General features: G+C 64.2%; 108 protein-coding genes, 1 tRNA gene and 3 pseudogenes. 90 read left to right on the top strand and 22 right to left on the bottom strand.

Annotated elements, in window-relative coordinates; all coding sequences use genetic code 11:
• Positions 1 to 104: 104 nt before the first annotated feature.
• Positions 105 to 923 (top strand): annotated as a pseudogene (locus IE126_RS20700) (tyrosine-type recombinase/integrase); the annotation flags it as partial.
• A 19-nt stretch (positions 924 to 942) separates the two neighbouring features.
• On the opposite strand, the gene IE126_RS20695 reads toward IE126_RS20700, so the two are convergent.
• Positions 943 to 1,539: a hypothetical protein gene (locus tag IE126_RS20695; RefSeq protein ID WP_189382056.1), complete on the bottom strand. Its 597-nt coding sequence runs from the start codon at positions 1,537 to 1,539 to the stop codon at positions 943 to 945.
• A 273-nt stretch (positions 1,540 to 1,812) separates the two neighbouring features.
• Between IE126_RS20695 and IE126_RS20690 the strand changes: the two genes are divergently transcribed.
• The 19 genes and pseudogenes from IE126_RS20690 (at position 1,813) to IE126_RS26290 (ending at position 18,577) form a co-directional block, all read left to right on the top strand.
• A complete protein-coding gene (locus tag IE126_RS20690; RefSeq protein WP_189382055.1) occupies positions 1,813 to 2,814 on the top strand; it encodes a helix-turn-helix transcriptional regulator in 1,002 nt (333 codons plus the stop codon).
• Between the two features lie 43 nt (positions 2,815 to 2,857).
• A complete protein-coding gene (locus IE126_RS20685) occupies positions 2,858 to 2,998 on the top strand; it encodes a hypothetical protein (protein ID WP_189382054.1) in 141 nt (46 codons plus the stop codon).
• Between the two features lie 120 nt (positions 2,999 to 3,118).
• Entirely contained in the window at positions 3,119 to 3,367 is a 249-nt protein-coding gene (locus IE126_RS20680) for a helix-turn-helix transcriptional regulator (protein WP_036721125.1), read from the top strand.
• On the top strand, positions 3,364 to 3,630 hold the full coding sequence (locus IE126_RS20675; protein WP_229825737.1) for a hypothetical protein: 267 nt from the start codon (positions 3,364 to 3,366) through the stop codon (positions 3,628 to 3,630). Before IE126_RS20680 ends, IE126_RS20675 begins: the two co-directional genes overlap by 4 nt.
• Positions 3,627 to 4,022, top strand: a complete 396-nt coding sequence (locus IE126_RS20670; RefSeq protein ID WP_189382053.1) for a VRR-NUC domain-containing protein — start codon at positions 3,627 to 3,629, stop codon at positions 4,020 to 4,022. Before IE126_RS20675 ends, IE126_RS20670 begins: the two co-directional genes overlap by 4 nt.
• A complete protein-coding gene (locus IE126_RS20665; protein ID WP_189382052.1) occupies positions 4,019 to 5,044 on the top strand; it encodes a helix-turn-helix domain-containing protein in 1,026 nt (341 codons plus the stop codon). Before IE126_RS20670 ends, IE126_RS20665 begins: the two co-directional genes overlap by 4 nt.
• 5 nt (positions 5,045 to 5,049) lie before the next feature.
• Positions 5,050 to 5,505, top strand: a pseudogene (locus IE126_RS26065) (DNA cytosine methyltransferase); the annotation flags it as partial.
• A gap of 55 nt (positions 5,506 to 5,560) precedes the next feature.
• On the top strand, positions 5,561 to 6,214 hold the full coding sequence (locus IE126_RS26060) for a DNA methyltransferase (RefSeq protein WP_229825735.1): 654 nt from the start codon (positions 5,561 to 5,563) through the stop codon (positions 6,212 to 6,214).
• Positions 6,211 to 6,879 (top strand): hypothetical protein, encoded by a 669-nt coding sequence (locus tag IE126_RS20655; RefSeq protein WP_189382051.1) that lies wholly within the window; start codon positions 6,211 to 6,213, stop codon positions 6,877 to 6,879. The genes IE126_RS26060 and IE126_RS20655 overlap by 4 nt, the downstream gene beginning before the upstream one ends.
• A 119-nt stretch (positions 6,880 to 6,998) precedes the next feature.
• Positions 6,999 to 7,241 carry a FitA-like ribbon-helix-helix domain-containing protein gene (locus IE126_RS20650; RefSeq protein ID WP_189382050.1) on the top strand — a complete coding sequence of 81 codons (243 nt, stop codon included), beginning with the start codon at positions 6,999 to 7,001 and terminating at the stop codon, positions 7,239 to 7,241.
• A gap of 3 nt (positions 7,242 to 7,244) precedes the next feature.
• A complete protein-coding gene (locus IE126_RS20645; protein WP_189382049.1) occupies positions 7,245 to 7,667 on the top strand; it encodes a type II toxin-antitoxin system VapC family toxin in 423 nt (140 codons plus the stop codon).
• A complete protein-coding gene (locus tag IE126_RS20640; RefSeq protein WP_189382048.1) occupies positions 7,664 to 10,408 on the top strand; it encodes a class I SAM-dependent DNA methyltransferase in 2,745 nt (914 codons plus the stop codon). Before IE126_RS20645 ends, IE126_RS20640 begins: the two co-directional genes overlap by 4 nt.
• Entirely contained in the window at positions 10,405 to 11,709 is a 1,305-nt protein-coding gene (locus IE126_RS20635) for a PDDEXK-like family protein (protein WP_189382047.1), read from the top strand. The genes IE126_RS20640 and IE126_RS20635 overlap by 4 nt, the downstream gene beginning before the upstream one ends.
• The gene (locus tag IE126_RS20630) at positions 11,702 to 13,750 is read left to right on the top strand and encodes a pseudomurein-binding repeat-containing protein (RefSeq protein ID WP_229825733.1); all 2,049 of its coding nucleotides are present in this window, start codon (positions 11,702 to 11,704) and stop codon (positions 13,748 to 13,750) included. The genes IE126_RS20635 and IE126_RS20630 overlap by 8 nt, the downstream gene beginning before the upstream one ends.
• Entirely contained in the window at positions 13,743 to 14,933 is a 1,191-nt protein-coding gene (locus tag IE126_RS20625) for a GIY-YIG nuclease family protein (protein WP_189382046.1), read from the top strand. Before IE126_RS20630 ends, IE126_RS20625 begins: the two co-directional genes overlap by 8 nt.
• A gap of 457 nt (positions 14,934 to 15,390) precedes the next feature.
• On the top strand, positions 15,391 to 16,650 hold the full coding sequence (locus IE126_RS20620) for a site-specific DNA-methyltransferase (RefSeq protein ID WP_189382045.1): 1,260 nt from the start codon (positions 15,391 to 15,393) through the stop codon (positions 16,648 to 16,650).
• Positions 16,647 to 18,035 (top strand): site-specific DNA-methyltransferase, encoded by a 1,389-nt coding sequence (locus tag IE126_RS20615; RefSeq protein ID WP_189382044.1) that lies wholly within the window; start codon positions 16,647 to 16,649, stop codon positions 18,033 to 18,035. The genes IE126_RS20620 and IE126_RS20615 overlap by 4 nt, the downstream gene beginning before the upstream one ends.
• A gap of 58 nt (positions 18,036 to 18,093) precedes the next feature.
• Positions 18,094 to 18,414 (top strand): hypothetical protein, encoded by a 321-nt coding sequence (locus IE126_RS20610; RefSeq protein WP_194678732.1) that lies wholly within the window; start codon positions 18,094 to 18,096, stop codon positions 18,412 to 18,414.
• A 40-nt stretch (positions 18,415 to 18,454) separates the two neighbouring features.
• Positions 18,455 to 18,577: a hypothetical protein gene (locus IE126_RS26290; protein ID WP_268245834.1), complete on the top strand. Its 123-nt coding sequence runs from the start codon at positions 18,455 to 18,457 to the stop codon at positions 18,575 to 18,577.
• Between the two features lie 116 nt (positions 18,578 to 18,693).
• Here the strand turns inward: IE126_RS26290 and IE126_RS20605 are convergent, their stop codons facing one another.
• Genes IE126_RS20605 through IE126_RS20595 form a run of 3 tightly spaced genes read right to left on the bottom strand, consistent with a single transcriptional unit; the run spans position 18,694 to position 19,678 of the window.
• On the bottom strand, positions 18,694 to 19,227 hold the full coding sequence (locus IE126_RS20605; protein WP_189382042.1) for a DUF3489 domain-containing protein: 534 nt from the start codon (positions 19,225 to 19,227) through the stop codon (positions 18,694 to 18,696).
• A 9-nt stretch (positions 19,228 to 19,236) separates the two neighbouring features.
• Positions 19,237 to 19,461, bottom strand: coding sequence for a hypothetical protein (locus IE126_RS20600; protein WP_189382041.1), 225 nt, complete (start codon positions 19,459 to 19,461; stop codon positions 19,237 to 19,239).
• Positions 19,451 to 19,678: a hypothetical protein gene (locus IE126_RS20595; RefSeq protein WP_189382040.1), complete on the bottom strand. Its 228-nt coding sequence runs from the start codon at positions 19,676 to 19,678 to the stop codon at positions 19,451 to 19,453. The genes IE126_RS20600 and IE126_RS20595 overlap by 11 nt, the downstream gene beginning before the upstream one ends.
• A 117-nt stretch (positions 19,679 to 19,795) precedes the next feature.
• Between IE126_RS20595 and IE126_RS20590 the strand changes: the two genes are divergently transcribed.
• The 9 genes from IE126_RS20590 to IE126_RS20550 are packed head-to-tail and all read left to right on the top strand — an operon-like array spanning position 19,796 to position 27,810.
• Positions 19,796 to 20,332 (top strand): hypothetical protein, encoded by a 537-nt coding sequence (locus IE126_RS20590; protein ID WP_189382039.1) that lies wholly within the window; start codon positions 19,796 to 19,798, stop codon positions 20,330 to 20,332.
• On the top strand, positions 20,280 to 22,319 hold the full coding sequence (locus IE126_RS20585) for a phage terminase large subunit family protein (RefSeq protein ID WP_189382038.1): 2,040 nt from the start codon (positions 20,280 to 20,282) through the stop codon (positions 22,317 to 22,319). Before IE126_RS20590 ends, IE126_RS20585 begins: the two co-directional genes overlap by 53 nt.
• A gap of 1 nt (position 22,320) precedes the next feature.
• Positions 22,321 to 22,536 (top strand): phage head-tail joining protein, encoded by a 216-nt coding sequence (locus IE126_RS20580; protein ID WP_074555978.1) that lies wholly within the window; start codon positions 22,321 to 22,323, stop codon positions 22,534 to 22,536.
• Positions 22,537 to 22,539: 3 nt separating this feature from the next.
• Positions 22,540 to 24,036, top strand: a complete 1,497-nt coding sequence (locus IE126_RS20575; RefSeq protein WP_189382037.1) for a phage portal protein — start codon at positions 22,540 to 22,542, stop codon at positions 24,034 to 24,036.
• Positions 24,036 to 25,367, top strand: a complete 1,332-nt coding sequence (locus IE126_RS20570; protein WP_189382061.1) for a S49 family peptidase — start codon at positions 24,036 to 24,038, stop codon at positions 25,365 to 25,367. The genes IE126_RS20575 and IE126_RS20570 overlap by 1 nt, the downstream gene beginning before the upstream one ends.
• 43 nt (positions 25,368 to 25,410) lie before the next feature.
• Positions 25,411 to 25,791 (top strand): head decoration protein, encoded by a 381-nt coding sequence (locus tag IE126_RS20565; RefSeq protein WP_189382036.1) that lies wholly within the window; start codon positions 25,411 to 25,413, stop codon positions 25,789 to 25,791.
• Between the two features lie 44 nt (positions 25,792 to 25,835).
• Positions 25,836 to 26,858, top strand: coding sequence for a major capsid protein (locus IE126_RS20560; protein ID WP_189382035.1), 1,023 nt, complete (start codon positions 25,836 to 25,838; stop codon positions 26,856 to 26,858).
• Between the two features lie 11 nt (positions 26,859 to 26,869).
• On the top strand, positions 26,870 to 27,184 hold the full coding sequence (locus IE126_RS20555; protein WP_189382034.1) for a head-tail joining protein: 315 nt from the start codon (positions 26,870 to 26,872) through the stop codon (positions 27,182 to 27,184).
• The gene (locus IE126_RS20550) at positions 27,181 to 27,810 is read left to right on the top strand and encodes a DUF6441 family protein (RefSeq protein WP_189382033.1); all 630 of its coding nucleotides are present in this window, start codon (positions 27,181 to 27,183) and stop codon (positions 27,808 to 27,810) included. Before IE126_RS20555 ends, IE126_RS20550 begins: the two co-directional genes overlap by 4 nt.
• Before the next feature lie 68 nt (positions 27,811 to 27,878).
• Here the strand turns inward: IE126_RS20550 and IE126_RS20545 are convergent, their stop codons facing one another.
• A complete protein-coding gene (locus tag IE126_RS20545; RefSeq protein WP_229825732.1) occupies positions 27,879 to 28,238 on the bottom strand; it encodes a RidA family protein in 360 nt (119 codons plus the stop codon).
• Positions 28,239 to 28,361: 123 nt separating this feature from the next.
• Between IE126_RS20545 and IE126_RS20540 the strand changes: the two genes are divergently transcribed.
• From IE126_RS20540 to IE126_RS20475, 14 genes are all read left to right on the top strand, one after another.
• Complete coding sequence (locus IE126_RS20540) at positions 28,362 to 29,081, top strand: helix-turn-helix transcriptional regulator (protein ID WP_189382031.1); 720 nt, start codon at positions 28,362 to 28,364, stop codon at positions 29,079 to 29,081.
• A gap of 81 nt (positions 29,082 to 29,162) precedes the next feature.
• The gene (locus IE126_RS20535) at positions 29,163 to 29,585 is read left to right on the top strand and encodes an acyl-CoA transferase (protein WP_189382030.1); all 423 of its coding nucleotides are present in this window, start codon (positions 29,163 to 29,165) and stop codon (positions 29,583 to 29,585) included.
• 25 nt (positions 29,586 to 29,610) lie between these two features.
• Positions 29,611 to 30,549, top strand: coding sequence for a phage tail tube protein (locus IE126_RS20530; protein ID WP_189382029.1), 939 nt, complete (start codon positions 29,611 to 29,613; stop codon positions 30,547 to 30,549).
• Between the two features lie 2 nt (positions 30,550 to 30,551).
• On the top strand, positions 30,552 to 30,989 hold the full coding sequence (locus IE126_RS20525; protein WP_189382028.1) for a hypothetical protein: 438 nt from the start codon (positions 30,552 to 30,554) through the stop codon (positions 30,987 to 30,989).
• Positions 30,990 to 31,027: 38 nt separating this feature from the next.
• Positions 31,028 to 31,219, top strand: a complete 192-nt coding sequence (locus IE126_RS20520; RefSeq protein ID WP_189382027.1) for a DUF7697 family protein — start codon at positions 31,028 to 31,030, stop codon at positions 31,217 to 31,219.
• Positions 31,212 to 33,638, top strand: coding sequence for a phage tail tape measure C-terminal domain-containing protein (locus tag IE126_RS20515; protein ID WP_189382026.1), 2,427 nt, complete (start codon positions 31,212 to 31,214; stop codon positions 33,636 to 33,638). The genes IE126_RS20520 and IE126_RS20515 overlap by 8 nt, the downstream gene beginning before the upstream one ends.
• On the top strand, positions 33,638 to 34,264 hold the full coding sequence (locus IE126_RS20510; RefSeq protein WP_189382025.1) for a DUF2460 domain-containing protein: 627 nt from the start codon (positions 33,638 to 33,640) through the stop codon (positions 34,262 to 34,264). Before IE126_RS20515 ends, IE126_RS20510 begins: the two co-directional genes overlap by 1 nt.
• Positions 34,261 to 35,145, top strand: a complete 885-nt coding sequence (locus tag IE126_RS20505; protein ID WP_189382024.1) for a DUF2163 domain-containing protein — start codon at positions 34,261 to 34,263, stop codon at positions 35,143 to 35,145. Before IE126_RS20510 ends, IE126_RS20505 begins: the two co-directional genes overlap by 4 nt.
• Complete coding sequence (locus IE126_RS20500; RefSeq protein WP_189382023.1) at positions 35,145 to 35,576, top strand: NlpC/P60 family protein; 432 nt, start codon at positions 35,145 to 35,147, stop codon at positions 35,574 to 35,576. Before IE126_RS20505 ends, IE126_RS20500 begins: the two co-directional genes overlap by 1 nt.
• Positions 35,577 to 35,586: 10 nt before the next feature.
• Positions 35,587 to 39,558 carry a baseplate multidomain protein megatron gene (locus IE126_RS20495; RefSeq protein WP_189382022.1) on the top strand — a complete coding sequence of 1,324 codons (3,972 nt, stop codon included), beginning with the start codon at positions 35,587 to 35,589 and terminating at the stop codon, positions 39,556 to 39,558.
• A gap of 10 nt (positions 39,559 to 39,568) precedes the next feature.
• Positions 39,569 to 41,491: a DUF2793 domain-containing protein gene (locus IE126_RS20490; RefSeq protein ID WP_189382021.1), complete on the top strand. Its 1,923-nt coding sequence runs from the start codon at positions 39,569 to 39,571 to the stop codon at positions 41,489 to 41,491.
• A gap of 11 nt (positions 41,492 to 41,502) precedes the next feature.
• A complete protein-coding gene (locus IE126_RS20485) occupies positions 41,503 to 41,811 on the top strand; it encodes a hypothetical protein (RefSeq protein ID WP_189382020.1) in 309 nt (102 codons plus the stop codon).
• Between the two features lie 78 nt (positions 41,812 to 41,889).
• Positions 41,890 to 42,564 (top strand): YcbK family protein, encoded by a 675-nt coding sequence (locus IE126_RS20480; RefSeq protein ID WP_189382019.1) that lies wholly within the window; start codon positions 41,890 to 41,892, stop codon positions 42,562 to 42,564.
• A complete protein-coding gene (locus IE126_RS20475; protein ID WP_189382018.1) occupies positions 42,564 to 42,815 on the top strand; it encodes a hypothetical protein in 252 nt (83 codons plus the stop codon). Before IE126_RS20480 ends, IE126_RS20475 begins: the two co-directional genes overlap by 1 nt.
• A gap of 245 nt (positions 42,816 to 43,060) precedes the next feature.
• Here IE126_RS20475 and IE126_RS20470 read toward each other — a convergent pair whose 3' ends face one another.
• On the bottom strand, positions 43,061 to 43,501 hold the full coding sequence (locus IE126_RS20470; RefSeq protein ID WP_189382017.1) for a MerR family transcriptional regulator: 441 nt from the start codon (positions 43,499 to 43,501) through the stop codon (positions 43,061 to 43,063).
• An 86-nt stretch (positions 43,502 to 43,587) separates the two neighbouring features.
• Here IE126_RS20470 and IE126_RS20465 point away from each other — a divergent pair, with 86 nt between their 5' ends.
• From IE126_RS20465 to IE126_RS20415, 11 genes are all read left to right on the top strand, one after another.
• Positions 43,588 to 45,858 carry a heavy metal translocating P-type ATPase gene (locus tag IE126_RS20465; protein ID WP_189382016.1) on the top strand — a complete coding sequence of 757 codons (2,271 nt, stop codon included), beginning with the start codon at positions 43,588 to 43,590 and terminating at the stop codon, positions 45,856 to 45,858.
• A 4-nt stretch (positions 45,859 to 45,862) separates the two neighbouring features.
• Positions 45,863 to 46,486 (top strand): methyltransferase family protein, encoded by a 624-nt coding sequence (locus IE126_RS20460; RefSeq protein WP_189382015.1) that lies wholly within the window; start codon positions 45,863 to 45,865, stop codon positions 46,484 to 46,486.
• On the top strand, positions 46,483 to 46,959 hold the full coding sequence (gene lspA / locus IE126_RS20455; RefSeq protein ID WP_189382014.1) for a signal peptidase II: 477 nt from the start codon (positions 46,483 to 46,485) through the stop codon (positions 46,957 to 46,959). The genes IE126_RS20460 and lspA overlap by 4 nt, the downstream gene beginning before the upstream one ends.
• Positions 46,956 to 47,114 (top strand): hypothetical protein, encoded by a 159-nt coding sequence (locus IE126_RS20450; protein ID WP_189382013.1) that lies wholly within the window; start codon positions 46,956 to 46,958, stop codon positions 47,112 to 47,114. Before lspA ends, IE126_RS20450 begins: the two co-directional genes overlap by 4 nt.
• A gap of 172 nt (positions 47,115 to 47,286) precedes the next feature.
• A complete protein-coding gene (locus IE126_RS20445; RefSeq protein ID WP_189382012.1) occupies positions 47,287 to 47,880 on the top strand; it encodes an SCO family protein in 594 nt (197 codons plus the stop codon).
• 4 nt (positions 47,881 to 47,884) lie between these two features.
• Positions 47,885 to 48,358, top strand: a complete 474-nt coding sequence (locus tag IE126_RS20440; protein ID WP_189382011.1) for a copper chaperone PCu(A)C — start codon at positions 47,885 to 47,887, stop codon at positions 48,356 to 48,358.
• Positions 48,337 to 48,939 (top strand): SCO family protein, encoded by a 603-nt coding sequence (locus tag IE126_RS20435; protein ID WP_189382010.1) that lies wholly within the window; start codon positions 48,337 to 48,339, stop codon positions 48,937 to 48,939. Before IE126_RS20440 ends, IE126_RS20435 begins: the two co-directional genes overlap by 22 nt.
• Positions 48,940 to 49,000: 61 nt before the next feature.
• Positions 49,001 to 49,480 carry a DUF411 domain-containing protein gene (locus tag IE126_RS20430; RefSeq protein ID WP_189382009.1) on the top strand — a complete coding sequence of 160 codons (480 nt, stop codon included), beginning with the start codon at positions 49,001 to 49,003 and terminating at the stop codon, positions 49,478 to 49,480.
• Positions 49,481 to 50,071: 591 nt separating this feature from the next.
• Positions 50,072 to 50,626, top strand: coding sequence for a Chromate resistance protein ChrB (locus IE126_RS20425; RefSeq protein WP_229825731.1), 555 nt, complete (start codon positions 50,072 to 50,074; stop codon positions 50,624 to 50,626).
• Positions 50,627 to 50,641: 15 nt separating this feature from the next.
• Positions 50,642 to 50,839: a DUF1127 domain-containing protein gene (locus tag IE126_RS20420; protein ID WP_189382008.1), complete on the top strand. Its 198-nt coding sequence runs from the start codon at positions 50,642 to 50,644 to the stop codon at positions 50,837 to 50,839.
• A 36-nt stretch (positions 50,840 to 50,875) separates the two neighbouring features.
• Positions 50,876 to 52,081: an MFS transporter gene (locus IE126_RS20415; RefSeq protein WP_189382007.1), complete on the top strand. Its 1,206-nt coding sequence runs from the start codon at positions 50,876 to 50,878 to the stop codon at positions 52,079 to 52,081.
• Positions 52,082 to 52,086: 5 nt separating this feature from the next.
• Here the strand turns inward: IE126_RS20415 and IE126_RS20410 are convergent, their stop codons facing one another.
• Complete coding sequence (locus IE126_RS20410) at positions 52,087 to 52,413, bottom strand: YnfA family protein (RefSeq protein WP_189382006.1); 327 nt, start codon at positions 52,411 to 52,413, stop codon at positions 52,087 to 52,089.
• A gap of 44 nt (positions 52,414 to 52,457) precedes the next feature.
• Positions 52,458 to 53,426 carry a sulfite exporter TauE/SafE family protein gene (locus IE126_RS20405; RefSeq protein WP_229825729.1) on the bottom strand — a complete coding sequence of 323 codons (969 nt, stop codon included), beginning with the start codon at positions 53,424 to 53,426 and terminating at the stop codon, positions 52,458 to 52,460.
• A 224-nt stretch (positions 53,427 to 53,650) separates the two neighbouring features.
• Here IE126_RS20405 and IE126_RS20400 point away from each other — a divergent pair, with 224 nt between their 5' ends.
• The gene (locus IE126_RS20400; RefSeq protein WP_189382005.1) at positions 53,651 to 54,250 is read left to right on the top strand and encodes a hypothetical protein; all 600 of its coding nucleotides are present in this window, start codon (positions 53,651 to 53,653) and stop codon (positions 54,248 to 54,250) included.
• A gap of 25 nt (positions 54,251 to 54,275) precedes the next feature.
• Here IE126_RS20400 and IE126_RS20395 read toward each other — a convergent pair whose 3' ends face one another.
• A complete protein-coding gene (locus IE126_RS20395) occupies positions 54,276 to 55,541 on the bottom strand; it encodes a tyrosine-type recombinase/integrase (RefSeq protein ID WP_189382004.1) in 1,266 nt (421 codons plus the stop codon).
• A 574-nt stretch (positions 55,542 to 56,115) separates the two neighbouring features.
• On the opposite strand from IE126_RS20395, the gene IE126_RS20390 reads away from it, so the two are divergent.
• From IE126_RS20390 to IE126_RS20365, 7 genes and pseudogenes are all read left to right on the top strand, one after another.
• The gene (locus IE126_RS20390; protein WP_189382003.1) at positions 56,116 to 56,373 is read left to right on the top strand and encodes a helix-turn-helix transcriptional regulator; all 258 of its coding nucleotides are present in this window, start codon (positions 56,116 to 56,118) and stop codon (positions 56,371 to 56,373) included.
• Positions 56,373 to 56,609: a hypothetical protein gene (locus tag IE126_RS20385; RefSeq protein WP_189382002.1), complete on the top strand. Its 237-nt coding sequence runs from the start codon at positions 56,373 to 56,375 to the stop codon at positions 56,607 to 56,609. The genes IE126_RS20390 and IE126_RS20385 overlap by 1 nt, the downstream gene beginning before the upstream one ends.
• The gene (locus IE126_RS20380; RefSeq protein WP_189382001.1) at positions 56,606 to 57,001 is read left to right on the top strand and encodes a VRR-NUC domain-containing protein; all 396 of its coding nucleotides are present in this window, start codon (positions 56,606 to 56,608) and stop codon (positions 56,999 to 57,001) included. The genes IE126_RS20385 and IE126_RS20380 overlap by 4 nt, the downstream gene beginning before the upstream one ends.
• Entirely contained in the window at positions 56,998 to 58,005 is a 1,008-nt protein-coding gene (locus tag IE126_RS20375) for a helix-turn-helix domain-containing protein (protein WP_189382000.1), read from the top strand. Before IE126_RS20380 ends, IE126_RS20375 begins: the two co-directional genes overlap by 4 nt.
• Before the next feature lie 5 nt (positions 58,006 to 58,010).
• Positions 58,011 to 58,472 (top strand): annotated as a pseudogene (locus tag IE126_RS26055) (DNA cytosine methyltransferase); the annotation flags it as partial.
• Between the two features lie 49 nt (positions 58,473 to 58,521).
• The gene (locus IE126_RS26050) at positions 58,522 to 59,094 is read left to right on the top strand and encodes a DNA methyltransferase (RefSeq protein WP_229825727.1); all 573 of its coding nucleotides are present in this window, start codon (positions 58,522 to 58,524) and stop codon (positions 59,092 to 59,094) included.
• Entirely contained in the window at positions 59,091 to 59,765 is a 675-nt protein-coding gene (locus tag IE126_RS20365) for a hypothetical protein (protein ID WP_189381998.1), read from the top strand. Before IE126_RS26050 ends, IE126_RS20365 begins: the two co-directional genes overlap by 4 nt.
• A 15-nt stretch (positions 59,766 to 59,780) precedes the next feature.
• Here IE126_RS20365 and IE126_RS20360 read toward each other — a convergent pair whose 3' ends face one another.
• Genes IE126_RS20360 through IE126_RS20340 form a run of 5 tightly spaced genes read right to left on the bottom strand, consistent with a single transcriptional unit; the run spans position 59,781 to position 70,402 of the window.
• On the bottom strand, positions 59,781 to 63,080 hold the full coding sequence (locus tag IE126_RS20360) for a DUF499 domain-containing protein (RefSeq protein WP_189381997.1): 3,300 nt from the start codon (positions 63,078 to 63,080) through the stop codon (positions 59,781 to 59,783).
• A gap of 33 nt (positions 63,081 to 63,113) precedes the next feature.
• Positions 63,114 to 63,476: a hypothetical protein gene (locus IE126_RS20355; protein WP_189381996.1), complete on the bottom strand. Its 363-nt coding sequence runs from the start codon at positions 63,474 to 63,476 to the stop codon at positions 63,114 to 63,116.
• 11 nt (positions 63,477 to 63,487) lie between these two features.
• Positions 63,488 to 66,235, bottom strand: coding sequence for a DUF1156 domain-containing protein (locus tag IE126_RS20350; RefSeq protein WP_189381995.1), 2,748 nt, complete (start codon positions 66,233 to 66,235; stop codon positions 63,488 to 63,490).
• A gap of 10 nt (positions 66,236 to 66,245) precedes the next feature.
• On the bottom strand, positions 66,246 to 66,878 hold the full coding sequence (locus tag IE126_RS20345; RefSeq protein ID WP_189381994.1) for a hypothetical protein: 633 nt from the start codon (positions 66,876 to 66,878) through the stop codon (positions 66,246 to 66,248).
• Between the two features lie 14 nt (positions 66,879 to 66,892).
• Positions 66,893 to 70,402: a helicase-related protein gene (locus IE126_RS20340; protein WP_189381993.1), complete on the bottom strand. Its 3,510-nt coding sequence runs from the start codon at positions 70,400 to 70,402 to the stop codon at positions 66,893 to 66,895.
• A gap of 600 nt (positions 70,403 to 71,002) precedes the next feature.
• Between IE126_RS20340 and IE126_RS20335 the strand changes: the two genes are divergently transcribed.
• Both IE126_RS20335 and IE126_RS20330 read left to right on the top strand, forming a co-directional pair.
• Positions 71,003 to 72,265 (top strand): site-specific DNA-methyltransferase, encoded by a 1,263-nt coding sequence (locus IE126_RS20335; RefSeq protein WP_189381992.1) that lies wholly within the window; start codon positions 71,003 to 71,005, stop codon positions 72,263 to 72,265.
• Positions 72,262 to 73,590: a site-specific DNA-methyltransferase gene (locus IE126_RS20330; protein WP_189381991.1), complete on the top strand. Its 1,329-nt coding sequence runs from the start codon at positions 72,262 to 72,264 to the stop codon at positions 73,588 to 73,590. Before IE126_RS20335 ends, IE126_RS20330 begins: the two co-directional genes overlap by 4 nt.
• Positions 73,591 to 73,657: 67 nt before the next feature.
• On the opposite strand, the gene IE126_RS20325 is transcribed toward IE126_RS20330, so the two are convergent.
• From IE126_RS20325 to IE126_RS20305, 5 genes are all read right to left on the bottom strand, one after another.
• On the bottom strand, positions 73,658 to 74,179 hold the full coding sequence (locus IE126_RS20325) for a TetR/AcrR family transcriptional regulator (RefSeq protein ID WP_189381990.1): 522 nt from the start codon (positions 74,177 to 74,179) through the stop codon (positions 73,658 to 73,660).
• A 10-nt stretch (positions 74,180 to 74,189) separates the two neighbouring features.
• On the bottom strand, positions 74,190 to 75,695 hold the full coding sequence (locus IE126_RS20320; RefSeq protein WP_085376826.1) for an MFS transporter: 1,506 nt from the start codon (positions 75,693 to 75,695) through the stop codon (positions 74,190 to 74,192).
• A 139-nt stretch (positions 75,696 to 75,834) separates the two neighbouring features.
• Positions 75,835 to 76,395, bottom strand: a complete 561-nt coding sequence (locus IE126_RS20315) for a DUF3489 domain-containing protein (RefSeq protein WP_189381989.1) — start codon at positions 76,393 to 76,395, stop codon at positions 75,835 to 75,837.
• Positions 76,396 to 76,490: 95 nt separating this feature from the next.
• Complete coding sequence (locus IE126_RS20310) at positions 76,491 to 76,715, bottom strand: hypothetical protein (protein ID WP_189381988.1); 225 nt, start codon at positions 76,713 to 76,715, stop codon at positions 76,491 to 76,493.
• A gap of 112 nt (positions 76,716 to 76,827) precedes the next feature.
• Complete coding sequence (locus tag IE126_RS20305) at positions 76,828 to 77,043, bottom strand: hypothetical protein (protein ID WP_036708719.1); 216 nt, start codon at positions 77,041 to 77,043, stop codon at positions 76,828 to 76,830.
• 134 nt (positions 77,044 to 77,177) lie between these two features.
• Between IE126_RS20305 and IE126_RS20300 the strand changes: the two genes are divergently transcribed.
• From IE126_RS20300 to IE126_RS20175, 26 genes are all read left to right on the top strand, one after another.
• A complete protein-coding gene (locus IE126_RS20300; RefSeq protein ID WP_189381987.1) occupies positions 77,178 to 77,714 on the top strand; it encodes a hypothetical protein in 537 nt (178 codons plus the stop codon).
• Positions 77,662 to 79,713: a phage terminase large subunit family protein gene (locus IE126_RS20295; RefSeq protein ID WP_189381986.1), complete on the top strand. Its 2,052-nt coding sequence runs from the start codon at positions 77,662 to 77,664 to the stop codon at positions 79,711 to 79,713. The genes IE126_RS20300 and IE126_RS20295 overlap by 53 nt, the downstream gene beginning before the upstream one ends.
• Positions 79,713 to 79,925 (top strand): phage head-tail joining protein, encoded by a 213-nt coding sequence (locus IE126_RS20290; protein ID WP_189381985.1) that lies wholly within the window; start codon positions 79,713 to 79,715, stop codon positions 79,923 to 79,925. Before IE126_RS20295 ends, IE126_RS20290 begins: the two co-directional genes overlap by 1 nt.
• Positions 79,926 to 79,927: 2 nt before the next feature.
• Positions 79,928 to 81,439: a phage portal protein gene (locus IE126_RS20285; protein ID WP_189381984.1), complete on the top strand. Its 1,512-nt coding sequence runs from the start codon at positions 79,928 to 79,930 to the stop codon at positions 81,437 to 81,439.
• Positions 81,439 to 82,749: a S49 family peptidase gene (locus IE126_RS20280; protein WP_189382058.1), complete on the top strand. Its 1,311-nt coding sequence runs from the start codon at positions 81,439 to 81,441 to the stop codon at positions 82,747 to 82,749. Before IE126_RS20285 ends, IE126_RS20280 begins: the two co-directional genes overlap by 1 nt.
• Positions 82,750 to 82,803: 54 nt before the next feature.
• The gene (locus tag IE126_RS20275; protein WP_189381983.1) at positions 82,804 to 83,184 is read left to right on the top strand and encodes a head decoration protein; all 381 of its coding nucleotides are present in this window, start codon (positions 82,804 to 82,806) and stop codon (positions 83,182 to 83,184) included.
• 48 nt (positions 83,185 to 83,232) lie between these two features.
• On the top strand, positions 83,233 to 84,255 hold the full coding sequence (locus IE126_RS20270; protein ID WP_189381982.1) for a major capsid protein: 1,023 nt from the start codon (positions 83,233 to 83,235) through the stop codon (positions 84,253 to 84,255).
• Between the two features lie 12 nt (positions 84,256 to 84,267).
• Entirely contained in the window at positions 84,268 to 84,582 is a 315-nt protein-coding gene (locus IE126_RS20265) for a head-tail joining protein (RefSeq protein WP_189381981.1), read from the top strand.
• Positions 84,579 to 85,202 (top strand): DUF6441 family protein, encoded by a 624-nt coding sequence (locus IE126_RS20260; RefSeq protein ID WP_189381980.1) that lies wholly within the window; start codon positions 84,579 to 84,581, stop codon positions 85,200 to 85,202. The genes IE126_RS20265 and IE126_RS20260 overlap by 4 nt, the downstream gene beginning before the upstream one ends.
• Before the next feature lie 117 nt (positions 85,203 to 85,319).
• Positions 85,320 to 86,003 (top strand): hypothetical protein, encoded by a 684-nt coding sequence (locus IE126_RS20255; RefSeq protein ID WP_189381979.1) that lies wholly within the window; start codon positions 85,320 to 85,322, stop codon positions 86,001 to 86,003.
• Positions 86,004 to 86,034: 31 nt separating this feature from the next.
• Complete coding sequence (locus IE126_RS20250; RefSeq protein ID WP_189381978.1) at positions 86,035 to 86,457, top strand: acyl-CoA transferase; 423 nt, start codon at positions 86,035 to 86,037, stop codon at positions 86,455 to 86,457.
• A 24-nt stretch (positions 86,458 to 86,481) separates the two neighbouring features.
• Positions 86,482 to 87,426, top strand: a complete 945-nt coding sequence (locus IE126_RS20245) for a phage tail tube protein (protein ID WP_101923231.1) — start codon at positions 86,482 to 86,484, stop codon at positions 87,424 to 87,426.
• A 2-nt stretch (positions 87,427 to 87,428) separates the two neighbouring features.
• Positions 87,429 to 87,866 (top strand): hypothetical protein, encoded by a 438-nt coding sequence (locus tag IE126_RS20240; protein ID WP_189381977.1) that lies wholly within the window; start codon positions 87,429 to 87,431, stop codon positions 87,864 to 87,866.
• A gap of 50 nt (positions 87,867 to 87,916) precedes the next feature.
• On the top strand, positions 87,917 to 88,096 hold the full coding sequence (locus tag IE126_RS20235) for a DUF7697 family protein (protein WP_189381976.1): 180 nt from the start codon (positions 87,917 to 87,919) through the stop codon (positions 88,094 to 88,096).
• Entirely contained in the window at positions 88,089 to 90,551 is a 2,463-nt protein-coding gene (locus tag IE126_RS20230) for a phage tail tape measure protein (RefSeq protein ID WP_189381975.1), read from the top strand. The genes IE126_RS20235 and IE126_RS20230 overlap by 8 nt, the downstream gene beginning before the upstream one ends.
• The gene (locus IE126_RS20225; RefSeq protein ID WP_189381974.1) at positions 90,544 to 91,695 is read left to right on the top strand and encodes a hypothetical protein; all 1,152 of its coding nucleotides are present in this window, start codon (positions 90,544 to 90,546) and stop codon (positions 91,693 to 91,695) included. Before IE126_RS20230 ends, IE126_RS20225 begins: the two co-directional genes overlap by 8 nt.
• Positions 91,692 to 92,552 carry a phage BR0599 family protein gene (locus IE126_RS20220; protein WP_189381973.1) on the top strand — a complete coding sequence of 287 codons (861 nt, stop codon included), beginning with the start codon at positions 91,692 to 91,694 and terminating at the stop codon, positions 92,550 to 92,552. The genes IE126_RS20225 and IE126_RS20220 overlap by 4 nt, the downstream gene beginning before the upstream one ends.
• A gap of 9 nt (positions 92,553 to 92,561) precedes the next feature.
• Positions 92,562 to 92,810, top strand: coding sequence for a hypothetical protein (locus IE126_RS20215; RefSeq protein WP_101923142.1), 249 nt, complete (start codon positions 92,562 to 92,564; stop codon positions 92,808 to 92,810).
• Positions 92,807 to 93,037, top strand: a complete 231-nt coding sequence (locus tag IE126_RS20210) for a hypothetical protein (protein ID WP_189381972.1) — start codon at positions 92,807 to 92,809, stop codon at positions 93,035 to 93,037. The genes IE126_RS20215 and IE126_RS20210 overlap by 4 nt, the downstream gene beginning before the upstream one ends.
• A complete protein-coding gene (locus IE126_RS20205; protein WP_189381971.1) occupies positions 93,027 to 96,161 on the top strand; it encodes a phage tail protein in 3,135 nt (1,044 codons plus the stop codon). Before IE126_RS20210 ends, IE126_RS20205 begins: the two co-directional genes overlap by 11 nt.
• A gap of 48 nt (positions 96,162 to 96,209) precedes the next feature.
• The gene (locus tag IE126_RS20200; protein ID WP_189381970.1) at positions 96,210 to 96,872 is read left to right on the top strand and encodes a DUF2793 domain-containing protein; all 663 of its coding nucleotides are present in this window, start codon (positions 96,210 to 96,212) and stop codon (positions 96,870 to 96,872) included.
• On the top strand, positions 96,869 to 97,735 hold the full coding sequence (locus tag IE126_RS20195; RefSeq protein ID WP_189381969.1) for an SPRY domain-containing protein: 867 nt from the start codon (positions 96,869 to 96,871) through the stop codon (positions 97,733 to 97,735). The genes IE126_RS20200 and IE126_RS20195 overlap by 4 nt, the downstream gene beginning before the upstream one ends.
• On the top strand, positions 97,732 to 98,730 hold the full coding sequence (locus tag IE126_RS20190; protein ID WP_189381968.1) for an FscB: 999 nt from the start codon (positions 97,732 to 97,734) through the stop codon (positions 98,728 to 98,730). Before IE126_RS20195 ends, IE126_RS20190 begins: the two co-directional genes overlap by 4 nt.
• Positions 98,727 to 99,017, top strand: a complete 291-nt coding sequence (locus IE126_RS20185; RefSeq protein WP_137113226.1) for a DUF6127 family protein — start codon at positions 98,727 to 98,729, stop codon at positions 99,015 to 99,017. The genes IE126_RS20190 and IE126_RS20185 overlap by 4 nt, the downstream gene beginning before the upstream one ends.
• Positions 99,018 to 99,099: 82 nt before the next feature.
• Positions 99,100 to 99,774, top strand: coding sequence for a YcbK family protein (locus IE126_RS20180; RefSeq protein WP_189381967.1), 675 nt, complete (start codon positions 99,100 to 99,102; stop codon positions 99,772 to 99,774).
• Positions 99,771 to 100,016 carry a hypothetical protein gene (locus tag IE126_RS20175; RefSeq protein WP_407646067.1) on the top strand — a complete coding sequence of 82 codons (246 nt, stop codon included), beginning with the start codon at positions 99,771 to 99,773 and terminating at the stop codon, positions 100,014 to 100,016. Before IE126_RS20180 ends, IE126_RS20175 begins: the two co-directional genes overlap by 4 nt.
• A 190-nt stretch (positions 100,017 to 100,206) precedes the next feature.
• On the opposite strand, the gene IE126_RS20170 is transcribed toward IE126_RS20175, so the two are convergent.
• The 3 genes from IE126_RS20170 to IE126_RS20160 all read right to left on the bottom strand — a co-directional run bounded on the left by IE126_RS20170 (position 100,207) and on the right by IE126_RS20160 (position 103,707).
• A complete protein-coding gene (locus IE126_RS20170; RefSeq protein WP_189381966.1) occupies positions 100,207 to 101,985 on the bottom strand; it encodes an ATP-binding protein in 1,779 nt (592 codons plus the stop codon).
• Positions 101,972 to 103,279, bottom strand: a complete 1,308-nt coding sequence (locus IE126_RS20165) for an SIR2 family protein (RefSeq protein WP_189381965.1) — start codon at positions 103,277 to 103,279, stop codon at positions 101,972 to 101,974. Before IE126_RS20165 ends, IE126_RS20170 begins: the two co-directional genes overlap by 14 nt.
• Positions 103,280 to 103,630: 351 nt before the next feature.
• Positions 103,631 to 103,707, bottom strand: a tRNA-Met gene (locus tag IE126_RS20160).
• Positions 103,708 to 103,732 lie beyond the last annotated feature (25 nt).

Here is a 103,732-nt window from a genome sequence, read left to right as displayed (position 1 = left end):
GGAGTGAAACCCGCCCTTGACCCAAAACTGAACCGAAATCCATAATCAGAGGTGGGTCAAATCTCGATGGAAAACCCGGGTCACTTCTCAGTGGAAATCAACAAGATGTCGAAAAGCTGCTGACCAAGATCGCCGCTGGCCGGGCCCGACCCTCGAAAGCCAAACCGAACAACCGAGCGCGCAAACTGCAGGGGCCGAAGCCGACGCCGGTGCGCGCCAACCGTGTGGGTGAGGTGCTGCGCAAGATGTTCACGCTGGCCATCGGCTGGGGCATGCGCACCGACAACCCCGCCAGTGGGTTCCGCCGCCGGATCGAGAACGAACGCGAGCGGTTCCTGACGCCGGAAGAAATCGGGCGGCTGGCCAAGGCGCTGGATGCCGCCAAGGATCAGCGGGCCGCCGGGATCATCCGGCTCTGCATGCTGACAGGCGCGCGGTCGGGCGAGGTGCGTCAGGCGCGGTTCGAACAGTTCAACCTCGACCTTGGCAGCTGGTCAAAACCGGCGGCGACCACCAAGCAGCGCAAAATCCATCGCATCCCGATCTCGGGCGATGTGGCCGCCATCGTGCGCCAGCGCGCCCTGCTGGTGCCGCGCGGCAATCCTTGGCTGTTCCCCGGCGACACGCCCGGGCAGCCGGTCAAAGAAATCCGCCGGTTCTGGATCGGGATCCAGACCGAGGCCAAGCTGCCCGATGTCCGGATCCATGACCTGCGCCACACCTTTGCATCCCTGCTGGTCAGCGGCGGGGCCTCGCTGGAGATGATCGGCAAGTTGCTGGGCCACACACAGATGCAGACGACCCAGCGCTATGCCCACCTGATGGACTCGCCGTTGCGCGACGGGGTCAATGCCGTCGCCAGCATCTTCCGGCCCCGCCCGCAGTTGGTGCATGATGCCGATCAGGACCAGAAAAGCGCCTGAACGGCAGGATCGGCGTCGATCACTCCCGTTCGCGCAGCGCCCGCCAGATCGGCGCTACCTTCTTGCGCGTCGTGCTTTCCTCGGGGATTTCACCGTTGGGCGAGTTCTGGGCAAACCAATCCTGCACCTCGGCGATCAGTTCGGCCTGCGTCGCGGGCACGCCCTGCTCGTTGACCCGTCGAAACAGCATGATGGTCATGCCCTCCCAATCATAGCGCGGCGCGGATCCGGCTGACCCGGCGGGGCGTCGCAATAGATCGCGCTCGTCCTCGAACTTCTGCACCTCCTCGGCCAACAGCATCAGATCGGTGATATTGATCACCACGCCATCGGTCGGTTCCGTGATGTACTGCCACTCCGCGCTGCCCTGCGGCCGGATGCGGTAGATCCGGCATTCCTCATCGCTCGGGCCATGACGGCGGAACATCCGCATCATGTCGGCGGCGCAGACAACCACGATCCCGGCCACCGGCTGCTTGCCGCAGATCACCGAGGCGATGCTGGTGACCAGCGTCAGATGGTCGGTTGCGGCCCACCCAGCCAGGTCGGCAGCGGCACAACCCCAACGGGCGGACGTCTCATTCAAGGAATAGAAGGCTCTCGGCGGCAGGCTCATGGGTCGTGCGTCCTTACTTCATTCAGCGACACCCGGGTCAGCACCGGGCATGGCAGGGATCGCGTTCCCGAACAGCCGCTTGCCAGCAGGCCCGCTGTTCAGGAACACGCCTCAAGGGTCTTCAAACAGCCATGTCTGGAGATCCGGGTGAAAAGCACCCCGATGATCGGAAACACGCACAGGTGGAATCGGCTTGAGCTGACCAGAGCCAGCCAATCGCTTTTGAAGCGAATTGTCGTTAACGTCCCTGTCAGGTTCGGTCAGGGATTAAAGATGGATAACAAGCGTCTGGGCAAGGCCCTCGACATCATGCGTCTGGCTGAAGAGGCGGCCGCCCGGCCAGGTGGCATCAGCTTGGTACAGATCGTGGACACCTTCGGCGTGACCCTGCGCACCGCGCAGCGCATGTCCCGCGCGCTGGAAGAGGCGTTTCCGATGGTGCAGACCCACACCGACAAGGAACGGCGCAAATGGTGGCAACTGCGCGACAGCCGTTTGCTGCACATGCAGGGCATTCGCGACAGCGAATTGTCGGCGCTGGAAATGGGCATCCGGCGTGCCGAACGCGATGGCGCGACCACGGAGGTCACGGCATTGACCTCGTTGCGCAACCGCCTCCTCGGGACGATGCCACCGACCTTCGCCCGGCGCGCCGAGGTGGATGCCGAGGCTGTGCTGGAGGCCCGAGGTCATGCCTGCCGTCCTGGCCCCCGCGCGCAATATTCAGCGCTTGTCCTTGGCGCGATCGACAACGCACTGAAGGGCCCGTTCACGATGCAGATCGACTATGCCGGTGCACAGGATGCCGCGCCACGGTCGCGGGCGGTCGAGCCCTACGGCGTTCTCTTCGGGATGCGCGGCTATCTGATCGCCCGCGAGATCGACAACGGCGGCAAGTATCGGCATTTCCGGCTGGACCGGATCAGCCGCGCCGGCCTTCTGCAGGACTCCTTCGTGCGGGATCCCGGCTTTGATCTTGGCAGGCACGCCGCCCAGGCCTTCGGGTCGTTCCATTCCGACGATGAGTACGGACCGGTGGAGTGGCGGTTTGCCCCCGCAGCCGCCGATGTCGCACGGACCTTCGTCTTTCACCCCGATCAGCAGGTTCAGGACGAGGCCGACGGCAGCCTGACCGTTCGGTTCACCGCCGGGGGCTGGCTGGAGATGGCCTGGCACCTCTATCAATGGGGTGATGTGGTCGATGTGATCGCCCCGCCGGAACTGCGCATCCTCGTCGAGGCCCACCGTCGCAGCGATTTCCCTTCACTGCCCTGACACCGGCACGCGCGTCCTGTCCCGCGCCGCCCGGTGTAGCGCAATGATCGCCGTTGAAATCCGAACTGCATCGCTTCCTGCATGGAGCAGCGGGATCGATCTGGTGTTGGCAACCGGAAATGGCGGAATGGCGCTGGGCGGCCTTTCCGATTCGCATTCCGATTTTGCGCTCAAATCCCAATGAAACAAGGACCGGAATTGCCAGCCGTGTCCCAATTCCGGTCTCTGCCTAGGTTCCGGTCCTTGCCGTCTGCTTCCCTCGCACCGTTTCCGGCCGCTGCCGGGATCTGGATGGGAGACCCAAATGCAGACCACAGCCCCTGCCCCGCAGGACCAACCCCTCAACCTGCTGGCTGACTGGATCAGCCGCGAGCAGCTGGCCGGTGAACTCGGCCTTGCATGCGACACCCTCGCCCGCTGGGAGGCCCGCCAGCTCGGCCCGCCCTGCACGAGGATCGGCCGCAAGGTGCTCTACCGGCGCACCTCGGTCCAGGACTGGATCAGCGCGCAGGAACAAACCCGCCCGGCCCGGACACGGCGGGGGCGGAAATGAACCAGCTCCTGTCCCACCCGCCCGTTGTCCCATCGTCGGCCACCGGCGACTGGATGCACGACCGCCTGACCGAGGCCCGCGGCGTCTTGGCCGACACCACGCAGCACCCGGAATCCTTGGTCATCCTCGCGGCACGCGTCGTTGTCGGCCAGACCGACGATGCACGCGAATGCGGTGATGCCATCGAACTGCTGCGCCTGCTGGACCGGCGCCCCTTGCATGCCATCGCGGCGGCCGCTTTGCCGAAAGGTGGTGCGGCATGAACCGGCGCAGCACACCCGAGGCCGATGCTCAGCGCGCAATCGTGCAGGCGCTGCGCTTCGCCCTGCCCCGCGACACCATCGTCCATCACTGCGTCAACGAGGTGACCGAGGCTGGGCCCCGCGGCGCAAAACGGCAATCAATCCTTGTCGGCATGGGCGTCCATGCGGGCTTCGCAGATCTGATCGTGATCTCCGGTGGTCGCGTGCTGTTTCTTGAGGTCAAAAGCGAAACCGGCCGATTGCGCAAATCGCAGGAGGTCTTCCGCGACTCCGTCTGTGCGCAGGGGTTTGGCTGGGCGTTGGTCAGGTCTGTCGACGATGCGCTGGGCGCGCTGGCCGACAACGGTTTCACCAGCCGCGCGCAGTTGCCAGTGCGGCGGGCCGCGCCATGAGCCATGACGCCACCAACTGGGCCATCCAGCGGCGCGGGTTGAAGCCGACGACCAAGATCGTGCTCTGGCACCTGTGCGACCGCTTCAATCCCGACTTCGGCTGCTTCCCTTCGCAGGATCGGCTGGCCCATGATTGCGAAATCAGCCGGTCCACCCTGAACGAACATCTCGACCGGTTGGAGGCGGAACACCTGCTGCGGCGGGTGCCGCGCATCGATCCCGTTACCAAACGACAACTGCCGACACGCTACATCTTGGGGTTCGAGGAGGGCTTTGCACCACATGATCCCGAGCCATGTCCGGAAACCGGACACGGCTTTTTGCCCACCGGCCATGATGCTGAAACTGCACGTGAAATCACCGCGGGCATTGCCAACCCGGCCGAGCCGTGTCCGGAAATCGCACACGGCAATCTGCAGGAACCCGTGTCCGGATTTTGCCCTGACCCGTGTCCGGAAAATGCCGAAAGCCGTGTCCGGAATCCGGACACTAACCTTGTAAGAGAACCACTAAGTAAACCAGTAAAGCAGGAGGAGGACGCGCAAGCGCGCGAGGCCGATTTTGATCGGTTCTTCGCAGAACTGCTCACAGCGCTGGGCTTTGCTGCCAACGCTAGCCTGCCCGCCTGGTGGCAGGGCTGGCCAGCCCGCACCCATGTTCGCCGCTGGATCGACGATCTCGGTCTGTCGCGGAAGCGGATCATCGAGGTCGCCCTTGAGACCCGCGCTGATCATCCGAACCCGCCCGATGGCCCCAAAGCGCTGGACCGGTTCATGGAACGTGCCGCCCAGCGCGACGCGCAGACGGCCATCGCAACCGCCAAAGGCCAGAAGGCTAAACGGCGGCGCAAGCGCGAAGACCCTCCCCGGCTCAGCGACGACGAAAAGGCGGCGTTCTACGCCAAGATGGTCAACGCCGACGGTTACCTGCCAGTCAGCGCGATCAACAACAGCATTCGCGATCTGATGCTGGTGCGCGGCCTCGTCACGCCCGAACGCCTACGGCTGCGAGGGGTTCGGTGAATGGCATGGTGTCACGTCCCCGGCACGGATTGTCCCTCTGCTCAGGCGGCGGAGGCTTGGATCTGGGCCTCATGCTGGCCGAACCCAGCTATCATACCCGCGCCTTTGTCGAGTGGGAGGACTGGCCCCGAGCCGTCCTCATCGCTGCCCAGCGCGCAGGGTATTTCGCCCCAGCCCCGATCTGGACCGACCTTCGAACCTTCGATGCCCGCCCCTTTCGCGGTGCCTTCGACATCGTCCTCGCCGGATATCCCTGCCAGCCCTTCAGCGCAGCGGGAAAGCGCGCCGGTGCCAATGATCCCCGGCACCTCTGGCCCGACGTCGCCCGTGTCATCGCCGATTGCCGCCCCGAGTGGGTGTTCCTCGAAAACGTACCCGGTCACGTCACCCTCGGTCTTGAAACCGTCCTGCGAGAGCTTTGGGGATTGGGCTACACGCCTGCGGCGGGTCTGTTCAGCGCGGCAGAAGTCGGCGCGCCGCACCAGCGTCTCCGGATCTTCATCCTGGCCCACACCGATGAGCCTGCATCCCGGCACAGATCGCTACAACCCGGCGGGGAACAGCGACTTCACCCGCAAGGCGGAAGCACTGGCGCTGGGCATCACCAACTGGTCGACGCCGAAAGCGACGGACGGTGCGAAGGGAGGTCCGGGCCAGAGCTATGGCTCGGGCGGGATGCCGCCTCTGCCAGCGCAGGCGGCACAATGGCCGACCCCGGCCGCGCAGAATTGGAAGGGATCCAGCGAAGCCAGCGTAAATCGGGCAGACGGCAAATCCCGGATGGATATCCTGCACTACCGGGCAGAGCAGGGCTTCACCCGCCCGGCCCCGGCGATCACGCCGGATGGGCGGTGGTCCTCGCATCACGCCCCGATCTCGCGCCCGCTTTGGGCTTCGATGATTGCCTCGCATGGGCGCGTCGTCTCGCGGCGGATCCTGAGGGGCCGATCGCGGCGGCGGCTGAACCCGCTCTTCGTCGGATGGCTGATGGGTTGGCCCATCGGGCACGCGCTTTGCGCCTGCTCGGCAACGGAGTTCACCCTCTGGCAGCGGCACATGCGTGGCGCTCTCTCGCTGCTGCCCATGGCCTCGGGCCCGTGGATCTGGCGGCCGTCAAACCAAGCCCAGCGCCCGGCGCAGATGTCCCTGTTTGAGGGGATGCAGCCGTGAGCATTCAACGACAGATCGGCCGCACGGGCGGCACGAAGGTCAAGCGCACGCTGGGCGTCCAGGCTGCGCTGGAATGGGCATTCCGCGTGGAACATGCGCAACTGGAACTGCCACGGCCAAAGGACGTGAGCGAGGAAGGCTTCGGCTTCGGCCTCGAATACGTCCTGCTGCAACGCGCCATGCTTGGCTGCAAGGTCGACGGCGGACAGCACAAGATGGGCAGATACACCCACCCCGACGCCGAGGTGATCGCCGCCACCGTCGCAGGCATGCCCCACAGCCTCGGCGGCATTCGCATGGCTATCCAGGTGGCCGAACTGGCGCGCGCCGGTCTGACCCCGGACTGGATACCGGGCGTCGTCCCGCGCTGTGTCCCGCTGGAAATCAAGAACAACCAGCATGGCGAGCGGGCGACGACCATCGTCGTCGGCACCGAGCGTGTGAAAACGCGCGGCAAGTGGCGCACGGTGGAGTTGCTAGCCTGCCCGGTCACCTGGCGGCCGCATCCCGAACAGATCGCGTCCGCGCGGCGTGGCTATGCGGATTGGTGGCTGGCGCTGGATTGGGTCCGAGATGGATTGATTGCGGGCGGGATGCTGCTTGAAGTGGAGGTGACAGCGGCAATGCCAAAAGTGCGGCCTTGGCTGGCTTCATCGCGCAAATAGCCGCCTTTCCAATGTGATACTCTTGCAGATCGGTCAAATCTGTTCCGGTCTACAGCGCAGCTTTGGCTTGATTGCAATGCTATCACTGCCTATCTTTGGCCCTGCAACTGGAGGGCACCATGGCGAGCATCACGATTCGCAATCTCGACGACGATGTAAAGCGCCGCCTGCGTGTGCGCGCTGCTGAACATGGCCGCTCGATGGAGGAAGAGGCGCGCGACATTCTGCGGCAGGTTGTCGGCCAGCCCAGCGCTCCGAAAAACCTCGGCCAGGCCATCCATGCCCGGTTCGTGGCTGTGGGCGGCATTGATCTGCCGCCGACAAAGCGCAGCCCGATGCGGACAATACCGGACTTCGAGTGATCAATGATCCTCCTCGACACCAACGTAATCTCCGAATTGATGCGCTCCGAACCAGCCCAGATCGTGCTGGACTGGTTTGGCAACCATGACGCAGGCGATCTGTTCATCTCGGCAGTCACCGAGGCAGAACTGCGCACCGGCGTCGCGATCCTGCCGGATGGTCAGCGCCGCGACCGGCTGCAACTGGCCATCGATGCGATGATCGATCAGGATTTCCAGTCACGGGTCCTGCCCTTCGACAGCCTTGCTGCCAAAGCCTACGCCGAGATTGCGGCCCAGCGCCGCGCTGTAGGCCGCCCCATCGCTGAAGCCGACTGCCAGATCGCAGCCACCGCCCGCGCCACAGATGCCCCCATTGCCACCCGCAACGTCAAGGATTTTGATGGCTGCGGCGTTCGCGTGATTAACCCCTGGAACGACCAATGAACGCCGTCGAAATTGAACAGGCCATTTCCGAACTGGCCGAAAAACCCTTCGACCGGCAGGAATTCCCCTTCCAGTTCCTTGAAGCCTTCGGGAACAAGGACACCACCCTCAAGCGCCTGCGCACCGGCGTGTCGAACAAGTCAGATCTGGGTGGCGTGCTTCAGACCAACAATATCCACATTGCGACCTGCGCGCCCGGGCAAACCTCGACCACCATCGCCGCCCTTCGCGCCAGTCCGGCCACGGCGAAGGGCAAGGCCCGCTTCATCCTGGCCACCGATGGCGAGACGCTAGAGGCCGAAGACCTCACCTCTGACGACCCACCGGTTGCCTGCGCCTATCCCGATTTCCATGACCATTTCGGCTTTTTCCTGCCGCTCGCGGGCATCACCACCGTCAAACAGATCCGCGAAAGCGCTTTTGACATCAAGGCGACTGGCCGCCTGAACCGACTTTATGTCGAACTGCTCAAGGACAACCCCGAATGGGGAACCGAGGCGCGCCGCCATGACATGAACCACTTCATGGCCCGGCTGATCTTCTGCTTCTTCGCCGAAGACACCGGCATCTTCAACGGCGGCACCCTGTTCACCACCACCGTCAGCCAGTTCAGCGACCCGGCCAGCACCAACACCCACTGGGTCATCAGCGAAATCTTCCGCGCGATGAACACCGCGCTGCCCGCCCGCCCCACGGCCGACCTGCGCAACTGGGCCAACGCCTTCCCCTATGTAAACGGCGGCCTCTTCTCGGGCGACACCGACGTTCCGCGCTTTTCTAAGATCGCGCGCAGCTACCTTCTGCACATCGGCAGCCTCGACTGGACCAAGATCAACCCCGACATCTTCGGCAGCATGATCCAGGCCGTCGCGGATGAGGGTGAGCGGTCCGCGCTTGGCATGCACTACACCTCGGTGCCGAATATCCTGAAGGTGCTGAACCCGCTGTTCCTCGATGACCTGCGCGCGCAGCTGGAGGAGGCGGGCGACAACCCCCGCAAACTACTGAACCTGCGCAACCGGATGGCCAAGATCAGGGTGTTCGACCCCGCCTGCGGATCGGGCAACTTCCTTGTCATCGCCTACAAAGAAATGCGCGCGATCGAGGCGGTGATCAACCAGCGCCGGGGCGAGGCTGACGCCAAGACCGCCATCCCCAAGACCAACTTCCGCGGCATCGAGCTGCGCGATTTCGCCGCCGAGATCGCCCGTCTGGCGCTAATCATCGCCGAGTTCCAGTGCGACGTGACCTATCGCGGTGAGGTGCAGGCGCGGGCCGAGTTCTTGCCGCTGAACGCGCAGAACTGGATCACCCAGGGCAACGCTCTGCGGCTGGACTGGCTGTCGATCTGCCCGCCGACGGGGACCGGGGTGCGGTTTCAGGCTGAGGATCTGTTCCACACACCATTGGATCAGGCGCAGATCGATTTCGAGAATGAGGGTGGGGAGACGTATATTTGCGGGAACCCGCCGTATAAGGGGAGCAAATGGCAAACCCCTGAACAAAAAGAGGACTTGGCAAGGGCGTGGGTAAAGTTCCCAAAGCTTGCAAAGACAACGGATTTTGTTGCTGGCTGGATCGCCAAGTTTCTTGACTATGTGCAAACTGTGCCGAATGCCGTTGGCGCTTTCGTGACCACTAACAGCATCTGTCAAGGTCAACAGGCATCAGATATCTGGCCGGTTGCCTTTACAAGTGATGTTGAGATTAGCTTCGCACACTTAGCATTCAAATGGAGCAATCTCGCCAGTCAGAACGCTGGTGTAACTGTGATAATTATCGGCTTGAGTCGAAAATCGCAAAGGGCAAAAAGGCTATTTGGTGATGACTTAGTTCGGGAGTGTTCCGCCATCGGGCCGTATCTCGTCCCCGACCGACTTGAAGTTGTCGCAAAAGCTGACGCACCGATTGGCGAACAAGCCAAAATGCTCTTCGGTAACATGCCGAGAGACGGCGGGCATCTATTTCTAAGTTCCGATGAAGCGGAAATGTTACGACAAGATGCCGAAACTGGACATGTCGTCCGCCGCTTCGTTGGGTCGGAGGAGTTGATCCACGGGAAGCAACGCTATTGCCTATGGGTATCTGATGGTGATGTTGAACGTGCCAAGAAAAGTGATTTTCTCACCGAGCGGTTCAAGCGAGTAGCGGCAAATCGCCTAGAATCACCGGCGCAATCAACAAAGGACTTTGCTGCGAAACCGCATCGTTTTGTCCAGATTGGTGGAGTGGCGAAAAGCACTCAAATTCTGGTACCCGGAGTTAGTTCAGAGAACCGCGACTACTTGCCTTGCGACTACCAAGATGAGCGCGCGATTGCTTCAAACAAGCTATTCGCCCTCTACGACGCCCCACTCTGGAACATGGCGCTGATCGCCTCCCGCCTACACTGGGTCTGGATCGGCACCGTCTGCGTGCGGATGCGGACGGATTTCAGCTATTCCAACACCCTCGGCTGGAACACCTTCCCGGTCCCCACCCTGACCGAAAAAAACAAGGCTGACCTGACCGCCTGCGCCGAAGAAATCCTCCTCGCCCGCGAGGCGCATTTCCCCGCCACCATCGCCGACCTCTACGACCCCGAAAAGATGCCCGAAAACCTGAGGCAAGCCCACGACAGCAACGACGAGGTCCTCGAACGCATCTACATCGGCCGCCGCTTCAAGAACGACACCGAACGGCTGGAAAAGCTGTTCGAGATGTATACGAAGATGACCACCAAACCAAAGGCCCGCGCATGACCGATATTGCTTGGCAGCCAAGTCATGCCGACCTTGAAAGCCTCTTCATCAACAACTCCAAGCTGGATCGCCTTGATGCCTACCTAAGCCGTTTCAACCCCATACGCGTAATGCGGATGGAAGGAATGGAAGTTCGGCATTCGAACATCCTTGGCTGGCTCCTCGATCCGCTGGAAACACACGGCCTTGGTGACCGTTTCCTTAAGGCTTTCCTTTCCGAAGCCCTCAAGGGCGAGAGCGCCAAGGGCCGTCCGACAGCGCTTGATATTGTCCAGGCAGACCTGCGCGATATCGAGGTGCGGCGCGAGTGGCAGCATATCGACCTTTTCCTGCTGTCACGCCGCAACAACTGGGCGTTCATCATCGAGAACAAGTTCCATTCGGCCCAGCATAACGGTCAGCTGGCAAAATACATGCAAAAGGTTCGGTCGGCATTTGAGCCCGAAGAAGGCCAATTGGAGGTCAAAGGGATATTCCTGACCCTGCATGATGAAGACCCCGAAGACACCAGCTATGCATCAATTGGCTACGACGCTGTCTGCGAACTTCTGCCTCGCGTGATGGCGGCTGAGGGGCAATCCTTAGGCCAAAACGTCCAAATTTTCCTGGACCACTACATTGAAATTATAAAGGAGGCGACGGGCATGAGCGAAGAACGAGACGAGATGGAGCAACTCGCTCGCGCGCTGTACCGTCAGCACAGGAAGGTTTTGGATTTCATTTGGGATCATGGCTCTTCCACAAACTTCACGCTCGCACGTGATGAAGTCTTTGGCGATACTTGGGGTGATGGTGAAATTGTCAAATCCGGCAAGCACAGCCTTGTAAGTTTGGGCAGCAATGGAGAGCAGTTCAGTTTCCTGCCACTGAGCTGGTTTAAATCTTTAGGCGAAGATGGCTACACTTGGCCGGGGTGCGAGAATTGGTGGTTCGGCTTTCCGGTGATTTGCTGGATGCAGATTTTCCAGAGTGATAAGGGAGCAGAAGGCACTGTTCGGTTGTTTGCGGAAGTTGGGCCACTTAGCGACGTCGATGGCCGTAAGAAACTGGTACAGGCAATCCAAGCTGCTGGAACCAAAGCAGGAATCGCTGATATCCGCTTTCAGAAAACTGCAGCGAATGAAGGCAAGAAATACTCTAAGTTCCTGAAAGATAACATCATCGCCATCAAGGACGTTCAGGATATTGAAGAGATCAGCCGGGCGATCCAGGGGCTTTTGAAGAAGTTCCAACCGTGCTTTGACGCGGTGGCCCCGGTTTTCGGCGAGTTCACACAATATGCGGAGGAAGGCGATGAATGAGCCGATGACAGTCCCCTCCGTTTCCGTCACCTATGCCCGCAACGGCAGCTCAACGAAGGCCAACGAACTCGGCATGCGCGTCATGCAGGAACGCGCCTATGAAAAGCGCGGAGAACAGTATCTGCTGATCAAGTCGCCCCCGGCCAGCGGCAAAAGCCGGGCGTTGATGTTCATCGCGCTGGACAAGCTGCACAACCAGGGCCTCCGGCAGGCGATCATCGTCGTGCCAGAAAAATCCATCGGGTCCAGCTTTGCCGATGAGCCACTGTCGAAGTTCGGTTTTTGGGCGGATTGGAAGGTTGAGCCGCGGTGGAACCTTTGCAACTCGCCCGGCACGGATGGCGGCAAGGTGAACTCGGTCGGTGCGTTTCTGGAAAGCAGTGACCGCGTGTTGGTCTGCACCCATGCCACTTTCCGCTTCGCCGTGGAACGGTTTGGGGTCGAGGCCTTTGACGACCGCCTGATCGCCATAGACGAATTCCACCATGTCAGCGCCAACCCCGACAACAAACTGGGTGGGCACCTCGGATCATTCATGGCGCGGGACAAGGCCCATATCGTCGCCATGACCGGCAGCTATTTCCGGGGCGACGCCGAAGCAGTGCTGATGCCGACCGACGAGGCCAAGTTCGAGACAGTGACCTATACCTACTACGAGCAGCTGAACGGCTATGAGCACCTGAAAAACCTCGACATCGGTTATTTCTTCTATAACGGCCCGTATGTGGACGACATCCTGCGCGTGCTGGATCCGGCCCAGAAGACCATCCTGCACATCCCGAACGTGAACGCCCGGGAAAGCACCAAGGACAAGCATCGCGAGGTGGAACACATCCTTGACGCTCTTGGTGATTGGCAGGGCACCGATCCAGTGACCGGTTTCCAGTTGGTCAAGGTGTCAGACGGCCGGGTGCTGCGCATCGCCGACCTGGTCGATGATGAGGGCCCTCGGCGCGACCGTGTGTCGGCGGCGTTGAAGGATCCCGCCCAGAAGATGAACCGCGATCACGTGGACATCATCATCGCGCTGGGCATGGCGAAAGAAGGGTTCGACTGGATCTGGTGCGAACATGCGCTGACTGTTGGTTATCGGGCCAGCCTGACCGAGGTGGTGCAGATCATCGGCCGAGCCACCCGCGACGCGCCGGGCAAGGTGACGGCGCGCTTCACCAACCTGATTGCCGAACCCGATGCATCGGAAGGGGCGGTGACCGAGGCAGTGAACGACACACTCAAGGCAATCGCCGCCAGCCTTCTGATGGAACAGGTTCTGGCGCCGCGCTTTGAATTCAAGCCCAAGACGGTGGCCAGCACGGCCGAGCCAGGCTTCGACTATGGCGAAGCGGGATATGATCCGACGAAATGCAATGTCGGGTTCAATCCGACCAGCGGCAAGTTCCAGATCGAGATCAAGGGCTTGGCCGAACCGAAAAGCGAGTTCGCGCAGCGCGTCTGCACGCAGGATCTGAACGAGGTGATCACTGCCTTTGTCCAGGACAAGACCACCATCGAGCGCGGACTGTTCGATTCCGAAATGGTGCCGGAAGAGCTGACGCAAGTTCGCATGGGCAAGATCGTCAAGGACAGGTACCCGCAGCTGGACGATCACGACCAGGAGGCGGTTCGGCAGCATGCCGTTGCCGCCCTGAACCTGACGCAGAAGGCCAAAGAGCTAGCCCTTTCCGGCAATGACCCGGAGCGGACGGGCAACACTGCCCTCATTGACGGTGTCAGGAAGTTCATGAATGTCCGGGATTTGGACATCGACTTGATCGACCGGATCAACCCATTTGGCGAAGCGTACGCGATCCTTGCCAAGACGATGAGCGAAGAAAGCCTCAAGCGTGTGGCGGCGGTAATTTCCGCAAAGAAGGTGAACCTGACGCCAGAAGAGGCGCGAGACCTTGCCAAAAGGGCTTTGAAATTCAAGCAGGAGCGTGGACGTCTGCCGTCAATTACCTCGATGGACGCCTGGGAAAAGCGTATGGCAGAAGGCGTCGCATTCCTTGCCCGTATGAAAGCTGAAGCTGCAAATGGCTGATTTTACTGACGACGACGATGCACTCCTGGCGGAACTTGGCATTGAGGTCGAGGCCAAGCGGGTCGGATCGCGCACGCCTCAGCAGGAACGGATCATCGCAGGCTTCGAGGACATCCAGCGATTTGTGGAAGAACATGGTCATGCCCCGCGACATGGGGAGGGGCGAGACATTTTTGAACGGATCTATGCCGTTCGTCTTGACCGGATTGCCCAGTTGCCTGAATGCCGCGATCTCGTTGTCCCCTTCGATCATCAAGGCCTGTTGACCGGTCATGCTGTCGCGTCAGAGGACGAAGCAGGCGAACTGGACGATGATGCCTTGCTGGCAGCGCTGGGCGTTGATGATGAATTGTCGGAGATCACGGATCTGCGCCATGTTCGGCCGAGCGCCGAAAAGCGTGCGGCAGAGGAAATCGCCAACCGTGAACGGTGCGCAGACTTCGCCACCTTCAAGCCATTGTTTGAGCAGGTTCAGCGCGATCTGGATCAGGGCGTCCGGACTGCGCGCAGGTTCGAACGAAAATCAGAAATCGAGCCTGGCAGGTTCTTCATCCTCGCCGGTCAGAAGGCTTACGTCGCGGAGAAAGGGAAAGTCGAGATCAATGCCAACGGCAATTCCGATGCACGTCTGCGGGTGATTTTCGACAATGGAACGGAAAGCAATCTGCTGATGCGGTCGCTGCAGAAGGCTCTGACCTCTGACGAGGCAGGTCGTCGCATCGACGATCCTGTCGCAGGGCCGCTGTTCGCCGATCAGCCACAGGAAGGAGACGCTGCCAGTGGCACAATCTATGTGCTTCGCAGCAAATCCGATCACCCGATGGTCGCAGCGCACCGCGAACTGGTTCACAAGATCGGCGTGACAGGTAACGGCGTGAAACAACGGATTGCGGGCGCAAACCTGCAGCCGACCTTTCTGCTGGCGGATGTCGAGGTGGTTGCCACCTATGAACTATTCAACATCAACCGGTCGAAACTAGAGAATCTGATCCACCGGATCTTCGACCCCGCAAGGTTTGACGTGGAGATCATTGATCGCTTTGGCCGTCCTTACGTACCGAAAGAATGGTTCATGGTGCCACTTTTCGTGATCGACGAGGCAGTGGACCGGATCAGGGATGGCACGATAGTCGGCTACCGCTATGATCCGAAGTCTGCACAGCTGATCAAGCTAACGTCCTGACCCCCCCACGGCATGGTTCCTCCCCGGCCCCGAACGTATGCGGGGGGGCGCAGCGCGGCATTTCGCTAGCGACAGGCAGTTTCGCCGGGGAATCCAGGCGGAAGCCACCTGCCCGGTGATCTTTGGAAAAGCGACTCATTATCAAAGGCTTGCGGAATCACGATCTTGGCGTGCTGGATTCTTTTGCGGAATCCAGGGAATCCAGTTTGCGGAAGCCACCTTGCCGGAAGCCAGCCAGCGGAAGCCACTTGCAGGGAAGCCATTGAATCCGCGTGCATTTTTCATTTGACAAAGCTGCCCCCCTTGACCTACCCCTTGATCATCGAAGAATTGCGCCCGGAGGAACCCCCTCGCGGGCGCTTCTCATTTCCCCCACATCGCGGCTCCCGATCCTGCCGCTGGCATTGCCCAGCGCGCATCGGCATGTCCGCTCGGCCCGACATATGAAAGCTGCCCGATGGACCTGGTCTTTGCGCCGAGCCAGATCGAGACCTGGCCTCTCGACCAGCTGCGCCCGTACGCGCGCAATGCCAAGATCCATGGCACGGACCAGGTGGCGAAGATCGCGGCCAGCATGGCGAAGTTCGGCTGGACCGTGCCTTGCTTGGTGGCCGACGATGGCGAGCTGATCGCGGGGCATGGCCGGGTCCTGGCCGCTGCCATGCTGGGGCTGACCGACGTGCCTGTGATCCGGCTCGGCCACCTCGACGAGGCCGAGCGCCGTGCATACCGCATCGCCGACAACAAGCTGACCGAGTTGGGCGAATGGGACGAGGCGATGCTGCGCGATGAAATCGCTGGGCTGCTGGCCGAGGATTTCGATCTGTCGCTGCTGGGCATCACCGACGAGGATCTGGACGCACTGCTGCGCGATCCGGAACAGGTGGAAGGCGGCGCGGTCGAGGGCGAGGACGACATCCCCGAACCGCCGGTCGCGCCGGTATCAGTGGCGGGTGACCTCTGGCAGCTCGGATCGCACCGGCTGATTTGTGGCGATAGTACCTCCGCCGATGTGGTCGGACGCTTGCTGGGAGATGTTCGACCGTTGCTGATGGTGACGGACCCGCCCTATGGGGTCGAATACGATCCGTCCTGGCGCAATGAGGCCGGTGCGGCCAAGACCAAACGCACCGGCAAGGTGCTGAACGACGACCGCGCCGACTGGCGCGAGGCATGGTCCCTGTTCCCCGGCGATGTCGCCTATGTCTGGCATGGTGCGCTGCACGCGGGCGAGGTGGCCGACAGTCTGGTTGCGGCGGGTTTCGCCGTTCGGTCGCAGATCATCTGGGCCAAGGACCGGCTGGTTCTCAGCCGCGGCGATTATCACTGGCAGCACGAACCCTGCTGGTATGCCGTAAAGAAAACCGGCAAGGGCCATTGGGCCGGGGACCGCAAGCAGACGACGCTCTGGCACATTTCCGGCAAGGACCAGGACGCGGCCACTGTGCACGGCACGCAAAAGCCGGTCGAGTGCATGCGCCGCCCGATCCTGAACAACTCCAGCCCGGGTCAAGCGGTGTTCGAACCCTTCATGGGATCCGGCACCACGTTGATCGCGGCAGAAACCACCGGCCGTGTCTGCTTCGGGATCGAGTTGAACCCGGCCTATGTCGATGTGGCCATCGAGCGCTGGCAGCAATTCACCGGCGCCAATGCCGTGCTGGCCGAGACCGGCGAGACTTTTGCCGACCTGAAAGCCAAGAGGTTGGCGGCATGAATGCGCCCTTGCTGCCGGGCCGGATCGAACATTGGCCGCTTGCCCGGCTGAAACCCTACGCCCGGAACGCCAAGACCCACGATGCCGACCAGGTGGCGAAGATTGCCGCCAGCATGGCTGAGTTCGGCTGGACCGTTCCGGTGCTGGTCGCGGCCGACGGCGAGCTGATCGCTGGCCATGGTCGCATCCTCGCCGCCGCGCACCTTGGGTTGTCTGAAGCCCCGGTGATCGTGCTGGGCCATCTGACAGAGGCGCAGCGCCGGGCGTATCGCATCGCCGACAACAAACTGACCGAGCTGGGCGGCTGGGACGAGGCCCTGCTGCTGCAGGAACTGCAGGCGCTACTGGCTGAGGATTTCGACCTCGGCCTGATCGGGATCCCCGAGGATGAACTCGACGCACTGCTGGCAGACGCTTACGACCGCCCTGCGATTTCTGATGATGCGGCCGATGCGATCCCGGCCCCGCCCGCTGATCCGATCACGAAGCCGGGCGACATCTGGGCGCTGGGCAAGCACCGGCTATGCTGCGGCGATGCCACCGATCCGGCCGTCGTCGCCAGGCTGATGCAGGGCGAACAGGCCACCCTGATGTTCACCTCGCCGCCCTATGCGCAGCAGCGGGACTACGGTGCCGCCAAGGAAAAGGTCGGCAATTGGGATGCGCTGATGCAGGGCGTGTTCGCCACAGCGCCGGTCACCGCCGAGGCGCAGCTGCTGGTCAACCTCGGCCTCGTGCATCGCGACAGCGAATGGCAGCCCTATTGGGAAGGATGGGTGGAATGGATGCGCGCATCTGGCTGGCGGCGGTTTGGCTGGTATGTCTGGGATCAGGGCCCCGGTTTGCCGGGCGACTGGAACGGCCGCCTGGCTCCGTCGCACGAGTTCATTTTCCACTTTAACCGCGCGCCGCGCAAACCGCACAAGACCGTCCCGTCCAAGCACGCGGGCGAAACTTTGGGCGGCGGTGGGCTGCGCGGGGCCGACGGCACCGTCCACGCCAAGACCGGCACAGGCAACGCGATCCAGAGCCACCGCATCCCCGACAGCGTGTTCAGGATCATGCGCCACAAGGGTGGGTTGGGCGCCGCCGGGTCGCACCCGGCAGTGTTCCCGGTGGCGCTGGTCGAAGCGGTGCTGACGGCTTTCTCGGATCCCGGCGACCTGGTCTACGAGCCGTTCTGCGGTTCTGGCACCCAGATCGTTACCGCCGAACGCACTGGGAGGCGGTGTTTCGCGATGGAACTGGACCCGGTCTATTGCGACGTGGCCGTGCGGCGATGGGAGATGGCGACAGGCAGAAATGCCAAGTTGGTTGAGACAGGAGAGGCCTTCGCCGATCTGAATGCAAATCAACGCGACCAGTCGGCTGTCACAGGGTCATGATGCGCTGCCAAGCTTGTGATTTGCGCTGGCGGCCGAAGCGCCAGATTATACTGACACCATGATGCATTCTCTGTCCGCTTTGATCGCTGCTCGCATGAGGCTCTTCCGGGCGAGCTTCATCTTGTTTGCCCTCGGGCTGATGCTGGCGACCGCAAATGCCTGTCCGACGGGGCAAACAGATTGCGATATGGATGACATGGCATCCGGCATTGAAAGCTCGGAGGTCTGTATGTTGGCTTGCGGCGTGCCGCTGCCCATCGAGGTGATGGTCGCCCCAGAGTTAATCGGCACTGTCGCAGCGCTGCCTAAACCAGACCATTCAACCGGCATCGGGCTGCTTCCCGAGCCAGATTTTCGTCCCCCGCGCACCCTTGCATGAGACCTCTGACGCAAAATCAAACTCATCAAGGAGAAATACGATGAAACTGACCCTCACGGCCTCAGCTTTGGTGCTGGCTTTTGGCGGCGCCGCATTTGCGGCATCTGACTGCTGCGGCGACCTGATGGCCTGCTGCGCAGCGATGCTGGAGTGCTGCTTCTAAGCGGACTTCGGTTAAGCGAAACGGAGTGCCAGCCCTGCGGGGCTGGCATTTTTCATTGGAGGAGATCGAACGACACGGTGTCTGCGCGGCGTGCGCTTCTGAACGGCGCGTTCCTGTCAGGCGATGCGGTACACCCTTCCGCGACCCTCCTCCTTATCGGAGGTCACCACCAGTCCCAGCTTTTTGCCCAAGGCCCCGGACATCGCGCCCCTCGCGGTGTGTGCCAACCATTGCGTCGCAGCGGTGATCTCCTCCATCGTTGCACCCTCGGGCGCCCGAAGCATCGCGATCAGCATCGCCTGCTTGGTCCCCGAACGCGGCGTCGGCTGCGGCGCCTCCGGTGCCTTCGCCGCGTGTTGGCGGATCGCGACCACCGTCTTCACCACCACCGGGTCGATCCCGATGGCCAGAAGCCCGGCGTCGGTGACCACCAACGTGGTGCCATGGCCATCGCCAGTTTCGCGCCAGAGCGGTTCATTGCGCCGCAGGTTGGCATCGACCTCCTGCAGCCAGCCGTGTTCGATCATCTTGGTGACGGCCATCTTCGCCGCCGCCCCAGCCAGCCCCTTGGGCAGCGGCAGGGCGATGTTCTCGGGGCGCTGGGCCCCGGCGCTGAGGATGATCGTCTGGGTTTCAGTCAGCTTGGTCATGGCGTTCCCCTATCGGTCGTTGGCGGCAAGGAAGGCGGTAATCCGCGACATCAGGTCGTTGTGGCCGTCGGCATCCGTGCCGATGATCACGTCACCATCGTCGTCGCGCTCCAGATCGGCGATCTCGCGCAGCAGGGCGATGGCATCGTCGCAGGCGGTGAGGCGGTCGGCCTCCCATGCGGCGGTGATGGCCTCCTGCTCGATCTGGTGGCGATGGGCGGGATCAAGCGGCATGTTCGCCCTCCTTGAAAGCGCTGTCGGTGATCTGGCGCAGGAGGCTGGCGTAATGGTTTAGGGTGCCGACATGGCCCCAGTTGATCTCGTCGGGGCGGGTCTCGAAGTGGTCGTCGCTCAGGCCCTTCAGGCGCTCCAGCATCGCATCAATCTGGAACTTGGTGGCCATGAAGGCGTCGAGGGCTTTAGCATTGTCGGTGGCGCGGCGGGTGGTCATGGCGTGGTCTCCGTGGCTGAGTTGCATCGTTCTGGTGCAATCAGAATCGCTCCATCCCGGAGTGCAATCAACTGAATAACAAGCATTTTCATTGCTTTAGACGTGACGGGTAACACCATGGAAGGCATGTCCGAGCGGGAATATTCCGCCCATTCCGGCCTCTCGCGCGGGGCCATCCAGAAGGCGCGCAAGGCCAGTCGGCTGGTGGTATACAGCGACGGGTCGATCAACGCGGCCGCCTCTGATGTGCGCCGCGCCGACATGACCGATCCGGACCAGCAGCGCCGCAGCACGGGTGGCGATAGCGGGTTCAGCGGTCCCGCAGACAGCTCGTCCTACCTGAAGGCCCGTACCGCGCTGACCGTTTACCAGGCGCAGGACAAGCAGCTTGGCATCCAGAAGAAGAAGGGCACGCTGGTCGACCGGGCCCGGGCGGAAGCGCTGGTGTTCCGTTTGGCCCGACAAGAACGCGATACTTGGGTCACTTGGCCCAACAGAGTGGCGGCGCTGATGGCGGCTGAAGTGGCCTTGGGATTGGAGAAACAAACCGGAACACCGGTGATCATCGAGGCCGCGATCCTGCAGAGGGTGTTGGAAGCCCATGTCAGACAGCACCTCGACGACCTCGCCGATCTCCGAGTTTCCCTCGGATAGCGATGAACTGACCTTCGATCTCGACCTTGGCTTTGACGGGGCCGAGGACATCCTGCGCTCCTGGCGCAAGGGGATGCGTCCCGATCCCGATCTGACGGTGTCGGAATGGGCGGATGAACATCGCTGGCTGTCCTCGCGCGGGGCGGCCGAACCGGGGCGCTATCGTACGGCCCGCGCGCCTTACCTGCGCGAGATCATGGATGCGCTGTCACCGCGCCACCCGGCGCAGCGCGTGACCTTCATGAAGGCCGCGCAGGTTGGCGCGACGGAGGCTGGCAACAACTGGATCGGCTTTGTCATCCATCACGCGCCGGGGCCGATGCTGGCGGTATTGCCGAGCCTCGAACTGGCGAAGCGCACGTCGCGCGGGCGGCTGGATCCTTTGATTTCCGATTCCCCGGCTCTGCGCGAACGGGTCAACCCTGCCCGGTCGCGCGACGCGGGCAACTCGATGCTGTCAAAGGAATTCCCCGGCGGCATCCTGGTGCTGACCGGCGCCAACAGTGCCACCGGCCTACGGTCAATGCCTGCTCGGTACATCTTCCTCGACGAGGTCGACGCCTATCCCGCCTCGGCCGACGAGGAAGGCGACCCGGTCACGCTTGCGGAGGCGCGGACCACGACCTTCTCGCATCGGCGCAAGGTGTTCATGGTCTCGACGCCGACCATCCGGGGCCTCAGCCGGATCGAGCGAGAATTCGAGGCTTCGGACCAGCGCCGCTATTTCGTGCCCTGCCCCCACTGCGGGGAGATGCAGTGGCTGCAGTTCGAACGCCTTCGCTGGGACAAGGGGCGGCCTGACACCGCAGCCTACCACTGCGAGGGCTGCGAAAAGCCCATCGCTGAGCATCACAAGACGCAGATGCTGGAAAGCGGGGAGTGGCGCGCGACCACCATTTCGGCTGACCCGCATTCCATCGGCTTTCATATCTCGGCGCTCTATTCGCCCTTGGGCTGGAAAAGCTGGCAGCAGATCGCCCGCGAATGGCTGGCGGCGCAAGGCTCGGAAGAGATGCTGCGCGTCGCGCGCAATACCCTGCTGGGCGAAACATGGGTCGAAAGCGGCGATGCGCCTGAGTGGCAGCGGCTGGCGGAACGGCGCGAAATCTATGGCGGCGCTCAGATTCCCGTCGGCGGTCTGTTCCTGACGGCTGGCGTGGACGTGCAGAAAGACCGGATCGAGGTCGATGTCTGGGCTTGGGGCCGGGGGCTGGAAAGCTGGCTGGTCGATCACATCGTGATTGCTGGCGGCCCGGACGATCCCGCCTGCTGGGACAAGCTGACGGCTTTGCTTGGCCGCACATGGACCTGCGCCAATGGCGCGGTGATGCTGATCGGAAAGCTCGCCATCGACACCGGCTATGAGGCCCCGGCGGTTTACGCATGGGCGCGCAAGCAAGGGTTCGACCAGGTGGCCCCGATCAAGGGTCTCGAAGGGTTCAACCGCGCAACGCCGGTGTCGGGTCCGACCTTTGTCGACGCCACCATCGGCGGCAAGCGTCTGCGCCGCGGGGCGCGGCTCTGGTCGGTGGCCACAGCGACCTTCAAGACCGAAACCTACCGCTTCCTGCGGCTGGAACGCCCCTCGGACGAGGACCGCGCGCTGGGCGTGCTGGACGCCCCCGGCACCGTGCACTTGCCCGACTGGATCGACTCCGAATGGCTGAAACAGCTGGTAGCCGAACAGCTTGTCACCCTGCGCAACAAGCGCGGTTATGCCCACCCCGAATGGCAGAAGATGCGGGAACGCAACGAGGCGCTCGACACCCGCGTCTATGCCCGGGCTGCGGCCTGGATCATGGGCGCTGATCGCTGGGACGAGGCGACCTGGCGACGGCTGGAAGCGCAGGCAGGGGTGGAAACCCGTTCTGCACAACAGACTTCGGCCGTCGCTGAATCCACCACACCCGCCCCGCCCAAGGCCGGAACACCGACCACGCCACGGCGGAAACGCCGGGCCTACACACCGAACTTCATGAGGGATTGAGATGGATCTGGAACGGATGCGCGCGCTGTTGGCAGCGCTGCAGGAGGCGCGTTACGCGGGCGTCCGCTCGGTCAGCTATGACGGCAAGAGCATCAACTATGGCTCGGACGCGGAACTGGCGAACGCCATCAGCGATCTGGAAACCCGGATCGCCACCGCCACGACCGGAACGCCCCGGCGCCGCCGCTGGGGCACTGTGGCCTCGAAGGGCTTGTGATCCATGGCGTTCGAGGCTTTCCGCCAGCGCATCGGCAGCATCATCGGCGGGTTTGACGCGGCGCAGGCCCACCGGCGGCTTCGGGGTTTCCGCGCCAGCCGCGCGCATGTGAACACTTTGATCGCAGCCTCGGGCGACACGATCACCGCCCGGGCGCGCTGGCTGGTCCGCAACAACGGCTATGCCGCAAACGCGGTGGAGAGCTTCGCGAGCAATGTCGTCGGCGATGGCATCAAGCCTTCGTCGACCATCGCGGATGCGGCCAAGAAGGAAGAGCTGCAGACGCTGTGGCTCGCGTGGACCGACGATGCCGATGCCGAGGGGCTTACGGATTTCTATGGCTTGCAGCGCCGGGCGGCGCGCGAGGTGTTCCTGTCGGGCGAGGTGTTCATCCGCATCCGGCCGCGTCGCGCGGAGGATGGTCTGACTGTTCCGCTGCAACTGCAGATGCTGCCTTCGGAAATGCTGCCCTTGGATATGAACCGCACCTTGCCCGGCGCCGGGCTGATCCGGCAGGGGATCGAGTTCGATCCCATCGGCCGCCGCGTCGCTTATCACTTCCTGCGCCGCCATCCGGGCGACCGGACCGATCCGGGGCTATCTGGCGAAACCGTCCGCGTTCTGGCCGCCGACGTGATCCATGTCCTCGACCCGGTGGAAGCCGGCCAGCTGCGCGGTGTGTCGCGCTTCGCGGCCGCCATCGTCAAGCTGTTCACTCTCGACCTATATGACGATGCCGAACTGGAGCGGAAGAAGATCGCCGCGATGTTCGCGATGTTCATCACCTCTCCCGCCCCCGAAACGCCGCTGGAACCGACCGAGGAGGATCTGGAGGTCGAACCCGGTCAGGTGGTGCGGCTGGATCCGGGTGAGGATGTGTCCACCCCGGCCACCCCGGACTCTGGCGGCACTTACGAGCCGTTCCAGTACCGCACGCTGCTACAGATCGCGGCCGCGCTGGGGGTGCCCTATGGCTATCTGACCGGCGACACGGCGAAGGGCAACTTCTCCAACACGCGAATTTCCCTCATCGAATTCCGCCGCCGTATCTCGGCTTGGCAGCATGGCGTACTGGTCTACCAGCTTTGTCGCGCGGTCTGGGTACGCTGGATGGACACGGCCGTGTTGTCGGGCGCCCTGAATCTGCCGAGCTATGACAGCCAGCGCCGCCAATATCATGCCTGCGCCTGGCTGCCCACGAAATGGGACTGGATTGACCCGATGAAGGACGCCTCGGCCGAGATCCTGCAGATCGAGGCGGGGCTGAAATCCCGAACGCAAGCGCTGGCGGAGCGGGGCTACGACGCCGAACAGGTCGACCGCGAAATTGCATCCGAACGGAAACGCGAACTGGCGCTGGGCCTCGACTTCCGCCGCCCGGGGTCACCAGCGCAGGGACCGGGTGAAGGTGGGGCGAGAGATTCGGATCAGGACAGCGCCAAAGACGACGAGGCAGACGACACCGGCGACGAGAAACCCGACCCCAAGGAGGGCGCATGATGCACCACGCCCAGATCGCCCAGCGCGCTTTCAACACACCGCTGATGGTCGACCCGGCCAAGGCGCTGGCCTTCCTGTCCGGGCTGGGGCCGCGCATCACCGGACAGGAGATCACCTTCCAAGGGCTGGGGGTGGATACCGATGACCAACCTGCCGCCAGCTTGCCCGCCCGGGCATCGCTGTTCGGGAACGATCTCGCCCAGCGCCATCAGCGGAACGGCACCCAGCCCTTTGCTGTGGTCGATGGCATCGCCGTGATCGAAATCACAGGCACACTTGTGCATCGCGGTGCCTGGATCGGGCAATCCTCGGGCCTGACATCATACGAGGGCATTGCTGCCCAGCTGCAGGCGGCGCTGGCCGATCCCGGCGTGCGCGGCATTGCCTTGGACATCGACAGCTTTGGAGGCGAAGTAGCCGGGGCCTTCGATCTGGCGGATCGCATCCGCGCCGCTCGGACGCAGAAGCCCGTCCACGCCTTTGTCGCGGAACATGCCCTGTCGGCGGGGTATGTCCTTGCATCCCAGGCCGACCGCATCATCCTGCCCCGTACTGGCGCTGTCGGCAGCATCGGTGTGGTGGCGCTGCACACCGACATGAGTGGGGCGCTGGATCAAAAGGGGATCGGCGTCACGCTGATCCATGCCGGGGCGCACAAGGTCGATGCGAACCCGTATCAGCCCCTGCCAGACGCAGTGCACGACCAGATGCAGCGGGAGTTGGAGGTGGTCCGCTTTCTCTTCGCGGAAACCGTCGCCGCAGGTCGCGGAGATCGGCTGACCCATGCATCCGCGCTGGCGACCGAAGCTGCCGTATTCCGCGGCAGTGACGCCATCGCCGCCGGTCTGGCCGATGATCTCGCCGATCCCGTAACCGCATTCCACGCCTTCGCCGCCGCGCCTCGCGGCACAACCTCCCCCACCAGAAAGGGTCCACAGATGACCACCACACCCACCGACAGCCCGAACCCGGCACCGGTTACCGCTCCTTCTGCGGCATTGCCTGCAGCCCCGGTCGCACCCGCCACGCCCGAACCGCCGGTGAACGCGGCAGCGCCCGTCACCGCCACGATGACCGCCGATGCCGTGCGCGCCGAGGCGGCCGAGGTTGCGCAAGTTTGCGCGCAGGCCGCCCGGCTGGGCGTGACCATCGATGCGGCTGACGCAGTCACCAAGGGTCTCAAACCCGAAGCCCTGCGCGCTCGGGTGCTGGCTGACCTTGCTGCCCGCAGCGATGCCGCTGGCATAATCGCGACCGCCCCGGCTGCGGCGGCCAAGGAAAGCCCCATCGTGGCGGCCGCCAAGAAAACCGCGACCGACGCCAAGCGCTGAACCAGCGCCCCTTCCCAAACCCCCAAACCATGGAGACTGACCAATGCCCGTCCTGACGGAACCGCCCAGCATGGGCGATGTCCTCAAATATGAGGTCAACCCGAACTACACCCGCGAGGTGATCACGCTGCTGATCGGCACCAACTATCCTTCTGGTGCCGTCCTCGGTCGGATCACCGCCAGCGGAAAATACAGCCTGTCGGCCGCGACCGGTGCCGATGGCGCGCAGGTCGCCGTCGCGGTCCTGCTTTACCCGGTGAATGCCACGCTGGCTGACGCTGTTGGCATCGTCGTCGCCCGTGGCCCATCGATCGTGTCGCGCGCGGGCCTGGCCTACGAGGGCACCGTCAACGACGCGGCCAAGATCACCGCCAAGATCGCCCAGTTGGCCGCTGTCGGCATCATCGCCCGCGACGGCGTCTGACGCGCGACGTCGGCATCCCTTTCCCCAAATCCCCGGAGCACCCCATGACTATCGTTCGCAATCCCTTTGACGCTGGCGGTTACTCGCTGGCCGAAATGACGCAGGCCATCAACATTCTGCCCAACCTCTACACCCGCCTCGGCCAGATCGGCCTGTTCCGCTTCGAGGGCGTCACGCAACGGTCGGTGATCATCGAGCAATACGAGGGTGTGCTGAACCTGCTGCCCTCTGTCCCCCTCGGCGGCCCCTCCACGGTTGGCACCCGGGAAGGCCGGTCCATGCGCAGCTTCGCCCTGCCGTGGATCCCGCATGACGATGTGATCCTGCCCGGCGACATTCAGGGCCAGCCCGCTCTGGGCGCCTTCGATGCCGCCGACCCGCTGGTCGAGGTGATGAACCGCAAGCTGCAGCTGATGCGGCGCAAGCATGCCCAGACCCGCGAATACATGGAGATGAATGCGCTGCGCGGGATCGTGAAGGACGGGGCCGGGACGACCCTTTACAACTACTTCACCGAATTCGGGCTGGCACAAATCTCGGTGGATTTCCTGCTGGGCACCGCTGGCACCCTTGTCCAAAGCAAGGTCCGCGAGGTCTTGCGGGCAATCGAAGACAACCTCCTCGGCGAAAGCATGACGGACGTACATGCCCTCGTCAGCCGGGAATTCTTCGACAAGCTGATCGCACATCCCAAGACCGAGGAGGCGTACAAGTTCTACGCTGCGACCGGCGCGCAGCCCTTGCGCCAGGATGTGCGGCGCAACTTCCCCTTCGCGGGCATCGTGTTCGAGGAATACTCGGGCACGGTCACGCTTTCCACCAAGGCGACCGAACGGCTGGTCCCCGCCAGCGAAGGCATCGCTTTCCCCTTGGGCACGATGGACACTTTCACCACCTACGGCGGCCCGGCGAACCTCCTGGAGGCGGCCAACACCCTTGGTCTGCCACTCTACGCCCGCCAGCACCTCGACGAAAAGGGCCGCTGGATCGACCTGATGACGGAAGCCTCGATCCTGCCGGTCAACAAGCGGCCGCGTATCGCTATCCGCATCCACACCTCGAACTGACGGACCCAGACATGAACGCCTTCGCTGCCGCCATGGACAGGATCTATGCCAACCCGTCCATGGCGGCGGCCGCTGTCTGGATTTCTGCCATCACATCGGAGGAACGCCCCATCCGCGTCATCCGGCGCGCCCCGGACCGCATCACCGATTTCGGCGCTGGGCGCTTTGTCAGTGACACCATAATGGTGGACGTCCGCGTATCCGACCTGCCCGATCTCCGTTCCGGCGATCTGATCGTGATCGGGGCCGACAGCTTCACCATTCAGGGCGAACCTATCCGCGACCGCGAACGCCTGATCTGGACACTGGACCTGCGCCCATCATGAAGCTGAAGGTCCAGTTCAACCCTGACCTCGTCGCGCTGATGCAGGCCGAAATCGCCGCCGGTGAAAAGGCAGTGTCGGCGGCGATGCGCGAGGCAGGCACCTCCCTGAAATCCGCCTGGCGTGGCCAGATCACCGGCGCGGGATTGGGCATGCGCCTAGCTAACTCGATCCGCTCCGCCAGTTTCCCCAAATCCGGCGAAAGCCTGAACGCGGCGGCGCTGGTCTGGTCCAACGCCCCGGTGATCATCGGCGCGCACGACACTGGCCCGCTGATCCGGTCAAAAAATGGGTTCTGGCTGGCGATCCCCACCCCGGCGGCAGGCAAAAGCACGAAGGGTGGCCGCATCACGCCAGGCGAATGGGAACGCCGCACGGGGTTGCGCCTCCGGTTCATCTACCGACGTCGCGGGCCGAGCCTGCTGGTGGCGAAGGGGAGGCTGAATTCCAAAGGTCGGGCAGTGGCGTCCAGGTCGAAAACCGGGCGTGGGGTCGCGACTGTCCCGATATTCCTGCTGGTCCCGCAGGTCAAATTGCGCAAGCGGCTCGATCTGGCGCGGGATGCGGAGCGGGCGGTGGATGGCGTGCCGGGGATGATTGTGGCGGGCTGGATCAGTGGCAAGCAATGATCGTGCCCGTTCAGAAGAAGCGGCCATGAGGCTGGGGAGCCTTACTGGCCGCTTCCCGAGGTTTGGAATCAAGCTGCGGCAGTCGCTTCGATTTCGAACAACAAGCTCGGAATGGCGAGCCGCGTGACGCCAAGCAAGGTCATTGGCGGGGCGCATTGAATCGGCCCGAAACGCATGCCGAGAAGATCGAAGTTCTTGAGTGCCTCATCGACATCGGTGGCATAAACACCAAGCCGCACGACGTTGCGCAGCCCCATGTCGGCTTTGGCAAGAACGGCCTCCAGATTGTCCAGTGCAAGGCTGATCTGGCCGCGCATGTCGCCCGGGTGTTGCGGGTTGCCCTCAGCGTCGACGGCCGTCTGACCGGCACAGATCAGGTGGCGCGAAATGCCTTCGATCGTCTCGGCCTGATTGTAGCCCAGCTTCAAAGACCATTCCCAAGGGTTTACGGCTGTACGTTGCATCGTCTCTTTCTCCTAGCTGACAGTTGCAACACAGCTCTAGTTTGAAATGGTGCCACATTTTGTCACCAATCATGTTACTGTGATTGTATGGATATTCGCTCCCGCCATGATGCCATCGTCCGCAGCCTCCGTCGCAAGGGCACGGCGACGGTCGATGAACTTGCTCAAGAGGTCAACGCCTCAAGGCGAACGATCCTGCGCGACATCAGCGTGCTGCGCGATCAAGGCTTTGTCATACATTCTGAGCCCGGGCGCGGCGGCGGTTTGCAACTCGATCCACAGTCGGTCCAGACGACGCCACGTCTTGCGGTGACCGAGGTCTTTGCGCTGTTGTTAAGCGTCGCCGCGATGCGGGCAGCTGGAAACCTACCCTTTTCGGGTCTCGCGGATGCCGGTCTGGCCAAGATCGAAAAAGCCCTTCCACCCGAGAAGGTGCACGATCTGCGCAGGTTCCTCGACTGCCTCTATGTCGGAAAGCTGTCACCGCAACAGGACTTGTCGGACATAGGGACCATGGACGCCGCGTTGTTGCCTGCTTTCGAGACAGCATTTCTGGAGCGCGTAATGCTGAATTTTCGCTATCGTGACGCAAAAGGGCATCTAACCCAGCGCGAAGTCGAACCGCAGGCAATGCTCATCCTGCCACCCCTGTGGTATCTGGTTGCCTGGGATCCCGCGCGTCAAGATTTCCGACATTTCCGGATGGACAGGATCGCGAATCCGGAAGCTGTAGAAGGTTCAAGATTCCGGCAACGCCATGTTCCGTTTGAGGATGACGTCTGCCCCTATGGCGATCTGCCTCGATAGTCCTTCGCGGCGCAAAATCTGGAGTCGCGTTTGGCAGCCGATTTTGATGCCGCGCCTTAAAGCTCAGAGCTGGAACAAATCATGCCCACCACCCGCGAAACCACCCTCGTCGCGCTGCACACGCGGCTGCAGCCACTTGCCGCCCTTGTTCTGCGTGACGAGGTTCTGCCCGAGCGGATCCCGCCAGCAGGGCTGATCATTTTGCGCGACGGCCAGCCCGGCGAACCGGAAGTCACGCTGTCGCCGCTGCGTTATCACTATCAGCATCGGGCCGAATTGGAGGTTGTCGTCCAAGCGGGCACTGGCAGGGCCAGCGCCTTCGACACCCTGATCGCCGCCATCGGCACGACGCTGGAAATCGACCGCACCCTTGGCGGCCTTTGCGATTGGGTCGAACCCGAAGCCCCGGCCTCGGTCGATCTGCCCATCGAGGGCGCGGCTGCACTCAAGGCGGCGATCGTCACCGTCGTGCTGCACTACACCACCAACGGCCCCCTGGCCTGACACCCCCAACATCGAGGAGACCCCCATGGCACGTGCGCAAGGCGCGCGGGCGCAGATGGCGCTTGCGTATGAGACGGTTTATGGCACCCCGCCGGTCAGTGGGTTCCGCTTGATGCCCTTTGCCCGGACCACGCTGGGATCGGAACAGCCGCTGCTGGAATCCGAATTGTTGGGCTATGGCCGCGATCCGCTGGCCCCGATCAAGGATGCGGTCACCGCCGACGGCGAGGTGGTGATCCCCATCGATGTGGAAGCGTTCGGGTTCTGGCTGAAGGCAGCTTTCGGCCAGCCGGTCACCAGCGGCACGACCCCGAAGACCCACACCTTTCAATCGGGCAACTGGACGCTGCCCAGCATGGCGATTGAAACCGCCATGCCGGAGGTGCCTCGCTTTGCGATGTATTCCGGCTGCGTGCTGGATCAGCTGACCTGGCAGATGCAGCGGTCGGGTCTATTGACTGCAACCGCGCGGTTGGTGGCCCAAGGCGAAACCATCGCTGCTGCCACGGCGGCTGGCACGCCAACGGCGCTGGGCCTGCAGCGGTTTGGCCATTTCAATGGCACGGTGAAAAGGAACGGCTCGGCCTTGGGCAACGTGGTTTCGGCCGAGATCACCTATGCCAACAACCTCGACCGGATCGAAACCATCCGCGGCGATGGCCGCATCGATGGCGCCGATCCTGCCATGGCCGCCCTGTCGGGCCGGATAGAGGTGCGGTTTTCCGACATGGCGCTGATCACCCAAGCGATCGACGGCACACCCTGCGAGCTGGAGTTCAACTACAGCCTCGGGGCCAACGCCAGTTTCACCTTCACCGCCCATGCTGTCTATCTGCCCCGCCCGCGCATCGAGATCGCCGGGCCCCAAGGCGTGCAGGCGACCTTTGACTGGATGGCCGCCAAGGCTACCAGCCCCGCCCGCGTGTGCACCGCCGTTCTCGTCAACACCCTCGCAGGATACTGATCATGATCCGACTGAACCTGACTGCCACGCCCGAATGGCTGGACCTCGCCCCCGGCCTGCGCCTGCTCGTCGGCCCCCTGACCACCGCGCTGATGGTGTCGGCGCGCGCCGATCCGGCCATCGAGGCCCTGCCTGAGGGTGCCAGCCAAGAGGCGCTGGCCCTCGCGATGGCCAAGGCCGTTGCCCGCCGTGCTGTGCTGGATTGGCAGGGCGTGGGCGATGATGCTGGCAATATTGTGCCCGTATCACCCGAGGGCATCGACGCCCTGCTGGAAATCTGGCCGGTCTTCGAGGCGTTCCAGACCACGTATGTCGCCAAGGGTCTGATCTTGGACGCAGAAAAAAACGTCTCCGCGCCCTTGCCGACTGGTCCTTCGGCGGTGGCGACCGATACTGCGCGGCCTGCCAAGTTGCCTGCCCCGACTGCCCCGCAAGGCTAAACCGGCCGCAAACGCCGGAGGGCTGGCAGGTCTGGGACTTGGTCGGTCGCCTCGGCGGCCAACTCCGCGTGATCCCCGGCGCCGTGCTCGGCTGGGACATGGGCGCGGCGCTCGCGATGGCCGAGGCGCTGGGCATCAACACCCTGATCGCCGCTGAACTGCTGCCCGAGGTCGAGGCGGTAATGGTGCGCAAACTGAACGAACAAATGGAAGGAGGCCGCGATGGCTGAAAAGCGTGTGTCCGTCCGGCTCGTGGCGGAAGGCGGCCGCCAGGTGCGTGCCGAGTTGGAAGGCATCGGCGATGCTGGCGCGCGCGGCTTTGGTCGCCTCTCGACCGAGATGGAACTGGCCAACGCCCGGCTTACCAGCTTTGCACGGAAGGCCGGGATTGCACTGGCTGCGGTGACGGTTGCGGCGGCCGCTGCTGGCGTGGCGATGGTTCGGTCGGGCCTCGAGACCATCGGCGCACAGGCCGACATGGCGGCGTCGCTGAAAACCACGGTCGAAAGCCTGCAAGTGCTGACTTGGGCCGGGGAACTGGCCGGGGTTTCCATGGGCGAGATCGAACAGGCAACCAAGAAGCTGACCACCCGGTTGTCGGAAGCGGCCGCAGGATCTGGAACGGCGGTCGGGGCCTTGCAGCGGCTGAACCTGACGGCGGCGCAATTGCAGGCCCTTCCGCTCGACCAGCGCATCGTCGCCATTCAGGAGGCGCTGATCCGGTTTGTCCCCGAGGCCGAACGCGCGGCTGTCGCATCCGACCTCTTCGGCGACAAGGCGGCACTGGCATTTTTGCGAATTGACCCGGCCACCTTGCGCGAGGCGGCACAGGATGTACGCGATTTCGGTGTGGCTGTCAGTGCAGCGGACGCCGCCCAGATCGAACGTACAGGTGATGCCATCGCCAAACTCAGCCTGATTTGGCTGGGCCTGACCAACCGCCTGACGGCGGCCGTGGCTCCAGCGCTGGAAACGGTGGCCAACACGCTGGCCGACATGGCGCGCAGCACGGGGCCAATCGGCATCGCAATCAACGCCCTCTTCGACAACATCGGCCGCCTCACGACCTATGCCGCGACATTTGCTACGTTGATGGCCGGGCGCTGGGTGGCGGGGCTGGCGGCTGCGGCCCTTTCGGTGCGCGGCCTCGCCACCGGCCTTGTCATCCTGCGCGGCGCCCTGATCCGCACTGGCATCGGTGCGCTGATCGCTGGTGCGGGCGAGTTGGTGTTCCAATTCAGTCGGCTCGTCGCGGGCGCTGGCGGGTTTGGCGCGGCCATTGGCCTGCTAAAGGATCTGGCTCTCGAGGTCTGGGACCGCATCGGCCTTGGGGCCGCGTCTGCCTGGTCGAAGATCGAGGCCAACTGGGCTGGGCTGCAGGCCACGATCTATGGCGCGATGCAGTCATCGGTCGAGGCGGTGACCAGCTTTGGCAACTCGGCAGCGGGCATCTTCAAGGGTGCATATGATGCGGTGAAATCGATCTGGGGTCAGCTGCCCGGTGCGATTGGGGATTTTGCATTCCAGGCCGCCAACGGTCTGATCGGCGGCGTTGATGCCATGCTGAACGGCGTCGTCACCCGGATCAACAACTTCATCAACGGGCTGAACGCCGCACTGGAACTGCTGCCCGATTGGGCCGTAGGCGAAGGCGGCGTACGGATCGGGACGCTGGATCCGCTGGCTCTGGGTCGGATAGACAATCCCTTCGCGGGGTCCGCAGCTGCTGCCGGAACCGCTGCCGCCGAAGCCTTCTCGGCCGCAATGGCGCAGACCTATGTGACGACGCCGGATCACGGGCTGACCGGAATGGCCGAAGAGGCGACCGCCCGGGCCGAAGCCTATCGCGAGGCTTCCGGCATGCTGGCCGATGCCGCCACCCGTCCGATGCAAAGCTGGCAGGCGCTGAAGGATGCTGTCTCCGGTGCCGGAACCGAAGGCGAAACCGCGCTCGATGGGGCCGCAGAGGCCGCCAACCGGCTGGACGAGTCGATGACCGAAGCCGGGCGCGCCGCCGGTGGCGCCGGTGCCGCTGCTGCGGCTGGGGCTGAAGCGGCCAAGACCGGATGGGAAGCGGCCGTCGCCACGCTTGCCGAATACGCCGCCAAGGCCCGCGACATTGGTGGCGACATCGGCAATGCACTGGTCTCTGCCTTCACCTCGGCCGAGAACGCCGTGGGTGAGTTCGTGAAAACCGGCAAACTCGATTTCCGTGATCTGGTCACGTCGATGATTGCCGACCTGGCCAAGCTGGCAGCCCGGCGCTTCATCCTCGGCCCCATCGCCAATGCACTGTCGGGTGCGCTGGGCGGCGCGGGTGGCATCTTCGCCAATATCTTGCACGCCGGTGGCATGGTCGGAGCGCCGGGCCCGGGCCGCATGGTTCCTGCGCTGGCCTTTGCCGGTGCCCCGCGCATGCACGCGGGCGGCTGGGCCGGGATCAAGCCCGATGAAGTTCCGGCCATCCTGCAACGGGGAGAGCGGGTCCTGTCGCGCCGGGAAGCTGCTGGTTATGGCCAAGGGCAAGGCTCTGCCCCGAACGTTTCCGTCACCATCAATGCCCGCGACGCCGAAAGCTTCCGCCAATCTCGCACGCAGGTCGCGGCCGACATTGCACGCGCCGTGTCCCTCGGCCGGAGGGGGATGTGATGGCGTTTCATGAGGTGCGCTTCCCCGACAATATCAGCCGCGGGGCGCGCGGCGGGCCGGAACGGCGGACACAGATCGTTGAGTTGGCTTCGGGCGACGAGGAACGCAACGCCAGCTGGGCCAACAGCCGCCGTCGCTATGACGTGGCCTATGGCATCCGGCGCGCCGATGATCTGGCGTCGGTGGTTTCGTTCTTCGAGGCCCGAAACGGCCGCCTGCACGGCTTCCGCTACAAGGATTGGGCTGACCATAAATCTGCTCTGCCGTCGCAGGCGATCTCCCCAACCGACCAGCAGATCGGCACCGGGACCGGCATTCAGCAGACCTTCCAGCTGGCAAAACGCTACACCTCCGGCCCGCAAACATGGGTCAGGACCATCGCAAAACCCGTGACCGGGACCGTTCGCGTGGCGCTGGGCATGGTTGAGCAGATGACAGGCTGGACCGTGGACACGACGACTGGCGTCATCACCTTCACCACCGCCCCAGCCAACAGCGTCATCATCCGCGCCGGTTTCGAATTCGATGTGCCAGTGCGGTTCGATAGCGACACCCTCGACGTGACCCTCGATTTTGAACGGCTGGGATCAATCACGTCCATCCCGCTCCTGGAGATCCGCAGATGAAAAGCCTCTCGCCCGCGCTGCAGTCTCATCTCGACGACGGCACCACCACCCTGTCCTGGTGTTGGCGGATTTCGCGGTCGGACGGTGTGGCGCTGGGCTTCACCGACCATGATCGCGCCCTGACCTTTGATGGCACGGACTTTGAACCGGAGAGCGGGTTCGCCGCATCGGAAATCCGTGCTGGCTCCGATCTCGCCGTCGATGCGCAGGATGCCACCGGCGTGTTGACCTCCGACCGGATCACGGAAACCGACATCCTCGACGGGCGGTGGGACAATGCGGCGGTGGAGTTGTGGCGGGTCAACTGGGCCGATACCAGCCAGCGCGTTTTGCTGCGCCGGGGTGCTGTCGGGCAAATCCGCCGTGGCCGCATGGCTTTCGTGGCCGAGGTCCGGTCGCTGGCGCATGTTCTGGGTCAGACGGTCGGCCGGACGTTTCAGGCGGGGTGTGATGCAAGGTTGGGCGATGCGCGCTGCGGCATCGATCTGGAAAACGCCATCTACAAGGGTACGGGCGTCGTCACCGACCTCTTGCGCGACCGGGCGTTCATGGCGTCCGGGCTGGCTGGTTTTGATGCGGGCTGGTTCACCTCCGGCACCTTGACCTGGACCAGTGGTGCAAATGCGGGGCGCGTCACCGAGGTCCTGGCGCATGGCTTGGCCGATGCCATCGCCACAATGACCTTGCTGGAAGCGCCAGTTCTGCCCATCGCCGAGGGAGACAGCTTCATCGCGCGGGCAGGCTGCGACAAGCGCATCGCCACCTGCAGCGCGAAGTTCGCGAATGTCGCCAATTTCCGGGGCTTTCCTAACATCCCCGGTCAGGACGCGGTGCTGCGCTATGCCAGCCAGGACGGCAGTCATGAGGGGAATGTGCTGTGATGGCTGCTGATCCTGCCCTTGTTATCGCCGCCGCCCGAAGCTGGCTTGGAACGCCCTACCACGACCAGGCCAGCCTGCGCGGGGTTGGCTGCGATTGCCTCGGCCTTGCGAGGGGCGTCTGGCGCGAGGTGGTGGGCGACGAACCGTTTCCGATCCCGCCCTATAGCCGGGACTGGGGCGAGACCGGGCCGCGAGAGGTGCTGGCCGAGGGTGCGCGCCAGATGATGCCGGAAATTATGCCACCCGACGCGGGTCCTGGCACGCTTGTCCTGTTTCGCATGGCACCGCGCGCCATTGCCAAGCACGTCGGGATCCTGACCGCGCACGACCGGTTTGTCCATGCCTATGAGCGGCTGGGCGTCGTCGAGGAGATCCTGACGCCGGTCTGGCGGCGACGCATCGTCTTCGCCTTCCTCTTCCCCAAAGATTGAGACCTCACACATGGCAACCCTTGTTCTCGGCGCCGTTGGCTCCGCGATTGGCGGCGCATTTGGCGGTGCCATCCTCGGCTTTTCGGGTGCGGCCATCGGCGGCTTCATCGGCTCCACCATCGGATCGGTGGTCGATAACTGGATCGTCTCGTCCCTCGCCCCGGCGCAACGGATCGAGGGCGCGCGGCTGGACAGCTTGCGCATCACCTCTTCGACCGAAGGGGCGGTAATCCCGCGCCTGTTCGGTCGCATGCGGATCGGCGGCAACATCATCTGGGCCACGGATTTCCGCGAAGAGGTCAACACGACCAGCCAGGGTGGCGGCAAGGGCAGCGGGCCCAAGGTTACCACCACCGAGTATCTCTACTTTGCATCCTTCGCCGTGGCGCTGTGCGAGGGCGAGATCACCGGCATTGGTCGCATCTGGGCCGACGGCAAGGCCATGGACATGACCGGCGTGACCTGGCGCTGGTATCCGGGCGACGAGGTGCAGACCCCCGATCCGTTCATCGCCGTCAAGATGGGCGCAGCCAACACCCCGGCCTATCGCGGCACCGCGTATGTCGTGTTCGAGGAGTTGAAACTCAGCGCCTTCGGCAACCGCTTGCCGCAGATCAGCTTCGAGGTGTTCCGCCCACTCGCGGACGCCGACACCGCCGAAGGACTGGTCAAGGCGGTCACGCTGATCCCGGCGTCGGGCGAGTTCACTTATGCGACACAGCCGGTCAAGAAGTCATCCGGCGCTGGCGCCGCGACTCTGGCCGAGAACCTGAACGCGATCACAGACACCGCTGACATCGTGGTGGCGCTGGACCGGCTGCAGGCCATGGCCCCGGCGGTGGAAAGCGTCAGCCTGGTGGTGGCCTGGTTTGGCGATGACCTGCGCGCCGGGAACTGCAAGGTGCGGCCGGGCGTCGAGGTGGGCATCAAGACAACGGCGCCCTCGGCTTGGGTCGTGAATGGCATCGCACGCGCGGATGCGTTTCTGGTCAGCCGCGATGCCGAGGACCGCCCTGTCTACGGCGGCACGCCTGCCGACTTCGCCGTGGTGCAGGCCATTCAGGAGATGAAGGCGCGCGGATTGCGGGTGACCTTCTATCCCTTCCTGCTGTTGGACGTCCCACCCGGCAACACCAAGCCGAACCCTTACAGCGCCAATGCCGCCACCTCGGGACAGCCGACTTTTCCATGGCGCGGCCGGATCACCTGTTCCCCGGCGGCGGGCTTTGCCGGGACCGTCGACAAGACCGCCACGGCATCGACACAAGTTTCGGCGCTCTTCGGCGCTGCGACGCCTGCAAACTTCAGCGTGTCGGGCAGCAATGTCAGCTGGACTGGCCCTATCGGCGAATGGTCGCTCCGCCGGATGATCCTGCACTATGCGCATCTCTGCAAAGCGGCGGGTGGCATCGACGCCTTCCTGATCGGATCGGAAATGCCCGGCCTCACCACCATTCGCTCGGGCGCCAGCACCTATCCCGCCGTCACTGCCTTCAAATCCCTCGCCGCCGATGTGCGTGCAATCCTCGGCGCTGGGCCCAAGATCGGCTATGCCGCCGACTGGTCGGAATACTTCGGTCATCACCCTGCCGATGGCAGCGGCGACGTGTTCTACCATCTCGATCCGCTCTGGTCGGACACCAACGTCAACTTCATCGGCATCGATAACTACATGCCGCTGTCGGACTGGCGCGACGGGTTCGATCATGCCGATGCGAGCTTGGCTGCGGCGATCTATGACCGGACCTACTTGCAGTCCAACATCACAGGTGGCGAAGGGTTCGACTGGTTCTATGCCAGCGCTCTTGACCGAACCGCGCAAACTCGGACGCCGATCACCGACGGCAGTGTCGGCAAACCATGGGTGTTCCGCTTCAAGGATCTGCGCGCCTGGTGGCAAAACCCGCATTTCAACCGCCCGGGCGGGGTGGAAAGCGGGACGCAAACCGCATGGGTGCCGCAATCGAAACCGATCTGGTTCACGGAACTCGGCTGCCCGGCAATTGATCGCGGCACCAACCAGCCGAACGTGTTCTTCGACCCAAAATCCTCGGAAAGCTTCACGCCCTACTTCTCGCGCGGGTGGCGCGACGATGCGATCCAGCGGGCCTATCTGGAAGCCAGTTTTCTATTCTGGGGCACGTCGGCGAACAACCCGAACTCCTCAGTCTATGGCGCGCGCATGGTGCATGTGCCGGAATGCGCCGCCTGGACCTGGGATGCGCGGCCCTATCCGTTCTTCCCCGAACTGACCGATGTCTGGACCGATGGCCCGAATTGGCGGCTGGGCCACTGGCTGACTGGACGGCTAGGGGCTGTGTCCTTGGCGGCCCTCGTGCGCCACCTCTGCCTGCGCGCCGGGATGCCCGAGGAATTGATCGACGTCTCCGGCCTCTGGGGCGCGGTCGAGGGCTACGTCATCTCGGCACTGGAAGCCCCAAGGGCGTCGATTTCCACGCTGGCGCGGCATTTCGGTTTTGATGCTGTGGAGAGCGAGGGGCGCATCAAGTTCCGGAGGCGAGGGAGGATCGCCAGCGCCACGGTCACACCCGACAGCATGGTCGCGCCCGCATCGGCGCAGGGCGACGTGATGGAGCTGACCCGGGCGCAGGAAACCGAGCTGCCGCAGGCGCTGAAATGGCAGGTCGCGCGGGCGGATGAGGATTATGACGCGGCTCAGGTCGAGGCGCGGCGCATCACCGTCGATACCACCCGCATCGCGTCCGAGTCGTTTCCGATGGCTATCCCGCCCGAAGAGGCTGAACGCCGCTGCCGTCGCGCGCTGATGGAGGCATGGGTTGGCCGGGAAAGTGCCGTGTTTCGCTTGCCACCTTCTCGCCTGGCGCTGGATCCCTGCGACGTGATCCTGCTCGACCACGATGGCCGCCTGACGGAAATGCGCCTCGTGTCCATCGCGGACTCCGACCTGCGCAGCATCGATGCAGTGCGCCAGGATCGCGCGGTTTATGACTTGCCGCCCGGAGAACCGCGCCCGGCCACGCTGTCTACGCCTACGGTCTTCGGCACTCCGGACATCGTTCTGCTGGACCTGCCACAACTGAGCGAAGATCAGCCTGCGCACCGTCCGTTTGTCGCGGCGCATGCCAAACCATGGCCCGGCGAAATCGCCGTCTACCGCAGTGCCGCGACAGATGGCTTCACCCTGCTGTCAACCTTCAGCTCGCGGGCGCGCATGGGCGTCCTAGCGGCGGATTTCTTTGCGGGACCGGTGTCGCGCTTCGATCTGGGCAATGCGCTGGTGGTCGATCTCTATTCCGGCACGCTGGAAAGCGTCACGGACATCACCTTGCTGGGTGGGGCCAATGCGCTTGCGGTCGAAACCGGCGCTGGGCAATGGGAAATCGTCCAGGCAGGCGCTGCAGAACTCATCGCACCGGGGCGCTATCGGCTTACCCGATTGCTGCGCGGCCAGCGTGGGACCGAAGGTGCGATGGTCAGCATGGTGCCGAGCAGCGCACGCGTCGTGGTTCTCGACACTGTCGTGGCCTCCTTGCCGATCTTCGAAGCCGATCTGGGTCTGCCTTGGAACTGGCGCATCGGCCCCGCCTCAAAGCCGGTCAGCGACGAAACCTTTGTTGCTTCCACCTTCGCGCCCGAGGGCGCTGGGCTGCGGCCATTCTCCGTCGCGCATGTCGAACAACCATGGCGCACCGCCCGCAGCCCCGGCGATCTGACGATTCGCTGGACGCGCCGGTCGCGATCCCTTGTCGCTGACACCTGGGGCGCGGGCGACGTGCCTTTGGCGGAAGACAGCGAGGCTTACGCGGTCGACATTCTGGACGGGTCAGTTGTCAAGCGATCCTTGACGACTGCCACGACCGGCGCCCTCTACACCGCCGCGCTGCAGACCGCGGATTGGGGCGCACCCCTCGGCCCCGGCCAATCCCTCGACATCCGAATCTACCAGCTCTCGGCCCTGATCGGCCGGGGCGCTGGGCGGTCCGTCACGCTCACCTTCTGAAAGCGCATCCATGTCCGACATCACCACCCACCTCCTGCTGCCCTACATTCTGGCATCGCAGGCCCAGAAGCATGTCACCCATAACGAGGCGCTGCGCCTGCTGGACGCGATGGTGCAACTTTCGGTGCTGGATCGCACCCGTACCGCGCCGCCCGCTAGCCCGGCCGATGGCGACCGGCATATTGTGGCATCGGGCGCGACAGGCCTTTGGGCAGGCTGGGATCTGAACGTCGCCTTCTGGGTCGATGGGGTCTGGATGCGGCTGGTCCCGCGCCCGGGCTGGCTGGCGTGGATCGCGGCGGAACAGGCCTTTGTCGTCTGGAATGGGTCGGCCTGGGATCTGGTCGGCGAACCGGTCGATGTGTCGGATGCCGTCTTCAGCCTGGTGAACGACGCCGATCCGACCAGGAAGGCGCTGTTTTCTCTGTCGGGCATCAGCACGGGCACCACCCGGACCTTCACCCTGCCGAACACATCGTCGGAGCTGGCAATCCTGGCGGGCACGCAGACCTTTACCGGCAACAAGACCTTCTCCGGCACACTGACCGTCTCGGGTACAATCACCGTGTCGGCTGCATCGGCCAGCATCGGCACGGCAACGACGACAGCCACCTACGGCATGGGCACAGGTGGCACGACCACCGGCGTGACCAAGACGCTTAACCTTGGCACCGGCGGTGCAGCTGGATCGACCACCGTCGTGAATATCGGGCCTGCCGCCGCTGGTGCGGGTGGGACCACGGTGGTGAACACGCCGACAGTCACATTTGCCAATGCCGTCACGCAGGTCGGCATGCCGCAAGCCAACCTGACCGCGTATCTGCTGGGCCTCGGCGGGGCCACGGCCGATAGCTATAACCGCGTGTCGGTTAACACTCCGGCGCTCCTGTTCAACAACGCCGGTGCCGGGATCGAGGCGACGGTCAACAAAGCCGCCCCGGCTAACGACGCAGCCTTCGCCTTCAAGACCGGCTTCTCGGCCCGCGCCCTGATCGGCCTGCTTGGCAACGACGACTTCAGCTTCAAGGTCAGCCCGGACGGCTCGGCCTTCTTCGAGGCGCTGAAGATCGACCGCTCCAACGGCCAGGTGGAACTCCCGCAGCCCACAATCCTGCCGGGGCTCAGTGCCGCGCCAGCGCCGCCGCCCGCTGGTAATGCTGCCGTCTATGCCCGCACCCGCGCCGGGGCACCGTGGATCGACGTCATGCGCCCCTCCGGCCGGGATTTTCCGCTGCAGCCGCATTTCGGAGTGAACCGGATCGCCAACTGGTCCCCCTCGACCACCACCACCGTGAACACCGAAGGCTTGCCGGTCACCTCGGTCGGGACCGTCTCCACCCCGACGCTTGCCGCCACGAACCTGGCCGCCTCAATGCGCCGCTGGCGTTTGACCTCAGCGGCCGTGGTGGATTCGGCAGCAGAGCAGCGGTCAGCGGGCTGGGCCTGCTGGCGCGGTAATGCGGCGGGTCTTGGCGGTTGGACCTTCGTCACGCGGCTTTCACTGACGACCTTGCAGGCGACCGGCATGGGTTTCTTCGGCCTCTATGGCTCGACCGCCGCGCTGGCCACCACGCTGACTTTGGCTACCGTCCTGAACTGCATCGGAATCGGTTTCCAGCGCGGCACCCACGCCAACTGGCAGATGGTCACCAATGACGGCACCGGCGCGCCAACCCTCTCCGACATGGGTGCGCCCTTCGCCATAGCGCTGGGCGGCGTGCTGACCCTGTTCATCGCGGCCCCGCCGAATGGCAGTTCCGTCTGGGTGCGGGCGGTCAATGAGGTCACCGGCGCCGTGTTCGAACAGGAAATCACCACCGATCTGCCCGCCAACACTCAGTTTCTCTCGCCCCGCCTTTTCCTGAACACCGGCGCCACCGCCGCAGCCGTCGCCTATGACTGCTCCGGCCTCTACATCGAAACCGACTATTGAAGGCCCCCCAGATGACCGACGAACCCACCCTTTTTGAGGCCGCCACGCAGGCCTTCCGCGATCACGGCCTGACCGCCGCCATCACCGCGCTGATCGGCGGCAGTCTTGCTGTCGCCGCCTCCGTCACGAGGAAGGCATTCACCAACGAGGCGATGCTGGAGCGGCTCGACCGCGAACTCAGCCTTGAGCGCGAGCGGATCGACAAGCTGCGCGCCGACGATCGCAAGACCGATGCCGACCGGTTGGAGCGGATCGAGACCGATATCCGTGCCATGCGCGACATGCTGTTCGAAGCCTTCCAGCGCGGCCGCACCGACTGACCGACGCACCCTCACCACCTCACTGAGCCTGTCACCCACCCGCCCCCGAGGCGGGTTTTGCATTTCTGGAGATCCACCATGCCGACCACGACCTATGCCCATTTCCGCGACGTGCCCGAGAGCGCATGGCGCTGGCCCAACTTTTCCCCGGCCGAGATTGCCTGCCGCGGCACCGGCGCGATCAAGATCAACACCGAAGCCATGGACAAGCTGCAAGCCCTTCGCAACCGCCTCGGCAAGCCGCTGATCGTCCGCTCCGGCTATCGAAGCCCCAGCCACAACCGCGCCGTCGGCGGTGCCCCGGCCTCCAAGCACATGCTGGGTACGGCTTTCGACATCGCCATGTCGAACCACGATCCGGCCACCTTCGCCGAGGCCGCCCGGGTTGTCGGTTTCCTCGGCTTTGGCACCTATCCCCGTTCGGGATTCATGCACATCGATCTCGGGCCTGCGCGGTCCTGGGGTGAACCCTTCGCTGCTCGCGCCACGCCCTTCGTGCCGGAGGTAGCACCCGCCCGGGAGGTGCTGGCCGACAGCCGCACCCTGAAAGGCGGCGGAGCAGCGGGCATCGCCACGGTCGGTGCCGCCGGTGTCGATGTGGCGCAGGAAGTTCTGGCGGAAACCCAGTCGGCCATCCTGCCTTTGGTGCCCTATCTCGACACCCTTCGCTGGGTGTTCATCGCCGTGGCGCTGATTGGCATCGCCGTCGCGATCCACGCACGGATCGACGACTGGAAGCGGGGCCAGCGCTGATGGGTTGGCTTGCCTCGATCCTCACCAGCGGCCCGGCGCGCAAAGCGCTGGGCCTGCTGCTGGTCGCCCTCACCATCGCCCTGTTCCTGCTGAACCTCCGCCGCGCAGGTGAACGCGCGGGGCGGCTGGCAGAGCGCCTTTCCACATCGGAGAAAACCCATGAAATCCAACGGCAGATGCTGGACGCTGCCAGCCGCCGCCCTGCTGATCGCGATGCTCTGGCTCAGCGCATGCGCGGTGGCGAGTTCTGACAGGCTGACTACTTGTCCCCCGGTGGTGGACTACAGCGCGGCCGATCTGGCTTGGGCAGCAGGCGAGGTTGAGGCTTTGCCAGAAGGTGCAGTCCTAGTCAGGATGTTGGGCGACTACGCCGTTCTGCGTGAACAGGCGCGGGCATGCAGGTGAAATCCCGGCCGGGCAAGTGCCAGGTGGGAAGCGCCGCACACTTCGACCTTTGCGCATCGACCGGCCCAGCTTCACGGCTTTGCGGGGAAGGTCAAGCGATGTGCTCGCCTTCGGGGTGGCGGTGATCGGTCGCGCAGAGGGAGTGGTCGCCCAGAACCTCGATCACCCTGCAATCGGCGATGCGCCCACCCGCGCATTGCACGACCATCCGCTCAAGTTCTGCCTTCAGGGCCATCAGTCGGGCGAGGCGGCTTTCAACTTCGGCCAGTTGCGCCCGGGCGATGGCATCAGCAGCAGCGCAGGACTGGTCGGGTCTGTCCGACAGGCTGAGGAGATCGCGGATCGCTTCCAGCGTGAAGCCCAGATCGCGGGCATGCCGAATGAAGGCCAGCCGTTCCAATGCCTTGCGACTGTATAGTCGCTGATTACCTGCGCTGCGTTCAGCCTTCGGCAGAAGGCCGATCTGCTCATAGTAGCGAACGGTCGGCACCTTCACCCCGGCCTGTGCCCCCAACTTTCCGATGCTCAGCATGAGATTTCCCTTGAACCTATAGTTGCTAGAGACACTAGGTTCCCGATTCGAAGAATACAACCGCCCCTCGGGGCTGAGGGGCTGCGATGACGGAACCGAAGATCGAAACCGCCTGCGACTGGACCGTATCGGGCATGGACTGTGGATCATGTGCAACCAAGATCAAGGATGCGGTGGCACGGCTTCCCGGCGTCAGCGGCGTCGAAGTCGCAATCATGTCGGAACGTCTGCGGCTGACGCTGGACGAGGCACAGACCGGTCGCGAAAAGGTCGAGAAAACCGTGCGAGCCCTTGGCTACGGGATCGCTCCGCGATCTGGCTCGGCAAAGAGAGAGTTCGTTCTGCCTGGTGAAAATACCGAGCGGAACCATGGCAGTGATCATGCGGGGCATGACCACGGCCCGTCGGTCGCCATTGCATCCGGGCGCGACGGGAGCGACCACGGCAGCCCCGGCCATGTCCATGACGACCCCGCAGACCGGGGCAAGCGCTGGTATCAGACGGCCAAGGGCAAGCTCGTGATCTTCACCGCCCTTCTGCTGGGTGCCGCGTGGATCATCGAATACCTTCAGCCCGAATTCGGCAAATGGGCCTTCATTGCCGCCTGCCTGATCGGTGTGGCCCCGGTGGCCAAGCGCGCTTTTGCCGCGCTGCGGATGGGCCAGCCCTTCACCATCGAAAGCCTGATGACCATCGCCGCCATCGGTGCCCTCTTCATCAACGCAGCGGAAGAGGCGGCGCTGGTCGTCTTCCTTTTCGCCGTGGGCGAGGTGCTGGAAGGTGTCGCGGCGGGCAAGGCGCGAGACGGCATCCGGGCGCTGGCCAATCTGGTGCCGAAGACGGCGCAACTGGTCACCGGCGAGACGACGCGCGAGGTGCCTGCAGCCAGCCTGACCGTGGGCCAGACCGTGCTTGTGCGTCCTGGCGACCGCATTCCGGCCGATGGCGAGATCACCGACGGCACCTCCGGCGTGGATGAAAGCCCGGTCACCGGCGAAAGCATGCCTAAAACGCGCGGTCCGGGGGAGTCCGTTTTTGCAGGCTCGATCAACACCGAGGCAGCATTGCGGGTCACGGTCACGAAAGGCCCGGAAGACAACACCATCGCCCGCATCATCCGTCTGGTCGAAGAGGCCGAGGAGGCGCGCGCCCCGACCGAGCGGTTCATCGACCGCTTCAGCCGCTGGTACATGCCCGCCATTGTGGCCGTCGCGGCACTGGTCGTTCTGGTGCCACCGGTGGCCTTCGGTCAGCCGTGGGATATATGGGTCTATCGTGGGCTGGCGCTGCTGCTGATCGGTTGCCCCTGTGCGCTGGTCATCTCGGTGCCCGCCTCCATCGCTTCGGCCATGTCCACCGGGGCGCGGCGCGGCTTGCTGATGAAGGGTGGCGCGGTGATCGAGGCTGCCGCAAAAGTCAGCCGCATCGCCTTTGACAAGACAGGCACGCTGACCCACGGGCGGCCGAAGGTGACGGATGTGGTCGTGTTTGGCACCACCACCGAGGCCGAACTTCTGGCCGTTGCGTCAGGGGTCGAGACCGGGTCGAGCCACCCATTGGCAATCGCAATCCTGAACAAGGCAAAGGATGCAGGCGTCACCGCGCTACCATCGCGGGATGCCAAAGCGCTGATGGGCAAGGGCGTCATCGCCACTGTTGGCGATGCGTCGGCTTGGGTCGCTTCGCCGCGCTACGCCATGGAGAACGGTGGGCTGGATGGCCTTGGCCTGCGTCAGGCCACGGTGTTCGAGGAAGAAGGCAAGACCGCCGTCGCCGTGTTCCGCGAAAAGACCCCGCTTGGCCTGATCGCCATGCGGGACGAACCGCGCAATGACGCCAAGGAGTCAGTCCGCCAGTTGACCGCCATGGGCGTGACCTCGATCATCCTGACCGGGGACAACCCGCGCACGGCAGCCGCCATTGCCGGAAGCCTTGGGATGGAGTTCCAGGCCGACATGATGCCCGAGGACAAGCTCAAGGCGATCAAGGGCATGAGTGAACAGGGCGGCGTGATGATGATCGGCGACGGCATCAACGACGCGCCCGCGCTTAAACAGGCGTCGGTTGGCGTGGCGATGGGGTCGGGCACCGATGTGGCGCTGGAAACCGCCGATGCGGCGATCCTGCGCGACCGCGTGACCGACATCCCCGCCACCATCCGCCTGTCGCGCGCGGCGATGGCCAACATCCGCCAGAACGTGACCATCGCGCTTGGCCTGAAGGCGGTGTTTCTGGTGACCTCGGTTCTGGGCCTGACTGGCCTCTGGATCGCGATCCTGGCTGATACCGGCGCGACGGTGCTTGTGACCCTGAACGCACTTCGCCTGTTGCGGTTCAACCCGGAACGTGAGGCGTGAGGCGATGATCTCCGGCTTTGGCTGGGCCGCTCTGGCCCTTCTGTTCGGCTATCTGGCCCTGTTCTTCTGGGGCAGCGCGCTGGCCGCACAAGCGGCGGGGCGTCCGGTTTGGCTGTTCGCTCGCGCCACGGGGCGCGATCGGCTGGGCGCCATGGGTTTCCGCGCGGCCTTTGCGCTGGCATTCTTCGGGCCGCTCCTCTGGCTCGCCGTGCCCACGCTCCACAAAGTTGATCCGTTGTGGACCGAGGGGCGCGCCGTCATCTTCGGCCTGATCGGGGTCTTTGTTGCAGGGCTTGGCGCGATGGTGGCCTTTGCCGCGCAGATGTCGATGGGATCATCCTGGCGCGTCGGCGTGATCAGCGGCGAAACCGGCGATCTGGTCTCGGGCGGGCTCTACCGTTTCAGCCGCAACCCGACCTTTGTCGGTCAGGCGGCGCTGCTGGCAGGTGTTGCCATGGCGGTACCATCGGTCCCGACGATCCTTGCGCCGATCCTGTTTCTCTGGTCCGCCAGCACGCAAGTCCGGTCGGAAGAGGCCGCCCTGCGCGCGGCAATCGGGCCAGACTATGACCACTACACCGCATCGGTCCCACGCTGGATTGGGATCAGCCGCGAGGCGGAACCATGACCAGACCCAAGCTGATTTCCCTAATCGCCGCCACAGTGCTGGCCGACCAGTTGAGCAAGGTGGCGGCGCTGTCACTGCTGTCGCAGGGGACTGCGGTCCCGGTCCTGCCGGGCTTCAACCTTGCACTTGGGTTCAATGAGGGCGCGAGCTTTGGCATGATGGGCGGTGTCATGGCGGGCAAGCCGCTGCTCATGGCGACGCTGACCGGGGCACTGGCTCTCGTGTTCGCCTTCATGGCGTTGCGGGCGCAGCACCCGCTGGAGCGGGCAGGTTTTGCGCTGGTCGTGGGTGGGGCGCTTGGCAACATCCTTGACCGCATGCGGCAGGGCGCCGTGACCGACTTCCTTGATCTATATTGGCGCGACTGGCACTGGCCCACGTTCAACGTCGCCGATATTGCAATCACTCTGGGCGCGGTCCTGATCCTTGCCGCCTCGCTTCCCCTTCGCCCGCCGCAAGGAGCCGGTTCTTGACCAAAGCTGACCCTCAGAGCCTGTCGCGCGACGACCTTGCCCTGACCGCCGCCTTCCTGATCGCGCTGGCAGCAACGCTTGGCGCGCTGTTCATCGGCGAGGTGCTGGGCCAGATAGCATTCATGTATGGCACGGCTGCACTGATCAAGGTGTAGTCCTGCCCGATCTATTTATGTCGGGACATGGCGCATCGTTGGGTGCGCCGGTTTTTGCGGACGGCAATCTGGGCGGCTGCCTGCTGACGATTGTGTGACGGCAAAGATTGGCCCTTGAAGCTCAAGCCACTGGAAGCTTTAGAAGCGATGCACAAAGGGAGTGACAGGTCGGATGCGATTGACGGGGCTGCAAAAAATCCTCTGGGCGGCGGCGGGACTTGCGCTGCTGGGATATGGGGCGCTTCTGCTTGTTGCAGAGCCCACGCCCGCGCCACTTGCCGAGGCCCCCTTTAGACCGAACTTCACACTTCCCGATACAGACGGCCGACTGCGCAGTTCGGCGGATTTTGCGGGCAAGCACACGCTCGTGTTCTTCGGCTTCACCAACTGCCCCGATGTCTGCCCGACGACACTGGCGGAGGTTGCGCAGGTGATGGATGATCTGGGCGATCAGGCGGGCCAGGTCCAGCCGCTCTTCATCTCGGTCGATCCCGAGCGCGACCGCAGGCTGGGGCTGAGCGAATTCACCACCGCCTTCCACCCGTCGATCCTCGGGCTTGCCGGAGATGCGGCGCAAACTCGCGCGGCCGCAGACAGCTTCCGCATCCACTTCGCGCGAGAGGACGACGCCGCTGCCCCCGATGGCTATTCGATGTCGCACAGTCCGGCGCTTTACCTGATTGGTCCGGAGGGCGACTGGCTGCGCCAATTCACCTATGGCACTCCAGCGGCGGAGATCCTCGCTGACCTTCAATCGAGATTGTGAGCCAATGAAACCCACTATCCTCTCCGCTTTCTTCGCCCTGACGGCCTTCCCGGCCCTTGCCTGCGAGAGTTTCACTGTCGGCGACCTGACCATCGATCACGCCTGGTCGCGCGCGACAATCGGCGCCGACCGCCCGGGGGTGTTCTACGTCGAAATCACCAATGCCGGGGCTTCCGATGACGCGCTGATCGGCATCGCAACCCCGGCTGCGGGCATGCCGATGCTGCACGAGACCACGGTGACTGACGGGGTCGCCTCGATGCCGCATGCGATGTCGGTCCCGGTTCCGGCAGGGCAGACTGTGCAGCTAGCGCCGGGCGGGTATCACGGCATGCTGATGGGCCTGACGGTCGCGCTGAAGGAAGGCGACAGCTTCCCTGCAACGCTGACATTCCAGAATGCAGGCGATGTCACAATCAACGTCGAGGTACTGTCCCTGCGCGCGGAGGGGCCGGATTGCGCACACGCCGGGCAGTAGTTCTTGGCCTCGGAGGCGCTGCTGCTGCGTTGTCCTTTACGCTCGGTCTCGGCTGGTGGCGAAGCAGACATGATGCGCAGCCGGGTGCGGGCCCCCTCCCTCTCCCAATTGACGAAATGGCCTTCGACCTGACAGACCATCGCGGCAACCAGGTCCGTCCGACAGACTGGTTGCGTCGACCGACCATCGTCTTCTTCGGCTTCACCTGGTGCCCCGACGTCTGCCCGACAACGCTGATCGACATTTCGGGCTGGCTGGAAGAGTTGGGCGCTGACGCCGCACGGTTGAACACCGTGATGATCAGCGTGGACCCAGAGCGGGATACAGCAGTCGTACTGGCTGAATACCTGTCGAATTTCGATCCCCGTATCATCGGTCTGACAGGACCGCTTTCCGAGATCGAGCGCGCCGCCGCTGGTTTTCGTGCCCGGTTCGAAAAGGTGCCGCAAGGCTCCGACTATACAATGGATCACACCGCGGGGGTTTTCCTGTTCCGCGCCGACGGAAGTTTCGGTGGGATCATCGACTACCACGAGGATCGCCGCTTCGCCTTGCCCAAGATTCGCCGGGTGCTTGAATGATGACAGACACGCGAATTGCAGAAACAGGGTATGGCATCATCTTGTCAGGAGGAAAACGACCATGACACAGCCGTTTGACATCACCCGCCGACGCGCGCTGCTCTCGGGGCTGGCAGTAGCGACACTGGCTGCAAGTCCGGGCTTTGCCCAACCGACGGCAATCCACGTGGTGAAGGGGACCGGCTGTGAATGCTGCAATGCCTGGGTCGCCTATTTGCGGGACGAAGGTTTCGCAGTGACCGAGGAGGAGCGCTACGGCACACTTCTGATGACTTACAAGAATGAAGTCGGGGTGCCGCAAAAGATGATCTCCTGCCACACCGGCATGGTGGACGGCTATGTTCTGGAAGGGCACGTGCCCGCCGCCGACATCCGCCGACTGCTTTCTGAACGCCCGGAAGCGATTGGGTTGGCCGTCCCCGGAATGCCATACGGGTCACCCGGCATGGGGTCGGAAGATGATCGTGAGGCCTACGCGGTGTTCCTGATCCGCCGCGACGGATCAGCCGAAGTGTTTTCCGAGTATGAGCAGCTGGGGTGATTGCGTCCTGCGCTTGGCCCCAAACGCAAAAGGCCCCCGCTTTTCAGGGGGGACTCGTCAAACGTTGAGGTGGCGTTGAGTTGTTTTGGACAAGCAAAAACCCGACGGTTTACGTCGGGTTCTAAGCATTTGATATATTTGATAGATTTGGTTGCGGGGGCAGGATTTGAACCTGCGGCCTTCAGGTTATGAGCCGAAAGTCGAGCGATTCCAAGATCTTAAGGAAAGCAATCACTTACGTTCCAAGCCTTTGTTCCGGCAAAATTTTCACCCTTGCAACCAGCCGCGCTCGCACGAATTGGCCTGCAAAACCGGCGCGAAACGCGCAGTCGCAGGTTGATGTGGCATTGATGTAGAGCCTGACGACGCGGATGGATCATGATCGTGCTGTGACCCCAGATGCTCATCCGGCTGAGACCAGAGTCCTTTTTTGAACTTGGCGCGGTTGCGCCGACGGAGCAATGGGCGATCTGCGCAGCGGTTCATGTGCGCGAAGCTGATCGCCCATTGCGGTGAGTTGGGCGGCAAAGACCGCCGGGGCTTGGTAACCGCCCTTTCCCCGCACTGTTGACATGTAACGATGGTTACATCATGTTTGTCCGCATGAATGACATCACTTGGCTCCTCCTGACCTACAAGGTCCCCGCCGAACCCTCGGCCAAACGCATCGCCATCTGGCGCAAGCTGAAGGGGATGGGTGCCGTCTATCTTCAGAACGGCGTCTGCGTACTGCCCCGCACGGATGACCACATTCGCCGTCTCAAGATGGTCGAGAACGACATCGACGAGGCCAAGGGGGAGAGCGTGATCCTGCAGACCGTCGCGCTGGACCCGGGCCAGGAGGCGAAGGTCGTGGGCCGGTTCAAGGCGGAACGGGACGAGGCCTATGCCGAATTCATCGACAAATGCGATGACTTCGAACGCGAGGTCGCCAAGGAAATCACCGCCGGCCACTACAGCTATGCCGAGCTGGAAGAGAACGACGTCGATCTGAAGAAGCTTCAGGGCTGGCTGGAAAAGATCGCCAAACTCGACTTCTACGGCGCTGCGCGCGCCGAGGAAGCGCGAACTCGGCTGCAGGGCTGTGAAGCTGTGCTGGATGATTATGCCAAGCGCGTCTTCGACGCGAAGGGCGAGAACGGCTGACCCCGGAGGATGGATATGAAACAGACCAGATCTCTGAAAGCTTTCTTTCCGCATTTCCCGCCGTTGGCGCAAAGCTCGGCGCCTTCGCCCCTCCTGGCCTGGGCAGACAGGCAGCGGCAGCGCGCGGCATTGGCTCGGCTCGAGGACCGGATGCTTGACGATATCGGTGTGACGCGCACCGAAGCTTCGGCTGAGTGCCAGCGGCACGACTGATCGACCGGAACACCACGCCAAACCGAGGAGGCCGCCATGGCAGAAACGACGGTGGACAAGGCTGCCTCCCCCTGGCGGGGATTGCCCGCGGGAATCTGGGCGCTCGGCTTCGTGTCGATGCTGATGGACGTTTCGTCCGAGATGATCCATGCGCTGTTACCCGTTTATCTGACCGTAGGCCTTGGAGCGTCTGCCCTCGCGGTAGGGGTGATCGAAGGCATCGCCGAGGCGACGGCCGCCATCACCAAGGTGTTCTCTGGTGCCCTCTCCGACCGGATCGGACGGCGCAAGGAACTGGCGGCCATTGGCTACGGCCTCGCCGCGCTGACGAAGCCCGTGTTTCCGCTCGCGCCCTCGATCGGCTGGGTCGTCACGGCCCGGTTCATCGACCGGGTGGGCAAAGGCATCCGCGGCGCGCCGCGCGATGCACTGGTCGCAGACCTTGCCCCCGAAGGGCGGCGCGGCGCGGCTTTCGGCCTGCGCCAGTCGCTGGATACTGTCGGTGCCTTCCTCGGGCCCCTTCTGGCCATCGTGCTGATGTGGGCTTTTGCCAATGACTTTCAGTCGGTCTTCTGGGTCGCCGTCATCCCGGCGTTCATGGCGCTTGGCCTGATCCTTTTTGCCGTAAAGGAACCCGCCCGCCCGGCAGGGCTGCGTAAGGTCCGCAACCCGCTGTCGCGGGCCGAGTTGCGGCTGCTGGGCGGCATGTACTGGGCCGTTGTCGCGGTTGCGACCGTGTTCACTCTCGCGCGGTTCTCAGAGGCCTTCTTGATCCTGCGGGCAGAGGAGGTGGGTCTGTCTCTCATGCTGGTGCCGCTGGTTCTGGTGGGGATGAACGCGGTCTACGCGCTTTCCGCCTGGCCTGCGGGCGTCTTGTCGGATCGGATGAGCCGTCCGACGATGCTGATGGCCGGGCTTGGCCTACTGATCGCTGCCGATCTCGTGCTGGCGCTGGCGCCCGGGTTCATTGGCCTCAGTATGGGCATCGCGCTGTGGGGGCTACACATGGGCGTCACGCAGGGCCTTCTGTCCGCGCTGGTTGCCGAGGCGGTCCCGGCAGAGTTGCGCGGCACGGCCTACGGCATGTTCAATCTGATCACCGGTGGCGCGCTGCTTCTGGCCAGCGTGATCGCGGGCGGGCTTTGGCAGGGCTTGGGGTCTGAGGCTACCTTCCTTGCGGGGGCAGCCTTTGCCGTCATCGCGGCGCTTGGCCTGATTCCCCTGCGGCACAAGCTGGCGTGACGCGGTCAGACGTCGCGCGGTGCGTAAAGGATGATCGCCGCCCCGATCAGACAGACCAGCGATCCAATCATGTCCCATCTGTCGGGCCGCGCGCCTTCGACGGCCCAGAGCCACGCCAGCGACGAAACAATGTAGATGCCGCCGTAAATGGCATAGGCCCGGCCTGCATGTTCCACATCGACCAGCGTCAGGAGCCAGGCGAACATCGCAAGGCACAGTGCGGCGGGGACGAGCCAAAGCGCGCTTTTGTCCAGCCGCCACCAGCCCCAGACCGCAAAGCATCCGGCGATCTCGAAAAAGGCGGCAGCGAAAAAGACGATGAAGTTTTGCATGGCACGACTTGGCCTGAATTCCATGCAAAAGACAATTCGCCGAATTACTTGTGCCGCCAAACCTTCACGGCCGAGACCAGAAGGATCGCCGCCAGAGCAGGCAGCAGGATCGCGCTTGGTACGATGCCCAAAAGCTGGCCCCCGATGAAGGCGCCAAGGATCGAGCCCGCCGCCATAACCAGAACGAACCGGCCATTTCGCGTGAGAACCGTGAAGCTCTGGTCGCGGCTGTAGCGAGCGAATCCGACCAGCATCGTGGGCAAGCTGACCGCCAGCGACAGGGACCCGGCGAGCTTGATATCGGCGCCGAACAGAAGGACCAGTGTCGGGACCAGCAATTCGCCGCCCGCGACGCCCATCAGTGATGCAACAACACCAATGCCGACGCCTGCAAGAACACCGGCCAGCATCTGCGCCGTGCCGGTCAGAAAAGCACCGGATGCCGCAACATCATGCCCGACAAGCAGCACTCCGGCGATCATCACGAGGAGAATTGCCAGCACCTTGTATAGCGCTGCCGAGGAAAGGCGCGTGGCCCAGCCCGCGCCTACCCATGCACCGGCCAGGCTCCCTACCAGCAGGTTGGCAACGGTTGGCCAATGTGCTGCGATCTCGGAAAAGGGAACGGTTCCCGCCCGAAACGGCAGAGCCGTGGCGACCACGACAAGGCTCGTCGCCTTGTTCAGGATAACCGCCTCCAGTGCTGAGAAACGGAAGAGCCCGATCAGGATCGGTAACCGGAACTCTGCCCCGCCAAGCCCGATAAGACCTCCGAGGGTGCCGACACCAGCGCCAACCGCAAAGGCTGCAGGGAAATTGCGAGGATTCTCTTGCGACATTAAAGGTTTGGACCATCTGATCTGCGCATGTTCGTATTGCCCACTCTGGGCGCGACGCACGGATTTGCCAAGGGCCCCAACCAGCTCAGAATGATCGCCAAAGGGGCTGCTGGTTTGACCTCTTTCTGCTGCCGAGGGACCTCCTTCGCTTATCCACAGCGACCTGCGCCCCACCCTCTTGCTCCGAATCGTGCCCCGTTGCACGGTGCGCTTCTGAGGAGAGCAGGCCTCAACCAAGAGCAAAACAGGTCCTTCGGAGAAGCAGCAGCAGCGGTCTCAAGGCGCTTTGGCGCCCCTGATGCCGTTGTACCCGATCAGTTCCCCCGCGCCGTCGAGGCGCGGGCTGCAGGCGGTTTGAGCGGTGCCCGTCCTCTGTCATACAGGAGGATTTTTCGATCATGGGCTTGCCGCCGCGCGTCTATTTCACCGTTCACGAAGTCACTGCCCGCTGGGGTTGCAACATCGCCGATGTCGCCGGATGGGCCGATGCAGGCCGGTTCCGGATCCTGACCGGCATCCCGGCCGTGCGCTGCGGCGACGAGGTTGTCGCGGGCAAGGTGGTGCTGTCCCCGATGGAACTGCTGCCGCTCTTTCGCCGCTGCGGCACCGGCCCTAACGAAGGGGTAATGCGGCGCATCCAGCCCCTTGGTCGACAGGACTGGCTGCTGATCACCGATCCTGCGGGCGGTATTCCCGTCGCCGTGGCCGACATGCTGATCCTGGCCGAGGAGGTGCATGCGTTCGAGGAAGAGAACGAAATGGTCCGCCGCGTGACAAGCGGCCCCGGCGCAACCACGCCTTATGATTGGGAAGGCATGATGGTGGCCCTGATCCATCGTATCCACGAACAGGGCCTCCCCACGACGCAGGCCGAGTTGGTCGCGGAAATGCAGGACTGGTTCGCGGATCAGTCGGACGGCCGGAAGATCCCCGACAGCCGCAGCATCCGGCGCAGGGTCACGCCGGTCTGGAAGAAGCTGCGGGGAGAGGAGACGTGACGATGCGGTGCCGTGGGTTTCCGCGTCAGGCGGTTTTCCGGCCGCCCTGATCGTCCGCGTCATGGACCAGTCGGGGCTTCGGTCGGAAGGCGCTGGCCACCGCGTCCACACCGGCGCGCAGGGGTGAGTCCATCAAATGGGCATAGCGCAGGGTGGTCTGCATTTGGCTGTGCCCCAAAAGCTTGCCGATCATTTCCAGCGAGGCGCCGCCGCTGACCAGCAAGGACGCAAAGGTGTGGCGCAGGTCGTGGATCCGGACGTCCTGCAGCCCGCACTGCTTCTGGACCTGCGCCCAGAACCGCCGCACTTCCTGCACCGGCTGGCCCGGCGTATCGCCGGGAAAGAGCCACGGCGAGCCCTTCGGCACCAGCAGCTGGCGCTGACGCACGATAGCAGCGGTCTCGTCCGAGATCGGTACGCGGTGAGCGCGGCGCTGTTTCGTCATGGTGGGCGGCTTCGACCAGCTCATGTGTTCGAGGTTGAACTGCTCGAACCGGGACTGCCGCACCTCGCCCAGCCGGGCGCCGGTCAGCATGCACATGCGGATGATGTCGGCGGCGCGCCGGTCTTCGGCCGCGTCGAGCGCCGCAGCCAGCTTGGCGATTTCCTCCTTGGACAGGAAGCGTTCGCGCGGCGTCTCGGTGCGGCGGTGGAAGCGCTGGGCGGGATTCTCCTCGCACCAGCCCCACTGGACCGCCAGCGTGAACATCTTGCGCAGCACCTCGCCGATCCGGTTGGCGCGCACCGGCGTGGGCTTGGCCCCCTGCAGCTTGCGCGCCCGGTTGTTGGGCTTTTCCTTGTGGGGCCGCGCCCTGCCCTCGGCGATCTTGGTCAGCAGCTTGTCGACGTCGGTCGGCGTGATCTCCGTCACCAGCTTCCGGCCCCAGACCGGTTCCACCATCTTGGCCAGCGCTGACCGCTGGTCGGCTGCGCTGCGGGCTGAGAGTTTCGGCAGATGCTCGGCGCAATAGCGTTCGATCAGGTCGGTCACGCGCGGGACTTCGCGCTTGGCCTCGCGCTGGCCCAAGGGATCGGCCCCGGCGTCGATCTCGCGCCGCAGTTCCTTGGCCCGTTCCCGGGCCGCCGACACTGACCATTCCGGCCAACGCCCGAAGGTCATCCGGCGCTGCCGCCCGGCATGGCGATAATCCAGCGTGAAGGCCCGCCCGCCGCCGCGGTAGATGCAGGCGGCGAGTCCCCGGACCTCGGTGTCGAATATCTGGTAGTCCCGCCCCGGCACCGGCTCGGCGTCGCGCAGCACTTTCTCGGTCAACTTGATGCGTTCGGGCATGGCTCTGGTCCTTCTTGCATCCGACATGAGGCGTGGTTTTGCCTGGTTATCAAGGCAAGCATGACACCGCGGGAGGCGGGGAGGCGGAGGGTGGCAGGAAGGACGCCAGAGTCGTGCCACCCCTTGTTTTCTTGGGATTTCGGCGCTGGGCAGATCGATGCGCGACTGGCGTCGACGTGCGCAATGGGACGTCTGAGGCCGCAGGCTCGGTGATCGCGCTGTAAATCTGACTTGTAAAGAGCCGCACAGCGGCAAATCCTCAAGGAATTCAAAGGGTGGCAGGAGTGTCGTGCCGGGTGCCACCCCCTCTTTGCCCTCCAATGCAGGTCAAAGCCGGTCAATCCGGCTGTTCGCTGGTGTTTGCGGCTTTGGCGTTCGGTTCATCCGTCTGTCACGCCCGCCCCGCATCGCCCCGCTGAAACGCGCCACCCTCACAAACCCCAACAAAACAAGGGGTGGCACAAAGCTGGCGTCCTTTCTGCCACCCTCCGCCTCGCCGCCACCCCTCGGACTCTGCGCTCACTGGTCCCTGCAAGACGTCCCCGATCTTCGGGGCCAGGACCAGGAGACCCCGATGTCGCATCTCGGATCGATGCCAGACCCGAAAGAGAAACCCCGCACGCTGCTGGTCGGCTGGATCAGCCGCCTCGACCTCGCGCTGGAACTCGGCCTTTCGGTCGATACCCTGCGCAGGTGGGAAGCCATGCGGACGGGACCGCCCTGCGTCCGCGCCGGGCGCAAGGTCTATTACCGCCGCGCCGCCGTCGAGGAATGGCTGGAGGAGCAGGAGCAGGCCGCTCCGCGCCGCCGTCGTGCCGGAGGGCGCCGGTGATGAGTTTCCACCCCCGCTCCGCCTGGCCCGCCGACCGCGTGGCCGAGGCGCGCGCTGTCATCGCAGATGTTGCGCATCACAGCGATCTCCTGGTCCGGCTCGCCTGCAACGTGCTCGCCCAGCACGGTGAGAGCCCGGCCGAACGTGCCGATGCCCAGCGCCTGCTGGTCGTCGTTGACGCGCGACGCTCCGTTCAGCGCGCCCAACGCGAGGATCAGGGGAGGACCGCGCAATGATGCGCCGTGGCACCCCCGAGGCCGATCTGCAGCGTGCCGTGGTACAGGCGCTGCACTTCGCCCTGCCCCGCAGCGCCATCATTCACCACTGCGCCAACGAGGTGACCGAGGCCGGGCCCCGCGGGGCCAAGCGCCAGGCGATCCTTGTCGGCATGGGCGTCCACGCCGGGTTCGCGGACCTGATGGTGCTGTGCGATGGTCGCGTCCTGTTCCTCGAACTCAAGGCGCCGAAGGGGCGCCTGCGGCCGGAGCAGGAGGCGTTCCGCGACGCGGTGAAGGCGCAAGGGTTCGGCTGGGCGCTGGTCCGAAGCCTCGATGATGCGCTGGGCGCGCTGGCCGATCATGGCTTCACCTCGCGCATCACCCCTGTCCCGCGGAGGCCCGCGCCATGAGCCACGAGGCCACCAACTGGGCCATCAAGCAGCGCGGGTTGAAGCCCACGACCAAGATCGTGCTCTGGCACCTTTGCGACCGGTTCAACCCGGATTACGGCTGCTTTCCTTCGCAGGACCGCTTGGCGCATGACTGCGAAATCAGCCGGTCCACGCTGAACGATCATCTTGGCCAGCTGGAGGCCGTGGGCCTGTTGCGGCGGATGCCGCGGCTCGATCCCGTGACCAAGCGCCAGCTCCCCACCCGCTACATCCTAGGGTTCGAGCCAGGCTTCACACCTGTGGCTGTGGTGCCGTGTCCGGAAATCGGACACGGGGAGGATGAGAGCACAGAAAGCGTCGACGATGCCGATGCTTGTGCTGGTGACGGCATGGCCGATGCGCTGCCGTGTCCGGATTTCGGACACGGGTTTAATGCAGAAGCCGTGTCCGATCTTCTGGATGACCCGTGTCCGGAAAATCCCGAAAGCCGTGTCCGGATTTCGGACACTAACCCTGTAAGGGAACCACTAAGTAAACCAGTAAAGGAGGAGGAGGGTGCGCAGGCGCGCGAGGCGATTTCCGATCAAGTTTTCGGGGACCTGCTGGAAGCACTGGGCATCGACCCCGTCGCCCTGCCCGGCTGGTGGCAAGGCTGGCCGCCCCGCCTGCACATTCAGCGCTGGCGCGACGAACTGGGGCTGACCGAGGCTGAGATCATCGCAGCGGCCGAGGCTAGCCGCCAGGAACATCCCGAACCGCCAGACGGGCCGAAGGCGCTGGACCGGGCGATGCAACGGGCAGCCCAGCGCAAAGCCGAATATGCAACGCGGAAGCGCCGGAAGCCGAAGGCGGCCCCCGCCCCGGCAGCGAAGCCAATCACCGACCTGCCTGCCTTCTACGCCGATCTGGTCAACTCCGACCGCTACCTGCCGGTCAGCGCGATCAGCAACACGATGCGCGATGCCATGCTGGCCCGGGGGCTGGTCACGGCCGAACGCCTGCGCGAGCGCGGGGTGCGGTGAATGGCATGGTGTCACGTCCCCGGCACGGACTCTCCCTCTGCGCAGGCGGCGGAGGCCTTGATCTGGGCCTCATGCTGGCCGAACCCGGCTATCACACCCGCGCCTTCGTCGAATGGGAGGACTGGCCTCGCGCAGTCCTCATTGCCGCGCAAGCAGCCGGATACTTCGCCCCGGCCCCGATCTGGACCGACCTGCGCAGCTTCGACGCCCGCCCCTTCCGCGGCGCATTCGATGCCATCCTCGCCGGATATCCCTGCCAGCCCTTCAGTGCAGCCGGGAAACGCAGTGGCGCGGACGATCCCCGCCACCTGTGGCCCGACACCGCCCGCGTCATCCGCGAATGCCGCCCGGAATGGGTCTTCCTCGAAAACGTCGCCGGTCACGTCACCCTCGGCCTCGAGACTGTCCTGCGAGAGCTTTGGGGCATGGGCTACACGCCTGCGGCGGGCCTCTTCTCGGCGGCAGAGGTCGGCGCGCCGCATGAGCGGCTGCGCATCTTCATCCTGGCCCACACCGATGAGCCTGCATCCCGGCACCGGCAGCTACAACCCGGCCGGGAACAGCGACTTCACCCGGAGGGCAGAAGCGCTGGCGCTGGGCATCGCGAGGGCCCTGCCGAACCACTGGCCGACCCCGGCCGCCCAGAACTGGAAGGGATCCAGCGAGGCCAGCATCTCCCGCGCCGACGGCAAATCCCGGATGGACCTGCTGCACTACCGGGCGGAACAGGGCTTCACCCGCCCGGCCCCGGTGACCATGCCGGATGGGCCACGGTCCTCGCCGCACGCCCCGATCTCGCGCCCGCTCTGGGCTTCGATGATTGCCTCGCATGGGCGCGCCGCCTCGCGGCGGATCCTGAAGGGCCGGTTGCGGCGACGGCTGAACCCGCTCTTCGTCGGATGGCTGATGGGCTGGCCCATCGGGCACGCGCTCTGCGCCTGCTCGGCAACGGAGTTCACCCTCTGGCAGCAGCACATGCGTGGCGCGCTCTCGCAGCTGCCCATGGCCTCGGGCCCGTGGATCTGGCGGCCGACCGATGCGGCCCAGCGCCCGGCGCAGATGGATTTCCTTGAAGGATTGCAGCCATGAGTTTCCAAGGCCGCGTCAGCGGCACCAAGGTCAAGCGCGCGCTGGGCGTGCAGGCGGCGCTGGAATGGGCATTCCGGACCGAACAGGCGCAACTGGACCTACCTCTGCCCCCGGACATCATCGAGGAAGGCTTCGGCTTCGGCCTGGAATACGTCCTCCTCCAGCGCGCCGTGCTGGGCTGCAAGATCGATGGCGGTCAGCACAAGATCGGCGGCTACACCCATGAGGACGCCGAGGTCATCGCTGCAACCGTCGCCGGGATCCCCGACAGCTTCGGCGGCAAGCGCATGGCGATCCGCGTCGCCGAACTGGCCCGCGCCGGGCTGACCCCGGACTGGATGCCTTGTGCCGTCCCGCGCTGTGTGCCAACCATCGTCAAGCAAAACCAGCATGGCACGCACGCGGGCGCCATAGTCGTGGGCACCGAGCGCATCCGGGTTCGTGGCCCAGGCGCCCGTGCCACGTGGAAAACCGTCGACATCCTGGCCTGCCCAGTCACCTTCTCTCCGCATCCGCAGCAGATCGAGGCCGCCCGGCGTGGTTATGACGACTGGTGGCAAGCGCTGGGCTGGGTGCGGGACGGACTTATAGCGGGCGGAGTGCTGCGCGAGGTCGAGGTGACGGCGGCAATGCCGAGGGCGCGGCCGTGGAAATCGCGTGACGGTCGATGACCGTCACGCATTCAATCACTTGATCACTTTGTCTATGAACCCCAGCGTGTTCGCGTTCTCGAGCAACGTCCGCACCTTGCTTCGGTCAAGGCCATTCGGGACCTCGGCATCGATCTCGAGCTTCAAAGTGACCTCACTGCCGGGCAGCACAGTCAGCTGCTCGATAATCGCCTCCACAATCTGACGCATCTCGTGTGCTGGCCGGTCTGCGGAGATCATGACCGTCCCGATGAACCGCGTCGGATCACGTTCGGGCTGCACAACAGCTGCCGTTGGCTTCAGGCCGGCCTGTTCCGCCGCAGCTTTCGTCGGTGTCTGCACCGGTTCCGATGGCGCAGCAGCGGCCGCTGCGGTTTCAAGGGCCTGCTTTTCCGCCACCTCTGGCTTCACGATCACGCTGTCGGAGTCGATGACCACCGGGGCATTCGCGGCATTCTGCAGAACGAGGCCGATGTAGCGGCCGCTCTTCTCGTCCCATCGTTCCGCATAGGCGAATGGACCAGGCACCATTGCGCCGACAGCCGCGCGCACGGCCTTGATCAGGACGTTCCGATCCTTGACCCGTGGCAGGTAGATGTAGCGGTTCAGGTATTCCCAGAGATCCCTGAGCGACAGATGGCCTTTTCCATTCCAGATGTACTTCTGCAGTTCGCGGTCGAGGCGAGCCGGACCAAGCTCCGGCAGCAAGCCCTCGTCGCTGGCCAGTTTCTTACTGGCACGGGACAGAAGCCCATCCTGAGCCGGAACCTTCGACGCGATCCACTCGACATCAGCCTGCGCACCATCCTGCATCGGATACAGGAGGTAGCACCAGGTCTCCTTGAGCCGCGTCTTTACCGTCTCGGCCGCCTCGGCAACTTTGGCCTTGGCCAGCGCGCTGTCGCGCTGGGTGAGGTTCAGCCTATCCGTGTCCTTGACGATCCCCGCCCAGGCAAGGGACGAGCGCATGGCCTCCTTCAGCCCGTCGAGCTGGCGTGACTCCGCCGCGAGGAAGACGAGCATGTTCCGATAGACCCGCGGTGTGGAGCCGCGCTGAAGAAGGATATCCTTGGCCTCTGCCATGGCATCGGAATTCTCGCGACCGGTGTGCGGGTGGGCCACGCCAAGCACAACGGCACGAACGCCACCGGCTTCGTCTGGAACGTCGGCCGAACTGCTTGGCGCGACTTGCACGGTGTCGAAATGCCCGCGGTCGCCCAAACCGTTGATGTAGGTCGCCAGCGCCTTGTCGATTTCCAGCAGGACCAGCGGCTCTTCAATCTGCCCGGCCCGATCTGCCGCAAGCCGATTGAGGCTGGCGGACATCGAATACCAATATCGGCCGAGATCGCCATGCATGAACCTTGCGTTGTTCGCGAGGCGGCGGAGGGCATCGCCGAAGATGGCGGGCCGCTCACCCGGCTGCACTACACCCAGATTGATCTGACGATCATCGAGGCCCTTGTTGTCCTGACCATGGGTCGGCGCGGTCCCCATGAAGATTGCCCGCGCCACACGGCGCGTGGCCGAGTAGCGGTTGAGGTTCGGGGCTGACTGGTCGATCCGATACGGCGTCGAGTTCGGCCCATCGACGTCGCCCGCGATAATCGACTGCCACGACACGTCGAGGTAGTGCAGCAACTCCGGTTCGACGCGCGCCGAACTGATGGACACGCTTCCCGGCATGATCATCACCGAGGGGTCATTGTTCATCCACAGTTCGTGGATCACCTGAGCCATCAACCGCAGCACGCCACGGGTACGCTGGAATTTTTCCAGTGAACCCCAGCTGGTGTAGAGTTGGTCGAACAGCTCAGGATGGATCGGATAGGCCTTCTCGAGCTTGCGGCGATAATCCTCGCCCTCACAGTTCTGCGGGAATTCATTCGGGCTATCGCGATACATCTTCGCAAACTGCTTCAGCGTGTTGTCGCGGTGATGAAACTTGTCGCCCGGGATTTCCTTGAACAGGCGCCGTCGGACGATCTCGTAGCTTTCCTCTTGGTCGGCCGGGCGCCAGCCGGTTTCGACCCGACTGAATGTCTGCTTCAGACGCGACAGCGCCTCCTGCCCCCCTTCCCCGCCGACTTCGATCTGCGACGCGGGCAGCGATGCCACCAGCAGCGTGCCGGGGCTAGCTTTCACCGCCTCAGTTAGCGACTGCACGAAGGACAGATTTGAGTCGAAAGACCCCGACGGCAATCCCTCGACCTTGTAGATCTGGCGCAGGTAGGCGACCCATTCGTCGATCAGGATCAATGACGGCGCGCATTGCCGGAACAGTTCTTCCAGCAGGTTCGACCCTGGCGCAATGCCGTTGGAATCATTCTCTCCTACCAGCGCATAGCCCGCCTCGCCCCCAAGCTGGAACGCCAGTTCCCCCCAGGTCGTGCGGATCGGCCGCCCGTAGTCCTTCTGCCGCTTGGCCGCATCCGAGGGCCCGTAGGACGTGCCCACCAGCACCGCACGGTTCACCTTGCCGGGCACGGTCAGCCCTTCGCGTGACAGAAGCTGGTCGAGTCCCGGCAAATCCTCGACCTGCGTGCCGCCCGCCATGTGGTAGAGCGCCAGCATTGAGTGGGTCTTGCCACCGCCGAAGTTCGTCTGCAGCTCCACCACCGGATCGCCACCGCTGCCCGACAGCCGCTTCGCCGCGCCGATCAGCAGGGTCGACAGGCCCGAGGTCAGATAGGTGCGCGAGAAGAACTCGGTCGGGTTGCGGTATTCCGACGGCGCGCTGCCGTTATGCACCTTGGCCAGATCGGCCGCAAACTCGGCCTGCTGAAACTCTCCAGTCGCCACGTCGCGGTGCGGCTCCACCACCTCGCGCCACGGCAGCAGCCCCGCCACCGTCTCGACGGAGATGTCGGACCGCTGGCTCTTCTTCCGCTCCTCGTTGCGCTGCAATTCGGTGAACTTGGTGCGCAGGATCGTGTCGCGCATCTTCCCAAGCTGATCTGCCACGTCCGAGGCGCTGATCGCCTCCATCAGCCGCCGCATGCTGTCCAGCGCGCGTTCGGCATCGTCATAGGTGAAGGTCTCGTTGTGCGACAGCTTGTTCCGGATCTCGAGCAGCTCGCCCACATACGACCGCTCAGCATGACCGAGTACCGAGCGAAAGGCATCGCCCCAATACGAGATCATCGCCTTGAGCAGGCCTTGCTGGTCCCACCCGACCTGTCCGTTGGCGTTCGGGCGCAATCCAACCTTCTGGGCAACCTCGATCTGCCAATGCCCCTGCAATGAGGCCTCAAGACGCCGTTCGACAAAGGGGGTCAGAGCCTCGGGGAGAAGCTCCATGCCTTCAAACACATACTGGCGGGTCGACTTTGCCATGCACTCAATCCTTCTTCCGGCACAAAGCCCGGATTATCTCTTTGTAACCCAATGGTATTCGTAGGACAGCCCACTGATGCTGCCCTTGCGAACCTTGGCCATCAATCCCTCGTCAGGCACGGACGCGGCGATCACCGAAATGTCGTAGGCCTTCAGATACGGCGGGCCGTTGGGCTCGCCATCCACGGTCTTCTGACACACCTTGACGGTCGCCTTGAACCTTGTGCCCAGGGGGAACATCTCTCGCAGGTTCCGCGGGAACTCGACCCGCATGGTGGGGGGAAACACGGTCACTGCCTTCACCCGGGGGCGCGAGACGCCGGGATCGGTGCAGGTTTCAAGCTCCACTCCGCCGAAGAACTGGCCAAGAGCGTAAGATGGATCGTCGATCTTCATAGCGCCCCCCCTTAAACCTCAAATCTCATCTGACCGCTGCGGTTCGCCAGCGGCGCGGTGGCGGCTTCGCGGGTCAGGTCGGTCCAGTCCGCGATCAGCGCGTTGTAGGCGGTCGCTTCTTTCGCGTCGCCCCGCTTTTCGCAGATGTTGTAAAGCACATAGGCCAGGTCGCGCACGTCATCCGCCTTCGGGCCGAACTTCTTCAGCATCACCGCCGCCTCATAGCCGATCCCGTGTTTCTCGTGCAGTCGCACCAGATGCTGGCAGCATTCCCAGACGGTCAGGTGGCCATCGGCATCCGGCTCCCATTCCGCATCCATCTCGTCGCGCTTCAGGATGCGCACCTTTCCGGCCGCACTTTCCACGATCCCGGCATGTTTCACGCTTTCGACCGAGATGCCGCGCGCGGTGGCGATGTTGTTCGCCGTGCCGTAGTCACCCGCCTTTAGCCCGTTCTGTTCGAACCAGGTGATAGCAAAGCGGGTGTCGGCGTCGAACTCGCCCTGAATACCGCCAAGGTATTCGTCGAGCTCGCGGTTGATCAGCTGCAGCGCGGCCTTCACCGTCATCGGGCTGTCGTCGGATTCCAGCACCGCCTTGTAGCGCGAGAAAACACCCATGCCAGGGCCGATGGCCGACTGCGGCATGTCAGCCGGAGCTATGTTTGCTGCCTGAAGCTCCCCGATGGCCGGGGGCAGTTCGCGTTTCAGCGCGCGGATGAACTCGGCCCGGGTGATGACCTCGGCCGAGGCTTCCTTCTTGCGGCAGACAAGGACAACCGAAGTAGCAAGCGCGTTCGTACCCACGCTAATGGTCCGTCCCGCCCTCTCAGTCCGCACGGGCCAAGTCCCGACTACTGACAGTCCAGAAGAGATGATTGCTTCAAGGAATGTTGCCCATCCCGACGACGTCAGCCCTTCTTCAGAAACCTCACTTTGCTTAAACGCGTAATACACCGTAGCCGGTAGACTATGATCTAGCTGACCCGCGATATTGGCGAACGCCTCTGACATCCCATTCAGAAAATAATCTTCTGCCGCTCGGCGGTTCTTATGCCTGTGCGGCATTGCCACCAACTCGTCCGATTTGGGCACCGCAATCGTCGAGAATACCTCTGGATAAATGTCTCCAACAGATCTCTTGAGCCACACATAAAAGTAGTCCGAGAGGTCAGCATAGCCAATGTTGTCGTAATAGGGTGGATCAGTGGAAAGGCAGCTAGCCTTCGGCAATACAGCAAATCTGGCATCAGCTTGCTTGAGGCTGCCCATTCCGAGTGCCGGAAGCTCTGACAGCGCCTTTACTACCCAATCAACGGCACCGCCAAAATTTCCCGTGGACGTGCTGAATACATTGCACTCCGCAAAATCCCAAGTCATGGCGATAGCTTGCCGAGCAAAGGTAAATCGGATGAACCCACTCGTCGCCCACGTCGCAATAGTGCTCCAAGCATCAGCGCACCTGTCAATCGCACACGACAAATAGACTCGAATGGCATTCGAGTACTCAGTAGGATCGACTGCGCCGAGATCTCCGTGGCGCCTCAGGTCATTGGCAATCTGGGTTTTGAGTTCCTTCGCAACATCGACAAACGTTGTCAGAGCAGTTGCCTGACGGTCCGTAAAAGCTGCTCCCCAAGTTGTCATGCCGTACATTGGCAAGCGATCAACCTCATGGGACGGAGTTGTAACGAGCTCTTCTGGAAGCCAATTTGGTTTCGATAGGAAGGCAGTTTTCTCCATCTCTGGAGTTGGAGAAATGAAGACACGCCCTCGTGTGCCTTCAACCACCACCGCCATCAGCTTTTGGCCTAGGCCCCTCTTGCGCGCCGTCTCACGGATGTAGTTGAGCGGCATCGCACTGTTTGAGACAAGGCAACGACCACCTTGCCTACTGACGGTCCCATCAAGTTTGCCAGCATTTGGTAATCCGCCCGTTCGCACGCGAAATGAGTAGTGCTTACCGTCGACAACTGGCTCGACCCAAGCGGTGTCACTAAGTTGGAATGACCGAACAAGCGGAACATCAACGTCTGCAAATGCTGGATCAGGGCTTGGCACGGTCCTGGCCCAGATCCAAGCCACAACAGTCCCTTTGCCGCCGCCATACTCTTTCGGCAGGTCTACCTGCGGGTAGAGATGCCCGATACGCTCCCACGCCTTCTCGCGCATCCATTCGCCATAGTATTTCACATCCTCGGCCAACCCTTCGGCATTGCGGTAGAATGACCGCTCCTTGATGCCGGGATGGATGGGTGCCATGTCCTTGAACTTCGGCGGAATCTCGATCATCGCCTTGCCGATCATCACCGCCACCGGGTTCAGGTCGGACCCATAGGCAGGCAGGCCCAGCCGCTGCGCCTCAAGCGGGATCGACCCGCCGCCCGAGAACGGGTCATAGACCGGCGGCAGGACCCCACCGCAAGAGCGCCGGATTTCCGCCCGCGCGCGTTCCAGCACCTCTTCGTTGGTCGAGTTCTCCCACTTCACCAGGTCTTCGATTATGGCAAACAGCCGCTGCCGCTCGCGCTCCTGATCCTCATGGGTGGGGAACTGGTCAGGGTGGCTGGAGGGATCGTCCACCAGCTGCGCAAACAGCACCGCACGACACGCCGCCAAAGGTCGCCGCGCCCACCAAAGGTGCAGGGTGGAGGGATGCCCATGCCGGATCGACTTCTCCCGCGCCGAGGCGGCGTTGATGGCCTCGAGCGGGATGGCGACTTCGATCAGTTTCTTTTTGTAGGGTTTGGACTGCGGCATGGGCGTTCCTTCAGGAATTCTCGTCGTTGTCAGCAAGCCAACGTGGCGCGGGCTGCGGCTTCAGGTATGACCCATAGCTGGCCGAAGGCGGCAGGGGAAACCATTCCATTTCGTGGGTGTCCGCTTCTGTCACCTTGCGCATGCGCAGCGCACCGTATTCGGGCTCATATTCTCCAAAGAGATAGGGGATGTAACCATACTCACAGGCAGAGAGGAGGGTCGCGTACCAACCGGCATAGGCATAATCGAGGCGGTATGTTGCACGAGCAATTTCGGGAAAGCGTTCGATGAACCGAAGGGCAAGTTGATGCGCGGACATGCCGGGTGCGTCTTCCCATTCGAAGTATTTGGACCCGCTGGCGCACGTGTGCCGCGCCAAGAGACGATTATCTTCCGCTTCAAACTCGGGTCGGCATCGCACACCGGAATGGTCGGCGTATTCGCCAGGGTAAAGGTAGATGCGATAGGCAAGTGGGTACTCGTATGGAAAGACCCTGAGGCCTTGAAACCCTTTGCCATGCAGGATTCCGACCATCCGCAAGAGGCGAAAAGCCCGTCGCCAGTATTCGTCGGCAAACGGCTTCGGCTCCTCGGTAAAGGCGCGGGCAGGAAAGTTGTATGTGGTGCGGGTGTTCTGCTGCATCTTGATGAGCTCGGCTATCTAGGCGCCTCTGCCCGCTCTAGCAGGCGCTTCAGGTTGAACTGGATCGCTGTGTGTTCAAACGAAGGCTCGTGGTCAGACAGCGCCCCCCGAACATACCGAGGCTCTTGGGCGTAACCACTCTCGATTTGAACGATGGCGAGGATGTATTTTCCGGGCTCGTGCAAGGACGTGATGATCTCCTGCCGGGTCAGCATGACAGTGTCGGCGCCGTCGATGCGGCCCTTGACCTCGATGAAGCGCAGATGCCCAGACTTGGGATCGAAAGAAGAGATGTCGTAACCCACCTTCTGAGCAGATACATCCGACGGCTCGTTGCCCAGCGCACGCTCAGCCTTGATAACTGCCTCCATGGCTTTCAACTCGCTGATCCGCCGGGCCTCCGGATCTTCGGCAAAGGCACTGGCCTTGGCCCCACTTGCGACGGCAGCCTTCGCCAAAAGCAGCCCCTTCGGCACGACGACCATGCCACCCCGCACTCGCGGCGGCTGAGCCGAGATGAAGCGCTCCTTTTCCAGCAGCTCCATCCGGCGTTTCAGACGGTCGGCCAGGTCCTCGGCCCGGCGCTCTGCGTTCTGCCAGTTCAAGCGGGTCTTCTTCCCTGCCTTTTCGTCCTCACGCAGTTCGGCGGCGCGGTTGTCCCAGAAGTTGATCTCCTTCTTCAGGCGAGCCTTTACCTCCTGCTCGACCTTGGCAACCTCGGGCAAACGCCGGGCCTTTACCTCGGCCACATGGCTCTGGGCGAGATCAACGGTGGCAAAACGGATTGCGGCCTTTTCTAAATCATTACGCAGCCAGTCCTCGTGCAGCTTGTCAGAAACCAGCGCGATCTCCTCAGCCGTAGCGGGGCGCAGGTTAAGGTGCGGGGCGATCCCCGCATTCGCGGCTTGCCCTGTCTTGTCAATCGATGCGAACTGAAGCTTCTCCGAGATGACGTGGGGTTTGCCGGTGCTGGTTGGGCGGCCATCTTGGACGCTGTGTTCCAGCAAGAAGATGGCAGACAAGTCCTGGCCGAGGTCGGTTTCATCGACCATGACCGCCCCCTGCTTCATCAGATGGTCGTGCTGTTCGCGCACGATGCTGATGACGGCTTCGAGCAGAGGGTGACCGGGACAGACGAACGTTGCCACGGGCTGCTGGTTCACCTTGCCCTTCTCGAAGCAGATGCGTTCGTACTTCTTCTGAACTGGAGAGCCCGTGCCGATCTGCCTGTCACGCTCGCGGATGCTGACCGGGACATGGGTGATCTCCCACCGACCCTGTTCTCGTGGCTTGATCTGGCCACCAAGGCGCTTGAACGCCTCGACAAAGAAGCTCTGAATATGATGCGGCTGCAGGCGCTGGGCTTCGGCGCGTTCCATGTCGATGCGGATTTCCTGCACCTTGGCAGCTGGCATCGTGTCATTGGTCAGCGCCCGACGGGCCAGAAGATCGAGCAGATGCTGCTGATCGACGGCACCATCGACGGCCTCGAACAGCCGGGCCTTCACCTCGGGTTGCTCGCCGTACTGGATCGCCTCGAACAACAGATCCTTCAGCGCTGTCCCATCGAACAACTCGCCAAGGACGTCGTAGACCCGCCCACCCAGCGCCTCGCGTGCCGCCTCCAACTTTTCCAGAAGCCGGGCATAGACCTCGCCCTCACGCGTATCAGCTGCCACGAGGTTCCAAAGGTGGCAGACCTCGGTCTGGCCGATCCGGTGGATGCGGCCGAACCGCTGCTCAATCTTGTTCGGGTTCCAGGGGAGGTCGTAGTTCACCATCAGGTGGCCACGCTGGAGGTTCACACCTTCACCAGCCGCGTCGTTCGCGATCAGCACCAGCATGTCGCGGTCCTGCATGAAACGCTCGACAATCTTCCTTCGATCCTCGCGGGACACACCGCCATGGATCACCTCGACCGCATCGGTGCGGCCAAGACGCGACCGCACGCGATCATGCAGGTAGTAGAGGGTGTCCTTCGGCTCAGTGAAGATGATCAGCTTGCGGCGGTTGCCTTGGGAGTCGACCATCAGCTCATCATCGAGAATGCGGTTCAGCTGTGACCATTTGGTGTCCTGGCCAGAGCTGAGAACGCCCAGCGCCATTCGTTCAAGGCCTTGCAGAGTTTCGACCTCAAGTGCGAGCTGATCGACGGTTTCGGCCGTGGTCGCGGTCGTGGAAATCCGATCCTCGATATCGTCGATCTCGTCCTGGCCGAGTTCCTCGAGGTTCTGCAGGGCGTCATCCGGCACGTCGGGGGTATCGAAACCGGACCTCTTGCCGCGCACCATCAGGCGCGCCTCGGCTAGTTCCGCCTCAAGCCTTTCGCGCCGCCTTTTCAGGGACTGGTAGATCGCGGCCGGTGAGGACGCGAGGCGGCGCTGTAGGATCTGAAGGGCAAAGCCGACGTTGTTCCGTTTCTTGCCGTCTTCGGCCGCAAAGCGCTGGACCCGATTCATCTCGTTGCGGACGTACTCGGTCACTGCAGCGTAAAGCGCGGCCTCTTCGGGCGACAACTCGTATTTGACCGTGTAGGCGCGACGCTCGGGGAAGAGCGGGCGGCCATCGAAGCGCAGCAGTTCCTCTTTCGTCAGACGCCGCATCATGTCAGCGGTATCCGCATAATGCACGCCATCACGGAACCGGCCCTCGAACCGGTCACCATCCAGCAGCGCCATGAACAGCTGGAAGTCCTGCTCATGCCCGTTGTGAGGGGTCGCCGACATCAGAAGCAGATGACGACAGGCTTCGCCGAGTTTCTGACCGACGCGATACCGCTTGGTGTATTTCGCCTCACCGCCGAAGTAGGTTGCGGACATGCGGTGGGCTTCGTCGCAGATAATCAGGTCCCATTCTGCAGCCTGAGCCAGCTTGTCTTGGAGCTCCTCGTTCCGGGCCAGAACATCAAGCCGGGCGATCAGTCGATTGCGGTCGCTGAACGGATTTCCGGATCGGGAGTTCTCGATCATGTCACGGGTCAGGATATCGAATTCCAGCCCGAACTTCTCACCAAGCTCGTCCTGCCACTGTTCGACCAGACTACCAGGTGCGACGACAAGGCAGCGCTCCAGATCGCTACGGGCGATCAATTCCTTGATCAGCAACCCTGCCATGATGGTTTTTCCAGCACCCGGATCGTCGGCGAGCAGAAAGCGCAACGGCTGGCGCGGAAGCATTTCGCCATACACTGCAGAAATCTGGTGCGGAAGCGGATCCACTAGGCTGGTGTGAATAGCGAGATAGGGGTCGAAATAATGCGCCAGCTTTATCCGATTGGCCTCAGTTACGAGGCGCAAGAGATCACCATCGGCATCAAAAGACCATGCACGACCACGGGCATCCAGATCAATTCGGGCTTGGTCGTCGCGATAGAGGGTTGTTTCGGCGACACCACCGCCGGGCACGCGATAGACAAGGTTTATTGCCTGATCCCCAATCCACTCGACAGAAACTACCTCGACGGGCTGGCCCGGAACGACGCCGCGCAATTGAGCGCCATTCTTGATATCTTCCAGAACCGTCATCTTCCCTCCGCCCACTTGCACCGGGATCGAATCGGCGCAGCACTCCAGTCTACTCGAAACGCATGGTCAAACAGCCTGAAAGCCCTGCAATTTCTATCAGATGGACGTTAGACGCCGATGCATCCGGGAACAAGCGGCGACCGCCGCCGAAAGCCGATGACCTGAAGGCTGTCCACACCAACAAGCCCACCGATGGTGTGCCGTCCCCCCTCCTCTGGTTCCTCCCCGGCCCCAAACGTATGCGGGGGGGCGCAGCGCGGCGGCTCGCTAGCGTGAGGCGTTTTCACCGGGGAAGCCAGGCGGAAGCCACCTTGCGCGCTGAGACCGGAAATCTTGAGTCAGATCAGCGGCTTGCGGAATCACGATCTGGCTAGGGTGGATTCCCGGCGGGAAGCCAGGGAAGCCACCTTCGGGGAAGCCAGGTGGCCAGAAGCCACCGCCGAGAGCCAATTCGCTAGAAGCCGTTGAATCCGCTTCACTTTTCGGGTTGACAGACCTGCCCCCATTGACCTACCCCTTGATCATCGAAGAATTGCGCCCGGAGGAACCCCCTCGCGGGCGCTTTTCATTTCCCCTCTCCCACATCCCGAGCCCCATCCCATGGACCTCGTCTTCGCGCCGAGCCAGGTAGAGTCCTGGCCGATTGCCCGGCTGCGCCCCTATGCCCGCAATGCCAAGATGCATGGCGACGATCAGGTGGCGAAGATCGCCGCCAGCATGGCCAAGTTCGGCTGGACCGTTCCCTGCATGGTGGCCGACGACGGCGAACTGATCGCGGGCCATGGCCGGGTCATGGCCGCGACCATGCTCGGGTTGACCGAAGTGCCAGTGATCCGCCTCAGCCATCTCGACGAGGCGGAACGCAGGGCCTACCGGATCGCCGACAACAAGCTGACGGAACTGGGTGAGTGGGATGAGGCCCTGCTGCGCGACGAGATCGCGGGGCTCTTGGCCGAGGATTTCGACCTGACGCTGCTCGGGATCAGCGACGATGACCTCGACGCGCTGTTGCGGGATCCCGAGGTGCTGGGCGGGGAAGGTCCGGTCGAGGGCGAGGACGATGTTCCGGGCGTTCCCGTCACACCAGTCTCGGTGCCGGGCGACCTGTGGCAGCTTGGGTCGCACCGCCTGATCTGCGGCGATAGCACCTCGGCCGATGTGGTCGGGCGGCTCTTGGGTGATGTGCGCCCGCTGCTGATGGTGACCGACCCACCCTATGGGGTGGAATATGACCCCTCCTGGCGTAATGCAGCCGGGGCCGCGAAGACCAAGCGCACCGGCAAGGTTCTGAACGACGATCGGGCCGACTGGCGCGAGGCATGGGCGCTGTTTCCCGGCGACGTCGCCTATGTCTGGCACGGCGCGCTGCATGCCGCGACCGTGGCGGACAGCCTGACCGCCGCGGGTTTCGCCATCCGGTCGCAGATCATATGGGCAAAGGACCGGCTGGTGCTCAGCCGCGGCGACTACCACTGGCAGCACGAACCCTGCTGGTATGCGGTGCGCGCCAAGGGCAAGGGCCACTGGGCCGGGGACCGAAAGCAAACCACGCTATGGCAGATCGCCAACCGGGATCAGGACGCTGACACGTTGCATGGCACGCAAAAGCCGGTCGAATGCATGCGGCGGCCGATCCTGAACAACTCCAGCCCCGGACAGGCGGTCTATGAGCCCTTCATGGGTTCCGGCACCACGCTGATCGCAGCCGAGACCATCGGCCGGGTCTGCCTCGGGGTCGAACTGAACCCAGCCTATGTCGATGTCGCCATCGAACGTTGGCAGTCCTTCACCGGCCAAGAGGCTGTTCTGGCAGAAACCGGCGAGACCTTCGCCGCCCTCAAGGCGAAGCGGCTCGCAGCATGAACGCGCCCCTACTGCCCGGCCGGATCGAGCATTGGCCCCTCGCCCGTCTCCGGCCCTACGCCCGGAATGCAAAGACCCATGACGCCAATCAGGTGGCAAAAATCGCCGCCAGCATGGCAGAGTTCGGCTGGACCGTCCCCTGCCTTGTCGCTGCCGACGGCGAGCTGATCGCGGGCCACGGCCGCATCCTAGCCGCGGCCCAGCTCGGACTGCCGGAGGCCCCGGTGATCGTACTGGGCCATCTGACTGAGGCGCAGCGCCGAGCCTACCGCATCGCGGACAACAAGCTGACCGAACTGGGCGGGTGGGACGAGGCGCTGCTGCTCGAGGAACTGCGCGGGCTGATGGCCGAGGACTTCGACCTCGGGCTGATCGGGATCCCCGACGACGAGCTGGATGCGCTGCTGCACGATGTCGACGAGCGCGCGCCCATCGACGATGATACTGCCGATGCGATCCCGGAGGTTCCGGCCGATCCGATCACCCAGCCAGGCGACATCTGGGAGCTGGGCGATCACCGGCTGATTTGCGGCGATGCCACCAACCCGGCCGTGGTGGCGCAGCTGATGGGCGGCGCGCAATCGTCGCTCCTCTTCACCTCCCCGCCCTATGCGCAGCAGCGCGACTATGGCGCGGCAAAGGAGAAGGTCGGCGATTGGGATGCGCTGATGCAGGGCGTGTTCGCCGCAGCAGCCGTCACCGCCGATGCCCAGCTGCTAGTCAACCTCGGCCCCGTCCACCGCGATGGCGAGTGGATCCCCTATTGGGAAGGCTGGCTCGACTGGATGCGCGCGCAGGGCTGGCGGCGCTTCGGCTGGTATGTCTGGGACCAGGGGCCGGGCCTGCCAGGCGACTGGAACGGGCGACTGGCACCGTCCCACGAGTTCATCTTCCACTTCAACCGCCAGCCACGGAAGCCGAACAAGACGGTCGAAAGCAAGCACGCGGGCGAAACCCTGGGTGGCGGCGGACTGCGCGGGGCCGACGGCACGGTCCATCGCAAGACCGGCACCGGCAACGCGATCCAGAGCCATCGCATCCCGGACAGCGTCTTCCGGATCATGCGCCACAAAGGGGGCTTGGGCGCCGCCGGATCCCACCCGGCCGTGTTCCCCGTGGCGCTGGTCGAGGCGGTGCTGGAGGCATTCAGCGATCCGGGCGACCTGTTGTTCGAACCCTTTTGCGGCTCCGGCACCCAGCTGATCGCGGCCGAACGCACCGGGCGGCGATGCTGCGCGGTGGAACTGGACCCGGTCTACTGCGACGTGGCGGTGCGGCGTTGGGAGTTGGCGACTGGGAGGAAGGCGATACTTGCGAGCGACTAACGTGGTAGAGAACCAGACGCTGTGTCAGCTATGCGGACAAAGCGGACGGTCGCGTTGGCGTCGACCACTATTCCATCATTCTCAGCAGCGAGTCGGTCACCATCGCCTTGACCTCCGGCGACAGCGGTCGTCCGCCCATGGCCCGGTGAGCCCAAAGCCCGTCAGCTGCAATCCGCGCCAAGAAGTTTGCTCGGCCCACAGGATCATCCACCTGCGGAGCCGGTGGTGCCCAATGATCCATCACTTCTGACCACACCTGAGCCAACCGTTCATCCCCGGCGCTTTCCAGCATCATCAGCAGCTCGGCCCGGGTGGCATCCCGGCTGCAGCTTTGCACATAGGCTTTGTAGCGGTCGGCGGGCAGGTCCGGGTCCGGTGTAAGACTGAGCAGTTGCGCCTCCCATTGCCGGGCAAGGTGCTGGTGCGTGGCTAGGATTAGCTCATCACGGGAGGAGAAGTGATAGATGATCCCTCCCCGGGTTATGCCGGTTTCTGCAGCCACAGCGTCGAAGGTGACCGCTGTGACCCCATCCCGCACGATCAGCCGCACCACCCCATCGAGGATCTTGTCACGGTTGCTCTCTCTCATCGTGATCTCCTCAATGCGGATAGTGCGAAGACTGCGAACCCGGTCCATAGGACCGCAGTAATACGCCGGTGAACAGCGCACCAAGCGCAATGACACCCGCGACGACATACATCACCATCAGGAAAGCGCGGTCAAACGCCGTTGACGCGGCCTGTTTTAGCGCAATGCCATCGGCGCCCATCTCATCGGCAATCGACAAAGCATTGGGCAGGCTGTCGCGCGCCGCCGCAGCGATGCCCCCAGGCAAAACAACGCCCAGAGAATAGACCGCCGCCATCAGGCTGCCCAAAAGGGCAACGGCAATCAGACTGCCGAACTCAAAGGAAACCTCCTCGACCGAGGCTGCCATCCCGGCGTTTTTCACCGGCGCATTGCCGACGATGGCAGTGGAGGCCACCGACATGGCCGCCCCGACCCCAGCACCCGCAAGCACCGATCCGGCGATCAGCCAACCGATGCCGTGGCTGATCCCCAAGGTTGCGATCAGGACACCGACCGTCGCTACCGCCAGCCCGCCCGCGATTAGGATGCGCAGCCCGATCCGGTGCAGGAAGGCACCACCAAGCATTGCGGTCGGCAGCGACCCGATGGCTGCCAACGAAACAAGGATGCCCGCCTGCATGGGCGTGAAGCCGGCGACCAGCTGGAAGCGCTGCGTGGTTGCCAGTTGCAGCCCGGCGAAGGCGAACATGGCAAAGGCCGCAGCCAGAGTGCCCGCAAGGAAGGCCGGGTTGCGAAACAAGGCAAAGTTCAGGAGCGGGTCCGCCAGCCGGGATTGCCGACGCGTGAACAGGAGCGTTGCGATCAGGCCGATGGCTGCTGCGGCGGCGGGGACTGCCCAGGATTGCCCGGCATGAGCGGTTTCCTTGATGGCGATCACCAGCGCCGCTAGGGAAACCAACGCCAGCACGGATGAGACGAAATCCCAGTGCCGCGACCTGTCGGGAGCAACCCTCGGTGCCACAATCAGCGTCGAGATGAACGCGAGGGCCACCACCGGCACGTTCACCAGGAACACCGATCCCCACCAGAAATGGGACAGCAGGAAGCCCGAGATGATTGGCCCGAGTGCGACGCCGATCACCGAGATCGAGCCCCAGATCGCGATGGCGAAATTGCGCTCTTTCTCATCGGTGAAGCTGACCCGCAGTAGGGCAAGCGTGGCGGGCATCATTGCGGCGGCACCGACCGCAAGGAAGGCCCGGGCCGCGATGAGGACATTGGCCGTTGGCGCGAATGCCGCGACCAGCGAGGCGATGCCGAACAGGACCAGCCCGATCAGAAACATTAGACGATGCCCGACGCGGTCACCGAGCGTGCCCGCCCCAAGAAGCAACCCCGCCATGACAAGAGGATAGGCGTTGATGATCCACAGACCCTGGGTCTGGCTCGCGCCCAGTTCCCGGGTCAGGGTCGGCAGGGCGGTATAGAGGATGGAGTTGTCCAGCGTGATCAGCAGCAGACCAGCCGCCACAGTCACCAGAACCGCCCAACGGTTGCGGGGGGATACAGTCATTTTCAATGCACCTTGGCTAACACTTAACTATACTATCATGTTTGTATAGTTTTGCTAGACTGATTTTGTTTGTGTCAACCGGCGGGCTGTGCTGCAGCATCACACCAATCTAGGCGTCTGCTTTGGGCTCTTCGCGTCGTCACCCGGTCCGATACACCGTCCCCCGCCCCTCGACCTTTTCCGCGGTGATGGGCAGACCCAGCTTCTTCTTCAGCGCGCCCGAGATCGAACCCCGGACCGTATGTGCCAGCCATTCGGTGGCCGCGACCATCTCGGCGACCGTCGCGCCTTCGGGGCGCTGGAGCATGGCGATGATCTGCGCCTGCTTGGTGCCAGCGCGGATGACGACCGGTTTGGCGGTGCCGGTTTCTTCTGGCGTCCGTTCAGCCTCCTGCTTCGGCTTCGCCTTCCGCACGCTAGCGACAGCGCTGGCCACCACCGGCTCGATCCCGATGGCCTTCAGCCCGGCTTCTGTCGCGATCAGCGTGGTGCCATGGCCGTCGCCCGTCTCGCGCCACATCGGCTCGCCGCGGCGCAGGTTCGCCTCGACCTCTTCGAGCCAGCCGCGGGCGATCATCTTGCCGACCACCATCTTGGCGGCGGCACCGGCCAGCCCCTCGGGCAGCGGCAGGGCGAGATTGCCGGGCCGGGTCGCGGCGCGGGACAGGATCAGGGACTGGGTGTCGGACGGGGTGGTCATCGGGGCCTCCGGGCGCTGTGGCGCGCGGTGTGCGCGCCTTCTACGGAGGCAAGCCCCGTCGTCGGACGGGGCGGCCATCGCGACGTGTGGACGCGTCAGGCGGCGTGTTCGCCTTCCTTGAAGGCGCTGTCGGTGATCTGGCGCAGCAGGCCCGCGTAGTGCTTCAGCGTCCCGACATGGCCCCAATGGATCTCGTCGGGGTGGGTCTCGAAGTGGTCGTCGCTGAGGGCCTTCAGGCGCTCCAGCATGGTGTCGATCTCGGCCTTGGCAGCGATGAAGGCGTCGAGGGCCTTGGAGTTGTCGGCGGCGCGGCGGGTCATGGTGGTGGCATCCTTCGCTGAGTTGCATCGTTCTGGTGCCAACACCATCGCTCTGTCGGGCGGATGATCGTAGGCAAATCGGAGCAATATCAGTGCTTTCTGATCGCTCCAGTCAGATCAGCCGCATCTCGGCCAGCGTGCGGCTGGCGGCGCCCAGCTGGGCGGTGGGCAGTTCGATCTTCAGGTGCGACAGGACGTCGGAGGCCTCGGCCGGGATCCCGCTCTCGCGCAGCGCCTGCTCGATGACCTCGGCGATTGCGTCCGGGCGGCTCAGGTCGAAGCCCTCGGGAAGGGTGGAATAGTCGATGCGGATGGTGGTCGTGGTCATGGTGAAGCCCTCCTGGGATCGGCGCGATGCGGCCTGTTGATGGACGACAGAATCGCTCCGGAGGGGGAGACAATCAACGGGATTGATTGTATTTTCCTGTTTATTTTCAATATCTTGATAGGCTTCACGGCGCCATGAAAGGCATGAGCGAACGCGAGTATGCGGCCCATTCCGGGCTGTCCCGCGGCGGGGTGCAGAAGGCGCGCAAGAACGGGCGGCTGGTGGTCCATGACGACGGGTCGATCAACGCCGCAGCCTCGGATGTGCGGCGGGCGGAGATGACGGACCCCGACCAGCAGCGGCGCAGCTTGGGTGGGGATGGACTGGCGAGCGCCCCGGGCGAGACCACGTCCTACATCAAGGCCCGCACCGCGCTCACGGTCTACGCGGCGCAGGAACGACAGCTGGCCGTCCAGAAGAAGAAGGGCACGCTGGTCGACCGCGCGCGGGCGGAAACGCTGGTGTTCCGGCTCGCACGGCAGGAACGGGATGTCTGGGTGACCTGGCCCGGACGGGTGGCCGCGCTGATGGCGGCGCAGATCATGGCGGAGGTGGAACGGCAATCCGGGGCATCGGTGACGATCGAGACCGCGATCATGCAGAGGGTGCTGGAAGCCCATGTCCGCGAACAGCTCGACGCCCTCGCCGACCTCCGGGTCTCGCTTGCATGATGAGGATGACGACAACGACCTGACGGCCGACCTCGACCTCGGCTTCGACGGTGCCGAAGACCTTCTGAGGGTCTGGCGGCAGGGGATGCGCCCCGATCCGAACCTGACGGTGTCGGAATGGGCGGATCAGCATCGCTGGCTGTCGTCGCGCGGCGCGGCCGAGCCGGGACGCTATCGCACCGCCCGCGCACCCTATCTGCGCGAGATCATGGATGCGCTCTCGCCCGGCCATCCCGCCCAGCGCATCACTTTCATGAAGGCCGCGCAGGTGGGCGCGACCGAGGCAGGGAACAACTGGATCGGCTTCGTCATCCATCACGCGCCAGGGCCGATGCTGGCGGTGCTGCCGAGCCTCGAACTGGCCAAGCGCACCTCACGGGGCCGTCTTGATCCGCTGATCGCAGACAGCCCGGCGCTGCGCGAGCGGGTGAACCCGGCCCGGTCCCGCGATGCCGGGAATTCGATGCTGTCGAAGGAATTCCCCGGCGGCATCCTGGTGCTGACCGGCGCGAATTCCGCGACCGGCCTGCGGTCGATGCCCGCGCGCTATGTCTTCCTCGACGAGGTCGACGCCTATCCCGCCTCGGCCGACGAGGAAGGCGATCCGGTCACACTGGCCGAGGCACGGACCACCACCTTCTCGCACCGGCGCAAGGTGTTCATGGTCTCGACGCCCACGATCCGGGGCCTGAGCCGGATCGAGCGCGAGTTCGAGGCATCGGATCAAAGGCGCTACTTCGTACCCTGCCCGCATTGCGGCACGATGCAATGGCTGCAATTCGACCGACTGCGCTGGGCAAAGGGGAAGCCTGAAACCGCCGCCTATCACTGTGAGGGCTGCGAGCGTCCCATCGCCGAGCACCACAAGACCGAGATGCTGGCCAAGGGGGAATGGCGGGCGACGGCGGTTTCCAGGGATCCGAAGGCCATCGGCTTCCATCTCTCGGCGCTCTATTCGCCCTTGGGCTGGAAGAGCTGGTCCGACGTCGCGCGGGAATGGCTGGCAGCCCAAGGGTCGGACGAGACGCTGCGCGCCGCACGCAACACGCTTCTGGGCGAGACATGGGTCGAGTCTGGCGATGCGCCGGAATGGCAGCGGCTGGCGGATCGGCGTGAATCCTGGAAGCCGGGCACGGTGCCAATGGCGGGGCTATTCCTGACGGCAGGCGCCGACGTCCAGAGGGACCGCATCGAGGTCGATATCTGGGCCTGGGGCCGAGGGCTCGAGTCCTGGCTTGTCGATCACATCGTCATTCCGGGCGGGCCTGACGATCCGGCAGCCTGGGACAAGCTGACGGCCCTCCTCGGCCGCTCATGGCAGCATGCGAACGGCGCCTTCATGACGGTAGCGCGGCTGGGCATCGACACCGGTTACGAGGCCGCGGCCGTCTACGCGTGGTCGCGCAAGGTTGGCTTCGAACAGGTGGCGCCGCTGAAGGGGCTCGAAGGCTTCAACCGGTCGGCTCCGGTCTCGGGCCCGACCTTCGTCGATGCGACCATCGGCGGGAAGCGCCTGCGCCGGGGCGCGCGGCTCTGGTCGGTGGCGACCGCGACATTCAAGGCGGAGACCTACCGGTTCCTGCGGATCGAACGCCCCTCGGACGAGGACCGCGCCATCGGGATGCTCGACGCCCCCGGCACGATCCACCTGCCCGGTTGGGCCGACACCGAATGGCTGAAGCAGCTGGTCGCCGAACAGCTGGTCACGATCCGCAACAAGCGCGGCTATGCCCATCAGGAATGGCAGAAGATGCGCGAGCGGAACGAGGCGCTGGACTGCCGGGTCTATGCCCGTGCCGCGGCGTGGATCCTCGGCGCCGACCGATGGGACGAAGCCACCTGGCGGCGACTGGAAGCGCAGGCGGGCGTGGAAACACGCCTTACTGTTGCTATCGCCGCGGCCCCCACACCACCCGATCCGGCCCAACCCAAGGCCGGAACCCTGACCACGCCGCGCCGGAAACGGCGGGCCTACACCCCGAACTTCATGAGGGACTGATGGACCTGGAACGTATGCAGGCTCTGCTCACGGCACTGCAGGAAGCCCGCTTCGCCGGGCTGCGCAGCGTCAGCTACGACGGCAAGACCGTGGCCTATGGCTCGGATACCGAACTGGCGGCGGCGATCCGGGATCTGGAGGGGCGGATCGCCACCGCCTCGGCAACCCCGCGCCGCCGCCGCTGGGGCACCGTCGCGACCAAGGGGTTGTGACCATGGTGCTCGACACCTTCCGCGCCCGCCTTGGGTCCATCATCGGCGGGTTCGATGCGGCACAGTCCCACCGTCGCATGCGCGGGTTCCGCGCCACGCGGGCGCATGTGAACACGCTGATCGCCACCTCGGGCGAGACCATCACCGCCCGCGCGCGCTGGCTGGTCCGGAACAACGGCTATGCCGCGAACGCCGTCGATGCCTTCGCGAACCATGTCGTCGGTGACGGGATCAAGCCTTCCTCGAAGATCGCGGACGCGGTGAAGAAGGAGGAGTTGCAGGAGCTTTGGCTGGCCTGGACCGACGAGGCCGATGCCGAGGGGCTGACCGACTTCTTCGGCCTGCAGCGCCGGGCGGCGCGGGAGGTGTTCCTGGCGGGCGAGGTCTTCCTGCGCATCCGCACGCGGCGGCCGGAAGACGGGCTGACGGTACCGATGCAGCTGCAGATGCTGCCCGCGGAAATGCTGCCCCAGGACATGACCCGCGTCCTGCCCGGTGCGGGATCGATCCGGCAGGGGATCGAGTTCGACGGCATCGGGCGGCGCGTCGCCTACCACTTCCTGCGCCGCCATCCGGGGGACATGACCGATCCGGGGCTGGCGGGCGAGACGGTGCGCGTGCCCGCGTCTGAGGTCATCCATATCCTCGACCCCGTCGAGGCAGGCCAGCTGCGCGGGGTGTCGCGCTTTGCGGCCGCCGTGGTGAAACTCTTCACCCTCGATCTCTACGACGATGCCGAACTCGAGCGGAAGAAGACCGCGGCGATGTTCGCGATGTTCATCACCTCCCCCGCTCCGGAAACCGCCCTCGATCCGGCGGAGGACGATCTGGAGGTCGAACCCGGCCAGGTGGTGCGCCTTGATCCGGGCGAAGATGTCACCACGCCGTCCACCCCGGACTCGGGCAGCACTTATGAGCCGTTCCAGTACCGGACGCTCCTGCAGATCGGCGCCGCGCTGGGCGTGCCCTATGGGTATCTGACAGGCGACACGGCGAAAGGGAACTTCTCAAACACGCGGATCGCGCTTGTCGACTTCCGTCGCCGTATCTCGGCCTTCCAGCATTCGGTGATGGTCTATCAGCTCTGCCGGGCCGTCTGGACGCGCTGGATGGACATGGCCGTCCTGGCCGGGGCCATCGATCTGCCGGGCTATGCCACGGAGCGGCGGCAATACCTCGCCTGCGACTGGCTCCCGACCAAGTGGGACTGGATCGACCCCGCCAAGGATGCCTCGGCCGAGATCCTGCAGATCGAGGCGGGCCTGAAGTCCCGCACGCAGGCCATAGCGGAGCGCGGCTACGACGCCGATCAGGTCGACCGGGAAATCGCCGCGGAACGCAAGCGCGAGGCGGAACTGGGTCTCGACTTCCGGCGGCCCGGATCGCCCGCACAGGCGGCGGGCGGCAGCGCTGGGCCGAGTGATGCCGAAGGTCAGCGGCAGGAAGAGCAGGACAGCGACGATCAGGATGACGACGGCGAGGACCGGGAACCCCGGCCCACGGAGGACGCATGATGCACCACACCCAGATCGCTCAGCGCGTCTTCAACACACCGCTGATGGTCGATCCCGCCAAGGCGCTGGCCTTCCTGACAGGCCTTGGCCCTCGGATTGTGGGGCGCGAGATCAGCGTCGAGGGGCTAAAGATTGCGACGGAGGATCAGCATGCGGCCACCCTGCCCGCCCGGGCATCGCTGTTCGGCGACGACCTGACCAACCGCCAGGCGCGGAATGGTGGCCAGCCCTTCGCCGTGGTGGACGGCATCGCTGTGATCGAGATCGCGGGCACGCTGGTGCATCGCGGGGCCTGGATCGGGCAATCCTCCGGTCTGACCTCCTACGAGGGGATCGCGGCGCAGCTGCAGACGGCGCTTGCCGATCCCGCCATCCGCGGCATCGCCCTCGACATCGACAGCTTCGGCGGCGAGGTCGCGGGTGCCTTCGATCTGGCGGATCGCATCCGCGCGGCAAGGGCTCAGAAGCCGGTCCAAGCGTTCGTCGCCGATCACGCCCTCTCGGCCGCCTATGCGCTGGCCTCCCAGGCCGACCGGATCATCCTGCCCCGGACCGGCGCCGTCGGCAGCATCGGCGTCGTGGCCATGCACAGCGACATGAGCGGGGCGCTCGACCAGAAGGGCATCGCTGTCACGCTGATCCATGCGGGGGCTCGCAAGGTCGATGCGAACCCCTATCAGCCACTGCCCGAGTCCGTCCGCGAACGGATCGCGGGTGAGTTGGAAGACCTCCGTCAGCTCTTCGCCGAAACCGTCGCCGAGGGGCGCGGCCGTCGCCTCGACACCCAACGCGCACTGGGAACCGAGGCGGCCGTGTTCCGCGGGGAGGCGGCGGTGTTCGCCGGTCTTGCCGACGAGGTGGCCGATCCGGTCACCGCCTTCCGTGCTTTCGCCGCCGTACCTCGCGGCACAACCCCACCCAAAGGAAAGGGCCCGATGATGACCACTGCCCCCGAAGACAATGCGCAGCCTGCGGTCGCGCCTGCTGCCAGCACCCCGCCGGAACCGGCCGCGCCCGCGGCAGTCGCGCCGCCGCAAACCACGGCGGCCGCGATCTCGCCCGAAGCCATCCGCGCCGAGGCGGCCGAGGTCGCACAGGTCTGCGCGCAGGCCGCGCGTCTCGGCATCCAGATCGATGCCGCCGATGCCGTCGCCAAGGGCGTGAAGCCCGAGGCCCTGCGCGCCAAGGTCCTGGCCGATCTCGCTGCGCGCAGCGATGCCGCGGGCATCATCGCCACCGCCCCAGCCACGGGCGCGAAGGAAAGTCCCATCGTCACGGCTGCGAAGAAGTCGGCCGCCGCTTCGCGCTGACGCAGACCGCCCAGATCGGGCACCCCCATCCACCAACATCTTGGAGACTGAACCATGCCCGTCCTGACGGAACCGCCCAGCATGGGCGATGTCCTCAAATACGAGGTCAACCCGAACTACACCCGCGAAGTGGTGACGCTGCTCGCGGGCATGCCCTATCCCATCGGCGCTGTCCTCGGCCGCATCACCGCCAGCGGCAAATACAAGCTGGCCACCAGCAGCGGCACCGATGGCGCGCAGACTGCCACGGCCGTCCTGCTCTATGCCGTCGATGCGACGCTGGCCGACGCCACCGGCATCGTCTTGGCCCGTGGCCCGGCCATCGTCTCGCGCGCAGAGCTCGCCTACGACGCCACCGTCGATGACACGGCAAAGATCACCACCAAGATCGGCCAACTCGCTGCCGTCGGCATCATTGCCCGCGACGGCGTATGACGCTGCCCATCCGGCGGCGCCCATCCCTTCATTCCCCGGAGCATCCCCATGACCCTCGTCCGCAATCCCTTCGACGCTGGCGGCTATTCGCTGGCCGAGATGACGCAGGCCATCAACATCCTGCCCAACCTCTACACCCGCCTTGCCCAGATCGGCCTCTTCCGCTTCGAAGGGGTCAGCCAGCGGTCCGTCATTATCGAACAGTACGAGGGCGTCCTGAGCCTCCTGCCCTCCGTCCCCCTCGGCGGCCCCGCCACCGTCGGCACCCGCGAGGGCCGGTCCATGCGCAGCTTCGCTCTGCCGTGGATTCCGCATGACGACGTGGTCCTGCCCGCCGACATCCAAGGCGCCCCCGCGCTGGGCGCCTTCGACGCAGCCGATACCCTCGTCGAGGTGATGAACCGCAAGCTGCTCCTGATGCGCCGTAAGCATGCCCAGACCCGCGAATACATGGAGATGAACGCGCTCCGCGGCATCGTGAAGGATGGGGCCGGGACCACCCTCTACAACTACTTCACCGAATTCGGCCTCGCTCAGATCTCCGTCGACTTCGTGCTGGGCACCGCAGGCACCAACGTGCAGGGCAAGGTTCGTGAGGTTCTGCGCGCCATCGAGGACAATCTGCTGGGCGAGGCGATGACGTCCGTCCATGCGCTGGTCAGCCGGGAGTTCTTCGACAAGCTGATCGCGCATCCCAAGACCGAGGAGGCCTACAAGTTCTACGCCTCGACCGGCGCCCAGCCGCTGCGCGAGGACGTCCGCCGCAACTTTCCCTTCGGCGGCATCCTGTTCGAGGAATATTCGGGCACCGTCACCCTCTCGACCAAGGCCACCGAACGGCTGGTCCCGGCGAACGAGGGCATCGCCTTCCCTTTGGGCACGATGGACACCTTCACCACCTATGGCGGCCCGGCGAACCTGCTGGAAACCGCCAACACCATCGGCCTGCCCCTCTACGCCCGCCAGCATCTCGACGAGAAGGGCCGCTGGATCGACGTTATGACCGAAGCCTCGATCCTGCCGGTGAACAAGCGGCCACGGTTGGCTATCCGCCTGCACACGTCGAACTGACGGACACCACCTATGTCCGTCTTTGCCGGCGCCATGGATCGCATCTTCACCCATGCCTCCTTGGCGGCCCCCGCCCTCTGGATCTCGGCAACGACGTCCGAGGAACGCCCGATCCGCATCATCCGCCGCGCGCCCGACCGCGTCACCGACTTCGGCGCGGGGCGCTTCGTAAGCGATACGACGGTGGTAGATGTGCGCGTCGCCGACCTGCCCGCCCCGCGCCCGGGCGACGTGATCGTCATCGGCGCGGACAGCCATGTGATCCAGGGAGAACCGCTGCGCGACCGCGAACGGCTGATATGGACCCTCGATCTGAGGCCAACATGAAGCTGAAGCTGGAATTCAGCCCCGACCTTGCAGCCCTGATGCAGGCGGAAATCGCTGCCGGTGAAAGGGCCGTCACCACCGTCATGCGTGAGGCAGGCGCGGGCCTCAAATCCGCCTGGCGCGGCCAGATCACCGGAGCCGGGCTTGGCACCCGGCTCGGAAACTCGATCCGCCTCGCCACCTATCCCAAGGGCGGCGAAAGCCTGAACGCCGCGGCGCTGGTCTGGTCGAACGCCCCGGTGATCGTCGGTGCGCATGACACCGGGCCGCTGATCCGGTCGCGAAACGGGTTCTGGCTGGCGATCCCCACCCCGGCCGCGGGCAAATCCACCCGTGGTGGGCGCATCTCCCCCGGCGAATGGGAACGCCGCACGGGACTAGGGCTGCGGTTCGTCTATCGGCGCCGGGGCCCAAGCCTGCTGGTAGCCGAGGGGCGGCTGAACACGAAAGGCCGAGCTGTGGCGTCACGGGCGAAGACCGGCCGCGGGCTGACAACTGTGCCGATCTTCCTCCTCGTGCCGCAGGTCAAGCTGCGCAAGCACCTCGATCTGGCGAGGGATGCAGAACGCGCCGTCGACGGCGTGGCGGGGCGGATCGTGGCGGCGTGGATGGGGAAGTGACAATCAACAGGTGCGGCAACTGTGCGATACTCAGTTTAGCCTACTCCGTTGACATTTGCAGACAGCGCCCGGCAGGATTCACGATGGAGTAACGTTTTCATTCATGGTGACCGCGAAATGAGCACGAAGATAGGCGTGATAGAAAGCCGTTGGCATGACGCAGCAAACGGCATCAAGAAGAATACTACTGTCAAGCCGCTCTTTGATTTTCTTTCTGATCTTCATTTTGGCAGCCACCATGCTTACGATTATGAGATGGTCGGTACCCAAGGCGCTTTCGTTTCTGCGCTGGAGCGGATTTCTAGGTCCCGCGCAACGACCGTTGCATACTTGGCAATGCACGGCAGTGACACTGGCCTTCATCTTCATGGTGGTGACCGAATCTCCCGAACGATCCTCAAGAATATACTTCTCCGCATCACAAGGGAAAACGGATCAAATCTGACAGGCTTGTACTTTGGGTCATGCCTCTTTGGCTCGCGAGCACTCGCGGACTATCTGTTCAAAAACGATGCCCCAGTCACATGGATTGCTGGATACCAAGAGAGTGTTGATTTTGTTGCATCATCAGGACTGGACCTGTTGTTCTTCAATACCTTGATGGCAGTCCGCCAAGACGCGCCCACGCTGACCAAGCGGCAGCAGATTGGGGAGGTTGCTCGCCGGATCCGTCAGCAAATGCAGGGCCTTTGCAACTCACCGTTGGAAAACGGAGATGCGAATTTGGGACTTGGTTTCTCGATCTACGTGAAGATGCGGGGAAGAACGCAAGGCGCGAAGGATTTGCTTAGAGATTACTGAAACCCGCACTGCTCTCTTGAGTGAAGAGATTATGTCCTCATCCCGCGAAACAATCCTCGCCGCGCTGCATGCGCGGCTGCAGCCGATTGCCGCCCTCACCCTGCGTGACGAGGTACTGCCCGAACGAATCCCGGCGGCCGGGCTGATCATCCTGCGCGACGGCCAGCCGGGCGAGCCGGAGGTGACGCTGTCGCCCCTGCGCTATCACTACCAGCACCGGGCCGAGCTGGAGGTCTTTGTACAGGCGGGCACCGGCCGGGCCAGCGCCTTCGATGACTTGATCACCGCCATAGGTGCGGCGCTGGAGGCAGACCGGACGCTCGGCGGCGTCTGTGACTGGGTCGAACCGGAGGCCCCAACCTCGGTGGACCTGCCGGTTGAGGGCGCCGCGGCGCTGAAGGCGGCAGTAGTCACCGTCGTACTGAACTACATCACCACCGGCCCCCTGGCCTGACACCCGCAAATCAAGGAGACCCCCATGGCACGTGCGCAAGGCGCGCGGGCGCAGATGGCGCTTGCGTTCGAGACCACCTATGGAACCCCACCCGCGGGCGGCTTCACGAAGATGCCGTTCGCCAGCACCACGCTGGGGTCGGAACAACCGCTCCTGAACAGCGAACTGCTCGGTTACGGCCGCGACCCTCTTGCGCCGATCAAGGATGCGGTCACGGCGGACGGCAATGTCGTGGTGCCGATCGATGCCGCGGCCTTCGGCTTCTGGCTGAAGGCGGCCTTCGGTGCACCCGTGACGACCGGCGCGGCACCGGGACCCTTCACCCACGAGTTCCGCTCCGGTGCCTGGTCGCTCCCGTCGATGTCCATCGAGACCGGCATGCCGGAGGTGCCGCGCTATGCCATGTATTCTGGCTGTGTCCTCGACAGCCTAAGCTGGCAGATGCAGCGCTCCGGTCTGCTGACCGCAACGGCCAGCCTTGTCGCACAAGGGGAAGCCATCGCCAGTGCCTCCGCAGCGGGAACACTGGCTGACCTCAACCTCCAACGCTTTGGCCATTTCAACGGGGCGATCACGCGCAACGGCCAGCCGCTCGGCAACATTATCTCGGCCGAGATCACCTATGCCAACAATCTCGACCGGGTGGAGACCATCCGCTCGGACGGTCGGATCGACGGGGCGGACCCCTCCATCGCCGCGCTGACCGGCAAGATCGAGGTGCGCTTCGCCGATCAGGTGCTGGTGAATCAGGCCATTGCGGGCGATCCTTGCGCCCTCACATTCGCCTATGTCCTGCCCTCGGGCGAGAGTTTCTCCTTCTCGGCACATGCCGTCTACCTCCCACGCCCCCGGATCGAGATCCCGGGGCCGCAGGGCATCCAGGCCACCTTCGACTGGCAGGCCGCCCGGGATGCCACCTTGGGCCGGATGTGCACCACGACGCTCGTCAACGACATCGAGGAGTATTGATCATGCTACGCCTGAACCTTGCTCGTGAGGCTGAGTGGTTGGATCTTGCGCTGGGCGTGCGTGTGAAGGTTGAACCCCTGACCACCGCCATCATGGTCGCGGCCCGAACCGACCCGGCCGTGCGCAGTATCGCCCCTGGCACGCCCGATGACAGTATCGCTGTGATCTTCGCCAAGGCCATCGCCACCCGCGCCATCGTCGATTGGGACGGTGTGGGCGATGCCGATGGCAACCCTATCCCGGTCAGCCCCGAGGGCATCGACGCGCTCCTCGATCTCTGGCCGATCTTCGAGAAGTTCCAGACCGCCTATGTCGCCAAGGGTCTGGAGCTCGAAGCAGAAAAAAACGTCTCACCGCCCTCGCTGACTGGGTCCTCAGTGGGGGCGACGGGTACTGCAAAGCCTGCGAAGGGCGCTGCCCGGACTGCCCGCAAATCCTGAACGCGCCCCTGAGCCTCGAGGGCTGGCAGGTCTGGGATCTGGCGCAGCGCATGGGTGGGCAGATCCGCGCCGTCCCCGGCGCCGTCCTCGGCTGGGACCTGACCGCCGCACTGGCCATGGCATCCGCCATGGGCATTTCCCCCCGCGCCGTTGTCGAACTGCTGCCGGTGATCGAAGCCGTGATGGTTCGCAAGTTGAACGAAGAGAGAGAAGGTCGCCGCGATGGCTGAGAAACGGGTCTCTGTCCGCCTCGCGGCTGTCGGCGGTCGCCAGGTGCGCGCCGAGCTGGAAGGGATCGGTGAGGCAGGGACGCGCGGCTTCGGACGCCTGTCGCGCGAGATGGAGGCCGCGAACACCCGACTGGCTGCTTTTGCCCGGCGTGCGGGCATCGCCATGGCTGCGGCCGCATCTGCAGCCACGGCAGGGCTTGGCATCATCGTCCGCAGCGCGGCCCAGAGCGCCGACCAGATCCGGCAGTTTGCGCAAGTCGCCAATGCCACACCGGAAAGCTTCCAGCGCTGGGCGGCCGGGGCACGCACGGTCGGGGTCGAGCAGGAGAAGTTGGCCGATATCCTGAAGGACGTGAACGACCGGGTCGGTGACTTCCTGCAGACCGGTGGCGGGCCGATGAAGGATTTCTTCGAACAGATCGCCCCGCGTGTGGGCGTCACGGCCGAAGAGTTCGCGCGTCTCTCGGGGCCGGAAGCCCTGCAGCTCTACGTGACCTCGCTCGAGAAGGCCGGGCTCAGCCAGCAGGAGATGACCTTCTACCTGGAGGCCATGGCCTCGGACGCCACGCGCCTTCTACCGCTTCTGCGCGATGGCGGGGCCGAGATAACGCGCTTCGGCGATCAGGCGCGTTCCGTCGGTGCGATCCTCGACGGCGAGGCACTGTCCTCGCTGCGCCAGACCCAGATCGCGCTGGGCAGTCTCGGCATGGTCTTTGACGGGATCCGCAACCAGATCGCTGTCGCCGTGGCGCCTGCCGTCACCTGGCTCGCCCAAGCCTTCGTGGCGCTGGCCTCCGAAGGCGGAGCCTTGCGGACGGCCCTTGATTTGCTGGGCGAGAACCTCGGCCGCATGGCCTCCTATGCCGCGGCCTTTGTGGGCATCATGGCCGGGCGTTGGGTCGCAGGGTTGGCAGCTGCCGCGCTCTCCGTCCGGGGACTTGCGACGGCCCTCGTCGTCCTGCGCGGCGCGCTGATCCGCACAGGCATCGGGGCGCTGATCGTCGGCGCGGGCGAGCTGATCTTCCAGTTCGGGCGGCTGGTTCAGGGTACGGGCAGCGTCGGAGCCGCGCTGGGCCTTCTGGGCGATGTGGCCCGCGAGGTCTGGGATCGCATGAAGCTCGGCATGGTCGCGCTGGGCCTCTCGATCATGGCGGGCTGGGCGGAGATCAGCGCGGGCATCACCGCCGCCTTGCAGACCGGGCTCGAGGCGGTGGTGGGGTTCGGGAACGCCACGCTGAACACGTTTCAGGGGGCGATCGAGGCGGTGAAGGTCCTCTGGTCGGCTCTGCCGGCGACGATCGGCGAGTTCGCCTATGGCGCGGCCAATGCGCTGATCGGCGGGGTCGAGGCCATGCTGAACGGCGTGGCGGCGCGGATCGACGGATTCCTCGAAGGCATCAATGCGGGTCTCGATGTGCTGGGCATCGAGAAGCGGGTACCTCTGATCGGCACCATCGAGCTCGGCGGGATCGAGAACCCGTTTGAGGGGGCCGCGGCAAATGCCGGGGCGGAGGCACGTACGGCCTTCGAGGCGGCCTTCAACAGCGACCCCATCGCCCCGCCCGATCTGGGCCTGACCGCTGCAGCCGAGGCGGCACGGGGCGAGGCCGCACGGCTGCGCGACATGATGGGCGAAGTGGCGACAGCGGCCACCGCTCCCCTGCAATCCGTGGCGGCCCTGCGGGATGCAGTTTCGGCGTCCGGAACCGAAGCAGCGGCGGGGCTCGATGACGCACGCACGGCCGCGACGGGCCTCGGCACTGCCCTTCAGGGGGTTAGCGAGGTCGCGGAAGCCGCTGGCAGTTCGGGGCGCGGCGCAGGCAATGCGCTGCGCGAAGGGGCAGATGCTGCTAGGAATGCTTGGGAGGCCACGGCCGATGCTGTCCGCAAGGCGCAGGAGAAGTCGCGCGAGATCGCCCAAGGTCTCGCACAGGACATCACTGGCCCGATCAAGGAGGCCCTGACCTCGGGCGAGTTCACCTGGGAGACCTTCGCGGGGGCGATTTCGCGGATCGCGCAGAACCTCGCCACCCGGCTGATCGATCTGGCCTTCAAGCCGATCGAGAACGCGCTGATCAACGCATTTTCGGGGGGCGGCGGCTTCTTCGGGAGCCTCTTCGGCTTTGCCAAGGGCGGGGTCTTTGCCGGGGGCGCAGAACTGACCGCTTTCGCACGGGGTGGCGTGGTGAACCGGCCGACGGTGTTTCCCTTCGCCACGGGCGTGGGGCTGATGGGCGAGGCAGGACCGGAAGCCATCTTGCCCTTGCGTCGAGGCAAGGGCGGCAGGCTCGGGGTCGAGATGAATGGCGATGGCGCGGCTGCTGCATCATCGACGTCGACGCGCATCATCAACGTGCTCGACCCGTCTGTCGTCGGGGACTATCTCGCCACGCCTTCGGGCGAACGGGCCATCCTGAACGTAATCCGCCGAAATCGGGGTGCCATCAATGCCTGAGCCCCTCTGGCCCTTTCCGGCAGCGCAGGAGATCACCGAGGTGCTGGAATGGCGCACGGATGTGCTGCAGTCCCAGGCGGGCGAACAGCGCATCGCGCTGCGGTCCCGTCCCCGCGAGATCGTTACCTTCCAGCATCGCTGCGACGCGCTGGGCATGGCGCGGGCGTCAGAACTGGTGCGGGCCGGGTTTGTCGGGAATTGGCGGGTGCCGCTTTGGCACATGGCGGTGCAACCGACGGCAGATGTGGTGCAGGCGGCGACCGAGATTTCCATCGACACCACGGTGGCGGATTTCCGGGTAGGGGACGCTGTTGCCATTGCGGTGGATGGAGCCGAGGCTTCCTTGGCGGAGATCACCAGCAGCGATGCGGATCGGCTGATCCTGGTGGAACCGCTGGGCGCGCAGCTGCCGGGGGCCATTGTGGCAGCGGCGCGCATCACCGTTGCGCCGGTGCGGTCGGCATTTCTTTCGGCCCCCGTCGAGATCGCCCGTCGCCGCCAGAGTGACGGCATGATCACCGCCACCTTCCTGCTGCGCGATGCCCCTGATCTGACCGCACCGGTCATGCCGACCTATCTCGGCCGCCCGGTCCAGACCGACCCGAGCCTGACCCGTTCGCCGATCACCGCCAGCCTGCGCCGTGCCGTCGAATACGTGGACAACGGCTTCGGGCCCGTCGTGGTGGAACCGTTGCGGGATCAGTTAGAGAGGGGCGAGGCGATTACCCTGAAGGCGCAGGGCGCGGCGGAACGTTGGGCACTGCGTCGCTGGCTGTGGTCCCTCCGCGGCAGGCAAACCAACTTCTGGTTGCCATCCTGGGGGCGCGAGCTGCAGCTGCGTGCGGCCATGTCCTCCGGTTCCACGCTGATGCGCGTGGCGCCCATCACGGACCTGGCGGGCTATATCGGGCGTGCGATCCTGCTCGAGATGCCAAGCGGGTTCCGGTTCCGGACGATCAACGCGGCTGTCGCTGAAGGTGCGAATCATCGGCTGACGCTATCGTCCAGCCTCGGCGAGCCCGTGGCCATCGGGACGAAGGTGCATTTCCTGACGCTGGTGCGGTCGGATGCGGACCGGATCGAGATCCGACATGGGTCTGTTGCGAGCGAAGTGACCCTGCCGGTCGTGGAGGTTTCCGAATGACCTACGCCACCATCGAGTCCTCGACGGCCGAGGGCCGCCCGTACTACCTCTACCAGTTCGTCGAAGGCGATCAGGTCTGGCGCTTCACCAGCAGGGCCACGGACTGGACCAGTGCCGCCAGCGAGGGCGACACGATCACCTGGGAGGCCGCCGCCATTTCCCATGGTGATGTCGTGCAGACGAGCGAGATCGAACGTGGCCGACTGGAACTGACCTGGCCGCTCTCGCACCCCTTCGCGCGGCGGTTCCTCGCGCCCTTGGGCAACGTACCTGTCACGCTGACCATCTTCCGTGGCCATGAGCAGGTTCTGGGCGAGACGGTGGCGCATTGGAAAGGCCGCGTGGTCGGGGCCGAGGTCGAGGGCGTCCGGATCTTGCTGAACTGTGAGTCCGTATTCAGCACCCTGCGCCGGGCAGGTGTCCGCGCAAAGTACCAGCGCCTCTGCCGCCATGCGCTCTACGGCCGTGGTTGCGGGCTCGACATCGGGTTCCACTGGCAAACCGGCACCGTGACGGCCGCGTCGGGCAATGTCCTGACGATCCCGGAGGCGGGTGGCCAACCCGATGGCTGGTTTCGCGGTGGGGTGCTGAGTTTTGGGGCGCAGCTTGGGTTCATCACCGGCCATGTCGGAACAACCCTCACACTGTCGCGGCCGATGCTGGAGGTGGCAGCGGCGCTGGCCGCACCCGAGAGCGATCCCGAGACCGGTGATCCGATCCCCGTCGTAGCCGATATCGCCCCAGGCTGTGACCTGCGCGCAGCGACCTGTGCGGCCAAGTTCGGCAACCTCCCGAACTTCGGCGGCTTCCCCGAGATCCCCGGCCGCAATCCCTTCGGCGGCAGTTCAATCGTCTGAGCATCATCCATGGTCTGGACCTTCATTGCGCGGCTCGTTCTCGGGCTCGTGCTTTCGGCGATTTCCTATGCGCTGAGCCCGCGGCCCAAGGTCGAGAAGCCCCAGGCTGCGGGGCTCGACGATTTCACGCTGCCCACGGCCGAGGAAGGCCGACCGATCCCAGTTGTCTTCGGCACAGTGCTGATCACCGGCCCAAATGTCGTCTGGGCCGGGGACCTGCGGGTCGATCCCATCCAGAAGAAAGGCGGCAAGAAGTGACCCGCGTGACGATCCAGGACCTGCGCGCGGCACGCTACTGCCTTGCAGGCGTGCGGCCGTGGTTCCGCCGCCATGGGCTTGACTGGCAGGCGTTTCTCGATGGCGGCATCGAGGCGGAGACCCTGCGCGCAACGGGCGACGCGCTGGTGGAACCGGTGATCCTGCAGGCCGAGATGCGTGAGGCGACAAACCTCGCTGCAAACGACGAGGCAGACAATGGGCGGTAGGAGCAAGGCCCAGACCATCGGCTATCGCTATTCGCTAGGGGTCCATCTGGCGCTCTGCCATGGGCCGGTCGACGCCATCCGCGAGATCCTTGTCGACCGCCGCACCGCCTGGTCCGTCACGACCGGCGGGGGCTCCACGGGAGGCGGCGGCGCGGCGGTCGAGACGCGCATCGGCACTGTCGGAGGGATGGCAGCCACCGCAGCACTGGCGGGCGACAGTGGCGCAGCCATCAGCTTTGTCGGCACCCGCGCGGGCGTGCGCATCGGACGCGATTACCGCTTCACACTTGCCAACGGGTCGAGCCAGACCATCACCTTGCAGGCCGTCACATTCGATGCCGCGACCAACATCACACGCTGGACAGTCCTGCCCGAGGCGCTGAGTTTCCCGGCGCAATCGGTCGAGGTGTTCGAGGCCACGACCGGCGCCAGCAATACCGGCGCGGGTGGCGGCCGCATCCGGATCGACAAGCCCGACCTTTTCGGCGGCGAAAGCCGAGAGGGTGGCATCCGCGGCGATGTCGATGTGCTGATGGGCGGACCCGCACAGGGGCCGAACGATTACCTCGCCGCGCGCATGGGCGGGGACGTCCCCGCCTATCGCGGTCTTTGTAGCCTTGTGCTGCGGCAGGTCTATCTCGGCATCAACCCGTACCTGAAGCCATGGGCCGTGCGCGTGACCCGCGTCCTGACCGGCGAGGCAGGCGCGGCACAATGGTATCCCGAGAAGGCCGCCATCGTCCCGGAGGCCAACATCTCGGATGCGGCGATCTACATCGCCCTCGACGTTTCGGGCTCCATGTCGGGCACGCGCATGTCGGCTCAGAAGGCAGGCGTCGCCGCCCTTATCCGCGAGATTGCCGCGGGCGTGGATCCTGACCGGCCGAACGATATCCGCATCGTCCTCTGGAACGCAACGGTCGCCGGGTCCATCGAACGACGCAACATGGGTCCGGACGACTATGCCGCGCTCGAGGCCTGGATGCTGGGGCTCTCCAACTTCACCAACGGCGGCACGAGTTTCAACGCGGCCTTCGCGGAGGCAAACACCTTCTTTGCGGGAGGCGGATCGAAGCGTCGGATCGTGATCTTCGTGACCGATGGCGAGCCTGCACCCGTCTCCTCGGTCGATACGGCGCTGGCGTTCATCCGCACCCTGCCGCTTGCCGATATCTTCGGCTTCAACATCTCGCTCGCGAACACGTCCTATACGGCCCAGATCGACAACACCCCCGTCGATGGGGTGCCAGTGATTCCGCCCGGCAACCCGCAAGCGCTGGTCGCCTCCCTGCGCGGCGCCTTCGGCAACGGCCCGGACATGAACCCGGCTCATATCATCCGGGAATGCCTGACCAACCGGGATTGGGGCCTGGGATATTCCTCGGTCGAGATCGGGGCGAGTTTCACGGGGGCGGCGGATACACTCTACACCGAGGGCTTTGGCCTCTCGCTGATCTGGCAACAAGACTCCTCAATCGAGGAGTTCATCGCCAGCGTCCTCGACCATATAGATGCCACGCTGTTCATCGACCGACGCACCGGCCTTTGGGAACTGAAGCTGATCCGGGCGGATTACACGGCCGCCAGTCTTCCCCTCTTCGACGAGACCAATGTCGTGGACTGGGGCCGCCTCGGCCGCCGATCGCCTTCCGATCTGGTGAACAGCGTCACCGTGCGATTCACCGATGCCTGGACCGACGATACCGGAGCGGTTTCTGTGACCGACACTGCTCGCGTCCAGGCCATGGGCGAGGTGCTGGCCACCACGCTCGACTATCCGGGCATCCGCTATCAGGGGCTCGCCGTGCGCGTGGCCGAACGCGACCTGCGCGCTCTGTCAGCGCCGCTTCTGACCGGCGAGATCGTGGTGAACCGCGAAGGCGCCGATCTCGGCCCCGGCGATGTGATCCGGCTGCGGTCGTCCCGCCGCGGGCTCAACGATGCCGTCATGCGGATTTCGGAGATCGGACAGGGCGACGGCCGCGATAATGGAATCCGGCTGAAGATCGCCGAGGATGTCTTCGCGCTGGGCGCCACCGCCATCGCAGGCGGACGGATGCCCACGGGCTCGGGTGTCGCCGCCCCGCCGCGGGCACTGGCACGCCGCTTGGTCGAGGAAGCCCCGTACTGGCTTCTCGTCCGCGAGCTCGGCCACAGCGAGGCCGACCGGCGCCTTGCCGAGGATCCGGACGCAGGCGCGCTCGTGGCCACCGGCGAACGCCCCAGCGCCGATGCCCTCGCGGCTCAGCTCTGGATTGACCCCGGCACCGGCCCCGCGCAGGAGGGCGTCGTCGCTTTCGCCCCAACGGCACTGCTGGCTGCGGATGTGACCGATGGCCCGGAGGCACGGGTGATCCCGGTCACCGGCTGGCGTGATATCGGCGAGGTCGAGATCGGGACGCTCGCCAGCATCGATGGAGAACTGGTCCGCGTCGACGGGATCACGCCGACGAGCATCACCGTCGGCCGAGGCTGTCTCGACACGGTCCCGCGCTCGCATGCCTCCGGCACGCCGGTGATCTTCTTCGACGATGTTGCACGGATCACCGAAGACAGCTGGGCGGCTGGCGAGACACTGGCAGCCCGGCTTCTCCCAGAGACTGGGCGCGGCACGCTGGCCTTCGCGCTTGCACCGGAAGATGCCGTGACGCTGGACCGCCGCGCCATCCGGCCCCTGCCGCCCGGGCGGGTGCAAGGGAACGGCAGCTACGCGCCGAACGTCGATGCTCTGGTCACCGGAAGTCTCGCATTGAGCTGGGCCCATCGTGACCGGCTGACCCAAACTAGCCCTGTGATCGTCGATCACACCGGCGCCTCCATCGGGCCCGAACCGGAGGTCGGCTACATCATCGAGGTGCGCTGGGTGGATCCGGACAGCGGCGTGGCCATCCTGCCCCCTGGCGTCGTCATCGACGCAGGGACCGCTGCCAGCTGGACCCTCGCGCCGGAGGCCATCCCGGAATTCGGCGCCCCGGATCGCACGGCCGAGATCGAATTGGCCGTCCGCTCCCGGCGTCTGGTCGAGGGCAGCTGGGTCACGGATCGCGAGGCGCGGTGGTTTCGGCTGACGGCCCCCTTCGCCGCAGGATGGGACCGCGGCTGGGGCTTCCTCTGGGGCACCTGAACCCGGAATTCACGACAACGAACGAGGACGAGCATGCCGGAACGGATCATGCCGGGATTGGGGCTGCGCGCCTTCTACGATCCCGGCCAGCGCAACTGGGGCACCAGCCTCAGCGAAGACCTGCGACGCCTCTCGGCCCTCGTGCAGGCGCGCGCAACCTCCCGCACCACGCCGCTACCCACCACCGGCAGCACGGGCCAGATGCTGATCGTTCCCGCCGCGGCCGGGGCCAATCCCAATGCGCTGGCGCTTTGGGATCAGTCGCCAGGCGGGGCTGCAGCTTGGGTCTATCTGCCCCCGCAGGAGGGCTGGCAGGTTTGGATCACCGACGAAGCGCAGTATGTTCGTTTCACCGCTGGGGCGTGGGTCGAGGTGCCACGTCCAAGCATCGTGCTCATCCGGACCCTGACCGCTACGAGCCACACGCTGGAAGGCGTCGATCTGGGTAGCATCATTGAGACCACCGGCTCCTCGGCTGTCACCGTAACCATTCCCCCCGACGCGACCGTTCCTTTCGAGATCGGTTCGCTGATAAATGTGACACAGGTTGGCGCCGGGGTCGCGACAGTGACTGCAGCCGCAGGAGTGTCGCTGAACGGCGTCGTTGGCGGTTCCGTCGCACTCGACGGCCAATGGGCGGGGGCCGCCCTCGTGAAGCGCGGGGCGGATGCCTGGATCATACAGGGCGCGCTGGCGGGAGCCGTCGCATGAGCCTTCTGATGATGCGCGGCGCTATTCTCGCCCAAGGCGGGGATGCTGCGCCCCCGGTGGATATCGGCGCGATCTGGCAGCTCGACACCACCCGCCGCCCCTCAGGCTACACCCTGTCCGACGGCAATCAGACCGCCGTGAACACCTCGGGCGGCACCAACTACCTGCGCTGGTTGCCGACCGCCAAGGCGATCCTGCCGACAGACGGGCGGCGCTATTGGGAAGTCCTTTGCGCCCCGGGTGCCGCAACCTTCGACGGCTACATGGGCGTCGTCGCGGCTGCGCAGCGTGAGGAGTTCAATGCAGGCCTCAACCCCATCACGCTGGGCTCGATCGGCTGGCGTGGCACAGGGGCGCTCTGGTCCTCGGCAACTACAACGGCCCAACAAAGCCTGACTGGTCTGCCGACCTTCGGCGCAAATGATGTGCTGATGTTCGTCCTCGATCCGGCCCTCGGCCGCCTCTGGATCGGGAAGAACGGAGTCTGGCGCGACGATCCGGTGAGCGGCGCCGCGACCTGGACCGCGGGCGGAAGCTCGGCCTTCTATCCGCAAATCCAAGGGCGCAATCTAGGCGATGGCGGCACGCTTCGCTCGCTCCCCTCTCAGTTCAGCTACCCCGTGCCTCCCGGCGTGACGGCGCTTGGTTACCTCGATCCCGACCTCCGCATCTTCGACGCCGCAGCCTTCCTCGAGATCGGCTGGGATCGAGGCCTCAGCGTAGCGGGAGCCTCTCTCTGGATCAGCCGGGGTGGCGGGGCACATCTCACCGCCGCAGATACCGCGTTCTTCATCGAGCACGGTGGGGGCCGCGGGGCCACCTGGACCCAAGCCAACCTCTACATCGAAGTGGAACTGCCATGAGCTACATCCTGCATCTCGGCCACCAGCCGACCGACGTCTCGGGCATCTCCGGACTCTTGAACACGACCGCCATCGGGTTCGACGCCAACCTCGACGTGAACGGCATCCGTTTTAGTGGATCGCGCAGTTTCGCGATGCCGTTTTCCCTCGGATTTGCGGCACCCTCTGGCGATCTCTGGCTGGGGTTTCGGTATGTTCCGCCGAGCGGGGAAGCCGACCTCATCACCGAAGGCAATGCAGGGTTCGTCGATTTCTACGACGCGAACTTCGTCCGGATCGCGCATATCCAGCCTCTCACCAGCACCCGCCGCTATCATGCTATCGCCCGTGGCGACACGGTCGTTCAGGGCAACTCGAGCTACAGCCCGCCGAATGGCCAGCCGCAATGGATCGACGTCCGCGTGGCGGTGGGGGCCAGCATCACCATCGACTTCTATGTCGACGGCGTTCTTCAGAGCACGGCTACAGCCGCCAACTCCCAAGGCAAGGGCAAGCCGGTCCAGATCGTCTTTCCGAATGTCGGGCTGCACGGCTCTGCCAGCAGTCGCACCTGGTACTATGCGCATTTCGCGGTGCTGGACGGGGTATCGACTATCGGGCGCCGCTTTGTCCGCCGCACACCGAACGCCATCGCGACCTTCAGCCAGATGGTGGGCAGCATCGACGCGCTGAAGGACGAGGATGTCGGCACACGCGTGTCCAGCAACACGGCCGGGCAGCGGCTATCCTTCTCGCTGACCGGGCCGACCGGGCCTGCAGCGGTCACCGCCATCGCGGGCGTGCATGTGAAGCAGATCGCACAGGCGGGGACAGTGGGGCCGCAGATGGTCGCGGGTTTCCTGCGCATAGGTGGGGTCAACCATGATGCGGCTCCGGTCACCGTGCCGTCCCTCATGCCACGGTCGATCTATTCCACATGGGCACTGAACCCGGCCGACAGCAGTGCTTGGACCAACCTCAACCTTCCTGCCGAAGTCGGGATCCTATCCGCATGAGCCCGCGCCGTTCCGGAGAGGGCCATGTCCGTATGCCGGATGCCGAGTTCGAGGAACTCCTCGCGAGGGCGGCAGAAGAGGGGGCGAAGCGCGCGCTGGCAGATGTCGGGCTCGACGGCAAAGAAGCCGCCCTCGACATCCGCGATCTGCGCGCTCTGCTCGATGCCATCCGCTTTGTCCGCCGCACGGCCGTGCAGAGCGCGGTCCACCTGATCACCACCGGCGTGATCCTCGCGCTTCTTGCAGGCATCGCGATCAAGCTGAAGATCTTCGGCAGCGCGCCCTGACGCGGAGGCGCTGCCGATTTCATCATCAAAACCACCACCTCGCCCGCCCTCAAGGCGGGTTTTTTCATCTGGAGGATCCACCATGCCGACCCTGTCTTTCCCCACCTGGCGCGACGTTCCCGAGAAGGCGTGGCGCTGGCCCAGCTTTTCCCCAGCCGAGATCGCCTGCCGCGGCACCGGTTCGATCAAGATCAACACCGAGGCGATGGACAAGCTGCAGGCCCTTCGCGACCGGCTGGGCAAGCCGCTGATTGTTCGGTCAGCCTATCGCAGCCCCGAACACAACCGCGCTGTTGGAGGCGCCCCGGCCTCGAAGCACATGCAGGCGACCGCCTTTGACATCGCCATGTCAAACCACGATCCTGCAGCGTTCGAGGCGGCCGCGAGGGCGGTCGGGTTCCTCGGGTTCGGCTATTACCCGCGCTCCGGGTTCATGCACATCGACCTCGGGCCTGCCCGCTGCTGGGGCGATCCCTTTCCGGCACGGCCCGTGCCCTTCGCGCCGGAACTGCCGCCCGCGCGCGAAGTCCTGTCGGAAAGCCGCACGCTGCGTGGTGGCGGGGCCGCGGGTGCCGCCACTGTCGGCGCAGCCGGGGTGGAGGTGCTGCAGGACGTCCTTGCGGAAACCCAGTCCACCATCCAGCCGCTGGTACCCTATCTCGACACGCTGCGCTGGGTGCTTATTGCCATCGCCCTGATCGGTATTGCCGTCACGATCCACGCGCGGCTCGACGACTGGAAGCGCGGCCAGCGGTGATCGGCTGGCTCCTCACCCACGGCCCGGCGCGCAAGGTGCTGGGCCTGATCCTCACCGCCGCAGCGATCCTGCTGTTTCTGCTGAACCTGCGCCGCGCGGGCGAACGCGCCGGGCGCGCTGCCGAACGGCTTGATGCCAGAGAGAGAAGCGATGCCATCCGGCGCCAGATGCTCGAAGCTGCCGCCCGCCGTCCTCGTGATCGCGATGCTCTGGCTGACCGGCTGCGCGGCGGCAGGTTCTGATACCCGCGCGCCCTGCCCGCCGGTGGTTGATTACACCAGCGCTGAGCAGGTTCGGGCCGCCGATGAGGTCGAGGGGCTACCGGAAGGGGCCGTCATCGTGCGGATGCTCGGCGATTACGCGGTGTTACGCGATCAGGCGCGGGCGTGCAGATGAACTCCGAGGCGTACGAAGCGAGCACGGCGAACCTGATCAGAGTTGCCGCCAAGCGCGCTGGTAATCTGGGCCGCGAGAGGTTGGCTGAGATGTCTTATCAGGCGCTGTAATTTGGATCGGCAGGGGAGCGGGAAGATCCGGCCCCAAGACAATTGCCTCGCCTTGGCTCAACGACGGGATAAATGCTGCGGCGGACCTGTCCAGATCACCGCAGGCCCGCTCGATTGTCTCGCGGTCGCGCTCATTCGTAAGCCGATGGACGAACAACGTCCCAAGCTGACTCAGCACGTCCTGCGGAACGTCGCGAGGACGCTGTGTGGCGAGAACAGTCGTCAGCCCGTACTTCCGGCCCTCCTTGGCAATCAGGCCGAATGCGTCGAGCGAGACGCTGTTGAACTCGTCCCCGACCGAACGACCCATGAACTGATGTGCCTCATCGAGGAAGCAGATGACGGGCTGCGCCCGGAAACGGTCGGCACGGGCGAGGCCGAGGAGATACTCACCGATTGTATTCAGAAGCAGTTCGCGGGCGTTGTGGTTGAAACTAACGTTCTTGAACGAGATCAGGCATACCCGTTGCTGCGGGTTGTTCAGGAAGCCATCGAGGAGGGTGCAGATATCTTCGCCCTCGTTCCCGAACAGACATCGCAGCTCTGCGGACGCCAGCATTCCGCGCATGCGCACGATCAGCGTGTTGCAGTATCCCAAGGTAGAGTCGTTCGGCCCGCCGAACTTGGACCGGTCGTTGCGATCATCCGGCCAGATGCACTCATTCGCGATCTGATCGGTCAACCGATGGATATCAAAGTTGCAGCTTTCGCTCGCGATTGCTGTGGCATAGCGATCTGCAGCCCGATTGAATTCGGCGATCTTCTGGCCGGTCTTGCGAATCGTGCCCGCCTGTTCGACCCAGACTGTCCCGAATGATTGATCGAAGTATTGCCTGCCCTGAGCGATGTCTTGTGCCTGTATTTGCTGGTCGGTCGCCAGCGCGCGCGCCACCCTCAAGCTCCTAATCGCCTCGCGCATGGTCGGTCCTTGGCTTTGACCCGTGGGGCGCAGGAGCGCAAAGAGCGACAACTCGGTCATCCTGTCCGAAGGAAACCTGACCAGCGTCTGGCCATCTTCGGCCCGCGTGAAGACGTACTCGACCGCGCCGGGGAGCTTGCCCGAGAACTCACCTGTCGGATCAAAGACGATGGCCTTTCCACCTAGGCGAGCGACTTCGGAAACGAGCTTTGCAAGCGTCCAGCTTTTCCCACCGCCGGTAGCACCGAAAATGCCACAGTGGCGGCCGAACAGCTTTTCCGGCGGTAACGCGATTTCGGCGTCGTCGATGCCAGATATTCGACCGAGGGACACGGCGATCGGCTGTGCGCCATCTTGCACATCGACGCCACCAAAGAGAGCGGCCTGGATCGAGCTTGACAGTGCAGGGCCATTGGCCTCGAAAACACCATCACCAACCCTCGGTGAAACGAGCACCCCTCTGACAACGGTCTGCGTCGTCTTGCGGATCGTGGCAAGCAGTTGAACCCTGCCAACCGGCTCCACGCTGGGCTCGCGTTCGATCTGTCTTTCAAGGGCGGGACGGTTGCGGTCGGGAATATGAACCTCGACGACGCGTCCGAGTATGACTGCCTGGTCGCAGTCGATGAAGACGAAGTCGCCCACCGTCCCACGCGCAATGCCTCGCCGACCGGCCGCAGCGAGGGCTTGTGGCAGGTTCAGTTCGATCCCGGACGCGCTAACTTTGGTCACAGTACCAAGGCGCTTTTCCCCGTCGATCAGCGCCGAGCGGTCATCCGTCGCCATGGTCCTGCCCTCGGATACGCTCAAGTCGAGCCTCCAGCCGTTGCCGGTCGGTCTCCCCAATGATCTCAGGCAACGCGAGGGCCAGATCACTGAAGCGGCCGTTCAGGACCGTGATCCGGCTGTCTCCCTCCCTGACAAGCCGAAGAATACGAGTTTGGTAGTCTTTGAGCTGGTCGCTCGTCTGTTCAATGACATGGGCTTCACCAATCAGTCCTGTGTCATCCAACTGGGCAACTGGCACGAAGCAGGGATCGCAAAGCACCAGGCGGATCGAGAGGTTTGACTCAAGCGCAGACCAGATCGGTGCGCTGATGTGATCGTCGGCAAATCCGAAACCACTGACGATCAATGTCGTGTCGGGTTCTCGCAGTGCCGCCTGCCAAGCCGCGAACATGTCGAGGTAGGGCGGCGCAAAGGCCTCCTGATACTTCGAAGAGCGCGGGTAGATCAGCACTGGCTCATGGTTCCCGTCGTGGCCAAGGCGGCGGATCACCACACCATCGGACTTGCGCCGCCGCCAGTCCATCGACCCGTGCAGCTTGTAGAGGTGGAAAACCCCATCAACATAGTCCGCGCGCGTGCCGCTGGCAGATCGACGCACGATGTCCTGCTGAAAGTGATCGCGGTTGAACCGCTGGACCGCAGAGTGGGAAAAGCCGTCGATCAGAGCCAAGTTCCGGGCGACGGCTGCTTCCTCAATGCAGCGGTCGTAATTCGTAGTGAAAAGTTTCACACGCGCCTTTTCAGCGCTTCGGCGGGCGAGGCGGCGCAGGAACTCCTTGTGAGAAATGAGGTCCGTCTTCTCCGAGACAAAGTCGACGCGATCCAAGATCGCCCGTTCGGCTTTCAGAACAAAGGATGGCAGGTCAAGATGCGCGCCGCCAGCAGCATCCTGGCCAGCGCCTGCTCCGCGGGCAGCTTGCAGCTCAACCGTCATCTTGCACAGACTGAGAAGCGACTCGATGTCCTTCTTGCCGGTCGCACCCCAGACCCCGGCTACAACCTTGTCGAAGTCTTCTTCCCCGACCTTCTGTCGAGCATCGTCCCAGAGATCACCCATGCCAGGAGCTTGGTTACCATCCGCATTTTTCGCTGCAAATGATGCGCCCGAACCCAGTAGGGCCATCAGGTTCGTTGCATTCAGGGCCGAAAGAAGTCGTTCTTCGACTTGTCCTTTTGCTCCGCGGCGGGTTTTTCCATCTTCGTCGCGATCATCCCATGCCAGCCATGTCCCTTCGGACTGGAACAAGCGTAGGTTGCTCGCGGATGGGGGCTGATCGATCCAGTAACTCAAGGGCACTCCTGCGGAAAACTTCACATCCTAATTCTGGGCAGTTCTGTTGGCACGGGCGCCCCAAAAGGGTGCGCGGGACATATGGCTTCATCCACAAGTTGCCGTCGAATCCGCGCCTTTACAACCGGATTGAGCCTGTTTGCTGTGTCCCGACGTGACCCGGCAGCCAGAATGAGGGCGCAGCACGCAGGGCGACGTTGCTAGCAATACCCGCCGCTGCATGCCACTGCCCTCTTGTGCGTGCTGTTGCGGTTTTTCTGTGGTGGTGTTGATGTGGCGTTGATGTAAACGCGCGAATGCAAAAAGCGCCCCGTGGGGCGCTGCGCATGTCTTTGATAAGACTGGATTTTTTGGTTGCGGGGGCAGGATTTGAACCTGCGGCCTTCAGGTTATGAGCCTGACGAGCTACCGGGCTGCTCCACCCCGCGTCCGGGTGTTTTTTGTATCGTTGAT

This window comes from Gemmobacter nanjingensis (assembly GCF_014652195.1).
Lineage (GTDB): Bacteria > Pseudomonadota > Alphaproteobacteria > Rhodobacterales > Rhodobacteraceae > Gemmobacter > Gemmobacter caeni.
The sequence above is the reverse complement of the archived record's forward strand: the minus strand, read 5'-3'. Positions and strand labels throughout refer to the sequence as shown.

Coding starts and splice junctions, on each gene's coding strand:
- IE126_RS20195 (WP_189381969.1), top strand. CDS start 96,869: ATGAGCCTTCTGATGATGCGCGGCGCTATTCTCGCCCAAGGCGGGGAT.
- IE126_RS20470 (WP_189382017.1), bottom strand. CDS start 43,501: ATGCTGAGCATCGGAAAGTTGGGGGCACAGGCCGGGGTGAAGGTGCCG.
- IE126_RS20485 (WP_189382020.1), top strand. CDS start 41,503: ATGACCGACGAACCCACCCTTTTTGAGGCCGCCACGCAGGCCTTCCGC.
- IE126_RS20325 (WP_189381990.1), bottom strand. CDS start 74,179: ATGAGAGAGAGCAACCGTGACAAGATCCTCGATGGGGTGGTGCGGCTG.
- IE126_RS20170 (WP_189381966.1), bottom strand. CDS start 101,985: ATGGCGACGGATGACCGCTCGGCGCTGATCGACGGGGAAAAGCGCCTT.
- IE126_RS20665 (WP_189382052.1), top strand. CDS start 4,019: ATGAGCCATGACGCCACCAACTGGGCCATCCAGCGGCGCGGGTTGAAG.
- IE126_RS20650 (WP_189382050.1), top strand. CDS start 6,999: ATGGCGAGCATCACGATTCGCAATCTCGACGACGATGTAAAGCGCCGC.
- IE126_RS20250 (WP_189381978.1), top strand. CDS start 86,035: ATGTCCTCATCCCGCGAAACAATCCTCGCCGCGCTGCATGCGCGGCTG.
- IE126_RS20685 (WP_189382054.1), top strand. CDS start 2,858: ATGATCGCCGTTGAAATCCGAACTGCATCGCTTCCTGCATGGAGCAGC.
- IE126_RS20535 (WP_189382030.1), top strand. CDS start 29,163: ATGCCCACCACCCGCGAAACCACCCTCGTCGCGCTGCACACGCGGCTG.
- IE126_RS20240 (WP_189381977.1), top strand. CDS start 87,429: ATGCTACGCCTGAACCTTGCTCGTGAGGCTGAGTGGTTGGATCTTGCG.
- IE126_RS20580 (WP_074555978.1), top strand. CDS start 22,321: ATGGATCTGGAACGGATGCGCGCGCTGTTGGCAGCGCTGCAGGAGGCG.
- IE126_RS20625 (WP_189382046.1), top strand. CDS start 13,743: ATGGCTGATTTTACTGACGACGACGATGCACTCCTGGCGGAACTTGGC.
- IE126_RS20380 (WP_189382001.1), top strand. CDS start 56,606: ATGATGCGCCGTGGCACCCCCGAGGCCGATCTGCAGCGTGCCGTGGTA.
- IE126_RS20630 (WP_229825733.1), top strand. CDS start 11,702: ATGAATGAGCCGATGACAGTCCCCTCCGTTTCCGTCACCTATGCCCGC.
- IE126_RS20400 (WP_189382005.1), top strand. CDS start 53,651: ATGGGCTTGCCGCCGCGCGTCTATTTCACCGTTCACGAAGTCACTGCC.
- IE126_RS26050 (WP_229825727.1), top strand. CDS start 58,522: ATGAGCCTGCATCCCGGCACCGGCAGCTACAACCCGGCCGGGAACAGC.
- IE126_RS20220 (WP_189381973.1), top strand. CDS start 91,692: ATGACCTACGCCACCATCGAGTCCTCGACGGCCGAGGGCCGCCCGTAC.
- IE126_RS20620 (WP_189382045.1), top strand. CDS start 15,391: ATGGACCTGGTCTTTGCGCCGAGCCAGATCGAGACCTGGCCTCTCGAC.
- IE126_RS20605 (WP_189382042.1), bottom strand. CDS start 19,227: ATGACCAAGCTGACTGAAACCCAGACGATCATCCTCAGCGCCGGGGCC.
- IE126_RS20525 (WP_189382028.1), top strand. CDS start 30,552: ATGATCCGACTGAACCTGACTGCCACGCCCGAATGGCTGGACCTCGCC.
- IE126_RS20235 (WP_189381976.1), top strand. CDS start 87,917: ATGGGTGGGCAGATCCGCGCCGTCCCCGGCGCCGTCCTCGGCTGGGAC.
- IE126_RS20445 (WP_189382012.1), top strand. CDS start 47,287: ATGCGATTGACGGGGCTGCAAAAAATCCTCTGGGCGGCGGCGGGACTT.
- IE126_RS20410 (WP_189382006.1), bottom strand. CDS start 52,413: ATGCAAAACTTCATCGTCTTTTTCGCTGCCGCCTTTTTCGAGATCGCC.
- IE126_RS20230 (WP_189381975.1), top strand. CDS start 88,089: ATGGCTGAGAAACGGGTCTCTGTCCGCCTCGCGGCTGTCGGCGGTCGC.
- IE126_RS20365 (WP_189381998.1), top strand. CDS start 59,091: ATGAGTTTCCAAGGCCGCGTCAGCGGCACCAAGGTCAAGCGCGCGCTG.
- IE126_RS20505 (WP_189382024.1), top strand. CDS start 34,261: ATGAAAAGCCTCTCGCCCGCGCTGCAGTCTCATCTCGACGACGGCACC.
- IE126_RS20275 (WP_189381983.1), top strand. CDS start 82,804: ATGCCCGTCCTGACGGAACCGCCCAGCATGGGCGATGTCCTCAAATAC.
- IE126_RS20560 (WP_189382035.1), top strand. CDS start 25,836: ATGACTATCGTTCGCAATCCCTTTGACGCTGGCGGTTACTCGCTGGCC.
- IE126_RS20180 (WP_189381967.1), top strand. CDS start 99,100: ATGCCGACCCTGTCTTTCCCCACCTGGCGCGACGTTCCCGAGAAGGCG.
- IE126_RS20185 (WP_137113226.1), top strand. CDS start 98,727: ATGAGCCCGCGCCGTTCCGGAGAGGGCCATGTCCGTATGCCGGATGCC.
- IE126_RS20640 (WP_189382048.1), top strand. CDS start 7,664: ATGAACGCCGTCGAAATTGAACAGGCCATTTCCGAACTGGCCGAAAAA.
- IE126_RS20540 (WP_189382031.1), top strand. CDS start 28,362: ATGGATATTCGCTCCCGCCATGATGCCATCGTCCGCAGCCTCCGTCGC.
- IE126_RS20475 (WP_189382018.1), top strand. CDS start 42,564: ATGGGTTGGCTTGCCTCGATCCTCACCAGCGGCCCGGCGCGCAAAGCG.
- IE126_RS20360 (WP_189381997.1), bottom strand. CDS start 63,080: ATGGCAAAGTCGACCCGCCAGTATGTGTTTGAAGGCATGGAGCTTCTC.
- IE126_RS20280 (WP_189382058.1), top strand. CDS start 81,439: ATGCACCACACCCAGATCGCTCAGCGCGTCTTCAACACACCGCTGATG.
- IE126_RS20335 (WP_189381992.1), top strand. CDS start 71,003: ATGGACCTCGTCTTCGCGCCGAGCCAGGTAGAGTCCTGGCCGATTGCC.
- IE126_RS20390 (WP_189382003.1), top strand. CDS start 56,116: ATGTCGCATCTCGGATCGATGCCAGACCCGAAAGAGAAACCCCGCACG.
- IE126_RS20350 (WP_189381995.1), bottom strand. CDS start 66,235: ATGCCGCAGTCCAAACCCTACAAAAAGAAACTGATCGAAGTCGCCATC.
- IE126_RS20425 (WP_229825731.1), top strand. CDS start 50,072: ATGTTTGTCCGCATGAATGACATCACTTGGCTCCTCCTGACCTACAAG.
- IE126_RS20530 (WP_189382029.1), top strand. CDS start 29,611: ATGGCACGTGCGCAAGGCGCGCGGGCGCAGATGGCGCTTGCGTATGAG.
- IE126_RS20190 (WP_189381968.1), top strand. CDS start 97,732: ATGAGCTACATCCTGCATCTCGGCCACCAGCCGACCGACGTCTCGGGC.
- IE126_RS20670 (WP_189382053.1), top strand. CDS start 3,627: ATGAACCGGCGCAGCACACCCGAGGCCGATGCTCAGCGCGCAATCGTG.
- IE126_RS20270 (WP_189381982.1), top strand. CDS start 83,233: ATGACCCTCGTCCGCAATCCCTTCGACGCTGGCGGCTATTCGCTGGCC.
- IE126_RS20490 (WP_189382021.1), top strand. CDS start 39,569: ATGTCCGACATCACCACCCACCTCCTGCTGCCCTACATTCTGGCATCG.
- IE126_RS20300 (WP_189381987.1), top strand. CDS start 77,178: ATGAAAGGCATGAGCGAACGCGAGTATGCGGCCCATTCCGGGCTGTCC.
- IE126_RS20345 (WP_189381994.1), bottom strand. CDS start 66,878: ATGCAGCAGAACACCCGCACCACATACAACTTTCCTGCCCGCGCCTTT.
- IE126_RS20635 (WP_189382047.1), top strand. CDS start 10,405: ATGACCGATATTGCTTGGCAGCCAAGTCATGCCGACCTTGAAAGCCTC.
- IE126_RS20255 (WP_189381979.1), top strand. CDS start 85,320: ATGAGCACGAAGATAGGCGTGATAGAAAGCCGTTGGCATGACGCAGCA.
- IE126_RS20415 (WP_189382007.1), top strand. CDS start 50,876: ATGGCAGAAACGACGGTGGACAAGGCTGCCTCCCCCTGGCGGGGATTG.
- IE126_RS20285 (WP_189381984.1), top strand. CDS start 79,928: ATGGTGCTCGACACCTTCCGCGCCCGCCTTGGGTCCATCATCGGCGGG.
- IE126_RS20600 (WP_189382041.1), bottom strand. CDS start 19,461: ATGCCGCTTGATCCCGCCCATCGCCACCAGATCGAGCAGGAGGCCATC.
- IE126_RS20645 (WP_189382049.1), top strand. CDS start 7,245: ATGATCCTCCTCGACACCAACGTAATCTCCGAATTGATGCGCTCCGAA.
- IE126_RS20595 (WP_189382040.1), bottom strand. CDS start 19,678: ATGACCACCCGCCGCGCCACCGACAATGCTAAAGCCCTCGACGCCTTC.
- IE126_RS20375 (WP_189382000.1), top strand. CDS start 56,998: ATGAGCCACGAGGCCACCAACTGGGCCATCAAGCAGCGCGGGTTGAAG.
- IE126_RS20610 (WP_194678732.1), top strand. CDS start 18,094: ATGATGCATTCTCTGTCCGCTTTGATCGCTGCTCGCATGAGGCTCTTC.
- lspA (WP_189382014.1), top strand. CDS start 46,483: ATGACCAGACCCAAGCTGATTTCCCTAATCGCCGCCACAGTGCTGGCC.
- IE126_RS20440 (WP_189382011.1), top strand. CDS start 47,885: ATGAAACCCACTATCCTCTCCGCTTTCTTCGCCCTGACGGCCTTCCCG.
- IE126_RS20680 (WP_036721125.1), top strand. CDS start 3,119: ATGCAGACCACAGCCCCTGCCCCGCAGGACCAACCCCTCAACCTGCTG.
- IE126_RS20515 (WP_189382026.1), top strand. CDS start 31,212: ATGGCTGAAAAGCGTGTGTCCGTCCGGCTCGTGGCGGAAGGCGGCCGC.
- IE126_RS20500 (WP_189382023.1), top strand. CDS start 35,145: ATGGCTGCTGATCCTGCCCTTGTTATCGCCGCCGCCCGAAGCTGGCTT.
- IE126_RS20330 (WP_189381991.1), top strand. CDS start 72,262: ATGAACGCGCCCCTACTGCCCGGCCGGATCGAGCATTGGCCCCTCGCC.
- IE126_RS20555 (WP_189382034.1), top strand. CDS start 26,870: ATGAACGCCTTCGCTGCCGCCATGGACAGGATCTATGCCAACCCGTCC.
- IE126_RS20510 (WP_189382025.1), top strand. CDS start 33,638: ATGGCGTTTCATGAGGTGCGCTTCCCCGACAATATCAGCCGCGGGGCG.
- IE126_RS20340 (WP_189381993.1), bottom strand. CDS start 70,402: ATGACGGTTCTGGAAGATATCAAGAATGGCGCTCAATTGCGCGGCGTC.
- IE126_RS26290 (WP_268245834.1), top strand. CDS start 18,455: ATGAAACTGACCCTCACGGCCTCAGCTTTGGTGCTGGCTTTTGGCGGC.
- IE126_RS20565 (WP_189382036.1), top strand. CDS start 25,411: ATGCCCGTCCTGACGGAACCGCCCAGCATGGGCGATGTCCTCAAATAT.
- IE126_RS20495 (WP_189382022.1), top strand. CDS start 35,587: ATGGCAACCCTTGTTCTCGGCGCCGTTGGCTCCGCGATTGGCGGCGCA.
- IE126_RS20245 (WP_101923231.1), top strand. CDS start 86,482: ATGGCACGTGCGCAAGGCGCGCGGGCGCAGATGGCGCTTGCGTTCGAG.
- IE126_RS26060 (WP_229825735.1), top strand. CDS start 5,561: ATGAGCCTGCATCCCGGCACAGATCGCTACAACCCGGCGGGGAACAGC.
- IE126_RS20310 (WP_189381988.1), bottom strand. CDS start 76,715: ATGACCCGCCGCGCCGCCGACAACTCCAAGGCCCTCGACGCCTTCATC.
- IE126_RS20225 (WP_189381974.1), top strand. CDS start 90,544: ATGCCTGAGCCCCTCTGGCCCTTTCCGGCAGCGCAGGAGATCACCGAG.
- IE126_RS20290 (WP_189381985.1), top strand. CDS start 79,713: ATGGACCTGGAACGTATGCAGGCTCTGCTCACGGCACTGCAGGAAGCC.
- IE126_RS20385 (WP_189382002.1), top strand. CDS start 56,373: ATGAGTTTCCACCCCCGCTCCGCCTGGCCCGCCGACCGCGTGGCCGAG.
- IE126_RS20320 (WP_085376826.1), bottom strand. CDS start 75,695: ATGACTGTATCCCCCCGCAACCGTTGGGCGGTTCTGGTGACTGTGGCG.
- IE126_RS20430 (WP_189382009.1), top strand. CDS start 49,001: ATGACACAGCCGTTTGACATCACCCGCCGACGCGCGCTGCTCTCGGGG.
- IE126_RS20615 (WP_189382044.1), top strand. CDS start 16,647: ATGAATGCGCCCTTGCTGCCGGGCCGGATCGAACATTGGCCGCTTGCC.
- IE126_RS20260 (WP_189381980.1), top strand. CDS start 84,579: ATGAAGCTGAAGCTGGAATTCAGCCCCGACCTTGCAGCCCTGATGCAG.
- IE126_RS20465 (WP_189382016.1), top strand. CDS start 43,588: ATGACGGAACCGAAGATCGAAACCGCCTGCGACTGGACCGTATCGGGC.
- IE126_RS20460 (WP_189382015.1), top strand. CDS start 45,863: ATGATCTCCGGCTTTGGCTGGGCCGCTCTGGCCCTTCTGTTCGGCTAT.
- IE126_RS20550 (WP_189382033.1), top strand. CDS start 27,181: ATGAAGCTGAAGGTCCAGTTCAACCCTGACCTCGTCGCGCTGATGCAG.
- IE126_RS20200 (WP_189381970.1), top strand. CDS start 96,210: ATGCCGGGATTGGGGCTGCGCGCCTTCTACGATCCCGGCCAGCGCAAC.
- IE126_RS20695 (WP_189382056.1), bottom strand. CDS start 1,539: ATGAGCCTGCCGCCGAGAGCCTTCTATTCCTTGAATGAGACGTCCGCC.
- IE126_RS20265 (WP_189381981.1), top strand. CDS start 84,268: ATGTCCGTCTTTGCCGGCGCCATGGATCGCATCTTCACCCATGCCTCC.
- IE126_RS20215 (WP_101923142.1), top strand. CDS start 92,562: ATGGTCTGGACCTTCATTGCGCGGCTCGTTCTCGGGCTCGTGCTTTCG.
- IE126_RS20420 (WP_189382008.1), top strand. CDS start 50,642: ATGAAACAGACCAGATCTCTGAAAGCTTTCTTTCCGCATTTCCCGCCG.
- IE126_RS20570 (WP_189382061.1), top strand. CDS start 24,036: ATGCACCACGCCCAGATCGCCCAGCGCGCTTTCAACACACCGCTGATG.
- IE126_RS20690 (WP_189382055.1), top strand. CDS start 1,813: ATGGATAACAAGCGTCTGGGCAAGGCCCTCGACATCATGCGTCTGGCT.
- IE126_RS20480 (WP_189382019.1), top strand. CDS start 41,890: ATGCCGACCACGACCTATGCCCATTTCCGCGACGTGCCCGAGAGCGCA.
- IE126_RS20295 (WP_189381986.1), top strand. CDS start 77,662: ATGTCCGCGAACAGCTCGACGCCCTCGCCGACCTCCGGGTCTCGCTTG.
- IE126_RS20585 (WP_189382038.1), top strand. CDS start 20,280: ATGTCAGACAGCACCTCGACGACCTCGCCGATCTCCGAGTTTCCCTCG.
- IE126_RS20355 (WP_189381996.1), bottom strand. CDS start 63,476: ATGAAGATCGACGATCCATCTTACGCTCTTGGCCAGTTCTTCGGCGGA.
- IE126_RS20205 (WP_189381971.1), top strand. CDS start 93,027: ATGGGCGGTAGGAGCAAGGCCCAGACCATCGGCTATCGCTATTCGCTA.
- IE126_RS20395 (WP_189382004.1), bottom strand. CDS start 55,541: ATGCCCGAACGCATCAAGTTGACCGAGAAAGTGCTGCGCGACGCCGAG.
- IE126_RS20315 (WP_189381989.1), bottom strand. CDS start 76,395: ATGACCACCCCGTCCGACACCCAGTCCCTGATCCTGTCCCGCGCCGCG.
- IE126_RS20675 (WP_229825737.1), top strand. CDS start 3,364: ATGAACCAGCTCCTGTCCCACCCGCCCGTTGTCCCATCGTCGGCCACC.
- IE126_RS20305 (WP_036708719.1), bottom strand. CDS start 77,043: ATGACCACGACCACCATCCGCATCGACTATTCCACCCTTCCCGAGGGC.
- IE126_RS20575 (WP_189382037.1), top strand. CDS start 22,540: ATGGCGTTCGAGGCTTTCCGCCAGCGCATCGGCAGCATCATCGGCGGG.
- IE126_RS20590 (WP_189382039.1), top strand. CDS start 19,796: ATGGAAGGCATGTCCGAGCGGGAATATTCCGCCCATTCCGGCCTCTCG.